This window comes from Pseudomonas siliginis, from assembly GCF_019145195.1.
Taxonomy (GTDB): domain Bacteria; phylum Pseudomonadota; class Gammaproteobacteria; order Pseudomonadales; family Pseudomonadaceae; genus Aquipseudomonas; species Aquipseudomonas siliginis.
Genome location: NZ_JAHSTW010000011.1, coordinates 55,196 through 168,823 on the forward strand (window position 1 = coordinate 55,196; position 113,628 = coordinate 168,823).

Consider the following 113,628-nt stretch of genomic DNA (forward strand, 5'->3'; position numbering starts at 1 on the left):
CGAAACAGTTGCTGTTCTTCTTCACCGTGTTCAGGAAAGCGCGCCACGCCGATGCTCGATTCGATCCGCAAGTCATGCCCGTCGAGGCGCATGGGCTGCGCCAGCACCTGCCGGATTTTTCCGGCGACATTGTCGGGATCGCCGGCGGCATGCACGCTGTGCAGCAGCACGACGAATTCATCGCCACCGATACGCGCCACCGTATCGGTTTCACGCACGCAGCCTTTCAGCCGGTTGGCCACGGTTTGCAGGAGCATGTCACCGACGGCATGGCCATGGGTGTCGTTGACCTGTTTGAAGCGATCCAGATCGACATACAGCAGCGCCATGCGTCCGTGCCCGGTTCGCGCATGGGCCAGCGCAGCCTTGAGCCGATCACGCAGCAGTTCGCGATTGGGCAGTTGCGTCAGTTGATCGTATTGCGCCATGCGCTTGAGCCGCGCGTGCAGTTGCTGGCGCTCGATGGCCGTGGCGACTTGTGCACAGACATATTGCAGCAGTTCCTTGTCCTGCTCGGTGTAGCGTTCGCCGCCAGCGAGGCTTTTGACGATCAAGGCGCCGATGGTGCCGTTTTTTGAGTTCAGTGGTACGCCGAGCCAGCAAGGCGCGTTTTGTTCCGCCACCAGCTCAGCAAAATCGGGCGTGGCATCGGCGCTGTCCGGGGTCAGCAACATTGGCTGGCCGCTGCGGATCACTTGCGCGCAGAGCCGTCCGATGACGGTGCCGGGCTGCTCGGGCTGCAATTCGTGATCGTCGACGTGATAGGGAAAATTCAGCTGCGCGCAGTGTTCGTCGTACAGCGCCACGGAAAAATTCAGCGCCGGCAGCCACTCGCCAATCAGCAGATGGATGCGTTTGAACAGCGCCAGCAAATCTTCCGCCGCGTGCGCCGCTTCGGAAATCGCGTACAACGCCGCTTGCCGCGACTCGGCCTGCTTGCGCTCGGTGATATCGCGGGCGACGGCGATGCGCAGTTGATCGACTTCCGACCAGCGCGCCGACCAGGAAATGTGCGCGACGCTGCCGTCCTTGCGCAGATAGCGGTTCTCGAAATTGTGCTTCGGGTCGCCGCCCATGATTTCGCCAGCGGCCGCAAGGGTGCGCTGGCGATCAGCCGGGTGCACCAGCTCGATCATCGAGCGGCCGATCAGTTCGTCAGGCGTGTAGCCGAAAATCCGCTCGCAGGCAGCGCTGACAAAAACGAAACGGCCCTGTTTGTCGACCGCGCAAACGGCGTCCAGCAACAGGTCAATGTAGCTCGCCAGCGGCGCAGGGTTTGGGCTTGCCATGGTTCTAACGATTGTCCGCACAGTGCAGCGATTTCAATCATCCATGATCGTGATTGCGCGTCCCTGCCCATTCCATCAAGTCTTGTTCGGCAGCAGCCCCGGCAGCGCGTGCATCAACGCATTGATGGCGAAGCCGATAAACATCACGCCACATAAACGGGTGATGAGCAGTTCATTACGCTGATACACCGTGCGCACCCGCTGCGCGCCGACCACGCCGATGAGGATAGCGTAAGCCAGCGCACCGCCGATAAAGCTCAGGGCGATCAGCGCCGGCAGCATCGACCAGTTGAGCAGTTCGGCGCGGCTCGACAGTAGCGCCGTAAAGGTCGCCACCGCCACCGGGTAGGCCTTGGGATTGGTCAGGCCGAAGACGATGCCGTGCCAGAACGGCTGTCGCGCCGCCCCTTGCGCCTCGTCACCATTGCGGCGTTGGGCACGCACCGCACGCCAGCCGAGCCAGAACAGGTACACCGCGCTGAGCACGCCGAGCACATCGAACGCGGTGCTGCCGATTTCCCGCGCACCGACAATCGCCACCAGCGCGGTGCTGCACCAGATCACGTCGCCGAGCAGGTGCCCACACAGAAAACCCGCCCCGGCCCGTCGCCCACGGGCCGCGCCAATCCCGAACACCGCCAGCACGCCCGGCCCGGGCGTGATCCCGTAGATGAAACCCGAAGCCAGAACGGCCAACAGCAATGATGGAGTCATGAGAAACCTGCAAGCGCCAGAACACGTGGCGGCCAGTCTATATCAGCCGACTGCGCCCGATCACTGCGCGTCGTTAAAACGCATGCCGGGGTACGGTTTCTGCCGACACGCAGCCAGCCGCGACTGCAAATCGCCGACATGGGCTTCCAGCTTGTGGCCGTCGGGGTCGAGAAAGTAGAACGACGCGCCCTCGCTACGGTTGTCTCGCCACTGCGGCACCTGAGCCGATTTCAACGTCTCAACCAGTGAAGTGAAATCTGCCGCGCTCACGCTCAAAGCGTAATGGGTATAGTCCGCGCCCGGCTCCCCACTGCGCTGAGGATCTTCTGACAAGCACAACCACAGTCCGGGCAGTGACAAATAGGCGCCGTTATCCCACGTCGCTTCGACGTCCAATTGCAGCACATCGCGATAGAACGCCAGACTGCGCTGCAGATCGCGGACGGCCAGGGTGAGGTGGTTAAGACCGGTAAGCATCGAATCAGTAACCTCTGAGGTCTTCGGGAACGACATATTGCTGGCCGTCGTAGACCAGGGTGACCCGGGTATTCTTCAGGTTGGTGGTTTTCGAAGCGCATTGTTTGCCTGAAGTGAAAGATTCCATCAACGAACCGCTGGAACTGACGATCAGATCCGCAAACCCGTTGTGGCTGGATGAGCCGATTTCGACAGTCCTGCGAATGCGTGTGTCTCGCGTATCGCACTCCCCGGTACCCTCACCGAAATCCTTGCGCACCACCAGGCCTTCCAGCACTGGGCGTAAGCGATTGCCTTCGCGAACATACAAAGCCAGGTCGGTTTTGGAGTACGGATTCGCTCTGGAACCGTGGCTCATGAACGTCGATCGCAGCCCGAACGCACGGACATCCGCCGCCAAGCGGTAACGCGCCGTATCGATGATCAGATCATCGAAGCTGATCGCATCGGAGTTGTAAGCGCCGGGTTTGGCATAACTGGCGACTGTGTTGCCCGTCGTGGCGGTGATTACTGACAGTGCCAGATCGAACACGCCGTCTTGAGCACCCGCGGAATCGGGAACGAAGGTGGCCTTCGCTGCAATTGATTGAGTGTTGAACGCAGGCCAGATTTTGCAGCGCGAGAGAGTATGGCCGTCGAATTTTTCTACTTCGCAAGTGGCATGGACCTGAGCCGTAAGCGCGAACAAGCCGAGGGCGATATAGATTCGGAGATGCAGATTCATGATTCTTCCTTGAAGTATTCGTATCAGTAACACCAGTCACATGTCCTTGAAACCTTGCGGCAAAACGTAGGTTTTGCCGTCATAGCGCAACGTGGTCAGCACCGGTTTTTCGTGGGTGGTCTTCGATTCGCAGGTGTCGGGTGGCCCCTCACCGACCAGGCCCGTGGTGACTGAGCGGACAATGATATCGGCGTAACCATGGGAACTGGTTTTGCCCATCTCAAGAGTACGCACCGTCTCCGAGCGCTCTCCGGCGCAATTGCCATCCCACTCGCCACTGAAGCTGTAGACGACCAAGCGATCCAGCACCGGGCGCAGTTTGTCGCCCTCTTTCACGTAGAGCGACAGCAGGGTTTCATCCAGCGGATTGACGCGCGACGAGCCTTTGAAATGGGCGCGGACGCCGAATGCACGAAGGTCGGGCGTGAGTTTATAGCGCGCCGTGTCGAGTTCCAGACTCTCCAGCGCGATGGCATCGGAGAGAAACACCGACGGCTGATGATAGGTCGCCAGCGGTTTGGGGCTGCCAGCGGTAGTGACGGCCAGGTCCAGATCGTACGAGCCCACGCTTGCGTCATGGCCATAGACCGGATCGGGCACAAACGTCGATAGCGCGGTGATGGTCATCTGCGGATAAGCCGGCCAGTCCTTGCACAGCGAGAAATCCGCTTCCGCGCTGACCGCCGGCGGCGTGCAATCGGCCCACGCCTGCCCAGCCATGAACCACCCGCAGAGCGCTACTGCGCTGATCCAATTGGACTTCATTGTCAATTCCCGCTCCTTGAAGATATTTCCAGGCGCGCACTATCCCTTTCTGCATCGTAGGATTCAACAGATCTGGCCAGCGAATCTTCTCATGTGTCTGAAGTCGGAATTCGCGAGCAGGCTCGCTCCCACAGCAAAGCGCATTCCAAAGTGGGAGCGAGCCTGCTCGCGAAGGCGTCATCGCCGACGCCGCAAATCTCAATATTTGTCCAGCGTGCGCAACTTCTGCGGCAAGCCCCACAGCAGTAAAGCGGCCGCAATCAGCGCGGCGACGCCGATGACATAGAGCGCCGGGGTGGTGCTGCCGGTGAGGTCCTTGATGCGTCCGACCATGACCGGGCTGACGATCCCGCCAAATTGCCCCAGGGTGTTGATCACCGCGATCCCGCCCGCTGCGCCGGCACCGGCGCCCGCCAGCAGCTTCGGTGGCAGGGTCCAGAAGCTCGGAATCGAAGCGATGATGCCGGCGCCGAGCAGGCCGAGCGCGAGTATCAGGAAGGTCGTGTGGCTGGCGAAGATTCCTGCGCTGAAAAAGCCGATTGCGCCGACGATCACCAGCCCGGCGACAAACTTGCGCCGTTCACCGGTGGCGTCTGACAAGCGCCCGATCACCACCATGCTGATCGCACCGCAGATGTACGGAATGGCGGTCAGCAGGCCGATCATCACCGGGCTTTCGGTGCCGGCGCTGCGGATCAATTGCGGTGCCCAGAAATTCAAACCGTAGGACGCGACCTGAATCAGGAAGTAGATCAAACCCAACGTCAGGAACCCGGGAATTTTCAGCGCCGCGAGCAATGAGCCGCCGCTCTTGTGTGGCTCGTGATGGGCGATGCGACTGGAGAGCAATTTCTTCTCGTCAGCCGTCAGCCAGTGCGCATCCTCGATGCGGTCCTTGAGCTGCGTCAGCACCAGGAAACCGAGGGCGATGCACGGCACGCCTCCGAGCAGGAACAACCAGTGCCAGCCGCGCATCTGCAATACGCCGTCGAGGTGTTGCAACACCAGCCCTGAGAACGGTGCGCCGACCAGTCCGGCAAACGCCGAGGCGAGAAACAGCATCGAGGTGATGCGGCCACGGAAGTGCTGCGGAAACCACAGCGTCAGGTAATACAGCACGCCCGGAGCAAACCCGGCTTCCATCGCACCGATGACGAAGCGCAGCGCATAGAACTGCCATTCGCTGTTGACGAAGACCATCGCCGCCGTCGCCACGCCCCAGGACATCATGATCCGCGCAATCCAGCGCCGTGCGCCGACCTTGTACAGCATCATGTTGCTCGGCACTTCGAACAGCACGTAACCGACCACGAACAGCCCGGCGCCCAAGCCATACGCGGTGTCGCTCAGACTCAGGTCGGTCTGCAACTGGAATTTGGCGAAGCTGATGTTGATGCGGTCGAAAAAGGCGAACAGGTAGCAGACCATGATCAGCGGCATCAGACGCCAGGCGACTTTGCTGACCAGGGCCTTATCGGCGTCGTGATCGACGGACGGATTCACGCCCGCCTCCATTACATTGAGGCTCATAGATTTTCTCCAGGAGGACTGCCGGGGGCGTCCGATTGTTTTTGTTGTCTGGTGGTGCTGCTGAATGCTTTTGAACTGTGGGAGCGAGCCTGCTCGCGAATGCGCCAGATCAGTCGATACCGATGTTGAATGACACACCGCGTTCGCGAGCAGGCTCGCTCCCACAAGGGTTTTGTATCTTCAGGTGGGCATCGGATGCAGATCGCAGTTGCGCCCGGCCTTGGCCAGTTGGCCGGGTACTTCGTGGCCCAGCAGCGCCGGCAAGCCGCGCGAGAGTTTCAGCAGCAACGGCAAGTCGATCCCTGTGGGAATGCCGACTTCATCGCACAGGTTCACCAGGTCTTCGGTGCAGATATTGCCTGACGCACCCGGCGCAAACGGACAGCCACCGAGGCCCCCGAGCGCCGCATCGAAGCGCCGCGCGCCGGCCTCGTAAGCGGCCAGCACATTGCACAGACCAAGGCCTCGAGTGTTGTGGAAATGCAGGGTCAGATCGGCTGGCGAAACCCGTTGCAAAACGCGCCGAACCAAGCGATCGACCTGACGCGGATTGGCCATGCCGGTGGTGTCGGCGAGGCTGATGCCCTGAATGCCGAGTTCCTGATAGGCGTCAACGATCTGCAGCACACGCTCCTCATCGATCCGGCCTTCGAACGGACAACCGAACGTGGTGGCGATGCTGCCGTTGAGGCGCACACCCGAACCGCTGACAAACGCAACGATGTCAGCGAACGCCGCCAGCGACTCCTCGCAACGCATGCGCATGTTGGCAAGGTTGTGGGTCTGGCTGGCAGACATCACCAGATTCAACTCATCGGCATTGGCCACCAGTGCTCGTTGCGCGCCTTTGAGGTTAGGGATCAACGCCACGTAAATCACCCCTGGCTGACGCCGAATGCCGTTGAACACTTGCTCGCCGTCACGCAGGGCCGGAATGGCTTTGGGCGAGACGAACGAGCCGGCCTCGATGCGGCTGAATCCGGCCAATGACAGTTGATTGATCAGGGCGATCTTGTCAGCCGTTTCCACCCAGGTCGGCTCGATCTGCAAACCGTCGCGCGGCGAGACTTCCTGGACGATAAGCTTGTGCGAATAGTCAGTGATCATTGCACTACCCCCTGGCCTTTCAGACGTTGGATGTCGAGTTCAGTCAGGCCAAGATTGGCGAGAATATCGTCGGTGTGCTGGCCCAGTTTCGGCCCGGACCAGTTCACCCCGCCGGGGGTCTCCGAGAGTTTGGGGACGATGCCGGGCATTTTCACCGTTGCGCCGCCGGGCAAGTCGGCATTGAGCAGCATGTCCCGCGCCTGATAGTGCGGATCGGCGACGATATCAGCCACCGAATAGATGCGCCCGGCCGGCACTTCGGCAGCTTCGAGAGCAGCCAGTACCTCGTCGATCGGCAGGCTGCTGGTCCAGTGTGTGATGGCCGCATCGAGCAAGCCGCTCTGCGCCGCGCGGCCGTCGTTGTGGGCGAATTCTTCTGCCTCGGCCAGATCAGCGCGGCCGATGGTATGCATCAGGCGCTTGTAGATCGGGTCGCTGTTGCCGGCAATCACCACATAAGCGCCGTCGGCTGTGAGGTAAGTATTGGAGGGCGCGATGCCCGGCAAGGCGCCGCCGCTGCGCTCGCGGACATGGCCGAGCATGTCGTATTCCGGCACCAGACTTTCCATGACGTTGAACACGCTTTCGGCCAGCGACACATCGACAACTTGCCCACCGCCCTGCCCGGTCTTGACCCGCAACAGCGACATCAGCGCGCCGATCACCGCGTGCAGCGAGGCCAGCGAATCGCCGAGGCTGACGCCGACCCGCGCCGGTGGCGAATCGGGATTGCCGGTGGTGTAGCGGATGCCGCCCATGGCCTCGCCAATCGCACCGAAACCGGGCCGGTCACGGTAAGGGCCGGTCTGGCCGTAGCCGGAGATACGCACCAGGGTCAGGTTCGGATTCAGCGCATGTAGCACGTCCCAACCCAGACCGAGTTTTTCCAGCGCACCGGGGCGCAGGTTTTCAATGATCACGTCGGCGTCGCCGGCCAGTTGCTTGACCAGTTCGATGCCTTCAGCGGATTTCAGATTGAGCGCCAGGGATTTCTTGTTGCGCGATTGCAGGTACCACCACAGCGATGTGCCTTCGTGCAGCTTGCGCCATTTGCGCAGCGGGTCGCCCTGACCCATGGCTTCGATCTTGATCACCTCGGCGCCGAACTCGGCAAGCATGCGCGCGGCAAACGGTGCGGCGATCAGGGTGCCGATCTCGATCACTTTGATTGCACTCAAAGGGGCAGTCATCGCGGGTACCTCTTGTTCTTGGAATATGTCGCCAAGGCTAGAGGAACGATCGTCAGCGAATCCAGCCGTCTCTCGGCAATGGGCGTTCGCGAAATGCGAATGCTCCGCTGTGATTGCGTGGTGAATTCAGGGCCGCCTTCGCGAGCAGGCTCGCTCCCACAAGGTTCTGTAGTGGTTTCAGATTCTGTATTCACACAAGTTCAATGTGGGAGCGAGCCTGCTCGCGAAGAGGCCATCAACCGCAATGAAGATCTACCTCCCGCGCAAATGCTCAAACAACATCCGGCTCACCGGCGACAACCCTGCCTCATCGCGCACCACCACAATCAGCGCGCGATCCGCCCAGGCATCGGTCAGCGGCACCGCGCGCAAGCCCAATGCCTGACCAAATAACTCATAGGCTCGCTGCGGCAGAATGCCGATGCCCATGTTCGCCTGGACCATCCGGCACACCGCATCGAATCCCGGCACATGAATGCGGATGCGCAGGACTTTGCCGGCCTGCCGCGCCGCCGCATGGGTACGCATGTTGATCGAACTGGCTGCGTGCAAGCCGACGTAATCGCTGTCGAGAGTTTCATCGAAAGTCACCGATGCGCGCGCAGCCAACGGATGCTCCGGGAGCATCACCACCACCAGTTTGTCCTGGCGGTACAACACGCTGTGCAGGCCTTTGGTGTCGCTGTCGTCGGAGCAGATGCCGAGGTCGGCGACGCCATCGAGCACGCCCTGAATCACCCCGGCGCTGGGGCGTTCTTCAAGGTCGGTCTTGACCTGCGGCTGCCGCGCGGAGAAGTCGCGCAAGTCTTCGGGCAGGAACTGAATGATCGCCGAAAGATTGGCCAGCATGCGCACGTAACCCCGCACACCGTGGCTGTGCTCGCCCAGTTCCAGGCCCATCTTTTCCACGTTGAAGAGCATCTGCCGCGCATGGTGCAGCAGGGTCTCACCGGCCGGCGTGAGGATCATGCCTTTGGCTTGGCGCACGAACAAAGCGATGCCCAGCGCCTCCTCCAACTCCATCAGGCTCTTGCTCGCCGCCGACACCGCGATTGCCTCGCGCGCAGCCGCACGGGTCAACGTACCTTCCTCGTGGACGGCGACGAACAGTTGCAGAGTGATCAGGTCGAGACGGCGGATCAGGCTTTTTTGCAGCATGGTGGGCTCGAAGGCAGGGTTCATCCGAGCCGGCAGGATAGCCCGGTTTTACCTCCGACCGCTCAGTTGCCCATGCTGGCACACCGTTTTGTGACAGGCGCAGTCAGCAAGCGAACCAGCTGCGCGCTGTCGTCCTTGCGACCCAACACCAGGATTGAAGAGCCTTGCAGGCAGGCATCGATGGCTGACCATGAAATGTCTCTCGCGCCCTCGACATCAAACGAATCATCCACTGCGCCATCGACCAGAAAGCCTGCCGTCAACAAGCCTCGTTCGCTGCCCGAGGTCTGTCCGACCGCCACAATCCGTTTACCGGCGATATCATCCAGCGCAAACCCTGCTTGCCAACCTCTCAGATCCCGTTCCTGCGCCGTCGGGGTGAGGACAGGATTGTTGAACGCGTCATCCATTTGGCCGGCGTAGGTAATGCCACTGATGAACCCGTGTTGCAGTTTCGTGCCTTGCGTTGACTCGACCGCCGCACCGAGCAGAAGCAGGCGCTGCGCCGTTTGCACCGCGATGTCCGTCACGCTGTTTTCGAGCGGCTGGCCATCGCGCTGAATGTTCAACAGCAGTACACCCTTGTCGCCGAACGCTTGTGCAACTTTCCCGCTGTGGTCGAACGCCATGACCAATCCCTGATTGGTTACTTCCGTTTTGCCATGCAGCAGAATCAGCCCATCGTCGAGCTGGATGATCCCGGACAGCGAAATGGCCACTCCTGGCAGCGACAGGGGCAGCCAACCGTTGCTGGCGAACGATGAATCGTCCGAGCCATCGAGATAGAATCGCGTCAGCAAGCCACTGCCCTTTTGCGCGGTCACGAACAGCAGCCGGTCCGGCTGCGCAAGCTGCGGATCGGATTTGGCCAGCAGCAGTTGCCCATGCGTGGCCCCAAAGAGTGCCGGAATCCGCATGGGCACAATCCGGTAGCCATTCCTGTCGCCGCCGAACTCGATGTCCGGCGATCCGTCGGGCAGAAACCGGGCGATGACTTGCTGGTATTCAAGAGTCTGGTCTTTGACGACGCCAATCACACCGCACATCCAGATCCGTCCGAGCGCATCAACGATCAATGGCCCGCCTTGCGTGAGCGAGCCTGTGCCGAACTGGCCGCTGAGATATCCGCCGGTGCCGAAAGCCGGATCCGGATTGCCATCGGCATCCAGGCGCGCAAGGCCGTAGTACGAATGGCCCGATTGCTCGACGGTAGCGCTGACCATGATCTGTCCCGAAGGCGTGATCGCCACGCCTTTGGCAATGGTCTTGCCCGCTCCGGGGAATTTCAGCGCTCGCAGACCAAAGAGCGCATCCAGCTCCCCGGCTGACTGCGCGTTTGGGGACAATGGCGCGATAGATTCCGGCATGTTCGCATTCTCCTATGGGATCGACATCGATCCCCTCGTAGCGTGCATTCGACCCGAAGCCGCCACGCCGGACAACTGACAGAAATGACAGTTTTTTAGACGAAAACGAAATTACCTTGCGTGCAAAAAAGACTGAATGACTGGTAGTTCTTACAGGTTCCAATTCAGGCCCACCATGCCAACCTCAGCGTTCAGATCAGCCATGGACGAGAAGCATGATGAGCACTCGCGACGAGCACATGTCACAACCTGCCCCGGCGCCGACCATTACCTATCCCGAGGAGGCCAGCACGACGGGACCTGCGACATTGTTGCTCGGCAGCGGCATACCCAATGCTCTTGTGCAGGTCTGGAACATTGAAAACACCCATTCGCTCGGCGAAGGGCTGGTCAGCGCAAATGGACGATGGGCGTTCAGCATCAACGCCGTTCAGGCCCAGGGCCAGCAGAAGATTCACGCCCACCAGACCTATGCAGGCATCACGTCCGAATGGAGCGAGGAGCGCGGATATGAGGTGCGACTGCGGCCCGAGATCGACGTCCCGGTCGTTGTCGAACCGATTGAGGGCGCGCAGGTCGATACGCCTCTGATCTTTTCAGGAGATGTCACGCGAGCCGAGGGTTTCGTCAGTATTTTCGATCTGGACACTGGCCTGGAGATTGCCAGAGCAGCGGTCGAAAGCGACCGGAAATGGCAAACCCCGGCTGCACACTCATTGGCGGTCGGGCAGTACCGTATCTGCGCTGTCCACAACATCGCCGGCCAGGTTTCAGATTGGGGCCGTGTGCGGACTTTTGCCGTGGTCGCAGAAGCAAGCGAAGGACTGTTCGACTTCGCTCGCCTGCGCGCCTTCATTCAAAACGCATTGCGGAAAATCTCTTCGATCTGGCGCTGATCCGCCGCCCTCGGATTGGTCAGTCCACAGGCGTCCTTCAAGGCGTTGGTGGCGAGCACCGGGATGTCGCTGAGTTTCGCGCCCAGCTCACGCAGTCCGCCGGGAATCTCGACGTCCTTGGCAAGGTTGCGAATGGCATTGATCGCCGCCTGTGCGCCCTCCTCCGCGCTGAAACCACGAATATCCGCGCCCATGGCGTGGGCGACATCCCTGAGTCGGTCAGCACAGACCTGCGCATTGAAACTCTGCACATGCGGCAACAGCACGGCATTGCAGACGCCGTGGGGCAAGTCGTAGTAGCCGCCGAGCTGATGCGCCATGGCATGGACAAATCCGAGCGAGGCGTTGTTGAACGCCATGCCGGCGAGGAACTGCGCGTAAGCCATGTTCTCCCGCGCCGCCAGGTCGCTGCCGTCGCGCACGGCCAGACGCAGGTTGCTGCTAATCAGGCTCATGGCCTTCAAAGCGCAGGCGTCGGTGATCGGGTTGGCGGCAGTCGAGACGTAGGCTTCGATAGCGTGGGTCAGCGCGTCCATACCGGTGGCGGCGGTGAGGCCTTTGGGCATCGCGACCATCAGTTCCGGATCGTTGACTGACAGCAGTGGCGTGACGTTGCGGTCGACGATGGCCATTTTCACGTGGCGCGATTCGTCGGTGATGATGCAGAAGCGGGTCATTTCGCTGGCAGTGCCGGCGGTGGTGTTGATGGCGATCAGCGGCAATTGCGGCTTGCTCGAACGGTCGACGCCTTCGTAATCGCCGATCTGCCCGCCATTGGTTGCGCACAGCGCGATGCCCTTGGCGCAATCGTGCGGCGAGCCGCCACCCAGCGACACGACGAAATCGCATTTGCTTTCCTTCAGCAGCCCCAGACCCGATTCGACATTGGCCGTGGTCGGGTTCGGTCTGGCGCCATCGAAGATCACCGAATCGATGTCCTGCATCGCCAGTTTCTCGGCGATCATTGCGGCGACGCCAGCCTTGGCCAGCCCGGCGTCGGTGACAATCAGCGCCTTGCGAAAACCATAATTGCGAATCGCGACCATGGCTTCGTCGAGGCAGCCGCTGCCCATGATGTTGACCGCCGGAATGAAGAAGGTGCTGCTCATCGTGTGTCTCCTGACTGAAGCCGGATCGACTGCCTCGATTCGGCGGGTGCACACAGGATCGACCGATCGGTCACGAGCAATGTTGATCTGGCTCAATGTCCGCTCGTGATAAAGTCGCCGTCCATCTGCCCTTTGTTTTGAGATCGCCCACGCAATGACCGATTTTCTCGATGTCGACGCCACCCTCGAAGACTGGAACGCCCTGCGCGCCTCGAACGATTTTCAGGGTTTGCTGGTGGGCAATGGCGCCAGCCGCGCGGTGTGGGATGACTTCGGCTACGACTCGCTGTTCGAAAACGCCCGTACGGTCGAAGAGAAACCGCTGAGCCCATCGGAACTGGCGGTGTTCGACGCGCTGCAAACCCGCAGCTTCGAGCAAGTGCTGGGCGCCCTGAAAACCACCAGCCGGGTCAACAAGGCCCTGGCGGTCAGCTCGGCGGCGCCGCGCAATCGCTATTACGCGATCAAGGAAGCGCTGATCAACACCGTGCACGCGGTGCACATCCCGTGGCGGCTGATGCAGCCTTCGACACTGACGGTGCTCAATGCAGAGCTGGCGCGCTATCGCACGGTGTTCACCACCAACTACGACCTGCTCAATTACTGGGCGCTGCAACACCCTGGCGAGGCCATCGACGACCTGTTCAACGGCGCGGACGCGAGTTTCGATCTGAGCCAGAGCGCCACCGACAAACCGCGTCTGCTGTACCTGCACGGTGGTCTGCATCTGGTGCGCAATCAGGACGGCACCGCACGCAAACTGACCTCGACCGAAGGCACGCTGCTCGGCAGTTTCGCCATCAACAATACGATCAAGACCCTGGACGACGTGCCGCTGTTCGTCACCGAAGGGCCGAGCACTGACAAGCTCAAGACCATTCGCAGCTCGGATTATCTGTCGTTCTGCTACGAGCAGTTACTGGCCCATGGCGACAGCCTGTGCATCTTCGGCCACGCGCTGGGCGAGCAGGATGCGCATCTGGTACGCGCGTTGCGCCTGGCCAGACCGAAGTGTGTGGCGATCTCGATCTACCCGCGCAGTGCCGCGTTCATCCAGCATCAGAAGCGTCACTACGCCAAGGTGTTTGAAGGTACCGGGGTTGAGTTGCGGTTCTTTGATGCCAAGAGCCATGCGTTGGGTGATCCGAAATTGTCGGTACCGGTTGAGGTTTGATATTGGCCGGGCTGACGCCTTCGCGAGCAAGCTCGCTCCCACAATGAAATGTAGTCACCTCTGGGAGCGAGCCCGCTCGCGAAGACGGCATATCAGCCAACCCAAAAGGTGACTGGAACACCGCTTTCGCGAGCAGGCTCGCTCCCACAGGTTGATGTCGGATTTCAGAGCACCGGCAGGGTCTTGTCCTTGATGGTTTTCGTCGGGCCGTTGGCCTTCACGCTGGCGATGCCCTTGTCACACGCGCCATCCGATGAGTACGACTCGCTGCTGCCGATGATCTGGTGATTGGCCGCCTTCAGGTTGAAGTACGGGTGGCCGTCCTTGGTCGATTTTTTCTCGTAACGCTCGTCTAGCGGGCTGTTGGCCTGCACCGAGGCGATGCCGCCGTCGGCACCGGCGCGGGTGCTGTAGAGCTCGCTAGTCAGAATCGTTTCGGCGTTCGCCGCTTTCAACACGAACCTGAATTGGCCGTTGCTGCTTTTGCTCACTTCGTACCATCCGGACATGTCTGTTTCTCCTGGGGGCGATTGAGAGATTTCGCGCTTCAGAGTAAAGACCAGCGCCTGCGATCTGTCGCCTGCCTCGACTACAAGGTGATTTTCGTACCGAGCAGACCGAGGAAACCGGCCAGCCATTTAGGATGCGCCGGCCACGCCGGAGCGCTGGCCAGATTACCCTGAACATGGCCATCGGTCACCGGTATGTCGATGTAGGTGCCGCCCGCCAACCGGACTTCCGGGGCGCAGGCCGGATACGCGCTGCACTCACGCCCCTCGAGCACACCCGCCGCCGCGAGCAGTTGCGCGCCATGGCACACCGCTGCGATGGGCTTGCCGGCGTTGTCGAACGCGCGCACCAGTTCGAGGACTTTGTCGTCCAGCCGCAGGTATTCCGGCGCACGACCGCCGGGAATCAGCAGCGCGTCGTAATCGGCTTCGCTGGCCTTGGCGAAATCAAAATTGAGCGCGAACAGGTGACCGGGTTTTTCGCTGTAGGTCTGATCACCTTCAAAATCATGAATCGCCGTGCGCACGGTGCTGCCGGCGGACTTGTCCGGGCACACGGCGTGGACCGTGTGGCCGACCATCTGCAGGGCCTGGAACGGCACCATCACTTCGTAATCTTCGACGTAATCGCCGACCAGCATCAGGATCTTTTTCGCGGCCATGGGAAAACTCCTCGGGGAAAGGTCTGGGGAGTATTCAAGGTAGACCCAAATTGAGCTGCAAGCTGCAAGCTGCAAGCTGCAAGAAAAAGCAGGATCACCCAAATCAGGCACACCAGCGTCATGCTTCAACTTGCAGCTTGCCGCTTGAAGCTTGCAGCTGCCTGTTAAGGCATATAGCCGTCGGCGCGCAGCAGGGTTTCCAGGCAGTGTTCGCTGATATGGTAGAACGCCTTGAGCTCTGCGATCTTCGCCAACAACTGCGTCGGATCGACCGGTTCGGCGCGTTTCACCGCGAGAATCATCTTGTTCTTGTTGGTGTGTTCCAGCGAAATGAATTCGAAGACTTTGGTCTCGTAACCGCAGGCTTCGAGGAACAACGCGCGCAAGCTGTCGGTGACCATTTCCGCCTGCTGGCCGAGATGCAGGCCGTATTGCAGCATCGGTTTGAGCAGCGCCGGGCTCTGGATCTGCAGGCGGATCTGCTTGTGACAGCACGGTGAGCACATGATGATCGACGCACCCGAGCGGATGCCGGTGTGGATCGCGTAATCGGTGGCGATGTCGCAGGCATGCAGGGCGATCATCACGTCCAGCTCACTCGGCGCCACTGTGCGCACGTCACCGCACTTGAACACCAGCCCCGGATGCTCGAGCTTGGCCGCTGCGGCGTTACACAGGTTGACCATTTCTTCACGCAGCTCGACGCCAGTGACTTCGCCCTCGGCCTTCAGCGTGTTGCGCAGGTAGTCGTGAATGGCGAACGTCAGGTAGCCCTTGCCCGAACCGAAATCGGCGACCCGCACCGGTTTGTCCAGCGCCAGCGGCGACGAGGTCAGGGCATGGCTGAACACTTCGATGAACTTGTTGATCTGCTTCCACTTGCGCGACATCGCCGGGATCAGCTCGTGTTGCGCATTGGTCACGCCCAGGTCTTTGAGGAAGGGGCGGCTCAGTTCAAGGAAACGATTTTTCTCGCGGTTGTGCTCGGCCGAAGGCGCTTCACGCAATTGCTGAGGTTTGCTCTTGAACAGCGAACTCTTGCCCTTTTTGCTGTATTCCAGCTGCGCTTCGTCGGTCAGCGCCAGTAAATGCGCATTTTTGAACGAGGTCGGCAGCAGCCCGGCGATCAGCGCCACGCCTTCGCTCAGCGGCAGGTTCTTGGTGATGTCGCGGGTCTTGTAGCGATAAACGAAAGACAGACACGGCTGCGCCTTGACCGTCACCGGTTTGATGATGACCCGTTGCAGATCCGCCTCTTCACCGACGTATTTGGCCAACACCAATTTGATAAAACCGCTGTCGTCGAGGCTGGCTCGCAGCAGCTCGATGAACTGGGCGTGGTGATCGGCGGCCGGTTTGGCGGACGGCGCGGAAGAAGCGGAAACGGACATGGACAAGCGGCCTCGGACGGGCGGAATCGGGAATGGCGGGTATTTTAGGGGGGATGAGGGTTGGGGACACCCTCTTATTTACCCAACGGCAAAATCCATGACACCGACCTTTGTGGCGAGGGGATTTATCCCCGATGGCGCGCGAAGCGGCCCTCTGTGTTCGGCCTTTCAAATCATGTGCGCAGGTTTTGCGACTGCTACGCAGCCGATCGGGGATAAATCCCCTCGCCACAGAGGCCAAATATGCGGGACTGCTTCAGCCCAACACCACCAAGCGATTCGGCAACTCGTTCCGCACCTGCGTCACCGGCACGTGCACCTTCAACAACTCGCCACACGCCTCCACGCACGTGACGAACCCTTCCAGCGTGCGGCCCTGGCGGACCTGTTCGGTGAACGCTGCGACAATCGCGTCCCAGTTGCTGTTATCCAGCCGTTTGGAAATCCCCTCGTCCACCAGAATCTCTACATAGCGCTCAGCCTCGCAGACAAAAATCAGCATGCCGGTGCTGCCCACGGTGTGGTGCAGGTTCTGTTCGAGAAACTGCCGCCGCGCCAGGTTGGAGGCGCGCCAGTGGCGCACGCGACGCGGGACCAGATGCGTGGTGATTTTCGGCAGACGGAACAACAGGCAGAGGACGATGAACATGCCCCATTGCACCAGCAGCAGACTGCGCAGGGTCAACCAGCCGGTGAAGTAGTGGACGATGCCCGGCAACACCAGGGCCAGCAGACTGGCCCAGAGCAGCGGGATGTACGCGTAATCGTCGGCACGGGCAGCGAGCACCGTGACCAGCTCGGCGTCGGTATTGCGCTCGACCCGGGCAATGGCCTCGGCGACTTTGCGTTGTTCGTGTTCAGTCAGTAATGCCATGTCGAAAAATGCCTGCTCATTATTCTTTTGATCTCACCAGCCGCCGGACGAACCGCCGCCGCCGAAACTGCCCCCGCCACCGCTGAAGCCGCCACCGCCACCGCCGCCGAATCCGCCGCCACCGCCAAAGCCGCCCCCTCCTCCGGAGCCGCCCCGGCCGGCAGGCAGGATACCGAGCATCTGGCAGACAAACACCGTCACGATGAACAACATCACCAGAAACATGAACAGCGCCGGGTGCCGCGAGATGAAATCATCCGCCGGGTCGCCGCTGGATTCGTACACGGTCGACGGTTCGTCCAGCGGATTGCCACCGAGCACCACCAGCATCGCCGCAACGCCATCGCTGATGCCTTTGCTGAAGTTGCCGGCCTTGAACGCCGGCGTGATGACCTGATGAATGATCACCGACGACTGCGCATCGGTCAGGCGATCCTCCAGGCCATAGCCGACTTCGATGCGCAGTTTGCGCTCGTCACGCGCGACGATCAGCAAGGCGCCGTTGTTCTTGTCTTTCTGACCGATGCCCCAGTGCCGACCGAGCTGAACGCCGAAATCCTCGATGGTGGTGCCCTGCAGATCGGGCAACGTGACCACCACCAATTGCTCGCCGGTGGCCTGTTCGTGCGCCTGCAATTGCTGGCTCAGTTGGGCGCGAATCGATGGCTCGAGCATCTGCGCCTGATCGACCACGCGCCCGCTCAGCGGCGGAAACGCCAATTCGGCCCGGGCGCTGACGGCGAACAGCCAGAGCAGCAGCACCAGGCTCAGTTTCAACACACGCATGGGCGACCTCGAATCAGAATTTCACTTCCGGGGCCTTCTCCGCGCCGGGCGTGGTGGCTTCGAAGGTTTCGCGCATCGGCAGATCGCTGTACATCACGCTGTGCCACAGGCGACCGGGGAAGGTGCGGATCTCGGTGTTGTATTTCTGCACCGCCAGAATGAAATCGCGACGCGCCACGGCAATGCGGTTTTCCGTGCCTTCGAGTTGCGATTGCAGGGCGAGGAAGTTCTGGTTGGCCTTCAGATCCGGATAGCGCTCGGAGACCACCATCAAACGGCTCAATGCGCCGGTCAGTTGATCCTGTGCCTGCTGGAACTGCTTGAGCTTCTCGGGATTGTCGAGGGTGCTGGCATCGACCTGAATCGACGTCGCCTTGGCCCGCGCTTCAATCACGGCGGTCAGGGTTTCCTGCTCATGGGCGGCATAGCCCTTCACGGTTTCCACCAGATTGGGGATCAGGTCGGCGCGGCGCTGGTACTGGTTCTGCACCTGGCCCCAGGCGGCTTTGACCTGTTCGTCGAGGGTCGGGATATTGTTGATGCCGCACGCGGTCAACAGCGTGGCGAACACCAGCAACGTGGCGATCTGTAGCCGTGAACGGGAGGTTGAGCTGATATTCATTGCAGTGATGCTCCATGACACATTTGATTTAAAAACCGAGCGCTGGGCATTCCCGGCCAGCGGTTGGGGCATAATCGGCGCCGCCACTGGCATGCGACGGGCTAATCGGCTAAAAAGTGCCCTTCGCGTTCACGTTGCCGCTGTCGGCTGCGGTTTTCCGGCTCAGGATTTTGCGCCGGTATCCGAACAACAATAGTCGCTCCCTACATTTTGGCTGGCCGGTGTTGCATCACCGTTTGGGCTCTAGAGAAAAAATTCATGAAGAAGCTGTGTTTGCTGGGTCTGTTCGTCAGCCTGGCCAGTCATCAGGTACTGGCCGCCACGACCCCGGTACCTTTGGAAAACAAGGACGCTTTCATCAGCAACCTGATGAAACAAATGACCCTCGACGAGAAGATCGGCCAGTTGCGCCTGATCAGCATCGGCCCGGAAATGCCCCGCGAGCTGATCCGCAAGGAAATTGCCGGCGGCAACATCGGCGGCACGTTCAACTCGATCACCCGCGCGGAAAACCGTCCGATGCAGGACGCGGCCATGCGCAGTCGCCTGAAGATTCCGATGTTTTTCGCGTACGACGTGATCCACGGTCACCGTACGATTTTCCCGATTCCGCTGGCCCTCGCGTCGAGCTGGGACATGGACGCCATCGGCCAGTCCGGTCGCGTTGCGGCTAAAGAAGCCGCCGCCGACAGCCTCGACATCACCTTCGCGCCGATGGTGGATATCTCCCGCGATCCACGCTGGGGCCGCAGCTCCGAAGGTTTCGGCGAAGACACCTACCTGACCTCGCGCATCGCCAAAGTCATGGTCAAGGCCTATCAGGGCGAGACCCCAAGCGCCGCCGACAGCATCATGGCCAGCGTCAAGCACTTCGCCCTGTACGGCGCGGTCGAGGGCGGTCGCGACTACAACACCGTCGACATGAGCCCGGTGAAGATGTACCAGGATTACCTGCCGCCGTACCGCGCCGCGATCGATGCCGGCGCTGGCGGTGTGATGGTGGCGTTGAACTCGATCAACGGCATTCCGGCCACGGCCAACACCTGGCTGATGAACGACCTGCTGCGCAAGGACTGGGGCTTCAAAGGCCTGGCGGTCAGCGATCATGGTGCGATCTTCGAGCTGATCAAGCACGGCGTCGCTCGCGACGGTCGCGAAGCAGCGAAGCTGGCGATCAAGGCTGGCATCGACATGAGCATGAACGACACCCTCTACGGCAAAGAACTGCCGGGGCTGCTCAAGTCTGGCGAGATCGAACAGAAAGACATCGACAACGCTGTGCGCGAAGTGCTCGCCGCCAAGTACGACATGGGCCTGTTCAAGGACCCGTACCTGCGCATCGGCAAGGCCGAGGATGACCCGGCCGACACCTACGCCGAGAGTCGCCTGCACCGCGCCGAGGCCCGCGAAGTGGCGCGTCGCAGTCTGGTGCTGCTGAAGAACCAGAACGAAACCCTGCCGCTGAAGAAAGACGCGAAAATCGCGCTGGTCGGTCCATTGGCAAAAGCGCCGATCGACATGATGGGCAGCTGGGCCGCCGCCGGGCGCCCGGCGCAATCGGTCACGCTGTTCGATGGCATGAGTTCGGTGATCGGCGACAAGGCCAACCTGATCTACGCCCGTGGCGCCAACATCACGGGCGACAAGAAGGTTCTCGATTACCTGAACTTCCTCAACTTCGATGCCCCGGAAGTGGTCGATGACCCGCGCCCGGCCAACGTGCTGATCGACGAAGCGGTGAAAGCGGCGAAGGATGCTGACGTGATCGTCGCCGCTGTCGGCGAATCCCGTGGCATGTCCCACGAATCCTCGAGCCGCACCGACCTGAACATCCCGGAAACCCAGCGCGAATTGATCCGCGCACTTAAAGCCACTGGCAAGCCGTTGGTGCTGGTGTTGATGAACGGCCGCCCGCTGACGATTCTCGAAGAGAACCAGTCGGCCGATGCGATTCTGGAAACCTGGTTCAGCGGCACCGAGGGCGGCAACGCCATCGCCGACGTGCTGTTCGGCGACTACAACCCGTCGGGCAAACTGCCGGTGACCTTCCCGCGTTCCGTGGGCCAGATCCCGACCTACTACAACCACCTGAGCATCGGCCGGCCATTCACGCCGGGCAAACCGGGCAACTACACCTCGCAGTATTTCGATGACACCACCGGCCCGCTGTTTCCGTTCGGTTATGGCTTGAGCTACACCACTTTCGCCCTGAGCGATATGGCGCTGTCATCGACCACCCTGAACGCCAGCGGCAAGCTCGACGCCAGCGTCATGGTCAAGAACACCGGCAAGCGTGACGGCGAAACCGTGGTGCAGTTGTACATCCAGGACGTCACCGGTTCGATGATCCGCCCGGTGAAAGAACTGAAGAACTTCCAGAAGATCATGCTCAAGGCCGGCGAACAGAAGGTCGTGCACTTCACCATCACCGAGGAAGACCTGAAGTTCTACAACGCCCAGCTCAAATACGCGGCCGAGCCTGGCAAGTTCAACGTGCAGATCGGCCTGGACTCGCAGGCGGTGACGCAGCAGAGCTTTGAATTGCTGTAATTTTTTCAGGTAACACATAAACCTGTGGGAGCTGGCTTGCCAGCGATGGCGGCCTAACAGTCAACTGATATGTTGAATGTGATGGCCTCATCGCTGGCAAGCCAGCTCCCACAGTGGTTTTGGGTGTCCCCGCTATCCGCGACGGTCGAGAATATTCACCACCAACCGATCCACCCAGCCCCACACCCGCTGCTTGACCCGCCGCCACAACGGTCGGCGCTGCCATTCCTCCAGACTCACCAGCTGACTCAAGCCGAAGTCCTTCACAAAGCTCGCCTCCACTGCTGCCGTCAACGCCGGGTCCAGCGCTTCCAGATTCGCCTCCAGATTGAAACGCAGATTCCAGTGATCGAAGTTGCACGAACCGATGCTTACCCATTCGTCGACGAGAACCATTTTCAGGTGCAGGAAGCACGGCTGGTATTCGAAGATCTGCACGCCGGCCTTGAGCAGGCGCGGGTAATAGCGGTGCCCGGCGTAGCGCACTGACGGGTGATCGGTGCGCGGCCCGGTCAGCAGCAAGCGCACATCGACGCCGCGCGCGGCAGCCTTGCGCAGGGAGCGGCGGATTTTCCAGGTCGGCAGGAAGTACGGCGTGGCCATCCAGATGCGTTTTTGCCCGCTGTTCAACGCACGGAACAACGACTGCAAAATGTCGCGATGTTGACGGGCATCGGCATACGCCACGCGGCCCATGCCTTCGCCCTTGTCCGGCACACGCGGCAGGCGCGGCAAGCCGAAATGCGCGGCCGGGCGCCAGGCGCGGCGGTAGCGGTTGGCGATCCACTGGCGATCAAACAGCAATTGCCAATCGATCACCAATGGGCCCCTGATCTCGACCATCACCTCGTGCCACTCGCTGACATCATGGCCCGGCGTCCAGAATTCATCGGTCACGCCGGTGCCGCCGACCACTGCCAGACATTGATCGACCAGCAGCAATTTACGGTGGTCGCGATAGAAGTTGCCGACCCAGCGCCGCCAGCTCAGGCGATTGTAAAAACGCAGTTCGACCCCGGCCTGAGTCAGGCGCTGGCGCAGGTGCAGCGTGAACGCGAGGCTGCCGTAATCATCGAACAAGCAACGCACGCGCACGCCGCGCTCGGCCGCCGCGACCAGCGCCTGGACGATGGCTTCGGCGCAGGCGCCGGCCTCGACCAGGTACAGCTCCAGTTCGATTTGCTCTTTTGCCCCGGCAATGTGCTCGAGCATCCGGGGAAAGAACTGCGGGCCGTCGATCAACAGTTCGAAACGGTTGCCGTCACGCCAGGGGAACACCGCACCGCGCATGTCAGCGCGCCGTGAAAATCAGCACCGCACCCACCGGCACCGACAGACTGATCGCCGACAGATCGGCGAGTTTGCGCAGGTTTTCCAGGCCCGGCGCCAGATCGAAATCCTCGGCGTTGATCACCAGCGGCTCCAGTGTCACCACCTGAAAGCGCCGATCATCCAGACGCGTGGCGAGCAACTCGGCCGGGTATTCGTGCTGCTTGCCGTGCAGGCTGACGGTCAGCGGCAGGCGCAACTCCAGCTGCGCGCCGGGGGCCAGATCGTTGATCGGGCGCAGGTCGATCTGGGTAGTGATGGTGGCTGCGGGAAACTGCTCGATCTGGAACAGCTCCTTGCGCATGCGCTCATCGCGCAGCGGAATGCCGCTGTTGATCGATTCGAGCTCGACTTCGACCTCGGCGCGACCGTTGGGGTCGACCTTGCCGTGCAGCACCAGAAAGCGCTGCACCTCCGACACGCTGGCATTTTTGGTGCTGACGAACGACAGCCGCGACGACTCGCCGTCCAGATACCAATTGGCCTGGGCCGGCAGCGCAGCGGCGGTCAACAGCAGACTGGCGAAGGTTGTATAGAGGGAGCGGTTGAACATTGAACACTCGTGGGGGCGATAAACCTGCACGAACCTTAACCGCCCGCCAAGTTATTGCAAGCCCTGTGGGAGCGAGCCTGCTCGCGAATGCAATGCTCCCCGCGCGCCATGTATTGCGGCTTGCGGCGATTTCGCGAGCAGGCTCGCTCCCACAGGAAGACCAGATAATTCAAGGATTGAGGCGACAGCCCTGGCGTTCGCTCAGCCACTGCGCGCTGTTGCTGCGGCCCATGCCGCTGACGGTGACGGTTTTGCTCGACGGGTCATCGGTAAAACCACTGGTTGGCAGCCATTGCTTCACATAGCCACGGCAATACCCGGCATCGTTGTTCATCACATAACGACACGAGCAGTATTCCTTGGCGGTGTAGGCGCTGATGATGTCCGGGAAAGCCCAGAGGTTTTCCCGTTCATACCAACCCCAGCCGAGCAGCACGATCAGCAGCAACAATAGAAAGCGCTTCATCGCCGCACCGCCTGCAACACGCGTTTGAGCAGTTCGTTGTGCCGGTAGCTGCCATCGCGGTCATCGCCGTAACGCACGATCACCAGCTTCTGGCTGGGCATCACGTATAGCGCCTGGCCCCAGTGGCCGAGGGCGGCGAAGGTGTCGGGTGGGGCGTCGGGCCATGGTGATGTGGCGCCGTCGACAGGACGATTGAGCCACCAATGGCCGCCGGGGACGGCTTCGTCCTGATGCGCCTTGTAGCCGGCAAACGGTGTGAGGTTGAACGCGAGCCAATCCTCGGGCAGCAACTGCCGATCGTTCCAGCGCCCGCCCCGCGCCATCAATAGACCGACCCGCGCCAGATCCCGCGCGGTGAGATAGGCGTAGGACGAGGCGACAAAGGTGCCGCTGACATCGCTTTCCCACACGGCGTGGCGAATGCCCAAGGGCTCGAACAACGCTGTCCATGGATAATCGGCATAACGCTCTGGACCGACCATGGTTTTCAGGGCGGCGGCGAGCAGATTGCTGTCACCGCTGGAATAACGGAAAGCCTGACCCGCTGGGGCGTAACTGTCGTGTGCGGCGGTGAACGCGGCCATGTCGCGATGGCCGCGGGTGTAGAGCATCGCCACCACCGAAGATTTCAGCGGCGCGTATTCGTAGTCTTCCTGCCAATCCAGACCGGAGGCCCAGTTCAGCAGATGGCCGAGGGTGATCGCCGGGTGTTTTTCCAGCGCCGGGTAGAACTTCAGCGCTGGATCGTCGAGCTTGAACCGGCCTTCGCCATAGGCCACGCCGAGGACGGCGGCCAGCAGGCTTTTGCTGATCGACCAGGTCAGGTGCGGGGTCTGTTCGGTGGTCGGAGCGGCGTAGCGTTCGTAGATGATCTGGCCGTCGCGGATGATCAGCAAGGCGTCGGTGCGGATGCCTTCGCGGGTGGCGTCGTTACGGGGCGCGAAGGCGTAACTTTCCAGCGCTTCGACGGCCGGGCCGGTGATCTGTGGGGCGATGGGCCATTGCTCATTCGGCCATTGTTCCGCCCGAGCGGTGAGGCTGATCAGCAGCAGGAACAGGGACAGGCCTTTGAACATGGTGGGGGCTCTGGGAATGAACCTGTCGAGACTAGTCGGGGTTTATGACAAATTTTAGAGGTTGGTCGTCCATGAAATTGCCATCGCTGGCAAGCCAGCTCCCACAGGGGTCCCAAGTGAACACACATTTCATGAACACCTTTGAAACCTGTGGGAGCGGGCTTGCCCGCGATGAGGCCAGTCAGGCCAACGCAAGAGCCTTGGCCAAGCGCTTGGCACGGGCCCCTGCAGCCAATTGCATCACGCCTTGATCACGCTGCCACATCGCCGCCCACGCAGGATCACCCTGCACCAACGCCTGATCTACCTCGGTCTTGAGTGATTCAAACTGCGCAAACAATCCGCCCAGCACTACATGCCCGGGCGGATTGTTCGGCGCTTGCCGGCTGGCCTCGGCGCACCCGGCCAGCAGCGCCAGCAAACGCAGTTGCAGGGCCTGCGGCCAATCGCTGTCCTGGCCGATGCCGTACAACCACGCGGTGATGGCGCTGAGCACGTAGACATCTTCAAGACTGCGAAACGGTTTGACGTAGGCGTCCCAACCGTCGCCGGCGAGCAGTTCGCACAGGGCACCGTCGAGGTGCAGGCGGCCGTGGCTGATGTCCGGCATCAACGGCAACGCCGGCAGTTTTTCCACCTTCACGCCGGGCTCGCCGGGATACACCACCGCCAGACTCAGGCGCGGTGTTTCGCCCGGCTCCTCACTGCGCGCAGCCACCAGCAGCCAATCGGCGGCGTCGCCTGCGGTGACGAAATCCTTGCGCCCACTCAAGCGCAAATCGCGCAGCCGCGTTTGCATATCGGCCGGGCGCAGGCTGCGTTGTTCGGTAGCGCACAAGGCGCCGAGGCTCAGCGGCGCGCTCGGCCACAACATGCGCAGCGCCGCCTGATAACCGACCAGAAACGCCAGCCCCGGCGTGGCCATTCGCCGCCCGCCGGCCACCGCCAATTCGAACGGCGTGACGTTGCCCAGCGCCTGCAACAACGTTGCAAAACCCTCGGCCAGATCAGCAGCGGCGGGCAAGCGTTCACGGCGGTGCAACAGATCTGTCCAGGGCATGGGCGCCTCCTTGTGGGCTGTCATATAAGCATCACCGAACGTTCATGGCGATGACACCGGGGCTACATAGCCTGACTTTGCACAACACGGCTGCATAAAGAAAGTCGATCGGCTGCAACCCACGACGGGTTAAAGGCCCGTACGGAGATTCACATGACGCAAATCGCCCGCATCAGCGACACCGGCAATGAACGCCGCCTGCAAGCCGAACGCCTGATCGGCGCCGAAGCCTTGCAGCAAGCCCAGGCCCTGCGCTTCGCCGTCTTCAGCGGCGAGTTCAACGCCAAACTGAAAGGCGCGGAACTGGGTCTGGACATGGATGATTATGATGTTCACTGCAGCCACATCGGCGTGCGTGATCTGAACACCGGGCGCCTGGTGGCGACCACGCGTCTGCTCGATCACACTGCCGCCAGCAGCCTCGGCAAGTTCTACAGCGAAGAAGAATTCAGCCTGCACGGCCTCGCCCACCTGCAAGGCCCGATCCTGGAAATCGGCCGCACCTGCGTCGATCCGGCGTACCGCAACGGCGGCACCATCGCCGTGCTCTGGGGCGAATTGGCCGAAGTGCTCAATCAGGGCGGCTACAGCTACCTGATGGGTTGCGCGAGCATCCCGATGCAGGACGGCGGCATTCAGGCCCACGCGATCATGCAGCGTCTGCGCGAGCGTTACCTGTGCACCGAACACCTGCGCGCCGAGCCGAAAAATCCGCTGCCGACGCTGGATATCCCGTCCAACGTCATCGCCGAAATGCCGCCGCTGCTCAAGGCCTACATGCGCCTCGGCGCGAAGATCTGCGGCGAGCCGTGCTGGGACGAAGACTTCCAGGTGGCCGACGTGTTCATCCTGCTCAAGCGCGACGAACTCTGCCCGCGCTACGCCAAACACTTCAAGGCGGCGGTGTGATGAGCCGGTTGCGGGTGTACGCGCGAATCGCGCGAGTGCTGCTGGTGGTGACGCTGGGGCTGACCATGGCCAGCGTGTTCGGCGTGTTCGAACGCATCGGTCTGGCGCACTCGATGGAGCGGCGTCAGCGCTGGTCGCGTTTTTTCATGGCGCGTTTAAGCAATGCCCTGCCCTTTCGCGTGAGCGTGCATGGCGAGCTGCCAAAACAGCCAATGCTGTGGGTCAGCAATCACGTGTCGTGGACCGACATTCCGCTGCTGGGCATGCTCACGCCGCTGTCGTTTCTGTCCAAGGCCGAAGTGCGCACCTGGCCGGTGGCCGGCTGGCTCGCAGCCAAGGCCGGCAGCCTGTTCATCCGCCGTGGATCGGGCGACAGCCAGTTGATCCGCAAGCAAATGACCCGCCATCTGCAAACCGAACATGCACTGCTGATGTTCCCCGAAGGCACCACCACCGATGGCCGTTCGCTGCGCACCTTTCATGGTCGTCTGCTGTCGGCGGCGATCGATTCCGAGGTGATGCTGCAACCGGTGGCTATTCGTTATCTGCGTGACGGCGAAATCGATACGCTTGCGCCGTTCATTGGCGACGATGATTTGCTCTCGCACTTGATGCGCCTGTTCAGCCACGACTGCGGCGATGTCGAGGTGCATCTGCTCAAGCCGATTGCCTGTCAGGGCCGCGAGCGCGCGGCGCTGGCGTTCGAAGCGCAGCAGGCGGTGCAGAAGGTGTTGTTTGGTGAGGTGGCGAAACCTGCCGAACCGCGTCGCGCAGGCGATTTGATAGCCGCCTGAAAATACAAATCTCCTGTGGGAGCGAGCCTGCTCGCGAATGCGACCTGTCAGTCGCCGAAGATATTGACTGACAGGACGCCTTCGCGAGCAGGCTCGCTCCCACAATTCAGATTTTCGGTGGTCTCGTGTTTTGCGCAAAATCCTGCAATTGCGGGTAGAACAGGCTGAAATCTTCACTCAGCGGCTCATACAACCGCCGCAACTCCGCCATTGCCCCGGCCAATTCCTCCGGCCTGGTCAGGCGTCGCGAGATCCCGCGCAGCACCTGTTCCAGCACCTCGAATTCGCGATACGAGCCCAGCCAGTCGTTGGCGACCATGTGCGGGGCAATCTTCGCCAGCCGTTCGGGCAATTGCCGTTCGCGGGACAGCACCTGATAGACGTCTGCGGTGAACTGCTCCAGCGGTCGATCGGCATACAGCGTCCAGTCCCGCGCCAGGCAATGATCGAAAAACACATCGAGGACGATCCCGGCATAACGCCGCCGCGTTTCGTTGAAGCGGCCCAGAGCGATGTCGACCAGTGGATGCCGATCGGTGAACACGTCGATGCGCCGATGCAGCGCAATCGCCGCCTCCACTTCCGGGTCGAACTGACCTTGCAGCCGACCTTTGACGAAGTCGCCATACAGGCTGCCAAGTAACTGACCGGGGCGCTGGCCGCCGAGATGCAAATGCGCGAGATAGTTCATGGGCGCAGCTTAGCACTGCGCTCGCTCCTCCAGCACCCTCGTATCGTTATAACCCGATATAGCGATTTATGCGTTCGTCAGACCGAATTCATATTGGTATATCGCGATCCAACGATTTAAAGTTCGCTCCATCGCGATATATCGCTACTGCCACCACGAGCCCAAGCCATGAACCTCGACCTCGACGAAATAATAAAAGCCCTGGCGCACCCAGTACGGCGAGACATCCTCAACTGGCTGAAAGACCCGAAAGGCGAATTCCCCGAGCAGTTGCACAACCACGAATACGGTATTTGCGCCGGGCAGATCGATCAGCGTTGCGGCTTGTCGCAATCGACCGTGTCGGCCCACCTGGCGACCCTGCAACGGGCCGGACTGATCAGCAGCCAGAAGGCCGGGCAGTGGCATTTCTTCAAACGTAACGAGGACGTCATCCAGGCGTTTCTCAGCACCCTCAGTAAAGAGCTCTGACCCTTAACGTCAGCCAGCCGACAAGGAAACCTGCATGCCCCTTTCGCTTCTCATCCTCGCCCTGAGCGCCTTCGCCATCGGCACCACCGAATTCGTCATCATGGGCCTGCTACCCGACGTGGCGGCGGACCTCGGTGTGTCGATTCCCGGCGCCGGCTGGCTGGTCACCGGGTACGCCTTGGGCGTGGCCATCGGTGCGCCGTTCATGGCACTGGCCACCGCGAAGCTGCCGCGCAAGGCAGCGCTGGTGGCGTTGATGGGCATCTTCATTGTCGGCAACCTGCTCTGCGCCATCGCCAGCGACTACAACGTGCTGATGTTTGCCCGGGTGGTCACGGCGCTGTGTCACGGCGCGTTCTTCGGCATCGGCTCGGTGGTGGCGGCCAATCTGGTCGCGCCCAACAAACGTGCCTCGGCGGTGGCGTTGATGTTCACCGGTCTGACCCTGGCCAACGTACTTGGCGTACCGCTGGGCACCGCATTGGGTCAGGAAGCCGGCTGGCGTTCGACCTTCTGGGCGGTGACCGTCATCGGTGTGATCGCGCTGATCGGCCTGATCCGCTTTCTGCCGGCCAAGCGTGACGAAGAGAAACTCGACATGCGCGCCGAACTGGCCGCCCTCAAAGGTGCCGGCATCTGGCTGTCGCTGAGCATGACCGCGTTGTTCGCCGCCTCGGTCTTCACCCTGTTCACCTACGTTGCCCCACTGCTTGGCGAAGTCACCGGCGTGTCGCCGCGTGGCGTGACCTGGACGCTGATGCTCATCGGTCTGGGCCTGACCGTCGGCAACATCATCGGCGGCAAACTCGCCGACAAAGGCATGGCCGCCACGCTGATCGGCGTGTTCATCGCCATGGCCGTGGTGTCCACGGTGCTGAGCTGGACCAGCGTCGCGCTGATCCCGACTGAAATCACTCTGTTCCTCTGGGCCACCGCGTGTTTCGCCGCTGTGCCGGCGCTGCAGGTCAACGTGGTGACCTTCGGCAAGGCTGCGCCGAACCTGGTTTCGACCCTGAACATCGGCGCCTTCAACGTCGGCAACGCCCTCGGCGCCTGGGTCGGCGGCAGCGTCATCGCACACGGCTACGGCCTGACCAGCGTGCCACTGGCCGCCGCCGCGCTGGCCGTACTTGCCCTGCTGGTGACCCTGATTACCTTCCGCCAGAACGGCAATGCCGAGCTGGCGCCTGCTTCCAACTGATCAACTTCCTTATTAAAAGAGGCTTTTAGACATGGCGACTATTTTTGACCCGATCAAACTCGGCGACATCGAGCTGAACAACCGCATCATCATGGCCCCGCTGACCCGCTGCCGCGCCGACGAAGGTCGTGTGCCGAACGCGCTGATGGCCGAATACTACGTACAACGCGCCTCGGCCGGCCTGATCCTCAGCGAAGCCACTTCGGTAACGCCGATGGGCGTCGGCTATCCGGACACCCCGGGCATCTGGTCCAACGATCAAGTGCGTGGCTGGGCCAACGTGACCAAGGCGATTCACGGCGCCGGCGGCAAGATCTTCCTGCAACTGTGGCACGTTGGCCGCATTTCTCACCCTTCGTACCTGAACGGTGAAGCACCGGTTGCGCCAAGCGCCATCCAGCCAAAGGGCCACGTCAGCCTGGTGCGCCCGCTGGCCGACTACCCAACCCCGCGCGCTCTGGAAACCGCTGAAATCGCCGACATCGTCGACGCCTACCGCACTGGTGCCGAGAACGCCAAGGCCGCCGGTTTCGACGGCGTGGAAATCCACGGCGCCAACGGCTACCTGCTCGACCAGTTCCTGCAAAGCAGCACCAACCAGCGCACCGACCAGTACGGCGGCTCGCTGGAAAACCGTGCGCGCCTGCTGCTGGAAGTGACCGACGCCGCGATCGAAGTCTGGGGCGCCGGCCGCGTTGGTGTGCACCTGGCACCGCGTGCCGATTCCCACGACATGGGCGATGACAACCTTGCCGAAACCTTCACCTACGTCGCCCGTGAACTGGGCAAGCGCGGCATCGCGTTCATCTGCTCGCGCGAAAAAGAAGGCGCCGACAGCCTCGGCCCGCAACTGAAAGAAGCCTTCGGTGGCCCGTACATCGCCAACGAGAAATTCACCAAGGAAAGCGCCAACGAATGGCTGGCCAGCGGTAAGGCAGACGCCGTAGCGTTCGGCGTGCCGTTCATTGCCAACCCGGACCTGCCGGCACGTTTGCAGGCCGATGCGCCGTTGAACGAGCCGCATCCGGAGACTTTCTACGGTAAAGGTCCGGTCGGCTATATCGACTATCCGACCTTGTAATCACGCTGTAGCGCAGAAACGAGAAAGCCCCGGACTTGTGAAAGTCCGGGGCTTTTTGCTGTTGGCGCAGGGTAAGAGCCAGCGAACAACGTTTCACAACAGCGACACAATTTCCCTACAAAATCCACGGCTGGCTACGTTTAAACTCCCCGCCGCAATAATCAGCCATGGCGGCTGATTGACATCCTGCCGGGCCATTGCGCATTTTGTTTCATTTGCGCAGGCTTGGGCTCAGGCGCAGCATGTCCAGCCCGGTGTCGACCCAGCGTTCAGCCTCGGCGTGCAGTTCGAAGCTATCCGGGGCCAGCAGCCAGCCGTACAGCAGGCCGTCGATGTAGGCATGAATGCTGATCGCCGCGCGGGCGGTGTCGAGATCTTCCGGCAACTGGCCGCGATTCACCGCATTACGCAGGGTCAGGCCGATGCGCAGGTTGCAATCGAGACTGGCCGTCCGGCGCTGCTGGCGCAGATCGCACATTTCATCGGTGAACTCGCACTTATGAAACAGAATTTCGTTGATGCGCCGGGTTTTCGGGTCCAGTGCAACTTGATGAAACAAATGAATCAGCAACTGCCGCATACAGCCCAGCGGGTCCGGTTCGTCTTCGCTTTCGCTGGCCTTGGCCAGTTCATCCAGCGGTTCGTGCAGGCTGTCGAGCATGGCCTGGACCAGATCGGCCTTGTTGCTGAAATGCCAGTAGATGGCGCCACGCGTCACGCCGGCGAGGGTCGCGATGTCCGCCAGGGTGGTGCGGGCGACCCCCCTTTCATAGAAGGCTTTCTCGGCCGCTTCCAGGATCTGGCTGCGGGTTTCCTGAGCTTCCTCTTTGGTACGACGGACCATGGCAGTAAAACCTCAAACAGGATGTTTCAGGGATGGCTGAATATCCGCTGAATAAAGAGGGGGCGATCTCTCGTGAATCGACTCCCCGGCCTACAATTTCAAACCTTGCGACGACTTTTGTATCAGGGTGGGTACGCGGCGCAGGTGTTTACAAACAACCATGAACGTAAGTATATTACTTAGCAAGCTACTTATCCACCCGGTGCCCGATTTTTACTCTTTCACACTTCTTGTGCGCTTCTTGCGCGCCTGACCCGAGGATCTTCATGCAATTCAAGCCAGCTGTTACCGCTCTGGTCACTGCCGTCGCCCTGGCATCGCTGCTCAGCGGATGTAAAAAGGAAGAAGCGGCCCCAGCCGCTCCGCCTCCTCAGGTCGGCGTCGTCACCCTGCAACCACAAGCCTTTACCCTGACCTCGGAACTTCCGGGCCGCACCAGTGCGTTCCGCATTGCGGAAGTTCGCCCGCAGGTCAACGGCATTATCCTCAAGCGTCTGTTCAAGGAAGGCGCCGACGTCAAAGCCGGTCAGCAGCTTTATCAGATCGATCCGTCGGTCTATGAAGCGACGCTGAAAAGTGCCGAAGCTAACCTGCGTTCGACCAAGTCGATCTCCGACCGCTACAAGCAACTGGTCGACGAACAAGCCGTGAGCCGTCAGGAATACGACACCGCATTGGCCAACCGCCTGCAATCGGAAGCGTCGCTTCAGACTGCGCAGATCAACGTGCGTTACACCAAGGTCTATGCGCCGATCTCCGGCCGTATCGGCCGGTCTTCGGTGACCGAAGGCGCACTGGTCAGCAATGGCCAGGCCGATGCGATGGCAGTGATTCAGCAGCTCGACCCGATCTACGTCGACGTGACCCAGTCGTCGGTGGAACTGCTGGAACTGCGCCGCGAACTGGAAAGCGGCCGTCTGCAGAAGGCTGGCGACAACGCCGCTGCGGTCAAGCTGACCCTGGAAGACGGCAGCCAGTACAAGCTCGACGGCAAGCTGGAATTCTCCGAAGTCTCGGTTGACCAGACCACCGGCTCGGTGACCCTGCGCGCGGTGTTCCCGAACCCGGATCACACCCTCTTGCCAGGAATGTTCGTCCACGCCCAGTTGCAGGCCGGCGTCAACAGCGCAGCGATTCTCGCGCCGCAGCAAGGCGTGACCCGCGACCTCAAAGGCACCCCGACCGCACTGGTCGTCGGCGCCGACAACAAGGTCGAGCTGCGTCAGCTCAAGGCCAGCCGCACCGTCGGCAGCCAGTGGCTGATCGAAGACGGCCTGAAAGCCGGCGATCGTCTGATCACCGAAGGGCTGCAGTACGTCAAACCGGGCGTCGAGGTCAAAGCGACCGAGGCGACTAACGTCGGCACCAAGAACCCGGCCCCCGCACAGGCAGCTGACAAAGCCGCCGGCGGCAAAGGGGAGTAACCCATGTCAAAATTCTTCATCGACCGTCCGATTTTCGCCTGGGTAATCGCCCTGGTGATCATGCTGGTCGGGGCACTTTCGATCCTGAAATTGCCGATCAACCAATACCCGAGCATTGCGCCACCGGCCATTGCGATTCAGGTGACCTACCCAGGCGCGTCCGCACAAACCGTGCAGGACACCGTGGTGCAGGTCATCGAGCAACAGCTCAACGGTATCGACAACCTGCGTTATGTGTCGTCGGAAAGTAACTCCGACGGCAGCATGACCATCACTGCGACCTTCGAGCAAGGCACCAACTCCGACACCGCGCAGGTTCAGGTCCAGAACAAGCTGAACCTGGCCACCCCGCTGCTGCCGCAGGAAGTGCAGCAACAGGGTATCCGCGTGACCAAGGCAGTGAAGAACTTCCTGCTGGTGATCGGCGTGGTGTCGCGTGACGGCAGCATGACCAAGGACGACCTGTCCAACTACATCGTGTCGAACATGCAGGACCCGATCTCGCGGACCGCCGGTGTCGGTGACTTCCAGGTCTTCGGTGCGCAGTACGCGATGCGTATCTGGCTCGACCCGGCCAAGTTGAACAACTTCAACCTGACCCCGGTCGACGTGAAGAATGCGATTGCCGCGCAGAACGTCCAGGTGTCGTCCGGTCAGCTTGGTGGCTTGCCTGCCGTGCAGGGCCAGCAACTGAACGCGACGATCATCGGCAAGACCCGTCTGCAGACCGCCGAGCAGTTCAAGGAAATCCTGCTCAAGGTCAACAAGGACGGTTCGCAGGTTCGCCTCAAAGACGTGGCTGAAGTCGGCCTCGGCGGTGAGAACTACGCGATCAGTGCCCAGTTCAACGGCAGCCCGGCGTCCGGTCTGGCGGTGAAGCTGGCCAACGGCGCCAACGCCCTCGATACCGCCAAAGCGCTGCGCAACACCATCGACAGCCTCAAGCCGTTCTTCCCGCAAGGCATGGAAGTGGTGTTCCCGTACGACACTACTCCGGTGGTGACCGAGTCGATCAAAGGCGTGGTGCACACCTTGGTCGAAGCGATCGCGCTGGTGTTCCTGGTGATGTTCCTGTTCCTGCAGAACTTCCGCGCCACCGTCATCACCACGATGACCGTGCCAGTGGTACTGCTCGGTACGTTCGGCATCCTCGCCGCCGCCGGTTTCAGCATCAACACCCTGACCATGTTCGGCATGGTGCTGGCCATCGGTCTGCTGGTGGACGACGCCATCGTCGTGGTGGAAAACGTCGAGCGGGTGATGAGCGAAGAAGGCTTGTCACCGAAGGAAGCGACGAAGAAGTCCATGGGCCAGATCCAGGGCGCACTGGTCGGTATCGCCCTCGTGCTCTCGGCGGTACTGCTGCCGATGGCATTCTTCAGCGGCTCCACCGGTGTGATCTACAAGCAGTTCTCGATCACCATCGTGTCGGCGATGGCCCTGTCGGTACTGGTTGCCCTGATCTTCACCCCGGCGCTGTGCGCAACCATGCTCAAGCCGATTCCGAAAGGCGAGCACGGTACCCCGAAGAAAGGTTTCTTCGGCTGGTTCAACCGTAACTTCGACCGTGGCGTACGCAGCTACGAGCGTGGCGTCGGCAACATGCTGACCCGCAAGGCGCCGTATCTGCTGGCGTATCTGCTGATCGTCGTGGGCATGATCTGGCTGTTCACCCGCATCCCGACCGCGTTCCTCCCGGAAGAAGACCAGGGCGTTCTTTTCGCCCAGGTGCAGACCCCGGCCGGTTCCAGTGCCCAGCGCACGCAGGTGGTGGTGGATGAAATGCGTGAGTATCTGCTGCGTCCGAACAAGGACGGCGGTGAAGCGGACGCGGTGGCTTCGGTGTTTACCGTGACCGGCTTCAACTTCGCCGGCCGTGGCCAGAGCTCGGGTATGGCGTTCATCATGCTCAAGCCGTGGGGCGAACGTAACGCCGACAACAGCGTGTTCAACCTCGCTGCGCGTGCCCAGCAACACTTCTTCAGCTTCCGCGACGCGATGGTGTTTGCCTTCGCCCCGCCAGCGGTTCTGGAATTGGGTAACGCCACCGGTTTCGACGTATTCCTGCAAGACCGCGCCGGTATTGGTCACGAAAAACTGATGGAAGCGCGCAACCAGTTCCTCGGCATGGCGGCGCAAAGCAAGGTGCTGACCCAGGTGCGTCCGAACGGCCTGAACGATGAGCCGCAGTTCCAGCTGGAGATCGATGACGAGAAGGCCAGTGCCCTCGGCATCACCATCAGCGACATCAACAACACCCTGTCGATCGCGCTGGGCAGTAGCTACGTCAACGACTTCATCGACCGTGGTCGGGTGAAGAAAGTCTACGTGCAGGGCCAGCCGGACTCGCGCATGAGCCCCGAAGACCTGAAGAAGTGGTACGTGCGCAACGCCGAAGGCACCATGGTTCCGTTCTCGGCGTTCGCCAAGGGCGAGTGGGTCTACGGTTCGCCGAAACTGGCGCGCTACAACGGTGTGGAAGCGGTCGAAGTCCTCGGGGCTCCGGCGCCGGGCTACTCCACCGGTGAAGCGATGGCTGAAGTCGAAGCGATTGCCAAGAAGCTGCCGGCCGGTGTCGGTATCTCCTGGACCGGTCTGTCATACGAGGAGCGTCTGTCCGGCTCGCAAGCGCCAGCGCTGTACGCCCTGTCGCTGCTGATGGTGTTCCTGTGTCTGGCGGCGCTGTATGAAAGCTGGTCGATTCCGATCGCGGTCATGCTCGTGGTACCGCTGGGGATCATCGGCGCACTGATGGCCACCAGCCTGCGCGGTCTGTCCAACGACGTGTACTTCCAGGTGGGGTTGTTGACGACCATCGGTCTGGCGGCTAAAAACGCCATTCTGATCGTCGAATTCGCCAAGGAACTGCATGAACAGGGACGCAGCCTGCGTGAAGCGGCAATCGAAGCCTGCCGCATGCGTCTGCGCCCGATCATCATGACCTCGCTGGCCTTCGTTCTCGGTGTTGTGCCGCTGGCGATTTCCACCGGCGCCGGTTCAGGCAGTCAGCACGCGATCGGTACCGGCGTGATTGGCGGTATGCTCACGGCCACGATCCTGGCGATCTTCTGGGTCCCACTGTTCTTCGTTACTGTGTCGTCCATCGGTCAGCGCAAAAAGACCGACGTGGATGAGACTACTGAAACTCCTAAAGAGGCTGGCCAATGAGCAAGTCGCTACTCTCCATCGCAGTCGCCGCCTTCGTGCTGAGCGGTTGCTCGCTGATACCTGACTATCAGCAGCCTGAGGCTCCGGTCGCAGGCCAGTACCCGCAGGGGCCGGCATATTCGCCGGCCCAGGCTCCGGCGCAAGCCGCTGCCGAACAGGGCTGGAAGCAGTTTTTCCATGACCCTGCACTGCAACAGCTGATCCAGGTCGCCCTGGAAAACAACCGCGACCTGCGTGTCGCGGCGCTGAACATCGACGCTTACGCGGCGCAGTACCGCATCCAGCGCGCCGACCTGTTCCCGGCAGTGTCGGCCAATGCCGCCGGCAGCCGCCAGCGTCTGCCGGCCCGTGCCTCGCAGACCGGCGAGTCGATGATCAGCAGCTCCTACTCGGCCACCGTCGGCGTCAGCGCCTATGAACTCGACCTGTTCGGTCGGGTGCGCAGCCTGAGCGAGCAAGCGTTGCAACAGTACTTCGCTACTGAAGAAGCACGCCGCAGTACGCAGATCAGTCTGGTCGCCAACGTCGCCAATGCCTACCTGACCTGGCAGGCGGACAAGGAACTGCTCAAGCTGACGCAGGACACCCTCGGTGCCTTCGAAGAAAGCTACAAGCTGACCAGCCGCAGCAACGAAGTCGGTGTGGCTTCGGCGCTGGATCTGGCGCAGTCGCGCACTTCCGTGGAAAACGCCCGGGCGCAACTGGCGCGTTATACCCGCCAGGTCGCACAGGACGAAAACAGCCTGACCCTGCTGCTCGGCACCGGTATTCCGGCCAATCTGCAAGCCGCCAAACCGCTGTCTGATGATCTGCTCAGCGACGTACCGGCCGGTCTGCCTTCGGACCTGCTGCAACGTCGTCCGGACATCCTCCAGGCCGAGTACAACCTGAAGGCGGCCAACGCCAACATCGGCGCGGCGCGTGCAGCGTTCTTCCCGAGCATCAGTCTGACGGCCAACGCGGGCAGCCTGAGCCCGGACCTGTCCGGCCTGTTCAAGGGCGGTTCGGGGACGTGGCTGTTCCAGCCGCAGATCAACCTGCCGATCTTCAACGCCGGCAGCCTGCGCGCCAGCCTCGACTACGCCAAGATCCAGAAGGACATTGGCGTGGCGAACTACGAGAAGTCCATCCAGACCGCCTTCCAGGAAGTCGCCGACGGCCTCGCCGCCCGCCAGACCTACACCGAGCAGCTGCAAGCGCAGCGTGACTTCGTTCAGGCCAACCAGGATTACTACCGCCTGGCCGAACGTCGCTACCGCATCGGCGTCGACAGCAACCTGACCTTCCTCGATGCCCAGCGTCAGTTGTTCAGCGCGCAACAAGCGTTGATCTCCGACCGCCTCGCGCAGCTGACCAGTGCGGTCAACCTGTACAAGGCACTGGGCGGTGGCTGGAATGCGCAGACCGCGCAGAACGAAGCGCTGAAAGAAGAAGCGCCGAAGATGAAGCTGTTCTGATCATCGGCTGAATACATCAAGCCCACCTTATTGGTGGGCTTTTTGTTGCCTGTCGCAAAGGTTTGCCCGCCGAACTGGCCTCTCGCGAGCAGGCTCGCTCCCACCGGGAAAAGCGTTCCAATTGTGGGAGCGAGCCTGCTCGCGAAGAGGACCAAACACTCACCACAAATCCGCATGAATCTTGCGTTCGATAACCGCCCAAAACCCGCTTTCAGCAATTGAACCCGAGCATACAGGCCCTTCACCATTCGCCTCAGAAAACCAATAACAACAAGGTTCGACACCATGCTCCAGCGCCCTGCCCCGCCTGGCTGACCGCCACCGCTGCATCTCAGACCTGCATCACGTTGCCTGCGCCGCACCCGCCGCGACAGCGCCGCCGTTCGCCCTAAAAAAACAAGAGAGACCCAAGTCCATGACAGTTTTCCCTGTGCCCCACACATTGCCCGCTGTGATCGCCCTGGCCATCGCCGGTCTGGCCCTGCCAGCCAGCGCCGAAGAAGGCGGCTTCGTTGAAGGCGCCAAGGTCAACCTCAACCTGCGCAACTTCTACATCAACCGCAACTTCACCAACCCGACCAAGGCCCAAGGCAAAGCTGAAGAGTGGACACAGAGCTTCATTCTCGACGCCAAATCCGGCTTCACCCAAGGCACCGTCGGTTTCGGCATGGACGTACTCGGGCTGTATTCGATCAAGCTCGATGGCGGTAAAGGCACGGGCGGTACGCAGTTGTTGCCGCTGGACCATGACGGGCGCCCGGCGGATAACTTCGGCCGCACCAACGTCGCGTTCAAGGCCAAGCTTTCGCAGACCGAAGTCAAGGTCGGCGAGTGGATGCCGGTGCTGCCGATTCTGCGTTCGGACGACGGTCGCTCGCTGCCGCAAACCTTCCGTGGCGGCCAGATCACCTCCAAGGAAATCGCCGGCCTGACCCTCTATGGCGGCCAGTTCCGCGCCAACAGCCCGCGCGACGACAGCAGCATGAGCGACATGTCGATGACCGGCAAAGCCGCGTTCACCTCTGATCGTTTCAACTTCCAGGGCGGCGAATACCTGTTCAACGACAAGCGCACGCAGATCGGCTTATGGAACGCGCAGCTCAAGGACATCTACAGCCAGCAGTACCTCAACGTACTGCACAGCCAGCCGCTTGGTGACTGGACGCTGGGCGCCAACCTCGGCTTTTTCTACGGCAAGGAAGATGGCAGCGCGCGTGCCGGCGATCTGGACAACAAGACCTGGTACGGGATGTTTTCGGCCAAGTACGGCGGCAACACGTTCTACCTCGGCCTGCAAAAACTCACCGGCGACAGCGCCTGGATGCGCGTCAATGGCACCAGCGGCGGCACCCTGGCCAACGACAGCTACAACGCCAGTTATGACAATGCTCAGGAACGCTCCTGGCAGTTGCGCCACGACTACAACTTCGCCGCCATGGGCATCCCCGGCCTGACCCTGATGAACCGCTACATCAGCGGCGACAACGTGCACACCGGGACGATCACCGACGGCAAGGAATGGGGCCGCGAATCGGAACTGGGCTACACGGTGCAGAGCGGCACGTTGAAGGATCTGAACGTCAGATGGCGCAACTCGACCATGCGCCGCGACTTCAGCAACAACGAGTTCGATGAAAATCGCCTGATCGTCAGCTACCCGATCAGCCTGCTGTAACCAAGCATGCTCCACTGTGGGAGTGAGCCTGCTCGCGAAAGCGCTGCTTCAGTCGACATCTCTGTCGAATGTGAAATGGCCTTCGCGAGCAGGCTCGCTCCCACAGGGAAATGCATTCCAATGTGGGAGCGAGCCTGCTCGCGAAGGCGTCAGTGGCAACAACCTCACTCGCGGGATTCAACCCCGAGTTCATCCCACACCGATTCGGCCAGATGAAACGTCGCGTTCGCCGCCGGAATTCCGCAGTAGATTGCGCTCTGCATGATCACTTCCTTGATCTCGCCACGGCTGACGCCGTTGTTGGCTGCCGCGCGCAGGTGCAGTTTCAGTTCGCCCTCGCGGTTCATGCCGATCAGCATGGCGATGGTGATCAGGCTGCGGGTGTGCCGGGGCAGGCCCGGGCGGGTCCAGATGTCGCCCCAGGCGTGGCGGGTGATCATCTCCTGGAATTCGGAGTTGAACTCGGTCAGGGTGGTCAGGCTGCGATCAACGTGGGCATCGCCCAGCACCGCGCGGCGGACTTGCATGCCTTCGTCGTAACGTTGTTTCTCGTCCACAAATTCTTCCTCACTGAGCCTGCAAAAACGCCAGCACACGGTCGCTGAAAGCGGCACCGGCCTGCACGTTGGACAAATGCGCCGCATGGAACTCGGCGTACTCGGCGCCGCGCACATGGTCGCGAATGAAATGCCCACCGGACGGCGGAGTTACCGCATCTTCGCTGCCGGCAATCACCAGCAATGGCACGTTGATCGAAGCCAGTTGTTCACGGAAATCGGCGTCGCGCACGGCCGCGCAGTTGGCCGCATAGCCTTGTGGATTGGTTGCGGCAAGCATGTCGGTAATCTTCTTCGCCGCCTCGGGATGCGCTGCGGAAAAGTCCGGGGTGAACCAGCGCGCAATCGAGGCATCACGCAGCGCGACCATCGCCGCCGGGCCGTCGCGCAGTACGGTTTCGATGCGCGGATTCCATACCGACGGATCGCCGATTTTCGCCGCCGTGTTGCACACGATCAGTTTGTGCAGACGATGGCCGGCATTGATCCCCAGCCACTGACCGATCAGCCCGCCCATCGACAACCCGCAGAAATGCGCGCGCTCGATATGCAGCGCATCGAGCAGACCGAGCACGTCGCGACCGAGTTGTTCGATGCTGTACGGCCCTTCGGTGACCAGCGATTGCCCATGGCCGCGCGTGTCGAAACGCAGCACGCGGAAATGCTCGGCGAACGCCGGCATCTGCGCGTCCCACATGTGCAGGTCGGTGCCCAGCGAGTTGGACAGCACCAGCACCGGCGCAGCGGCCGGGCCTTCTATTTGATAGTGCAGTTCGCCATCGGCGAGTTGAACGAAAGCCACAGCCCTCTCCTTCAGACAGTCAAAGCGTTGTGTTCAGCTACCGCGCGCTCGACCCAGGCTTGCGCCTGGCCAAGGTAATGCGCGGGGTTCAGAAGATCATCGAGTTCAGCGCCACTGAGTTCGGCGGTGACTTGCGGCTCGTCAGCGAGCACCGCACGCAAATGGCGTTGCTCGGCCACGGCGCGTTTGCAGCATTGTTCGAGCAGATGATGCGCGGTGTCGCGGCCGACGCGTTGGGCGAGGACGATGCTCACCGCTTCGGCCAGCACCAGGCCTTGGGTCAATTCGAGGTTGCGGGCCATGCGCGCCGCGTCGACTTCCAGACCGTCGGCCAGCAAGCGCGCCTGTTGCAGCGAACCGGACGCCAGGCAGCAGATTTCCGGCAGGGTTTCCCATTCGGCGTGCCACAAACCGAGGCTGCGTTCGTGCTCCTGCGGCATCGCGCTGAACAGCGTCGACACCAGCCCCGGCACCCGCGTGGCCGCGCCGATCAGCACCGCCGCGCCGACCGGGTTGCGTTTGTGCGGCATGGTCGACGAACCGCCCTTGCCCGGTGCCGCAGGCTCAAAAACCTCCGCTGCTTCGGTCTGCATCAACAGGCTGATGTCGCGGCCGAATTTGCCGAGGCTCCCGGCGATCAGGCCAAGCACCGCGCCGAATTCGACGATGCGATCACGCTGGGTATGCCACGGTTGCTCGGGCAGGGTCAGTTGCAGCTCTTCGGCCAATGCTTTGGCGATCGGCAACGCCTGTTCACCCAGCGCCGCGAGCGTGCCGGAGGCGCCACCGAATTGCAGCACCAGCAGACGCGGTTTCAGTTGTTGCAGACGCTGACGGCTGCGCGTGACGGCGCCGAGCCATCCAGCGATTTTCATACCGAGGGTCACTGGCGTCGCGTGTTGCAGCCAGGTGCGCCCGGCCAGTGGCGTGGTGGCGAAACGTTGGGCCTGAACGGCGAGCGAGTCGGCCAGTTGTGCCAGTTGGTTTTCGATCAGCGCCAGCGCCTGGCGCACTTGCAGGACCAACCCGGAATCCATCACGTCCTGACTGGTCGCGCCCAGATGCACATAGCGCTCGGCTTCGGCATCGCTCGAAGCGATCTGCTTGCCCAACGCCTTCACCAGCGGAATCGCCGAATTGCCGGCCGTGGCAATCGCCTCGCCCAGCGCTGCGAAGTCATACAGACCGGCGTCGCACGCTGCGGCAATCGGCGCCACAGCGGATGAAGGAATCAGCCCGACCCGCGCCTCGGCCCGGGCCAGCGCCGCTTCAAAATCAAGCATCGCCTGCACCCGGCCCTGATCGCAGAAAACTTCGCGCATATCGTGGGCGGTGAAGTAGGCATCGAACAATTGATTGCCCGGTCGCTGAGTCATAAACAGTCCTTGCCGGCGCGGGCCTCGCAGCCCGCGCACATGGGTTTACAGATCGTGGTGCAGATACTTCGCCTGCTTGGGCAAACGCAGGCTGAACAGGAAGGCCACCGCCATCATCGCCGTAACGTACCAGTAGAAGGCGTTCTCCATGCCCCCAGCCTTGAGGCTCAGGGCCACAAACTCTGCCGAACCACCGAAGATCGCATTCGCCACTGCGTAGGCCAGACCGACACCAAGCGCGCGGACTTCCGGCGGGAACATCTCGGCTTTTACCAGACCGCTGATCGAGGTGTAGAAACTGACGATCGCCAGCGCCAGGGTGATCAGCACGAAGGCGAGGAACGGGCTGCTGATGCTTTTCAGGCTGAGCAGAATCGGCACGGTGAACAGCGTGCCAAGCGCGCCGAACCAGAGCATCGAATTACGCCGGCCGATCTTGTCGGCGAGCATGCCGAACAACGGCTGCATGCACATATACAGGAACAGCGCGCCGGTCATGATGTAGCTGGCGGTCTTGGCGTGCATCCCGGCGGTGTTCACCAGGTATTTCTGCATGTAGGTGGTGAAGGTGTAGAAAATCAGCGAGCCGCCAGCGGTGTAGCCGAGCACGGTGATGAACGCCGCTTTGTGATCGCGGAACAATGCAGTGATGCTGCCGGCGTCTTTGTGTGCGCGGGTTTCCTCGTTGGTGGTTTCCTTCAGCGAACGACGCAGGAACAGCGAAATCAGCGCCGCCACCGCACCGACCACGAACGGAATCCGCCAGCCGTAGGCACGCAGGTCTTCTTCAGTGAGGAACTGTTGCAGCACCACCACCAGCGACACCGCCAGCAATTGCCCGCCAATCAGCGTCACGTACTGGAACGAGGCGAAGAATCCGCGCTGGCCCTTGAGCGCGACTTCGCTCATATAGGTCGCGGTGGTGCCGTACTCGCCGCCCACCGACAGACCTTGCAGCAAACGCGCGAACAGCAACAGCACTGGCGCCCAGACGCCGATGTCCTTGTAGGTCGGCAGGCAGGCAATCAGCAGCGAGCCGAAGCACATCATCAGAATCGAGATGAGCATCGAGTTTTTGCGCCCGTGCTTGTCAGCGACCCGGCCGAAGATCCAGCCACCAATCGGCCGCATCAGGAAGCCGGCAGCGAACACGCCAGCGGTGTTGACCAGTTGCACGGTGGGGTTATCGGAGGGGAAAAACGCCGGGGCGAAATAGATCGCACAGAAGGCATAGACGTAGAAGTCAAACCATTCGACGAGGTTGCCGGAGGAAGCGCCGACAATGGCGAAGATGCGCTTGCTGCGCTCTTCGCCGGTGTAGTGGGAGGTGGTGGTTGTCATTGTTTTTGCACTCGATAGGGACAGTCAAAGTCTAGACACACTTTGCAACAGTCCCGTTCCACATCGGATCATCACCCACGTCTGGATCAGCCATTGTGGCGAGGGGATTTATCCCCGCTCGAGTGCGAAGCACTCGCAAATCAGATACACGCGGTTCATCTGAATACCGCGCCGACTGGCTTTTGGGGCTGCTTCGCAGCCCAGCGGGGATAAATCCCCTCACCACAGGGACTCTGTCCTGCAGAGGATTTGGGGTGTTCTCTCAATAATCGAAAAACACCGTCTCGGCATCGGTGCCCTGCAGAACCACATTCCACTGGTACACACCCGACGCATCGGCCTTGGCCAGCAACGTCTGGCGACGCTCCGCCGGCACACATTCGAGCAACGGGTCAGCCACGTTCGCCGGTTCACCTTCAAAATAAATCCGCGTCAGCAAGTGCTTGACCAGACCACGGGCAAACACCAGCACCACCAGATGCGGCGCCTGGGTCGAGCCTTTCAACCCCGGCACGGTGCCCGGTTTGATCGTGGTGAAACGGAAGCGCCCTTCCGCGTCCACCGGTACCCGGCCAAAGCCTTCGAAATTCGGATCGAGCGGTTTGTCCTGCTGATCTTCCGGGTGGTCGTACTTGCCGGCGGCGTTGGCCTGCCAGACTTCGAGCATGGCGTCGTTGACGACGTCGCCATTGCCATCCACCACCTGGCCGGTGATCGCCACGCGCTCGCCGAGGGTCAGCTCGTTGGCCAGGGTTTCGCGGTTCAGCCAGGTCAGGCCGATGTGGTAATACGGCCCGACGGTGTGGGACGTGGTCGCATAGAGCGTCATCTTATTTCTCCATCGGCGTGGCTTCACGGCCGCGCAGCACGATGTCCCAGCGGTAACCGAGGGCGTAGGACGGAATGGTTTTTTCCAGATCGAAAGCAGCGATCAGGCGTTCCTTGGCCGAGGTGTCCGGCACGCAGTTGTAGATCGGGTCATACGCCAGCAGCGGGTCGCCGGGGAAGTACATCTGCGTGACCAGTCGCGTAAGAATGCTCGGCCCGAACAGGGAAAAGTGGATGTGCGCCGGGCGCCAGGCGTTGTGGTGGTTGCCCCACGGATAGGCGCCGGGCTTGATGGTCTGGAACTGGTACCAGCCATCGGCATCGGTGACGGTGCGGCCGGTCCCGGTGAAGTTCGGGTCCAGCGGCGCGTCGTGCAGGTCGCGGGCATGGTTGTAGCGGCCGGCGGCATTGGCCTGCCAGATCTCCACCAGAATCCCCGGCACCGGCAGGCCGTCTTCGTCGAGCACACGGCCGTGAATGATGATGCGCTCGCCCAGCGGCTCGCCGTCGTGCTGCGCGGTCAGGTCATTGTCCTTCTCGGCAACGTGTTCGGCGCCGATGGTCGGCCCGGTGATTTCCGACAGCGAGTGCGGCAGGTACACCAAAGGCTTGGACGGCGAGCGCAGGTTGGTGGATTGATACGTCGGGTGCAGGTAATCAGGCTGAGTGCCTGCCTGTGGGCGACGGTAACCAGGCTTGTCAGTCATTTCGCTTTCCTCAGTTCTTGTAAGTGCCGCAGTGCGTCAGACACGTTCGATGGCCAGGGCCAGACCCTGGCCAACACCGACGCACATGGTCGCCAGACCTTTCTTGCCGCCAGTCTTTTCCAGATGATGCAGGGCGGTCAGCACCAGCCGCGCACCGCTCATTCCCAACGGGTGACCGAGGGCAATCGCGCCGCCATTCGGGTTGACCTGCGGCGCATCGTCGGCCAGACCCAACTCGCGCAATACCGCGAGGCCCTGGCTGGCAAACGCTTCGTTGAGCTCGATCACGTCGAAATCGCTGACCGCCACGCCGAGGCGCTCGGTCAGTTTGCGCACCGCTGGCACCGGGCCGATGCCCATCACCCGAGGTGCGACACCGGCGCTGGCCATGCCGAGCACTTTTGCGCGGGCGGTCAGGCCGTGTTTTTTCACCGCTTCGGCCGAAGCCAGAATCAGCGCAGCAGCACCATCGTTGACCCCGGAGGCATTGCCGGCGGTGACGGTTTTGTCCGCGCCATTGACTGGCTTCAGTTTGGCCAGCGCTTCAATCGTAGTGTCGGCGCGCGGATGTTCGTCCTGGCTGACCACGGTTTCGCCCTTCTTGTGGGCAATCCGTACTTCAACAATTTCTTCGGCGAAGTAACCGGCGGCCTGCGCGGCGGCGGTACGTTGCTGACTGCGCAAGGCAAAGGCGTCCTGATCTTCGCGCGAAACCTTGTAGTCGTCGGCGACGTTGTCAGCGGTTTGCGGCATGGCATCGACGCCGTACTGCGCCTTCATCAGCGGGTTGATGAAACGCCAGCCGATGGTGGTGTCTTCCAGTTTCATGTTGCGCGAGAACGCCGCGTCGGCCTTGCCCATCACGAACGGCGCGCGGGACATCGACTCGACGCCGCCGGCAATCGCCAGCTCCATTTCGCCGCTGGCGATCGCACGGAATGCAGTACCGATCGCGTCCATGCCCGAAGCGCAGAGGCGATTGAGCGTAACGCCGGGCACGCTGTCCGGCAGCCCCGCCAGCAGCAGCGCCATGCGCGCAACGTTGCGGTTGTCCTCGCCGGCCTGGTTGGCGCAGCCGAGAAACACCTCATCGACGGCGTTCCAGTCCACCGATGGATTGCGTTCCATCAGGGCCTTGATCGGCACGGCGGCCAGGTCGTCGGCGCGCACGGCGGACAATGCGCCACCGAAGCGGCCGATAGGGGTGCGAATCGCGTCGCAGATATACACGTCACGCATCATGCTTCTCCCGGTGCCTGACCGTGGGCGGCAGCGGTGCGCGCTTCAAGATCACGCAGCGCCGTCAGCTCGACTTCGGTCGGCTCAGCGGTGGTTTCAACGGAGTCGGCAAAACGAATCGCCCAACCGGTGGCGGCGACCACTTGCTCGCGGGTCACGCCCGGATGCAGCGCAGTGACCACAAATTCGTGGGTACCCTCCTCCGGTTCCATGATGCACAGGTCGGTGATGATACCCACCGGCCCGGCGCCCGGCAGGCCCAAACGTTTACGCGAATCGCCACCTTCGCCGTGACCGACCGAGGTGATGAAGTCGAGCTTGTCGACAAACGAACGCGCCGACTGTTTGAGGATGATCAACACGCTTTTCGCCGAACCGGCAATCTCCGGCGCGCCACCGGCACCCGGCAGACGCACTTTCGGCGCGTGGTAGTCGCCGACCACGGTGGTGTTGATGTTGCCGAAACGATCGACCTGCGCGGCGCCGAGGAAACCGACGTCGATGCGCCCGCCCTGCAGCCAGTAGCGAAAAATCTCACCGGTCGGCACCACGGTGTCGGCGGTCTCGGCCAGCTCACCGTCACCGATGGACAAAGGCAGTACGCTCGGCTTGGCGCCAATCGGGCCGGATTCGTAGATCAGCACCACGTCCGGCGATGAAGTCAGGCGCGCGAGGTTGGCGGCTTTCGATGGCAGGCCGATGCCGACGAAGCATACCGAACCGTTCTTCAGGCGCCGGGCCGCCGCGACGGTCATCATTTCATTGGTGGTGTAAGTCATTACTTGGCCTCCGAAGCAGCGGCCAATTTGGCCTGGAATTCGCTGAAGTCAGCGCAGCCATGGATGTATTCGTTGATCCACGCGGTAAACGTCTCACGGTCGCGAGCGATCGGGTCCCACGCCTGATAGAAACGATTGTCACGCTCGGTGTAACCGTGGGCGTAGGACGGATGCGCGCCACCCGGCACATGGCAGACCGCACTCAAGGCCCAGGTCGGCAGTACGCAAGCGTTCATCGGTGCGTTGAGGTCGTCGACGATTTCTTCCACGGTGACGATGCAACGCTTGGCGGCCAGCGCGGCTTCTTTCTGCACACCGAGAATGCCCCAGAGCAACACGTTGCCTTTGCGGTCGGCTTTCTGCGCGTGAATCACGGTGACGTCCGGCCGTACCGATGGCACTGCCGCCAGCACTTCGCCGGTGAACGGACAGGTCACGGTTTTGATCAGCGGATTGACCTTCGGCAGGTCGGAGCCGGCGTAGGCACGCAGCACCGCGAACGGCAGGCCGGACGCGCCGGCGACGTAGGCGTTGGCGAGGTCGGCGTGGCTGTGTTCTTCAATTTCCAGCGCGTGCGGCCACTGCTTTTCGACCGCGTCACGCAAACGGTGCAGCGAACCAACACCCGGGTTGCCGCCCCAGGAGAAAATCAGTTTGCGCGCGCAACCGGCGCCGATCAGTTGGTCGTAGATCAGGTCAGGCGTCATCCGCACCAGCGTCAGATCTTTCTTGCCTTGACGAATGATTTCATGACCCGCTGCCGTAGGGATCAGGTGAGTGAAGCCTTCGAGGGCGACGGTATCGCCGTCGTTGACGAATTGCTTCACCGCGTCGTGCAGCGAAAGGATCTCAGCCATGGAGCGGGCTCCTGTTCTTGTAAGGAATCGCCAGTGATAAAAAGGCGCGAGGTTCAGCGCCGGAGTCACTGAAGATTAAGCTCGGGAAATTCGCCAAACAATCCGATAATCGACTGAGTGTTCGTTTATCGAACAGATTGTTGTTCAGCTAACAATCAGATCAAAAGCTTCGCGAGCAGGCTCGCTCCCACCTTGGAATGCATTCCAGAATGTGGGAGCGAGCCTGCTCGCGAAGGGGCCAGCCTGTTCAATAACGATCTGCGCCCGACTCAGGTCGCATCCGCATGACTGACCATGCCCTTGATCAGCACCGCCGCCGTCGCCAACCCCGCCGGAATCACCAGTGCGGTCAGCACTTGCTCGAAATTCCAGCCCAGGCCGAGCAAGGTTGCGCCCATCCACGCGCCAAGAATCGCGCCGAAGCGGCCGATGCCGAGCATCCACGACACACCGGTCGCGCGGCCTTGAGTCGGGTAGAAGCGTGCTGCCAATGACGGCATCGCCGATTGCGCGCCGTTGACGCACATGCCCGCCACCAGTACCAGCGTCGCCAGCAAGGTGATGTTGCCCAGGCTTTGCCCCACGGCGTAGGCAAACACCCCGGCCAGCAGGTAGAAAATGCCGATGACCTTGTGCGGATTGAAGCGGTCCATCGCCCAGCCCACCCCGACCGCGCTCAACACGCCGCCAAACTGGAACAACGCACCGATGAACGCGGCCTGTTCCATGCTCGCGCCGCTGTCGCGCATTAGCGTCGGCAGCCAACTGGTCAGCAGGTAGACGATCACCAAGCCCATGAAATAGGTCAGCCACAACAGCAGCGTGCCGGTGCTGTAAGTGCCGGAGAAGATCACCGCAAAGACATTGCGCGCCTTGACGGTCTTCTGTTCCGGCACGCTGAAGCTCGCAGCCTGGGCAACGGTAACCGGGTCGATCGGCGCGAGGGTCTTGCGTACTTTGTCGGTGCCACGGTTGCGCACCACCAGGTAGCGCGCCGATTCCGGCAGCCAGAACACCAATACCACGGCGAGGATCAGCGGCAGGATGCCACCGATCATCAGCAGCGCGTGCCAGCCGAAGGCCGGGATCAGTTTTGCCGAGATGAAACCGCCGCCGGCCATGCCGAGGTTGAAGCCGCAGAACATGCTGGTCACCAGCAGCGACTTCTTGCGCTCGGGTGTGTATTCCGAAAGCAGCGTCGTCGCGTTGGGCATGCCCGCGCCGAGACCGAGGCCGGTGAGGAAGCGCAACACCAGCAGTTGCTCGACGTTGGTGCTGTAGGCCGAGGCCAGGCTGAAGCCGCCGAACAGAATCACCGCGCCGACGAGTACGACTTTGCGCCCGAAGCGGTCAGCCAGAGGGCCGGAGCCGAGTGCACCGAAGACCATGCCGATCAGCGCGGCACTCATCACCGGGCCGAGGCTCGCGCGGTCGATGCCCCAGTCTTGCGACAGCGCCGGGGCGATGAAACCCATGGCGGCGGTGTCGAGGCCGTCGAGAAATACGATCAGGAAACACAGGATCACCACTCGCCACTGATAGCGCGAGATCGGTTGGGCGTTGATGAAGGTCTGCACATCGAGGCAGTTACCCACAGCGGACTGAGGCTGGTTCATTATTTTTATTCCACGCAAAAAACGCAGTCGAACGGCGGCCGGCCAAAGGAAGGCACGGTCACAAGAATAGAAGGTTGTAATCAGGCGTTGCGGTGAACCCGGCAACAACGGGTGGGATACAGACAGTCGGGGAGCGAGCGCATGGTGAGTTGCCTCTTGTCATTATTATGGGGTCGACAGTCCGGCGAGCTCATTCACGTCAGCGCCGGATGACGCTGCCGCGACATTAATGATCCGAGGGTTTTAGCGTCAATTCGATAAACGCAACACTGTGCGTTTATCGAACAGCTTCCTCAGGCGAACAACTGCGCACTGAGGTCGCGACTGGCGCTGAGCAGGCCGGGCAAGAAGCGCTGCTCCAGTTCCGCGCGGCTGACTCGCCCGGCGTGGGTGCTGACATTCAGCGCGGCGACCACTTGCCCGGAGGCGTCGTACACCGGCACAGCGATCGAGCGCAGGCCCTGTTCCAGTTCCTGATCGACAATGCACCAGCCCTGCTGCCGCACCTGCTGCAAACATTCGAGCAAAGCGTCGGAGGTATGGATGGTGCGGCTGGTCTTGGCCACCAGTTCGGCGTGGTCGAGGTATTCGCCCAGGGAAGTGTCATCCAGTGCCGCTAGCAGAATCCGCCCCATCGACGTGCAATACGCCGGCAACCGCCCGCCGACGGAAAGGTCGACCGAGATCAATCGCTGAGTGGTCGCCGAACGCGCGATATAGAGAATGTCATCGCCCTCCAGCGTCGCCATGTTGCAGGCCTCGTGCAGTTGCTCGCTCATGCGGTCCAGATACGGTTGGGCAGAGACGGCCAGCGGTGTCGAGGACAGATAGGCGTGGCCGAGGGTCAGCACTTTCGGCAGCAGCGAATAGGTGCGGCCGTCGGTGGTGGCGTAGCCGAGCTTGATCAGCGTGTGCAGGCAACGGCGCACGGCGGCGCGAGGGATTTCCGTGCGGTGGCTGATCTGCGCGATGGTCAGGTGGCGTTTGCGTTCCTGAAACGCCTGCACCACCGCCAGACCACGGGCCAGGGACGTCATGAAATCCGGATCACCGGTCAGCGCCTGAATGCGCTTGGCCGGCGAGGCGACGATGGGCGGCGCCACCGACGTAAAGGAGTTGCGCATTTGATCGTTCATTTCTTGTCCTTGTCCGGCACGCATCGATGCCTAGTCAAACGGCTCACCGCGCGATGCACAAGCACCGGGGCGCCAACATTGGGCGATTATCGAACCGCAGACCGATAATCGCAATCCAGTGCCCCGCCCTCCTCTTCATCTTCGAGGCAGCATTAGCGATTCTGCTCGCAACTTAGTTGTTCCAGTTAATGGCGCCAAAAACAGAACGCCGGTTCTATAACGCTGTCTTTACACTTAACTAGCGGCAAAAGTTGCCAGCAACAAAACCATCACACATTCAGAACCGTTTTTAACTTGGCAAAGATAGTCATTCCCGAATCGGCCGCTATAATGCACCCTAGTCGCGCCGCTTTAATCAAAAGCCCGCGACTTGCTGAAACGAGGTCCTTCGTCTCAGCTCCGGCCAGCGCCCGGCGCCCATCACACATGCAACGCCAGCGCTCGCTGAAACAGGAAACTGATGCTGCGTCAGTTTTTATCTGGTGCCGTAGCCGCCTGTAACACGGAAGTCTTGATCGCCTCTGCAATGTCTCCGCGCCTGATCGGGCTGTGGATGACTGGTGGGGGCGCGCAATTGACTCGTTGCAGTGTGTTTCACCGGATATTCAATTCAACTCATACAGGTAGCACCGTGACAAAAGACGAACTGCGCGCGGAACTAGAGCGCCAGGAACAACGTTACAAGGAAGTTTACGGCGGGGAAGTCACCACCTACGCCGCTCAGCCGGAACCGGAACGCAAGGCATGGCGCAAGCGCCCTACTGTCCAGGATCAGGTGTTCAAGCAGGAAATCGAAAAGATCGAAAAGGAACTCAAAGCCGAAGAGCCATGAGCCACGGCGGTTGAGCATTCGAAAGTCGACGTCCGCCTGAGCCACAGCGCGGTGGAAGACGACACCTCGCGCGCCCGTTAACCGCGGGCAGCGGCTGCATCGCTGTTTTGCGTCTTATGAACGAGCGTCCCACAGGTTTCAGAGATATTTCAGACAAGCGTTTGAGCCTTTGCGATGTCTGAAAAAACGGCTCGAAAATATAGTTTATTCAATAAAATCAATTAGTTGAAAAACCCTGCGTGCTGCTTGGTTTTCACGCCCTGCAACAAATTAAATCGAAGAAGGGTGTGACCAGTGAGCAGACGGGGCATCGATTTCCTGTCTTTTCTGGCATAATCGCGCCCCCTTACGACCGGGTCAGAAAACCTTCATGATCGATTTATTCAGCGGACTGGATGCTTGGGTGCTTGTGAGCCTCTTGCTCGCCCTGACGTTTGTCCTCGCCTTCGAGTTCATCAATGGATTTCATGACACCGCTAACGCGGTAGCCACTGTTATCTACACCAAAGCCATGCCGCCACACCTGGCGGTGTTCTTTTCCGGTGTGTTCAATTTCCTCGGCGTGCTGCTGGGCGGCGTGGGTGTGGCGTATGCCATCGTCCACCTGCTGCCGGTTGAACTGCTGATCAATGTGAACACCGGCCATGGCCTGGCGATGGTGTTCTCGTTGCTCGCCGCGGCAATCGCCTGGAATTTGGGCACCTGGTACTTCGGTATCCCGGCTTCCAGCTCGCACACTCTGATCGGCTCGATCCTCGGTGTCGGCCTGGCCAACGCGCTGATCAACGACATTCCGTTGAGAGATGGCGTGAACTGGCAGAAAGCGATCGACATCGGCGCCTCGCTGGTGTTCTCGCCAATGGCCGGCTTCCTCATCGCCGCGCTGGTGCTGATCGGCCTGAAATGGTGGCGCCCGCTGTCGAAGATGCACAAGACGCCGGAACAGCGTCGCAAGATCGACGACAAAAAGCACCCACCGTTCTGGAACCGTCTGGTCCTGGTGATCTCGGCCATGGCCGTGAGCTTCGTGCACGGTTCCAACGACGGCCAGAAAGGCATCGGCCTGATCATGCTGGTGCTGATCGGTATCGTCCCGGCGCAGTTCGTACTCGACCTGAACAGCACCACCTACCAGATCGAACGCACCCGCGACGCGACCCTGCACCTGAGCCAGTTCTACCAGCGCAACGCCGATTCGCTGGGTGAATTCCTGGCCTTGGGCAAGAGCGTGGAAGGCGACCTGCCGGAGAAATTCCGCTGCAACCCGCAGCAGACCGAACCGACCATCACCGCCCTGCTGCACACCCTTAAAGGTGTAGCGGACTATCATTCGCTGTCGTCGGACAGCCGCATCGAAGTGCGTCGCTACCTGCTCTGCCTGGACGACACGGCGAAGAAAGTCGGCAAGCTGCCTGGCCTGGAAGCCCGTGAAAAGGCTGACCTCGACAAGCTGCGCAAAGACCTGACCACCACCACTGAATACGCGCCGTTCTGGGTGATTCTGGCGGTCGCCCTGGCACTGGGCCTGGGCACCATGGTCGGCTGGAAGCGCGTAGTGCTGACCATTGGCGAGAAGATCGGCAAGCAGGGCATGACCTATTCCCAGGGCATGTCGGCGCAGATCACCACCGCCAGTTTGATCGGCATGGCCAACATCTTCAGCCTGCCAGTGTCGACCACTCATGTGTTGTCTTCGGGTGTGGCCGGGACCATGGTTGCCAATAAAAGCGGCCTGCAGGGTGGCACGGTCAAGACTATTCTGCTGGCCTGGGTACTGACCTTGCCAGCGACCGTGGCGCTGTCGGCCGGGTTGTTCTGGTTGGCTTCGAAGGCTTTGGGTAGTTGATCTTTAGCTGCTTTTGAAGGAGGCGCGATTCTTTGGAATCGCGCCTTTTTTGTTTTTTGGATTGGGGGCATATCCGTTGCTGCGGGTGCTGCCGCTGGCGGTTTCGCTCTTACAGCGACTCACTTTTTCAAACGCCAAAAAGTAAGCATAAGGCTTTGCCCCGGCGTACGGCCCGCTCGCTGGGGCTCGGGGTACCTTCGTTACGGGACCGATCCGGGCGCAGCGGCTCCGGTTGGCTTCGCTGCACCTACACTCGCTGTGTACGACTGCGTCGTACGGTCGCTGCGCTCCCACCCCCGGATCGATCCCGTAACGAAGCCTGCCGAAGGGGCAAAAGATCAAAAGCCGAAGCAAAGCAAAAGCCAGATCAAGAGCCAGATCAAAAGATCGCAGCCTTCGGCGGCTCCTACAGTTGGATCGCGTGCTACAAGACCAGGTCGGCTGTCGGGCCGCCTTCGCGAGCAGGCTCGCTCCCACAAAAGCAAAAGCAAAGCAGCGCAGCTGCCCGCGGCGAAGCCGCACCACTCAACAATGAGCGCAAGCTCGAGTACCGCTTTTGATCTTGATCCACCGGCGACGTCGGAAGGCTGAGCGGAGGGATTGATCCGGGCGTGGGAGCGCAGCGACCGTCTGGCGCAGCCAGACACAGCGGAAGGAGGTGCAGCGAAGCAAACCGGAGCCGCTGCGCCCGGATCAGTCCCGGAGCGAAGGAACCCGAGCCTGCGAGGGCCGAACGTAGGAGCAAGCCTTTTGGGTTACCTTTTTGGCGTTTGAAAAAGGTGACTCGCCGTAAGGGCGAAACCGCCAGCCGCCACACCCGAAGCAACGGATATTCACCCAAAACCCCAACAGTCTGGTCGGCCCAAAGGCCGCCAAGGCCGCCAACGCACAAAAAAAGGGGCAACCGAAGTCGCCCCAAAATGCCTTGCGTGCCCATCAATCCAGAAGAACTCACTTGCGCCGCTTATGCGCATCCTTCCAGATAAAAAATCCAAACCCTGCAAAAAACAGCACCATGAGCCCCACCGTGAGAACCCCGGCAAACACCACGTTATCGAAAAACATGACTGACCTCCCGGCCCTGCTTTGCTGCGATGGATTCAAATTAACAAACACACAGGCGCACATATTGACCAGGATCAATATCCGCAACGAAGGGAAATAAAGGAGGGGAAATAACTGATCTGCATCAACCAATGCAGCGGGAGATCAACGCTTTTTCGGCTTGTTCTTCGACTTTTTCTTGGCTTTTCCCAACGGCATCGCCTGCTCGAAAGCCTGGCGCACTTCGTTCAGGCGCTTCTCGTTGAGGTCATGCACACGCTTGGCGCGTTCAGTGCTGAGGTCGATCAGTTTGTCGTCTTGGCTCATGGCGTCGGGCACATCGCAGAAGAGATCACAGCTGCCGTCACCGACAGGATTACGCCAATCATGACGCTTGGCGCTGGCGCTGACCAGTCACTGCTCAAATCTCGATATCGACCCACAAGCCCTGACGCGGCTGATCATCTATCAACGGCACCACCGGCACGGTGTTGTCGGCGTTCAACTCGGTACCCGGCACGGCCAGATGCTCTTCAGGATCTTCATCCGCCTCGCGGCGTCGGCGGTCACGTTCCTGTTGACGACGCTGTTCTTCGCGCGCCAGCAGACGATCCTCTTCCGGATCACGCTTCTGCAGATCGATCGTGCTTTCGTTGGAGCTTTCCTGCACCGGCACCACCGGCGGGATGTCCGGCCGCTGGCGGATCGGATCCTGCTGGGAAGTGATCGGCACGGCGCTCAAGGGGAGCATCGGTGGCAACATATAAAGGTCTCCTGTCTGCAGGCTATCGGCTGGGGTGCAGGCGCCTTGAGCCGCCTGTCGCAAACTTGTGACCCGGTAGACACTGACTGGTGCCCTGCCGCTTGAAAAAAGCGACACATGACGCCTCGGCTTCAGCTCGCAGCTAGAAGCTAAAAGCTTGCCGCTGCTCCTATTCCTTTGGCCCTCAGGGTCGCATTCCGTTAAGATAGCCCGCTTTTTCAAGGTGGGAGTCAGGCAGCATGGCGCAGCAGTATCAACCGGGGCAACGCTGGATCAGTGACAGCGAAGCAGAGCTTGGTTTAGGCACCGTTCTGGCACAGGACGGCCGCTTGTTGACCGTGCTTTACCCGGCCACTGGCGAAACCCGCCAGTACGCGCTACGGAATGCGCCCCTGACCCGCGTGCGGTTCTCGCCGGGCGACTCCATCACCCATTTCGAAGGCTGGAAGATGACCGTGCAGCAGGTCGACGACGTCGACGGGCTGATGGTCTATCACGGCCTCAACGGGCAGAACGAAGTCGTCACCCTGCCGGAAACCCAGCTGTCGAACTTCATTCAGTTCCGCCTCGCCAGCGACCGTCTGTTCGCCGGGCAGATCGACCCGCTGTCGTGGTTCTCCCTGCGCTACAACACCCTTGAACACACCAGCCGTCAGTTGCAGTCCTCGCTGTGGGGTCTGGGCGGCGTGCGTGCGCAACCGATCGCGCACCAGTTGCACATCGCCCGCGAAGTCGCCGACCGCATCGCCCCGCGCGTACTGCTGGCGGACGAAGTAGGTCTGGGTAAAACCATCGAAGCCGGTCTGGTCATCCATCGCCAACTGCTTTCGGGCCGCGCCAACCGCGTGCTGATCCTGGTCCCGGAAAACCTCCAGCATCAGTGGCTGGTGGAGATGCGCCGCCGCTTCAATCTGCAGGTCGCGCTGTTCGACGAAGAACGCTTTATCGAAAGCGATGCCACCAACCCGTTCGAAGACACGCAACTGGCGCTGGTCGCGCTGGAGTGGCTGGTCGACGACGAGAAGGCGCAGGACGCCTTGTTCGCTGCCGGTTGGGACCTGATGGTGGTGGACGAAGCGCACCATCTGGTGTGGCACGAAGACAAGGCCAGCGCGGAATACTCGCTGGTCGAGCAACTGGCCGAAGTGATTCCCGGCGTGCTGCTGCTCACCGCCACCCCGGAACAACTCGGTCAGGACAGCCACTTCGCCCGTCTGCGCCTGCTCGACCCGAACCGTTTCCACGACCTGGCCGCGTTCCGCGCCGAGAGCGACAACTATCGCCCGGTCGCCGAAGCGGTGCAGGAACTGCTCGACAAGGGCCGTCTCTCCGCCGAAGCGCACAAGACCATTCACGGTTTCCTCGGCAACGAAGGCGAAGCCCTGCTCACCGCCGTCAACGATGGCGATACTGAAGCCAGCGCCCGCCTCGTGCGTGAGCTGCTCGATCGCCACGGCACCGGCCGCGTGCTGTTCCGTAATACCCGCGCCGCAGTGCAGGGTTTCCCGGAGCGCAAACTGCACCCGTACCCGTTGCCGTGCCCGGACGAATACCTCGAACTGCCGCTGGGCGAACACGCCGAGCTGTACCCGGAAGTCAGCTTCCAGGCGCAGCCGGACGCCAGCGAAGAAGAGCGCTGGTGGAAATTCGATCCGCGCGTCGAGTGGCTGATCGATCAGCTGAAAATGCTCAAGCGCACCAAGGTGCTGGTGATCTGCGCCCACGCCGAAACCGCGATGGACCTGGAAGACGCGTTGCGCGTGCGTTCCGGCATCCCGGCCACGGTGTTCCACGAAGGCATGAACATCCTTGAGCGTGACCGCGCCGCCGCCTACTTCGCTGATGAAGAGTTCGGCGCGCAAGTGCTGATCTGCTCGGAAATCGGCAGTGAGGGTCGCAACTTCCAGTTCGCTCACCATCTGGTGCTGTTCGATCTGCCGTCGCACCCGGACCTGCTCGAGCAGCGCATCGGCCGTCTCGACCGGATCGGCCAGAAGCACATCATCGAACTGCACGTGCCGTACCTGGAAACCAGCCCGCAAGAGCGCCTGTTCCAGTGGTACCACGAGGCGCTCAACGCCTTCCTCAACACCTGCCCGACCGGCAACGCCTTGCAGCATCAGTTCGGCCCACGCCTGCTGCCGCTGCTCGAAGAAGCCGATGACGGCGAGTGGCAAGCGCTGATCGACGAAGCACGCGCCGAGCGTGAACGTCTCGAAGCCGAGCTGCACACCGGCCGCGACCGTCTGCTGGAACTCAACTCCGGTGGCGCTGGCGAAGGTGAAGCGCTGGTCGAGGCGATTCTCGAGCAGGACGATCAGTTCGCCCTGCCGATCTACATGGAAACCCTGTTCGACGCCTTCGGCATCGACAGCGAAGACCACTCGGAAAACGCCCTGATCCTCAAGCCGAGCGAGAAGATGCTCGACGCCAGTTTCCCGCTCGGCGACGACGAAGGCGTGACCATCACTTACGACCGCAACCAGGCGCTGTCGCGCGAAGACATGCAGTTCATCACCTGGGAACACCCAATGGTGCAGGGCGGCATGGATCTGGTGCTGTCCGGTTCGATGGGCAACACCGCCGTCGCGCTGATCAAGAACAAGGCGCTGAAGCCGGGCACCGTGTTGCTCGAATTGCTGTACGTCAGCGAAGTGGTCGCACCGCGCTCGCTGCAACTGGGTCGCTACCTGCCACCGGCGGCGCTGCGTTGCCTGCTCGATGCCAATGGCAATGACCTGTCGCCACGGGTGTCGTTCGAAACCCTCAACGATCAGCTGGAAAGCGTGCCGCGTGCCAGCGCCAACAAGTTCATCCAGGCCCAGCGCGATCAGCTGACGCCTCGGATCAATGCCGGCGAAGAAAAGATCGCCCCGCGTCACGCCGAGCGTGTGGCCGAAGCGCGCCGTCGTCTGGCCGCCGACACCGACGAAGAACTGGCGCGCCTGACCGCGTTGCAAGCGGTCAACCCGACCGTGCGCGACAGCGAACTGGAGGCGTTGCGCACTCAGCGTGAGCAGGGTCTGGCGATGCTCGACAAAGCGGCGCTGCGCCTGGAAGCGATTCGGGTGCTGGTAGCGGGTTAACCGCCCCGCTCCACCGCTGAAAACCAAGAGGCCCGCAGTGATGCGGGCCGATCGTTCCCACGCTCTGCGTGGGAATGCAGCCCGGGACGCTCCGCGTCCCTACCAAAGCTGGAACGCAGAGCGTCCCTTGAGGCATTCCCACGCAGAGCGTGGGAACGATCATGTGGGAGCGAGCCTGCTCGCGAAAACGGTCAGGCAGTCGCCGGAGAAATTTCAGGCTCAACCACCGCCACCAAACCCTCCTTCATCCGCTGCGCATCCCGCACAAAGCACCGCGATGCCAGAAACAGAAAGACCATGGTCAGGAACAGCGCCACCGGGATCAGGTACATCGCGTCATGCAGGCCGACAGCCTTGAACGCTTCGGTCATCTGCTCAGCCCCCGCCGCCAGCATTGCCGTATGCGCGAAGTGATCCGACAGCCCACCCACGACCACTGGCCCCAACCCGCCGCCGAGCAGATACAGACCGGCAAAGAACAATGCCATCGCCGTCGCCCGCAGGCGCGGTTCGACGACGTCCTGAATCGCCGTGTACACGCAGGTATAGAAGTTGTAAGCGAACAGCCAGCCGACGCTGAACACCGCGACGAACACGCCGATCTCAATGCGCCCGGCATGCAGCGCCCAGGCTGTGCACAACGTTGAAATGATCAGACTGAACGCGGCAAACAGCAGCCGCCCACTGGCGAAGCGCTGGTGAATCTTGTCGGCGATCCAGCCGCCAAGGGTCAGCCCGACCAATCCGGTGACGCCGACGATCACGCCCGTGGCCACCGCCGCCTCCTGCAACGGCATGAGGAAATAGCGTTGCAGCATCGGCACCAGAAACGAGTTGCAGGCATAGGTCGCGAAGTTGAAGCACAGCCCGGCCATCACCAGCCACAGGAAGGTCGGCACAGCGAGAACGCGGCGGATAGGCCTGTCGACTTTCTCTTGCGAGACCTGCACGGTTTCAGCCGCGCCGCGTTTCGGCTCTTTGATGAAGAACATGAACACCGCGAGGATCAGCCCCGGCACGGCGGCGATGAAGAACGGCGCGCGCCAGCTGTCGAAGGCCTTGACCATCGCGCCGATGGTGAAGAACGCCAGCAGCAGCCCCAGCGGCAGGCCAAGCATGAAAATACCCATCGCCCGCGCCCGACGGTGCGCCGGAAACAGATCGCCGATCAGCGAGTTGGCCGCTGGTGCATAACTGGCTTCGCCGATGCCGATGCCCATGCGCACGATCAAAAAGCTCCAGAAACTGCCGACCATACCGTTGACCGCAGTCAGCGCACTCCAGGTGGCAAGGCCCCAGCCCATCAGCTTGCTGCGTGAACCGGTGTCGGCCATGCGCCCGAGTGGCAGGCCGGCAATGGCGTAAACGATGGTGAACGCAGTGCCGATGATGCCCAGCTGAAAGTCGCTGAGGTGCCACTCCATGCGGATCGGTTCGATGATGATCGCCGGGATGGTGCGATCGAAGAAATTGAACAGGTTGGCGAGGAACAGCAGGAACAGAATGCGCCAGGCATTCGCCGCTTGGGTCGAGTTCTGCATGGGTCCGTCTCTTTATTGTTATGAGGGCTTCACTGCCAGCGCGTCGAGCCCGGAACCTGCAATCTAGTCAGCCGCGCGGGGGCTGTCTGTCATCATTCGTCAACCTGATATCGACCCATCGCACTGTAACGAAACGTAAGCCCTTGATAACTCTGGAATCCCCCGCCATACGGGGCTTTCGCGGCAAAATCCGGCGACAAAAAAATAGTTTCGCGCCCCCCTTCCCAACGCCATGGCAAAGTCTAGAATGGCCGCCGGATCCGTCCGGATCTTCCGATCAATCCCTTTGATACCCCCGCCCATGTCCGAAGCCAGTCCGTGTCTGAATTGCGGTGCCTGCTGTTCCCATTTTCGCGTGTCTTTTTTCTGGGGTGAGTGCTCATCCTCTGGCGGGACGGTGCCCGATGAACTGGTCGCGCAGATCACCCCGAGCCGGGTGGCAATGATCGGCACCGATCGCAAACCGGCGCGTTGCATGTCCCTGGCGGGTGAGGTCGGCAGCGCTGTGGCCTGCACGATCTATGACAAGCGCTCGAGTACGTGTCGTGAGTTCGAGGCGTCGTGGGAGAACGGCGAACACAACCCGGACTGCGACAAGGCCCGCGCTGCCCACGGCCTGCCGCCCTTGCCGCCGCACTGGAACGACCTGCCCTTGGAGCGCATTGCCTGAGCCTTAGCGCGAATCGCTATGAGGCTAATGGCAAAATCATTACCACCAATGTGCCACTACGGCTTGCAGCCGGAAAACCGCCTCTATACTGCTTTCATTCGCCTGCGTTGATTGACGCAAGGGCCAGATCAATCCGAGACGGGGCATGCTATGGAGTGGCTTGGTTTGCAGTTTGTTGCCGAGCTGCCGGCGGGCGGGCAGATTCTCCTCGATTGCAGCCACAACCCTTTGTTGGTGATGGTGGCCTATCTGGTCGCCTGCGCGGCGAGCTTCGCCACCCTGGACATGGCAGAGCGCCTGGTGCATGCCGAAGATCCGGGGTCGCGGCGAATCTGGCGCTGGATCGGCGCGACCTGCCTGGCCGGCGGCATCTGGGCCATGCACTTCATCGGCATGCTGGCCTTCCAGACCCCCATCGATATTCAGTACGACCTCGGCATTACCCTCTTGTCGTTGCTGATCGCCCTGCTCGCCTCGTGGCTGGCCATGCACACCCTCAGTGAGGTGCAGCCGAGCGCGTTGCATTGCCTCAAGACCGCATGTGTCATCGGTTTGGGCATCGCGGGCATGCATTACGTCGGCATGGCAGCGATGAAGTCGAGCGCCACCGCCTACTATCAGCCAGGGCTGTTCGCGCTGTCGGTGCTGATTGCCATCGGCGCCAGTTTCACTGCGCTGTGGGTAGCCCGCTATTTGAGCGAAGGCAGCGGCGTCGCGCATCAATTGCTCAAGTACAGCGCGGCGCTGATTCTCGGTGCCGGCATCATCAGCATGCACTTCACCGGCATGGCTGCGCTAGATCTGGTGCTTCCCGAAGGTGCCCTGGCAGCGAGCGGCGGTGAAACCGGGCATTTGCAACTGGGCCTGACCGTGGCGCTGATCATCCTGTTGATACTCGGCAGTGCGATCAGCGCCGCCCTCGCCGACAAGAAACTGCAGAACAAGGAAAACGACCTGCGCCGGGTCAACGCCTTGCTCAGTCAACTCGATCAGGCGCGCATGTCCCTGCAGCAAGCGGCCAATTACGACGCGCTGACCAACCTGATCAACCGCCGTGGTTTCAACCAGATGTTCGCCGAAAAACTCAGCCAGAAAACCAGCGAGGGCGGCATGCTCGCGGTGATGTTTCTCGACATCGACCATTTCAAGCGCATCAACGACAGCCTCGGCCATGATGCCGGTGACGCGCTGCTCAAAGTCATCGCCCAACACATCAAGAGCTCGGTGCGCAGCCATGAAGACGTGGTCGCGCGTTTTGGCGGCGACGAATTCTGCATTCTCATCAGCCTGCGCGACCGCGAAGAGGCGCGCGGCATGGCCCAGCGCATCATGCACAAGATGAAAGAGCCGGTCGAACTGGCCGGCCGGCGCATGGTGATGACCACCAGCATCGGCATCAGCCTGTTCCCAGAAGACGGCACCACTTGCGAAGAGCTGCTCAAGCACGCCGACCTGGCCTTGTACCAATCCAAGGGCGCCGGGCGCAACGGTCTGCACTTCTTCAATTCCAGCCTGAAGACCCGCGCCAGTTTCGAGCTGCAACTGGAAGAGGAACTGCGCAGTGCGCTACGGCAAGACCACGCGCTGATGCTCTACTACCAGCCGATCTTCGAAGTGAAAACCGGTCGCGTGACCAAGCTCGAAGCGCTGATTCGCTGGCAGCATCCGGTTCACGGTTTGCTCACACCGGATCGCTTCATCGGTATCGCCGAGAACAACGGTTTGATCGCCGAACTGGACAATTGGGTGCTGCGCCGCGCCTGCAAGGATCTTGGCGAGCTGTCGCGGCATGGTTGTGCCGAATTGAAAATCGCCTGGAACTGCTCGCCGCTGAATCTGGCGCGCGAAGAGCTGGCCGAGGAGATCGAACACGCCTTGCACACGGCGGGCGTTGCCCCGGAACGCCTGGAACTGGAGGTCACCGAAAACGCCTTGATGGGCAACATTGCCAACACTCTGGTGCTGTTGCGGCAGATCCGCGCCCTCGGTGTGTCGCTGTCGATCGATGATTTCGGCACCGGCTATTCGTCGCTGGCCTACCTCAAGCGCCTGCCGCTGAACACCCTGAAGATCGACCGCTCGTTCATCCTCGACATCCCCACCGCCACGGCGGACATGGAGATCGTCCAGGCGATCATCGTCATGGCTCACACCCTGCATCTGCAGGTGGTCACCGAGGGCGTCGAGAGCCTGGAGCAATACGAGTTTCTCGAGCGTTCGGGCTGCGACTTCATTCAGGGTTATCTGCTCAGCCGCCCGGTGCCGCTGGACGAATTACGCGCGGTGCTCGATGAAATCAACCAGCGCAAACCCGTGCTCGGGGTCAATCCGTTGAGTCTGGCGCGCGATACATTTGCACCAGCGTCGCTGGATCCTTCGCTAAAAAGCCTTGCGCCCCATGCAGGCGCATCAATTGTGCGGCCAATCCGCTGATTGGCGTTGCCGAGCCCTGCTCGCGGGAAAATTTCACCGCTGTGTCGAGATCCTTGAGCAGCGTGCGCACGTGCCACTTGATCGGCTCGAAACGGCTCTCGGCCATTTGCGGAGCAAGGATCTGCAAGGGCTTGGAATCGGCAAAGCCACCGGCCAGCGCCTCGGCGATCAGACTGGCATCGACCCCCGCCTGCTCGGCCAATGCCACCACTTCGGCAATCACCAGCGCATTACACGCGACGATCATCTGGTTGCAGGCCTTGGTCACCTGGCCGGCGCCAACGCCTCCCATGTGCGTGACGCGCTGACCGAGGCTGAGCAGCACCGGGCGCACGCGCTCAAGATCTGCCGCTGCACCACCGACCATGATTGCCAGGCTGCCTGCTTCGGCGCCGACCACACCGCCGGACACCGGTGAGTCAAGCCAGCCCATGCCGTTTTTCTCAGCCAGCGCTGCGGCCATCTCGCGAGTCGCGGTCGGTTCAAGACTGGAGAAATCCACCAATAGCTGGCCGTTTTTTGCCCCTTCGGCGATACCGCCAGTGCCAAACACCACTTCACGCACCACGGCGGTATCGGCCAGGCACAGCATGACGATGTCGGCGTGCGCGCACAGTTCGGCGGGGCTCGATACCTGGCGGGCGCCGGCCGCAACCAGCGGTGCGCACTTGTCCGGGTTGCGGTTCCACACCGTCAACGGGTAACCCGCCGCCAGCAGACGCCGGCACATGGGCAGGCCCATCAGGCCGATTCCGGCAAACCCCAACGAAGGTAGCGTTGACATCATTTCGCCTCTTTTCGATTAAAGATCACCGAATCATGGCCGATTCATCAACGATCAGGAAAGGATTCCGCCCGGCGATCAGACCAGCCAGCACTACGACGCCCGGGCCGTATTCGCGCACACAAGACGCGAGATCTTATTCCGTGAGGTTCGCCGGCACTGTTCGGCGGGCCAACCCAGTCCAGGTAAATGGCGCACCATGACCTCTAAAAACAACCCCGCCAGTGCAACAGCCGATCTGACCCTGAGCCCCGCCGCGAACAGCGCGTCATTATCCAGACCGACGCCGCCCTCGCGTCCGCTATCGACCCAGCAATACCTGTACTTCACCGAAACCAACACCGACCGCATCCTCGATAACCTCGACGGCCTGCGCGATTCGGTATTCCCGCGCCCGGCGCATCAGGAAGGCGACAACGAGCAGCACAACGACCAGGAATTTCCCTCGGTGTGCCTGATCGGCCTCGGTCGCTGCGGCTCCAACATCGCCCTCGACGTGGCGGAGCTGGTGTACAACGCGCGCAAGTTCTACCTCAACGAATTCAACAACGAAGACCGCCCGAGCGACCGGCGTCTGGCCGACAAGGGCTACAGCCCGGCGCAGTGGATCAAGAACAACCTGCGCATCGGTACCAGCAAATCGACCAAACCTGTGTTTCTGGTCGAACCGCTGGTGATGCTTGGCGACCTCGACAAGGACATTGCCGGGCGCATCCGTTTCTCGCGCAAGGGCGAGAAAAGCGGCTTCCTGCGCGACTACAGCAAAATGAAGATCATGGACTTGTCCGAAGTCCACGCCGGTGGCGCCGGTAACGCGCCGATCCTCGGCCAGTACCTGGCGAAGATCATCCTCAACAAGGACACCCAGCGCTTCTCCAGCCCTGACTGGAAAATGATCCACTCGTACCTGATCGACAGCTGCGGGATCAAGGCCAACCAGTCGCGCCTGTATTTCTCGATCTTCAGTGCCGGCGGCGGTACCGGTTCCGGCATGGCCTCGGAATTCGGTCTGGCGCAGCAGCACTCGTACATGAACAAGACCTTCGACACCAAGCCGATGGACGAGCATGACGGCAAGAGCGGTCATTCGTTTGTCTTCGAGCCGATCTTTACCAGCGGCATCTGCGTGCTGCCGAACATTTCCGACCACCGCAGCGAAATGTCCGAAGCGCTGCACATCAACGCCGGGCGCTTGCTGTGCAAATACCTGTCGGAGGAGTGGGATTTCTCCTACAACTTCGCCAACGAAGACAGCAGCGAAGCCAGCGTCATGGGGCGTATCCGCCCATGGAACGCGATGATGCTGATCTCCAACGACATCATGCGTTACGCCGAAGAGAGCGATGACGGCAATATCCAGAACATTGATGTCAATGCCATGGAGAAGCACGCCAACCAGTACATCTCGCAGCAGATCTTCAACATTCTGACGGCGCAGGCAGTCACCACTGACTACGACCAGAACTACTTCCGCCGCGCCGGCATCGACATCGGCGAAACCATCCGCCTGGACGCCAACGACCTGTTCATGAGTCTGGCCGGGCCGGTGGCGATTGCCTACGCCGAATCGGTGGTGCCGGAAACCCCGCCGCCGAGCAGCGACAAGTTCAAGGTCTTCGATAAAGAGCCGCAGCGCCTGAACATCGACGACCTGTTCTTCCGTTCGATCGACCTGCCGCACTTCAACAAGGTCACTCAGGCCATCGAAGGCATCAGCCTGCTGCCGATCGAATCCAAGCGTTATCGCGCTTCGCTGGAGCAGTACAAGAACTCCGGTTACGACGCGGCAGCGCTGCACGACCTGCACTTCTTCAAGAACTGCTCGTCGGTGGTCTCGATCGTCTCGCTGCCGAAAGACTACAAGCTGTCGTACATGGACCTGAACCGGTTGAAGACCCACCTCAACAGCCTGTTCCCCAACACCACCCTCAAGCGCTATGCGCTGGTAATCGGCGCTTCGGCCAACCTGTCGCTGACCACCCTGATCGCCAAGAGCCCATGCCTGTCGGATGATTTCCTGACCTTGATCGTGGCGTTCATCAAGCGCTGCTTCGCGAAGAATCCGTACCGTTTCGACGAGACGCTGGATAACTCGATTCTCGACTTCATCATTCAGGAAGACTTCGACGAGGAGCGGATCGACGACCTGCTCAACGAATTCGAAAACCCGGCGAAGATCCTCGATACCAACTGGTACGCGATCAAACCGATGTACGAGAAGAAATACCGCGAGCTGATCAACGACAAGGACAAGTTCGTCTCGATCAATGACATTCGCCTGTCGCGTGATTGCGTGAAGAAGTCGATCAAGTACCTGCGCGAGATCTACCGCCACCGGATTGGCAAGACCAAGGTGATTTCGCTGAATAACCATACCGGGAAGACGTTCTCGGTCTGATCCAGAAACGAGTTGACGCCATTCGCGAGCAGGCTCGCTCCCACAGGGAAATGCATTCCAGTGTGGGAGCGAGCCTGCTCGCGAAGGCGCCCTCGACTTCACCGACAAATTCCCGCTTACGAACATCCAGAAACAATTAAGCGACCCTCAGGCCGCTCAATAAACTGTTCCCGTTACGTTTACGTCACCGTGAGGCGTGGCATTTCTCCACGGCAAGGTGCCATCACGCTACTCCGCTACACACTTGCGGTGCGGCAATCGAGGCACCAAAGGGGTGCAGGCAATTAAACGGCCGCCCTTTCCTGGATCAGAATCCACGGCGAAACCACCACGGCCCACAGCTGCGGATCACGTTCGAAAATTTCCAACGCCCGCGTTTCAGACAGCTTGGCGACCTTGTCGTCGGCCAGCCAGGCCGCGACTTTCTCGCCCTCATCCGAGGCCACGGCCTCAGCGGCGGCGATCAAATCCAGGTCAGGGTCGACCCACAATAGGGCACCCTTGGCGAAGAACGGCTCCAGCTCTTTCCAGGTAATAGATGCCGTTTCACCAAGCAGCTTGGCATAGAGGGTGCTAGGTTCTTGATTCATGGGAGCTGTCCGGAAAAGAAATCGACGCGAATGATAACGTCGGTGGTCCGTCAGAAAAACCCGGTTGCAAATCGCTGCACCGAACGAAAAGAGCAGGAACGCCAGGGAATGCTGCCTTTTGGGATATATGCCCCCGATTGCTCCGCCGCAATTCTGTCTCTTTCATTCAAAAATGCGACACCCCCAAGTTTTGCCCCGTGGCGCCCGCTTCCCAGTTGATCAAGCGGCGCTCTACACTGTACCGGTACAGTTGCCGGGGCATTTTCCGGAGGGTATCGCAAAGATATCTGACCCGGTTCTGCTGCTACGGCGCCAGAACTCTAAAAAATACAACAGTAAGAGTGGAGCACTATGACTAAGGCTACTAAGCAGATTTCCAAACTGTTTGCCGCTATGGTTCTGGCCGGGGTTGCCAGCCATTCGTTCGCAGCTGACACCATCAAAATCGGTATCGCCGGTCCTAAAACCGGTCCAGTAGCCCAGTACGGCGACATGCAGTTCAGTGGCGCGAAAATGGCCATCGAGCAGATCAACGCCAAGGGCGGCGTCGACGGCAAGAAACTCGAAGCCGTTGAATACGACGATGCCTGCGATCCGAAACAAGCGGTAGCGGTAGCGAACAAGGTCGTCAACGACGGCGTCAAGTTCGTGGTCGGTCACCTGTGCTCCAGCTCCACTCAGCCAGCTTCGGACATCTACGAAGACGAAGGCGTGATCATGATCACCCCGGCTGCCACCAGCCCGGACATCACCGCCCGTGGCTACAAAATGATCTTCCGCACCATCGGTCTCGACAGCGCCCAAGGCCCTGCCGCCGGCAACTACATCGCCGATCACGTGAAACCGAAAGTGGTTGGCGTGCTGCACGACAAACAGCAGTACGGCGAAGGCATCGCCACCGCGGTGAAATCGACCCTTGAGAAGAAAGGCACCAAGGTTGCCGTCTTCGAAGGCGTCAACGCTGGCGACAAGGACTTCTCCGCAATCATCGCCAAGCTCAAGCAAGCCGGCGTCGACTTCGTCTACTACGGCGGCTACCACCCGGAGCTGGGCCTGATTCTGCGTCAGGCTCAGGAAAAAGGCCTGAAAGCCCGCTTCATGGGTCCGGAAGGCGTGGGTAACGACTCGATCACCCAGATCGCCAAGGACGCGTCCGAAGGCCTGCTGGTGACCCTGCCGAATTCCTTCGACCAGGATCCGGCCAACGTTGCTCTGGCTGACGCGTTCAAGGCCAAGAAGGAAGATCCGAGCGGTCCGTTCGTGTTCCCGTCCTACTCGGCGGTGACCGTGATTGCCGAAGGCATCAAGGCGGCCAAGTCCGAAGACGCGACCAAAGTGGCTGAAGCCATCCACGCCGGTTCGTTCAAGACCCCGACCGGCGACCTGAGCTTCGACGACAAGGGCGACCTGAAGGACTTCAAATTTGTCGTGTACGAGTGGCACAACGGCAAACCTAAAACCGAAGTTTCGCCTCAGTAAGGCCTTGCCCGACTGACTGCCAATAAAGCCCACGGCGTGCCGTGGGCTTTGTTTTGCGAATGTATGGGCCGCGCTGGCGTGATCCGCCAGTCGACCCACCTGAAAATCTCAAAACCGTCATCAGCGGTTCGCTGGCAAAACCCGGATTCGAAGTGGATAGAGATCCACGGGGCCGGGCGGGAAAATGACTCCACCAGTGAAATGCGTACAGGTTTTTAGGAGCGCTGTAATGCCTGACCTCTATCACTTCTTCCAACAGCTGGTTAACGGCCTCAACGTTGGCAGCATGTATGCCCTGATCGCCATCGGCTACACGATGGTCTACGGCATCATTGGAATGATCAACTTCGCCCACGGCGAGGTATACATGATCGGTTCCTACGTGGCCTTCATCGCCATCGCCGGGCTGACCATGATGGGACTCGACAGTGTCCCGCTGTTGATGACTGCGGCGTTCATCGCCAGCATCGTCGTCACCAGTTCCTACGGTTACAGCATCGAACGGATCGCCTACCGCCCCCTGCGCGGCAGCAACCGTCTGATCCCGCTGATTTCTGCCATCGGTATGTCGATCTTCCTGCAGAACACCGTTCTGCTGGCGCAAGACTCCAAGGACAAAGCTATCCCCAACCTGATCCCGGGCAACTTCGCCTTCGGTCCGGGTGGCGCACAAGAAGTGCTGATTTCCTACATGCAGATCGTGGTGTTCGTGGTGACCCTGATCGCCATGCTCGGCCTGACCCTGTTCATCTCCCGTTCCCGCTTGGGCCGCGCCTGCCGCGCCTGTGCCGAGGACATCAAGATGGCCAACCTGCTCGGCATCAACACCAACAACATCATCGCCCTGACCTTCGTCATCGGTGCTGCGCTGGCGGCGGTCGCTGCGGTGCTGCTGAGCATGCAATACGGCGTGATCAACCCCAACGCCGGTTTCCTCGTCGGCCTCAAGGCCTTCACCGCTGCGGTACTGGGCGGCATCGGCAGCATCCCCGGGGCCATGCTCGGCGGCTTGGTGCTCGGTGTAGCGGAAGCGTTCGGTGCCGATATCTTCGGCGACCAGTACAAGGACGTCGTTGCGTTCGGCCTGCTGGTTCTGGTGCTGTTGTTCCGTCCGACCGGCATTCTGGGCCGTCCGGAGGTTGAGAAAGTATGACTAGGAATCTTAAACAGGCACTGTTCAGTGCCTTGCTGGTGTGGGCGGTGGCCTACCCGGTACTGGGTCTGAAACTGACCATCGTCGGTATCAATCTGGAAGTGCACAACACCAGCCCTGCGGTACTTGCGACCATCGCGATCTGCTCGGTGCTGATGTTCTTGCGCGTGCTGTTCAACCAGCAGATCAGCAAGGCCTGGCGCTCCTCGCCGGGCATGCCGTTGATCCCGGCCAAGGCCAGCAACTTCCTGACCCTGCCAACCACCCAGCGCTATTTCATCATTGCGCTGATTCTGATCGCTCTGGTCTGGCCGTTCTTCGGCTCCCGTGGCGCGGTGGATATCGCAACGCTGATCCTGATCTACGTGATGCTCGGCCTGGGCCTGAACATCGTCGTCGGTCTGGCCGGTCTGCTTGACCTGGGTTACGTCGGTTTCTACGCCGTCGGCGCCTACAGCTACGCGCTGCTGTCGCATTACTACGGCTTGAGTTTCTGGATCTGCCTGCCGATTGCCGGCCTGATGGCGGCGACGTTCGGCTTCCTGCTGGGCTTCCCGGTGTTGCGTCTGCGCGGCGACTATCTGGCGATCGTGACCTTGGGTTTCGGCGAGATCATCCGTCTGTTCCTGCGTAACCTGACCGACATCACCGGTGGCCCGAACGGCATCAGCAACATCGAAAAACCGACGTTCTTCGGCCTGACCTTCGAGCGCAAAGCCGCCGAAGGCCTGCAGACGTTCCACGAGTATTTCGGCCTGCAATACAACTCGATCAACAAGGTGATCTTCCTTTACCTGGTTGCGCTGTTGCTCGCACTGGCTGCGCTGTTCGTGATCAACCGTCTGCTGCGCATGCCGATCGGCCGTGCGTGGGAAGCGCTGCGTGAAGACGAAATCGCCTGCCGCGCGCTGGGCCTGAACCCGACCGTGATCAAGCTCTCCGCGTTCACCCTGGGCGCTGCGTTCGCCGGTTTCGCCGGCAGCTTCTTCGCTGCGCGTCAGGGTCTGGTGACGCCCGAGTCGTTCACCTTCATCGAGTCGGCGATCATCCTCGCCATCGTCGTATTGGGCGGCATGGGCTCGCAACTGGGCGTGATTCTGGCGGCGATCGTGATGATCCTGTTGCCGGAAATGATGCGTGAGTTCAGCGAGTACCGCATGTTGATGTTCGGTGCGCTGATGGTGCTGATGATGATCTGGCGTCCACAAGGTCTGCTGCCGATGCAACGCCCACACATGGAGTTGCGCAAATGAGCCGCGAGATCCTTAAAGTCGAAAATCTGAGCATGCGCTTCGGCGGCTTGCTCGCGGTCAACGGCGTGGCGCTGACCGTCAAGGAAAAGCAGGTGGTTGCACTGATCGGCCCGAACGGCGCCGGCAAGACCACCGTGTTCAACTGCCTGACCGGCTTCTATCAGCCTACCGGCGGCAGCATCCTGCTCGACGGCGAGCCGATCCAGGGCCTGCCGGGCCACAAGATCGCCCTCAAAGGCGTGGTGCGGACCTTCCAGAACGTGCGTTTGTTCAAGGATATGACCGCGGTCGAGAACCTGTTGATCGCCCAGCACCGTCATCTGAACACCAACTTCCTGTCCGGCCTGTTCAAGACCCCGGCGTTCCGCAAAAGCGAGCGCGAGGCGATGGAATTTGCCGAGTACTGGCTGGAAAAGGTCAACCTCAAAGAGTTCGCCAACCGCACCGCCGGCACCCTCGCCTACGGCCAGCAACGGCGTCTGGAAATCGCCCGCTGCATGATGACCCGTCCGCGGATTCTCATGCTCGACGAACCGGCCGCCGGCCTGAACCCGAAGGAAACCGAAGACCTCAAGGCGCTGATCGGTGTGTTGCGCGAAGAGCACAACGTCACCGTGCTGCTGATCGAACACGACATGAAACTGGTCATGAGCATTTCCGACCACATCGTCGTGATCAACCAGGGCACGCCGCTGGCCGACGGCACGCCGGAACAGATCCGCGACAATCCTGAAGTGATCAAAGCCTACCTAGGGGAAGCGTAAATGCTGCAGTTCGAAAACGTTTCCACCTTCTACGGCAAGATCCAGGCCCTGCACAGCGTCAACGTCGAAGTCCGTCAGGGCGAAATCGTGACGCTGATCGGCGCCAACGGTGCCGGCAAATCCACGCTGCTGATGACACTCTGCGGTTCGCCGCAGGCGCACAGCGGCAGCATCCGTTACATGGGTGAGGAACTGGTCGGCCAGGACTCGTCGCAGATCATGCGCAAGAGCATCGCCGTGGTCCCGGAAGGGCGTCGGGTGTTTGCCCGTCTGACCGTGGAAGAAAACCTGTCGATGGGCGGATTTTTCACCGACAAGGGCGACTATGAGGAACAGATGGACAAGGTTCTCGGACTTTTCCCTCGCCTGAAAGAACGCTTCAACCAGCGCGGCGGCACCATGTCCGGCGGCGAACAGCAAATGCTCGCCATCGGCCGTGCGCTGATGAGCAAGCCCAAGCTGCTGCTGCTCGACGAGCCATCGCTGGGTCTGGCGCCGATCATCATCCAGCAGATCTTCGACATCATCGAACAGCTGCGCAAGGACGGTGTGACGGTGTTCCTGGTCGAGCAGAACGCCAACCAGGCGCTGAAAATCGCTGACCGCGCCTACGTTCTGGAGAACGGCCGCGTGGTCATGCAAGGCACCGGTGAAGCGCTGCTGACCGATCCGAAAGTACGCGAGGCGTACCTCGGCGGTTGAGTGTTATCGCTGAACAACAAAACGGCCTTCGGGCCGTTTTTTGTTTCCTGAGCACCACCAAGGTAACCCTGTGGGAGCGAGCCTGCTCGCGAAAACGGTCTGTCATTCGACGTTAATGGTGCCTGACACACCGCCTTCGCGAGCAGGCTCGCTCCCACAGGGATACTGCTGAATCCGAAATTTTTTATAAATTTCTCGCCCCGCCTGTAACGCATCCCCCCACCCGTTCTCTAGAGGGACAAGCAAGCGCAAACCGCTTGCAGAAACCCTGATAAAAAACTGGAGAAACATCATGACTGCGACTACCCGTACCCTGTCCGCTACCGCCCTGGTTCTGGCCCTCGGTTCCGCTCTGAGCATCGCCACTGTCTCCACCGCCCAGGCCGCCGATGCCAACATGGAAAAATGCTTCGGCGTGGCCATGAAGGGCAAGAACGATTGCGCCGCAGGTGCCGGGACTACCTGTGCCGGCACGGCGAAAATGGACTATCAGGCCAACGCCTGGAAGCTCGTTCCGAAAGGCACCTGCGCCACCACCGAAAGCAAAACCTCGCCGACCGGTTTCGGTCAGCTCGAAGCATTCAAAGCCAAGTCCTGATCCACGGCCTGCATGAGTGACGCCCATGTTCAGTCATCACGAACCGTCCCTGCCGCGCACTCAGGCAGCTCGCACCGAGCTCCCTGCCCGCGCCGGGCTGGGGCTCAAGACCGGGCACTTCCTCGATGTGCTCGGCTCCGTACCGGACCTCGGTTTCTTCGAGGTCCACGCCGAAAACTACATGGTGGCCGGCGGCCCGTTTCATCATTTTCTCGGTCTGATTCGCGAACAGTACCCGCTGTCATTGCACGGCGTGGGGCTGTCGATCGGTGGCGAAGGCGCGCTGGACAGCCAGCACCTCAAACGCCTCGCCGAGCTGATCGAGCGCTATCAACCGCAAGCCTTTTCCGAACATCTGGCGTGGTCGAGCCACGGCCCGGTGTTCCTCAATGACCTGCTGCCACTGGCTTACGACACGCCGACACTGAACCGCGTCTGTGCGCACATCGACCAGGTGCAGAACACTCTGAAACGACCGATGCTGTTGGAGAACCCGGCGACCTATCTGGGATTTGAGCACTCGACGATCGACGAGGCCGAGTTCATCGCCGAAGTAATCCGCCGCAGCGGCTGCGGCTTGTTGCTCGACGTCAACAATGTCTACGTGTCGTGCATCAATCATCAGCGCGATCCTTTGGCCTATCTCGATGCGTTACCGCTGCACGCGGTCGGCGAGATTCATCTGGCCGGCTTCGCTGAAGATTGCGACAACCTTGGCGACCGCTTGCTGATCGACGATCACGGCGCGCCGGTTGATCAGGCCGTCTGGGATCTGTACCGACGCGTGCTGCAACGGACTGGCCCGATTGCGACGCTGATCGAACGCGATAATCAGGTGCCGGCCTTCGACGTCTTGCTCGCCGAAGCGCAGCAAGCCGAGACGCTGTTGCGCCGCGCGGAGCGTGCGGCATGAGCACGCAAGCGGATTTCGCCGCCGCCCTGCTCAATGCGCAACTGCCGTATCCCAAGGGCCTGTGCAGCCGCAACGGCGCCGATCCGTCGCGGCGTTTCGCGGTCTATCGCAACAACGTGCAAAGCTCGCTGATCAATGCCCTGGCCGACAGCTATCCGGTGGTGCTGCAATTGGTCGGCGAGGAATTCTTCCGCGCCATGGCGGCGATTTTCGTCCACAGTCAGCCGCCACATAGTCCGTTGATGAGCCGCTATGGCGAGCACTTCGCCGACTTCATCGCAGAGTTTGAACCCATTGCCGGCGTGCCTTATGTCGCTGACGTCGCGCGACTGGAGCACTTGCGTACTGTTGCCTACCACGCCGCTGATGCGCAGCCGATCCGGCCTGAACAAGTCAGTGCCGCGCTGGCCGATCCGCAGTCGCTGAGTGAACTGTGTTTCGAACTGCATCCCTCGCTGCACCTGCTCGACTCAGCCTACGCGGTTGTCGCGATCTGGGCCGCGCACCAGCAGGAGCCAAGTCTCGCGGGCATTGGCCTGAATCAAGGCCAGCATGCCCTGGTGCTGCGCAATGGTCTCGACGTTGAGGTGTTCGCTCTTGAACCGGGTGCGAGCGTGTTCCTTCGTCATCTGCTCCAGGGCTCGCCACTGCTCGCGGCGGCAGAAAACAGCCCGCCGTTCGATCTCGCCCAAACCCTCGCCTTACTGATTGCGCATAACGCGATCACCCAGCTGAATTACAAGGAGTTGCCATGAACGCTTTGGTCTTGCGCGTCATTGCGCTGTTGGAAAAAATCCCGCACAGCCTGATTGCCTTCATCGCGCGTTTTTCCATTGCCGCGGTGTTTTGGAAATCCGGGCAAACCAAGGTCGAAGGACTGGCCGTCGATTTGATTGACGGCACTTTTGAACTGGGCTGGCCACGTTTGGCCGACTCGACGATTCCGCTGTTTCAAAGCGAGTACAACCTGCCGCTGCTGTCGCCGGAAATTGCCGCGCATCTGGCAGCGTTTGCCGAGCATGTGTTTCCGCTGCTGATCCTGCTCGGCTTCGCCACACGGTTTTCGGCGCTGGCATTGCTCGGCATGACGTTGACTATCCAACTGTTTGTCTACCCGGATGCCTACCCCACCCACGGCACCTGGGCGGCGGTGTTGCTGTACCTCATGGCGACCGGGCCGGGCAAATTGTCGATCGACCAGCTGATCGCGCGCCGTTTCGCAAAGTAAGATCCCCCCTTTGGGAGCGAGCCTGCTCGCGAAAGCGGTGTGTCATTCAACATCGGTATCGACTGAACTGACGCATTCGCGAGCAGGCTCGCTCCCACAGGGAAATCACATCAGCGCTGAAGTCGATCCAGCGCTTCGCCACTGCGCTTGAACCAGCCCATCAAATAATCCGCGAGCACCTGCGTGCGCTTGGGCAATCCACCCTGATACGGGTGCACCAGATACATCGGCATGCGTCGGGTCTGGTAATCGCGCAGCAACCAGCGCAAGCGGCCGTCCGCCAGTTCCGCTTGCAGCAGATACGACGGCAAACGCGCGATGCCGGCGCCGGACAGCGCTGCTTTCTTCAACAGGCTGTAGTGATTGCTGGCAAACGGACCCGAAACCCGCACCCGCAGCAACTCGTGCTGCTGGTGATACAGCCATTCTTCGCGACCGCTGTAATGGCTGTTGAGCAGACAAAGATGCTCGGCCAAGGCATGGGGCGTCGCCGGCTCGCCGAAGCGCTCGAGGTAGGCCGGGCTGGCGCAGGTCATTTCGTGCCACGCCAACAACGGCTTGGCCACCAGCCGATCGTCATTGGCCACTTCGGCGCGAATCGCCAGATCAAAGCCATCGCGCGACAGATCGCGATAACTGTTGTTCAGCTCCAGCTCGATTTGCACCTCGGGGTATTGCCCGGAAAACTCCAGCAGCAAGCCGTCGAAGAAAGTCTCGCCGAGCGACACCGGAACCGTCATGCGCACGGGGCCGGCCATGTCGTCCTTCAACCGCGCCAAAGCCTGCCGTGCGCGTTCGACCTGGACCACCAGCGCCTGGGCCTGCGGCAGCAGCGCCGCCCCCGCCGCCGTCAGACTCAAGCGCCGGGTGGTGCGTTGCAGCAATACCACACCGAACTGCGCTTCGAGCTGGCTGATGCGCTTGGACAACTGGCCTTTGCTGCAGCCCAACTGCTGCGCCGCAAGGGTGAAACTGCCGGCCTCGATCAGCACAGCGAACGCGGCGAGATCATCCATTTCGCTCATGGATTGTTTCCAATTGAAAACCAAAGGTTGCCTATTAGTGCGCTTATCCGCTCAAAAAACCACCCTAGACTGAAACCTCATTCACACACATGGGGTACAGCGATGAAGATTCTGTTGATAGGCGCCGGCGGCACCATCGGCTCAGCGGTGGACAAAGAATTGTCGCAACGCCACGAGGTCATTCGTATCGGCCGCAACAGCGGTGACTTGCAAGTGGATATCAGCGACAGCGCCTCAATCCGCAAGCTGTTCGAACAGACCGGCAAGTTCGATGCGCTGATCTGCGCGGCGGGCAACGTGACGTTCGCAGCGCTGGACGAGATGACTGGGGACAGCTTCGCCCTCGGCCTGAAAGACAAGCTGATGGGCCAGGTCAACCTGCTGCTGATCGGCCGCGAGTTCGCCAATGATGGCGCTTCGTTCACGTTTACCACCGGCGTGCTCAGCCACGATCCGATTCGCAGCGGTGCCTCGGCAGCGCTGGTCAACGGCGCCATCGACAGCTTCGTCCGCGCCGCCGCCATCGAACTGCCGCGTGGCCTGCGGGTGAACTCGGTGAGCCCGACCGTGCTGACCGAAGCCTTGGGCAAATACGCGCCTTACTTCCGTGGCTTCAAGCCGGTTCCTGCAGCGGAAGTGGCATTGGCCTACGCGAAAAGTGTCGAAGGACTGCAAACAGGGCAGACGTTTCACGTGGGTTAAGGCCCTTGTGATGAACGGTCAGGCTGCGTAACGTGGCAGCACTTGTCTGGAGAGCCAAAGATGCGTGTTGCCCGTTCGATCGTCCTCGTTACCCTGCTGCCGATGTTTGCCGCCTGCCAGTTGTTCGACAGCCAGCGTGAAAGTGTGTCCCATGCCGGGCAGACGCGAATGCAGGGGCAACTGACCGCCGCCGACGGCAAACTGGTGTTCCAGCCGTGCCAGGATCAGCGGCAACTGGTGGTCAACGACATCGGCGGCACCAGCGTCCTGCAAGAGGCTGCCACACTCGCCGACGAACAGGGCAAGCTGTTTGCCGATGTGCGCGGCAAGGTTTCCGGCGACCGCCTCGACCTCGGCCAGTTGTATCGCGTCGAGCGCTCGGGCACGGCCTGCGACGATCCGAATTTCAAACTGCTGATCCTGCGCGCCGCCGGCGATGGCCCGGAGTGGAACGTCAAGGTCAGCGGCAAAGGCATGGTCATCGAGCGCGACGGCCAGGCTCCACTCGCCGTGCCGTATGTGGAAGAGCAACTGGGCGACGGCCGCTTCAATCTCAGCAGCGAAGCCAACAACCAGCGCATCGAACTGTGGGTCGCGCCACAGCGCTGCGTCGACAGCAGCACCGGCAGCGTGCAGCACATGAGCGCCGAGTTGCGCATCGACGGTCAGGTGCAGCGCGGCTGCGGCTATTTCGGCGGCGCACGCAACGACTGATCGTTTTTCCCCCACGGATCCGCTCGCGGCGGCTTATAATCGCCGCCTTCAAACGCCCTGGCGCAGTTGTGCGCCCCGCGAATCCGGATCCCCGCCATGTTACGAATCACTGAACTCAAGCTGCCAATCGACCATCCCGAAGAAGACCTGCGCGCCGCCATCGTGCAGCGTCTGGGCATCGCCAGCGATGATCTGCTCGATTTCACCTTGTTCAAGCGCAGCTATGACGCGCGCAAAAAGTCCTCCGAACTGTGCTTCATCTACACCATCGACCTCAACGTACGCGACGAGGCCAGAGTGTTGGGCAAGTTCGCCGACGACCGTAACGTCAACGTGGCGCCGGATGTCAGCTACAAATTCGTCGGCCAGGCACCGAGCGATCTCGGTCAGCGGCCGATCGTCGTCGGTTTCGGCCCGTGCGGCATCTTCGCCGGCCTGCTGCTGGCGCAGATGGGCTTCAAACCGATCATTCTCGAACGCGGCACCGAAGTCCGTCAGCGCACCAAGGACACCTGGGGCCTGTGGCGCAAAAGCGTGCTCAATCCCGAGTCCAACGTACAGTTTGGCGAAGGCGGCGCGGGCACGTTCTCCGACGGCAAGCTGTACAGCCAGATCAAGGACCCGAAATTCCTCGGCCGCAAAGTCCTGCACGAGTTCGTCAAAGCCGGCGCGCCGGAAGAAATCCTCTACGTCAGCAAGCCGCACATCGGTACGTTCCGCCTGACCGGTATGGTCGAAAACATGCGCGAGCAGATCCGCGAACTGGGCGGTGAGGTGCGCTTCCAGGAGCGCGTCAGCGACGTGCTGATCGAAGACGGCCAACTGGTCGGCGTGCAACTGGCCAGCGGCGAAACCCTGCATTCCAAACACGTGGTTCTGGCCCTCGGCCACAGCGCCCGCGACACCTTCCGCATGCTCCACAGCCGTGGCGTGTTCATGGAAGCCAAGCCGTTCTCGGTGGGTTTCCGCATTGAACATCCGCAGTCGCTGATCGACCGCGCGCGCCTGGGCAAATACGCCGGCCACCCGAAACTTGGCGCGGCCGATTACAAACTGGTGCACCACGCCAAGAACGGGCGTTCGGTCTACAGCTTCTGCATGTGCCCGGGCGGCACCGTGGTCGCGGCGACGTCCGAGCCCAATCGCGTGGTCACCAATGGCATGAGCCAGTACTCGCGTAACGAGCGCAATGCCAACTCCGGCATCGTTGTTGGCATCACCCCGGAAGTCGATTATCCGGGCGGCCCGCTCGCCGGTATCGAGTTGCAGGAGCGCCTGGAATCCCACGCGTTCATTCTGGGCGGCAGCGACTACAAGGCCCCGGCGCAACTGGTTGGCGACTTTATCAACGACATTCCATCGACCGAGCTGGGCGAAGTCGAGCCGTCGTACAAGCCGGGCGTGGCCTTGGGCGATCTGGCGCTGGCGCTGCCGGACTTTGCCATTGAGGCGATCCGTGAAGCCTTGCCGGCGTTCGAGAAGCAGATTCGCGGTTATTCGCTGCACGACGCTGTGCTGACCGGCATCGAGACCCGCACTTCATCGCCGCTGCGCATCACCCGCAACGAGTCGCTGCAGAGCATGAACGTCAAAGGCCTGTTCCCGGCCGGTGAAGGCGCGGGCTATGCCGGCGGAATTCTCTCGGCGGGTGTTGACGGGATTCGCATTGCCGAGGCAGTGGCTCGCGATATCCTCGGCCTGGAAGCCTGATCAGCATCAGCTGACCCAACACAAAACCCTGTGGGAGCGAGCCTGCTCGCGAAGTCGCTATTTCAGTCAATGATGATGTTGAATGAGATGACGCCTTCGCGAGCAGGCTCGCTCCCACATTGGTTTTTGCGTTTCTTCAGATGTTGGCGCGCAGCACCGAGGTCGGCAGCGCCTCCCCGCGCTCGGCACTTGCCGCCACCGCTGCAATCAAATCACCCAGTTCATAGCCCTGCGCCTTCAGCCATTGCTGATCGTAATACGTGTCGGCATAACGCTCGCCGCCATCGCACAGGATCGCCACGATCGACCCCGACTGCCCCGCCGCTTTTATCTGTTGCGCCGCCATCAGTGCACCGATCAGATTGGTCCCGCTCGACCCGCCGACATGCCGCCCCAAACGCTGCGCCAGATAATGCATCGCCGCCAGCGACAGGGCGTCCGGCACCTTGACCATCGCATCGATCACCTTGGGCAGAAACGACGCTTCCACCCTAGGTCGACCAATGCCCTCGATGCGCGAGCCGCAGTCCAGACGCAGGCTGGCATCACCGCTCTGATAGAAATCGAAGAACACCGAACGCTCGGCATCGGCACACAACACGCGGGTACAGTGCTGGCGATAGCGCACGTAACGGCCGAGGGTCGCTGTAGTCCCGCCAGTGCCGGGGCTGGAAATCAGCCACGTCGGCTCAGGGTGCTTTTCGTAGCGCATCTGCTGGAAGATCGACTCGGCGATGTTGTTGTTCGCTCGCCAGTCGGTGGCACGTTCGGCGTAAGTGAACTGATCAATGAAGTGCCCGCCATGCTCGCGGGCCAGGCGCTCGGATTCGGCGTAGATCTGCGTCGGATCCTGCACCAGATGACTCTGCCCGCCGTAAAAAGCAATCTGGGCAATCTTCTCTTTCGAGGTGGTCGCCGGCATTACTGCGATAAACGGCAAACCGAGCATGCGCGCGAAATACGCTTCGGAAATCGCCGTCGAGCCGCTGGATGCTTCGATCACTGGCGCGCCGGGTTTCAGCCAGCCGTTACACAGCGCGTAAAGGAACAGCGAACGGGCCAGGCGATGCTTGAGGCTGCCGGTCGGGTGGCTGGATTCGTCCTTGAAATACAACTCGATGCCGGCAAAACCGGGCAGCGGCAAAGGGATCAGGTGGGTGTCGGCGCTGCGCTGGAAGTCCGCCTCGATGATGCGGATGGCTTCGCGTGCCCACTGTCGGTTGTCGCTCATGGTCTCGGTTCTCATTGAATCAGCCAGGAGATCGGTCTCCTGAAAAAGGTCTGCCGCAAGCTTAGGAAAAATCCCGCAGACGGCAAAGATACAGCTGAGTCTCAATGTGTCGGGCAACTGCTAGGCTCAGTGCTGCCCGAGCGAGACAGTCTGTAACGACATATAACAAAAAAGAATATAACTTTTGTTTTAACAACTAACGGTACGGGTTAGGGTGTTTCACCTTTTTCTTGATTCGATGGAGAGCGACCTTGCCTCTGCGTAGCACTTTCACGCGTTTCTTTCAGTTGGAAGCCGCCAGCGGTCTGCTATTGATCGCCGCAGCCGTTCTCGCGCTGATCATCAACAACTCACCGCTGTCGTGGCTGTACACCGGCCTGCTCGACACCCCGGTGGTGGCGCAGATCGGCGCGTTGAAAATCGCCAAACCCCTGCTGCTGTGGATCAATGACGGCCTGATGGCGATGTTCTTCCTGCTGATCGGTCTGGAAGTCAAACGCGAAGTGCTCGACGGCCAATTGTCCAAGCCTTCGCAAATCGTCCTCCCTGGCGCAGCGGCGATCGGCGGCATGCTGGTGCCGGCGCTGATCTACTGGTTCCTCAATCGCGACAACCCCGCGGCCCTGAGTGGCTGGGCCATTCCGACCGCCACCGACATCGCCTTCGCCCTCGGCGTACTGGCCCTGCTCGGCAAACGCGTGCCGGTGTCGCTGAAACTGTTCCTGATGACTCTGGCGATCATTGATGACCTCGGCGCCATCGTCATCATCGCAATCTTCTATTCCGGCGAACTCTCGACCCTGTCCCTTGGCCTGGCGGCTGCGTGCATTGCCGCGCTGGTGGCGATGAACCGGCTCGGCGTGGTCAAGCTCGGGCCGTACATGATCATCGGCCTGATCCTCTGGGTCTGCGTGCTCAAGAGCGGTGTCCACGCGACACTGGCCGGCGTGACCCTGGCTTTCTGCATTCCCCTGCGCACGAAAAACGCCGAGTCGTCGCCGCTGCTGACTCTCGAACACGCGCTGCACCCGTGGGTCGCCTACGGCATCCTGCCGCTGTTCGCCTTCGCCAACGCTGGCCTGTCACTGAGCGGCGTCACCGTCGAAAGCTTCACCCACGACGTACCGATGGGCATCGCCATCGGCCTGCTGTTGGGCAAGACCATCGGCGTGTTCGGCCTGACCTGGCTGGCGGTCAAGATCGGCATCGCCGCCCTGCCCCAAGGCGCCAACTGGGGCCAGGTCCTCGGCGTGGCAATCCTCTGCGGCATCGGCTTCACCATGAGCCTGTTCGTCGGCTCGCTGGCCTTCGAACCCGGCGTGAGTGATTACGCCGGCATGGATCGCATGGGCATCCTCACCGGCTCGATTCTCGCAGCGGTGATTGGTTATGCGGTGACGGCGGCGGCGAGTCGCAGGGGTACGATACAAGCTTCCTGAAGTTTGTTCCGGCGAATGGCACAGCCCTTCAACAGACGAGGGGCTTGGCTGTAAACCTTGCAAATGTGCTATATCTTGCGCAAGAAACAGCCATCTACTCTTTACACCCTTTTGGAGTCATTCATGTCGCGCAAAGCCGAAAAACGCCCAATGACTGATGATCAGATTGCTGTTCAGGAGTCACGAATTCCTGACATCGCTTTAAAGGCCTTCAGCAATGCCTACAAAATGGCGCTCGCAAACGGCGCAGCGGTGCTTGTCGCTAAAGATGGTCAACTGCTTGAAGTGACCGAGAAGACTTCCATCGTTTTGCGGTCGATTGGCGCCTACGGCAATCTGAAAAGCGGAACGCGTCTGCACATCAGTAAATCTTCAAAACAGGTTACTTCTTGAGCACACCGAGAATACGGATATTTGCGGGACCGAACGGATCCGGGAAAAGCACATTCAATCGACTTGTCCCTGCGCACCTGCTGGGCAACTACATAAATCCTGACGACATCGAACGCTCAATCAAAGATACCGGTTACTTTGATTTCGGTTCTTATCGCATCGAAGCACATAAGGCGGAGCTTTTCGACTTTCTCCGTGCTCACCCCCTGCTGAAAAAATCGCCTCGTTCGCAGGCAAAGCTTGATGACCTCGCAATTGATGGAATCCGGCTCAACTTTTCGAATACTGAAATCGACTCGTACGTTGCGTCGGCACTCTGCGACTTCATCCGTAGATCGTTGATAAAAGAGCGCATCAGCTTTACGTTCGAAACCGTCATGTCCTCCGCAGACAAAGTCAGCCTCCTCGCTGAAGCGAGTAAATCCGGCTATAGGGTCTACGTCTATTACGTGGCGACAGCGGATCCGCAGATAAATATTGCGAGAGTTGCATACCGCGTTTCCCAAGGCGGGCATAACGTTCCTGCTGAAAAAATTGAAGCTCGATACTGGCGATCTCTGGAGCTTTTATCCGAAGCTATTCTGGCCTCCAATCGGGCGTATATTTTCGATAACTCTGATGAAGGCAGTGAAGACCTGACGCAGATAGCTGAAATTACGGATGGAGAACTGATCGAAATCAAATCAGACACTCAACCGCCGTGGTTCAAGCAGTTCGTGCTGGATAAATTGCTTTAGATTCATTTCGAAATTCACATTGCCAATTGGTAACGATGAGTTTGCGTAGCAGACTGCTCCACGTCTCTGCGGCAGACCTCGTTCAAGTCGAACAATCCCCACGTCATTAGCGACCCGTCCTACAGCCACACTTTCCTCGCCTCGATAACGTCGTGCAGTCCCTTATCGAGGGGCTGTCGATGATGAACGAAGGGACGATCAGTGGCGCGGAACAAGGACATTCCCCGGGTGCAAAACCCGCCGGAGGGCGACGGACATCACGTTACCTGGCGGTATATGACGGCCGCAGAACTGGCCGAGCGCGAAGCCGGGCAAAACGCTTACGACGCGATGCTGGCGCGGCAGGAGGCGTTCGAGCGCAGCCGTGAAGTGGCTGCGAAAAAACCTGAAGCCGTGCGTGCCGGCTGTGTATTCGCCAAGTCCTGCAAGTTGCCGGATGCGATTATCGATTACAGCAATCCCTCCGGCATGGTGCCGACCGACAGCCTGAAGGATTACGGCGAGCTGATCCTGCTCGGCGCTCGCGAAGCCGACCCAAGCGGCGGCATTCCTCTCAAGAAAATCAGCGCCAACACCATCCCGGTCGGGTTCGGCAGTCTGGCCTTGGCAGGCTCGGCTTTTGAAGTGCTACCGGCGCTCGCCTCCCCTGCGGCGGCTGCGTCTTTGGTGGGGCTGGTTGCGCTTTTGATGCCATCCAGCCTGGGCGACAGCGCGCTCTACACCGATGAGCAACTGAGCACACTCAAACAAGCCCGAACCCGCGTGCGCCTGCGCGTCGAGCAACAGGCCGATGGCAGCCTCAAGGGTTACGGTTTCTACACCGGTAAGAACCGCGATTGGGAAATGGTCAATGTCGTGCAGTTCATTGCACGCGGCGACCGGTTCGTTGCGGATCTGGGTGAAGGAGTCGAACTGCTCTGGACCCCGGCGGTGACATGCGCTTTCTTTCGATTACCGGATTCTTCCCTGACGAAGTCCAAGATGACTCCTTGCAATTCGAGCTGGATATCACAGGCAGCGAGATGAATGAAAAAGTGGCCCAGCTCATTGAATCCAAGCCCTTGGATGAGGTGGAACCCGGCGAGCTGTTGTTGACTCAGGATCAGGTAACCGCATTGGAAACCCTGCTCAACGTCAGTTTTCCAAAGGGCCTCGAATACTTCATGGGCACCTGCGCCACATACTGAATGAGCAATTCACAAACAAAGAAAAACCCCGACCAGTCACCTGATCGGGGTTTTCTTTTACCCAGCTTCCCGCTTAGTGCGAAACGCGGCTGGTTCCGCCAACGGTGGAGATCCGTACCCGCTCTCCAACGCGGAATACTTCATTCTCCTGAACCTGCTGCACATAGGCGCGCATGCTGCCGTCGTCTTCGCGGACAGTGATTTCCACGCCTTGGGTGCGGGTCAGGCCTTCTTCGGTGGCCGAGCCAAGCAGGCCGCCGGCCACTGCGCCGATGACCGCAGCAACGATGCTGCCCTTGCCGCCGCCGATAGCACTGCCGCCGACGCCGCCGACCACTGCGCCTGCTGCGCCGCCGATCGGGGTCTTGGTGCCTTCGATTTTTACCGGGCGCAGGGATTCGATGGTGCCCATGCGAATCGTCTGCACACGACGCGCTTCGTCACGGGAGTAGGAGTCGCCGGTGAGGCTCGATTGGCAGCCGGTCAGCAACATCGCCATCGTCGAAAAGGAAGCAACCAGCAGAACAGACTTACGCATAGCATCAACTCCAAAAGAACATGTGTTCATTAAACCCCGTGGCCTGGCGCCTGTCACGACACCATCCGGATTAAATTGGCTTCCATTCAGGCCTGGTACAGATGCCCGCGAGCGTCCACTCAAGGTAGCGTCAAATCAGCGATCCTGCGCCATCCGCGTTTATCTCGCTCGGTAGACTGCTCAGGGTGCCAGTCGTTCCAGAATCCACTCGGTGCCCTGGAGGCGGTAGTTGAGGCGATCGTGCAGGCGGCTCGGCCTGCCCTGCCAGAACTCGATGCGCTCGGGCAACAAGCGGTAACCGCCCCAGTGTTCCGGGCAGTGCGGCTGGCTGTCGCTGAAGCGTTGCTCGGTGGCCTTGAGCAAATCCTCCAGTTCGCCACGACCGTTGATGACCCGGCTCTGCGGCGAGGCCCAGGCGCCGAGGCGGCTACCCAGCGGACGCACCTGATAATACGCGTCGGACTCTTGCGGCGTGACCTTGACCACCCGCCCTTCGATGCGCACCTGGCGCTCCAGGGTTGGCCAGAAGAAGGTCATGGCGGCAAACGGGTTGGCCGCCAGATGCTGGCCCTTGGCGCTGTCGTAGTTGGTGAAGAAGGTGAAGCCCTGCTCGTCCAGGCCCTTGAGCAACAGAATGCGGCAATGCGGACGACCGTCGGCATCGACCGTGGCCAGGGTCATGGCATTGGCTTCCACCGGCGCCTGCTCGGTTTTCACCGCATCGGCGAACCACTGGTGAAACAGCGCAAACGGCTCGGCCGGGGCTTGCGCCTCGGTCAAACCGTCACGGGTGTAGTCGCGACGCATATCGGCCAGAGCCTGGGTCATGGCGGATTCCTTTTCGTTAGCGGATCACTTCTTGGCGGCGTCGGCTGCGGCGACTTTCTTGTCGGTCGCGGCGGCTTTGGCTGGTGCAGTTTTTTTCGCTGGAGCCTTGGCCGGTGCCTTCTTCGCAGGAGCCTTGGCGGCGGTTTTCTTGGCTGGCGCCTTTTTCGCCGCCGGCACAGCGGCTTTTTTCGCGGCAGGCGCCGGGGTAACCGGTTTGGCCACTGGCTTGACGTCTTGCGCAGCAACCATCGTCACCGGCTTCGGCGCAGGCATGTTGTATTTGCTCAGCAGTGCCACCATGGTGTTTTGCGGAGTCACCAGCAGCTCGACACGACGGTTCAAGGCGCGGCCTTCAACGCTGTCGTTGGCCGCACGCGGCGCTTCGGAACCCATGCCGCGCAGCATCAAGCGGTCGCGCTGCAAGCCGCTGAGGCGGAAGATCGCCGCCACCGACTGCGCACGTTCCTGACTCAGCTTGACGTTGGCCGGTGCGGCACCGCTGGTGTCACTGTGACCGAGCACCAGCACTGCGGTTTTCGGATCGGCTTCGAGGATTTTCGCCACGCGAGTGAACGGGCCAAGCGTGACCGGCAGCAGCATCGCCGGGCGGTCCGGGTTGAACGAGCCTTCGACCGGCGCCGTCACCACCAGTACGTTGTCGCGACGCTCGAGTTGCAGATTGCTGTCCTTCACCGCTTCACGCAGACGCGGCTCGTAGTCGTCAAGCCAGGCCTGAGTAACCTTCGGATCCGGCATCGGCACGGCTTTGGCAGTTGGCTGGTCCTTGCCGCCGAACGGCCACCACCATTTGCCATTGGACTGCGCCTCGGCTTTGGCCACCTCGACCGGTTTGGCTTCAGGTTTGACCTCGGCTTTCAGATCAGCCTTGACCGCTTCATCGCTGGAACCGAACGGCCAGTACCACGGGTTGCTGCTTTCGGCCTTGGCCACTGGCGCAGTCGCCGCAGGTTTCAAAGGAGCCGGAGCCGGGGCCGAATCTTTGGCCGCGACTTTGTCGGAAGAACCGAATGGCCACCAACTGCCGCCATCTGCATCGTTTTTCGGAGTCTGTGCGCAACCGGTGATCGCTACACACAGGGCCAGGGCGAGGGTCTTTTTAGATGACATTGAAAATCCACAAAATGAAGTAATGAAAAATCAGAGCACTTTCGCCCGGATAAACAGCCGTTTTGAAACGAAAATCCCTTCGAGGTTCCGACCCTGGAACCTCTGTTGAAGCTTTACAGACAAGTGGCAAGCACCCGCGCCAGCTTTTGTGCACGCGGATCCATCAAAACGTAAGGCCCCAAGGTATTTGTCACGAAACCGAAAGCCACATCGTGCTCCGGATCAGCAAAACCGATCGAGCCGCCCGCTCCCGGATGACCGAACGCGCGTGGGCCGAGGCCGTAGGTGGCGTTGGGCACGTCCGGTTGATCGAGCATGCAGCCGAGGCCGAAGCGGGTGCGGGTGAGCAAAGTCTTGTCGTCGCCGAGGCTGTGCTCGCGGGTCAGCTCTTCGAGCATCTCGCTCTCGAGCAGGCTGCCATCGAGCAGGCCGGCATAGAACCCGGCGAGACTGCGCGCGTTACCGTGGCCGTTGGCCGCCGGTTGCTGCATGCGGCGCCATTCCGGCTTGTTGGTGCTGGTCAGCACTGACGGCGGATTGGTGAAGGCGCGGGTGGTCATGGCAGTCGGTTCGCGCATGGTCACTTGCAGCAGGCGCTGCGCCGCAGCGTCGCCGGCGTTGCCCTTGCCACGGGCGATGTGCGCCACGCGATGAAATTCTTCGTCGGCCAGGCCCACATGGAAATCCAGGCCCAACGGTTTGGCGACCCGAGCGACGATCGACTCGCCCGGCCCACGACCGTCGGCGCGGCGCAGCAATTCGCCGACCAGCCAGCCGTAGGTGATCGCGGCATAACCGTGACTGGTGCCCGGCGTCCACCATGGTGCTTCGGCGGCGAGGGCGTCGACCATGGTTTGCCAGTCGTAAAGGGCTTCAGGGGCGAGCAGTTCGCGCAGCGCCGGCAAGCCGGCCTGATGGCAGAGCAATTGGCGCAGGGTGACGGATTCTTTGCCGGCGGCGGCGAATTCCGGCCAGTAGCGTGCAACCGGTGCGTCGAGTTGCAACTTGCCTTCAGCGACCAGTTGCAGTGCGGTAACGGCGGTGAAGGTCTTGGTGCAGGAGAACAGGTTGGCGATGGTGTCGCTGTGCCAAGCCTCGGCGCCGTCCTTGTCGGCGGTACCGGACCAGAGGTCGAGGACGGTTTCTCCACCGACCTTGATGCACAGGGCTGCGCCGCGTTCCTGGGGATCGTCGAACAGTGCGGCGAAAGCCTCGCGCACCGCTTCGAATTGAAGCTCGTAATGTCCCTGAATCTGCACCCGCAACTCCCCCGCGAAAACGCTCTACAAAGTGGCCCGCATTGTTCCAGCCCTTGAGGGATTTGGGAACAGGCGCGGGCCAGACGGTTGATCGGCAATTTGTGGCGATCCCTTCGCGAGCAGGCTCGCTCCCACAGGGGATCTGCGCTGCTGTTGATATCCAGTGTGGGAGCGAGCCTGCTCGCGAAGAACGATAACGCGGTCTGAAACCTAGTGACCATTCCCCGAATGCCCACCCGCCTGTGCAGCCCCCGGCGCTTTGCCAGCCTCGGCCTTGCGCCCGCCTTCCACTTCCGCCGCCGGGGTTTTCTGCGCCTCCTTGCCCAGTTGCTCCAGCGCCTGCAGATTGCTTTTGCGCACCGCCTCGACAAAGCCCTGATACGGCAGGTCTGTAACCCCGACCAGACCGAAATGGCCGTTCTCGCCGTCGAGCAAACGCCCGGTCACCGGTTGGTCGAGATACTGGAACCAGTGCACGCCGACAATCGACGGTTCGCTCAGTGCCTGTTTGAGGAAGTTTGCATAGGCCGGGCCGCGATCTTCCTCCTTGGCCAGCTGCGTCACGCCGCCCCAGAACGGGCCTCGGTCAGCCGAGCCGAAGTTGAATTCAGTGATCAGCACCGGTTTGTCCAGGGCTGCCAGCGCGGCGAAGTCGTAACCGTCCTGCGGCTTGAGCGTGTACATGTTGAAGCTCAACACATCGCAGTACTGCGCGCAGGAGGCCACGGCTTCAGGCGTACTGGTGGCGAAACGACCGCCCAGGAGCATCTGGTTCGGCGCGTGCCACTTCAGCGAATCGGAAATGGTCTTGAAATAGGTATCGGCGAAGACCTTCTGGAAGTATTTGAAATCCGCTTCGATCTCCGGATGCTCCGGGTTCGGCAGTGGCGGCACGAAGCCAGGGTCTTCCATCAATTCCCACGCCGGCAACTCGATGCCCCAGGCCTTGGACAGTCCGGCCTGATTGCGGTACTTGTCGCGCAATTGCTTGAGAAAGGCGCGTTTGGCCGGCACGTCGGTGGTCATTTTCAACGTGCCGTAGGCCAGCGCGTAGCGAGCCTTCGGATCGTCGCCTGGGCCAGCCCAGGCCAGTTCGTTGTCGGCGTAATAACCGATCAGCCACGGATCGTCGCGGTGATCGCGGGCGGCAATGGCCACGGCGCGCTCGGTGGCCATGGCGAAACGCGGATCGAACGGATCCGGCATGCCGCCCCACCAATCGCTGCCGGTGCTGATGCTGGTGTAATCGCCGACGATCGACAGCGGCAAGGTGTACGGCACGCGCTCAGCATCCGCCAGCGATGGCGCGCTCCAGTTGCCCACCGTGTTGAAGCCCCAGGCTTGCAGCCGATCGAGGGTATGCCGGGTCCAGCGTCCTTCATCGATTGTCGATGTGCACGGAGTGGTTTCCTCGCTGGACGCTTGCACCGCGTCAGTCTGCGCCGCTTCGGCAATACCCGATTTTGGCTCGGCAGGCACCGCTGCAGTCTCAGCAGCCTGCACCGAGTTGGCCTCAGCCGCGCCCGCCTTTGCCGCTTCGGCAATCCCGGCCTTGTTGTCGCTGTCGGCCTTGCACGGTTCACCGTACAGGCGTTGCAGGTTGGCGCCATAGAAGTCGTACCAGCGGCCGTTGCCGTAGCCACGGCCCTGATCGGCACCGTTGCCGCCACGGTTGTCGCCCTCGCCGAAATGCGCGGCCAGCGGGTCGTCGTTCTTCGGCAACGATTCAAACATGGATTCACGGCCGGCGACGTAGGTCTGGTTGACCTGCGCGCTGACGGTGTTGACGCCCAACGAATAGAACGGGTGGCCTTCGGGGGTCACCAGATACCAGCGGCCATCACGTTTTTCCGTGCGGAAGAAGCCGCTGGCCTTGAACGCCGGGCCTTTGTTCCAGCCGCCGAACTTGTCCAGCGAAGCCTTTTCACGCTCGGCCAGCCACGTATTCAGCTGTTGCTGCTCTTTGCTGGCGGCGCTTTTCAGTTGTTCGTCGCTGCTGACTTTTTCCGGCCATTTACTACGGGTTGACTGACCGTAGGCGTCGACCAGATTGCCGTACACCGCCCGCGTCACCGATTCGCCGTCCTGCACGCCGAAACGCTCGAGCAACAGGCTCTGCGCAACTTTCGGCTGATCCAGCGACAGACTCACTGAAACCACCTGACTGCGATCGATCTCGCCGGTGCTGCTGGCCAGCAGAATGCGTTGGCCATCGACGGTCATCGGCATCGGTGGCCCGGCTTTCATGCCCTGGCTCAGTGGCGTCGAAGCCACCAGCGGCACCAGCAAGGTCTGCGCGGGGCCGGCCGGCAGATCGACGCGGCTGACCAGAGTGCGGCCATCGTTGCTCTGGATCTGCACATAGACTGTTACCGCCCAGCTCATCGCACTTTGCAGACGCAAAGTCATCATGTCGGACTGCGACCAGTCCCAGGCACCGGTTTGGGGTGTCAGGCGCAAGGTCGGCCGCGCGACCGGGTTGAATGTCACCCGGCGCAGCACTTCGCCTTCGGCGGTCTGTTCGGCAGTGGCCTGCGGCAGGTCGGCGTTTTCCGTGGCGACCTTGACCACGTCGGCCGGGCGTACAAAGTTGAACAGCGTCTGCTGACCGGCAGGGGCCGCCAGCAACGGCGCGGCAAAGATCAAGGCGAAAACAGCGGGCAACGAACGGCGGATCATAAGAACGGAGTTCTCCCTAACGACCTGTCAAGGCCAGTGGAAAAGCGGTGGCAGAGAGATAGACAACGCGGCGGGCCAATCGGCCCACCCGTGTCTCAGGATATTTCACGACGGAAAGGAGGCAACGCATTGAGGATCGCCTTGCCGTAGCGCTGGGTGACCAGACGCCGGTCGAGCAAGGTGATGGTGCCGCGGTCTTCTTCGGTGCGCAGCAGACGCCCGCAGGCCTGAACCAGTTTCAGCGAGGCATCGGGCACGGAGATTTCCATGAACGGATTGCCGCCACGCGCCTCGATCCACTCCGACAACGCGGCTTCGACCGGATCATCGGGCACCGAGAACGGAATCTTGGCGATCACCACGTGCTCGCAGTAGGCACCCGGCAAATCGACACCCTCGGCGAAACTGGCCAGCCCGAACAGAACGCTGGAATCACCGCCATCGACCCGCGCCTTGTGCTTGTTCAGGGTTTCCTGTTTCGACAGATTGCCCTGAATGAACACTTGCTTGCGCCAGTCGCGGTCGAGACCGTCGAATACGTCCTGCATTTGCTTGCGCGAGGAGAACAGCACCAGCGTGCCGCGCGAACCTTCGACCAGATCCGGCAGTTCGCGAATGATCGCCGCCGTGTGGGCAGCGGCATCGCGCGGGTCGGCCTTCAGATCCGGCACGCGCAGCACGCCGGCATCGGCGTGATGGAACGGGCTCGGCACCACCGCTGTGACAGCTTTTTTCGGCAGACCGGCGCGCATGCGGAAACGGTCGAAAGTGCCCAGCGCCGTCAGCGTCGCCGACGTCACCAGGCAACCGTAAGCGACGTTCCACAAACTGCGACGCAAGGTTTCTGCTGCCAGAATCGGGCTGGCGTTGACCTCGATATCGAACAGCGACCCGCTTTCGGCCAGGGTCAGCCAGCGCGCCATGGGCGGGCTGTCTTCCGGGTCTTCGGCGGTGAACGCGGTCCACAATTCCCAGTTGCCGGAAGCGCGGGACAACAGGCTGCCGAACAGCGGATACCACTCTTCGGCCTGATTGCTGGCGATGCCGATATTGACCTCGCCATCCATGCCTTCCTTGAGCAGGTCGGTCAGGCGTTGAAACAGGTCGTTAAGTCGCGAATAGCCTTTTTTCAGCTCGATGCCCATCTCGCGCATGTCCTCGGGAATCACCCCGCCGACAAAGCGATGTCGCGGACGTTCGCGTCCTTCGACGTCTTCGCCGGGTTTGAAATCGGCGATCTGCTCGCAGGCGGTGAACATGAACTGCTGCTGGGTCTTGATCTCCCGTGCCAGCTCCGGCACCTGCTCGATCAGCTTGCCAAGATCGCCCGGCAGCGGATGTTGCGCGAGCAGTTTGGTCAGATTCTTCGCGGTGGTCTCCAGCCAGTCGGCAGTGGAGCGCAAACGCGTGTAATGGGCGAAGTGGCCGATGGCCTTGTCCGGCAGGTGATGGCCTTCGTCGAACACGTAAATGGTGTCGCGCGGGTCGGGCAACACGGCGCCGCCGCCCAGCGCCAGATCCGCCAGGACCATGTCGTGGTTGGTGACGATCACGTCAACCTTGCCCATGCCTTCGCGGGCCTTGTAGAAGGCGCACTGGCCGAAGTTGGGGCAATGACGGTTGGTGCACTGGCTGTGATCGGTGGTCAGGCGCGCCCAGTCGGCGTCTTCCAGCGCGTTCGGCCAGCTGTCGCGGTCGCCGTCCCATTTATTGCCGGCGAGCTTTTCGATCATGCTGGTGAACAGCTTCTGACTGGCCTCGTCGACTTCGATCTTGAAGCCTTCTTCTTCGAACAACTGCGCGGTGGCGGTTTGTGCGTGGCCTTCCTGCAGCAGCATGTCGAGTTTGGACAGGCACATGTAGCGACCACGGCCCTTGGCCAGGGCAAAACTGAAATTCAACCCGCTGTTGCGCATCAGGTCGGGCAAATCCTTGTAGACGATCTGCTCTTGCAGGGCGACGGTCGCGGTGGCAATCACCAGACGCTTGCCGGCCAGTTTCGCCGTGGGGATCGCCGCCAGGCTGTAGGCCACGGTCTTGCCGGTACCGGTGCCGGCTTCCACCGCGACAATCGCGGGGTCGCCACTGCGCCGGCCCTCGTCGTCGGTGTCGATATCTCCGAGGACTTTGGCGATTTCAGCGATCATCAGGCGCTGGCCGTAACGCGGCTTGAGGCTCTTGGCCTCTAGAAAACGCGAATAGGCGCCCTGGATCGTGGTTTTGAGTTCAGTGCTGATCATTGAGTGTCGGGCGCTGGAAACGCTGGATAAATTTTCAGTAGTTTAGGGGGCGTTCTCGATTAGTTTCCACGCCGCGTTGTCGCCTTAAACCGGGCCAGGCAAGGCGCAGGCCGCTGGGAATGGTGTTTTATTTCCAAGGCCTGCAACGCAGGCTGGCCCGGCTTAAGGCACAACCCGAAGGGCCGGGTCTGCTGTTGTGCAGGGCTGCGTTGCTCGAAGCTTATTTGGAATGACCAAACCACGCTTCTCGCGCCTTGCCCTGCACAACAGCAGGCCCGGCGCGGCGCGGAAACTAATCGAGAACGCCCCCAGCGGCGGCTATCATACCTGCCTAATCGATCCTGCGCAGAACGGAGTGCCCGAATGACACCTTTTAGCCTCGTTTACCCCCTGCATGTCCTCGCCGCTCTGGTGTGGGTCGGCGGTATGTTTTTCGCCTGGATGGTCTTGCGCCCTGCGGCTGTGAAGGCTCTGGACGGCCCCGCTCGCCTGACCCTGTGGGTGGAAGTGTTTCAAGGTTTTTTCCGTTGGGTCTGGGTCGCGGTGATCCTGTTGCCGATCAGCGGCGTGGGCATGTTGCATCTACAGCAGGTCGGCTTCGAGACCGCGCCGAAGTATGTGCAGGTGATGATCGGCTTGTACGTGGTGATGACGGCGCTGTTCATCCGCATTCAAGGGCTGATGCTGCCGGAGTTGCGCAAGGCGGTTGAGGCGAAGGATTGGCCGGCGGGTGCGGCGGTGCTGGGGCGGATTCGCCGGGTGGTGGGGCTCAATCTGCTTGTCGGGTTGGTGCTGGTGGCTGTGGCGGCGGCGAGACCGATGCTCTGAATCGCACTATTTTTCTGCTGTGAACACAGTTGTGGCGAGGGGTTTTATCCCCGCTGGGTCGCGAAGCGGCCCCGCTCTAAAAATCAAAAGCGGGACTGCTACGCAGCCCAACGGGGCGGTGCGACGTTTCGCTAAATCCCCTCGCCACATAATTTCACTCACCAAAGATCTTCACTCACCAAAGCATTTTATTGATCAGAGAGTGGGTCGCAGTTTTAGAGGCGTTGCACAGTAACCGAACCCGCCGCCCCCACCGGCCCAGGCTGGCCATCCGCGCCGGCCTTGCCGTTCTTGCCGCCGTCAGCGCGATAGACCAGGCAGCCCTTGGATTTGCCGCCCTTCCCTGCTTTACCACCGACACCCGCCGGGCCACCGGCACCGCCAGCCACGTTGACCTTGATCAGCTCGGCAGGGAAATCCCGTGGTACGGCGAGTCGCACCAGCGCACCCGGCGCGCCTGGCTGGCCATCGCTGCCGTCACTGCCATCGGCACCGTGGCCGGCCGAGCCATAGGTGCAGCCCGGATCTTCACCGTTGCCGCCGTCGAGGCCGACGAAACCCGGCGCGCCCCTGCCGCCACGGGCATCGACCGTCAGTTGCGGCGCGCTCAGGGCCTGAAATTGCAGATTCAGATTGCGCCCGGCCCGGGCTGCTTTCTCATAAGTGCCGGGGGCGCCGCGCGCAGTGATCTGGCTGCCCTCGCTCAATTCAGCGCGCTTGACCTTCACTTCCAGCGCTTGTTCAGCCGGAACGATAGCAATACGTGCTTCATGGCCCAGGCGCAGTTCATCAATGTTCAATTCAGTCACGTTGGACGGGATCAGCAAGGTGCCGTAATCGGCGACTTCCAGTTTCTCCAGTTGCAGCGTGCTAGTGGTGTTGGGCAAGCGCATCAAAGAATTGCTTTGCACGTTGACCACTTGGGCGCAGGCCAGTGGACTGATGAATGCAGCGAGCAGGCAGAGTTTACGCATGGGAAGAAGCCTCCGGAGCGGCCGGGGCCGGGATGGTTTGCAGGTGGAAAACGCCGAACAACAGGATGCGGCCACGGTCACGCCAAGGGTGCGGACGGCCCTTGAGGCTGCGGTTGCACAGCAGCACTTCGAGTAGATGAATCAGCAACAACAGAGCGCCGGCCAGATTGACCAGCAGATGCAGCGGATGAACAAACGGCACCAGTTGATTGGCCAGTACCACGCAGCAGAACAGCAGGGTCAGCAAACGCCCCAGCCCCCAGAACACCTTCATACGCTCCCCCGTGTTGCGAATTATTCTTTGCACGCACAGTACCGGCTTCTGCGGGGGATAAGCCAGAGGGAAAAATGAAATTTGTGCAAACGCTGATGAAATGGCTGCCGGGGCGACGATCTCGACCCGGCAGCTCTAGCCTGCGCACTACAGACGCTTTCTATCGATTGATGTGCAACTCGACCCGGCGATTGTCCGCGCGGCCTTCATCGGTGGTGTTATCGGCGACCGGCTCACTCTCGCCACGGCCCTCGCTGGTGAGCTTGTTCGGCGCCAGGCCCTGACTCAGCAAGTACGCTGCAACACTGTTCGCGCGCCGTTCCGACAAGGCCTGGTTATAGGCATCGGAGCCTTTGCTGTCGGTGTGCCCGATGACCTTGATGCTGACCACATCGGCATTGCGCAGCTTGTCCATCAAGGTATCGAGCTGGGCTTTGGCCGCCGGGGTCAGATCGGACTTGTCGAAATCGAACAGAACGTTGCCGGCATCGCTCAAGGTGATCACTTCGGTTTGCGGCGCCGGTTCGACCGGTTTGACTGCCATCGGATATTGCGGCAGCGGGCAGCCACGGTGATCGACTTCGGTGTTTTCCGGGGTGTCCGGGCAGCGGTCGCGGCGGTCGAACACGCCGTCGCTGTCCTCATCGCCATCCTGGGCGTAACAGATCAGCCCACCGGTAAGAATGCCCAATGCCGCGCCGCCACCGGCCCAGCCGGCGCTTTCAATGGCGCCAAGACCGCCGCCGACCAGACCGCCAAGCAGGCTGCAGATCGGCCACGTACGTTGATTGAGGGGGGCGGTGCCATCGCTGTGAGTGGCACAACCGGTGAGCAAGCTGCCTAGCAGCAGCACCGGCAAGACGGACCTTGAGAAAAGACGCATTTGTGAACGCTCCTGTGTACCGGCCCATACCGGTTACACAGGAGTAAAGACCCGCATCCGCGACTGCACAAGCCGCGGATGCGAGAGGGGCTAGCGGACGATTTTGATTTCGGTGCGACGGTTCTGTGCACGACCATCAGCCGACTTGTTGTCAGCCACAGGCTGGCTTTCACCAAGGCCCGACACCGAAACGAAGCTGGCACGTGGCACGCCCTGCTGGATCAGGTATTCCACCACCGAGTGCGCACGACGATCCGACAGTTTCTTGTTGTAGGCATCGCTGCCGACACTGTCGGTGTGACCGGTCACGGTCAGTTGCGCGGTAGAGGATTCCTGTTTCAGGCGATCGGCGACCTTGTCCAGCACTTGCTTGTCAGGGCCGGTCAGCGTGGCTTTGTCGAATTCGAAATGCACATCACGAATGACGATGGTTTCTTCCTTGACCACAACCGCTTCTTCGACCACTGGCGCAGGCGTCGGTGGCGGGCAACCGTCAGCATCGACCTGCACGCCTTTTGGCGTGCCCGGGCACTTGTCGCGACTGTCCGGCACGCCATCGCCGTCTTCATCGCCATCGCCATGCACCCAGCAGTAAGCCGCTGCCGTACCGCCGACGATCAGTGCACCGTAGCCAGCCCACGATGCGCTTTCCGTCGCGCCGAGACCGGCACCGACCACACCGCCGACCGCCGCACAGGTCGGCCAGTCGGTTTTCTGCAAACCTGCACAACCAGTCAACACACTGGTTAGCAGAACCAAGGGTAATGCTGTCCGAACTATGCTCATCTAGTTTTCTCCTGAGGGATCGGCTTAAAACCGATTCAGGGAGTAAAGACCGGAGTTTTAATCTCCGCCAGCAATAGGCCACCGCTGTTTGCGACCGTGTTCACAGGGGTTTGCCTCTTTTGGCGAAAACCACCGCCACCGGGCGCTTTGCCGACGCAGTCTGGCAGGCTAGTCTTGGCGGTCTGACTGAGGAGCTTCGATGAACGTCGCCATTTCTTCGCGCACGCCACAACAGGCGTTGGCCGCTTTGCTGGATCGCTACGCCCCGGCACGACTGCTGCTGATCGGCGCCAGCGAGTTTCCCGCCTTGAGCGCTTTCAAGGACGCGCATCCAGACACCGTGGTCGCCCATGCCGCGCCCGGCGCGTTGCCCGCCGAATTGGCTGCGCAACGCTTCGATCTGGCGCTGGTAGTCGATTGCCTGGAACATTTGCCCAAACGCGATGGCCTGAACCTGTTGGGCGGCATCCGCAATCTCAACGCCAGTCGCATCGCGGTGCTGGCGGATCTGGCCGCCAGTGGCTGGCAGGAAACCGATTTCTATTCGCTGGCACTGCAGGCCAGCGAGCGTTTTCAGCGCGACGCGCAGGTGCTGACCCTGTTCACCTACGATCTGCTTGACTACAAACAAGTCCCCGACTGGCTCAATTCACGCTTCTGGGCCAATCCGGAAAACTTCGGGAAATACTGGTGGTAATGCAATGAGTACAGCCATTTGCCCTTGCGGCAGCGGCAATCTGCTGGATGCCTGCTGCGGCCCTTATCACGACGGCCACCCGGCACCGTGTGCCGAAGCCCTGATGCGTTCGCGCTACAGCGCTTATGTGCTGGGGCTGATCGACTATCTGGTGGCGACCACCCTGCCCGCGCAGCAGGCGGGGCTGAACCGACAATCGATCAGCGACTGGAGCGCGCAAAGCACCTGGCTTGGTCTTGAGGTGGAAAGCTCGGAGGTTTTCGGCGGCCAGCCGGAACACGCTTTTGTGACCTTCACCGCGCGCTGGCACGACAGCCAGGGCGAGCACAGCCATCGCGAGCGCTCCTCGTTTGTGCAGAACGGCGGGCGCTGGTACTTCATCGATCCCACGGTGCAGCTGAAGCTGGGGCGCAATGACGGCTGCCCTTGCGGCAGCGGGCAGAAGTTCAAGAAGTGTTGTGCGGGTTATTTCGGCGTTTGAGCTGAAGATCAAAAGATCGTCCGATCGCGGCCCGAGCCTTCGGCCGCTCCTGCACGGGATTAGCCGAAGGCTGAAATCTTTTAAGGTCTAGACTGGGCACAAAGGGAGTCAATTTCATGCTCGGTCATCGGCGCACATTACATTTTCTGCTGTTGATGCTGATCGTAAACCTCGGCGGCTGTGCCTCGTGGTTCAGCGACGACAGCGTCGAGCCTGCCGTGCATCTGGTGAAAGTCGAGGTGGTGCGGGCCAAGCTGCTTGAGCAGAAATTCATCCTGCACTTTCGCGTCGACAATCCCAACGACAGCGATCTGACCGTGCGCGGCCTCGAATACCGGATTCACCTGGCGGACATGCTGCTCACCGAGGGCGAGCATGAGCACTGGTTTACCGTCGGGCCAAAGCGCAGCGCTTACTTCAAAGTGCCGATCCGCACCAACCTGTGGCCGAAGGTCAAACACGTGGTGAAACTGCTGAAAAATCCGAACCAGCAGATTCCCTATCGATTGCAGGGGGAAATGGAAACCGGTTTATTCATCGCCCACTACGTGCACCTTGAGCGCAATGGCGTGATAATCCCCGCCGATCTAACTCCGGAGTGACCTCGATGACCCAGCAACCCCATGTCCATGGCCCTGACTGCAACCACGATCATGACCACCATCATGATCACGACCATGGCCATGTCCACGGCCCGAACTGCGGCCACGCCCACCAGGAACCGGTGCGCAACGCCCTGAAAGATGTCGGCCGCAACGACCCTTGCCCATGCGGCAACGGCAAGAAATTCAAGAAGTGCCACGGCGCTTGATGTCACTGGCAAAGGTCTTCTTCGCCTGACACACCGCTTTCGCGAGCAGGCTCGCTCCCACAGTGAATTGCATTCCTTCTGACGAAATGCGCTCGAATGTGGGAGCGAGCCTGCTCGCGAAGGCGGCGGCACATACGCTACAAAACTTCAGCCCGCCGCCAGAATCTGTGAAGAGCCGACCACCGTCGCGTACTCCCCATGCAGATTGCCCAGCGACATCCCGTGCACCTCTTCAGCGGTACGCGGTGTGCCGAAATAATCGGCCTTGTCGAAGGTAAAACACGCATCCTCTGCCACCCATGTGTCGAAACCCAGATTACCCGCCGTGCGCGCCGTTGATTCCACCGAGTTGTTTGTTGCCACGCCGACAATGAGCACCTGACCAATCCCCGCCTCGCGCAACTGCCGTTCCAGCCCAGTCGCACAGAACGCATCGGGCACCTGTTTCTGGATCAGCCATTCCCCGCCCTGAGGGACAAAACGCTCTTGAAACTCCACTCCGTCCTGCTCGGGCCAGAACACCGAGTCAGGTGAGCGCGACAAATGCTGCACGTGAATCACCGGGCGCCCGCACCGCCGCCACAGCGCCAGTAGCTCAAGCATTCTTTCCTCGGCCTGAGGATTATTCCGCCGCCCCAGACGCGGATGCAGAATGCCTTTCTGCTGGTCGATGATGATCAGCGCAGCGTTACTCTGAAGCTCCATAGCGATCTTTCTCCTGACAGGTCTGGGTACTCATTCCGTAGTTCAACATCAGCGCTTTCCCACAAGCAACTGTCACGCCTCTGACCGATCAGCCGACAACTGCATAAATAACCACTCGCCCCGCTTGCGCGGCCCTCGCGCCGTCACTAACGTAGCGGCTTTATTGCGCCCCCAGCCTTATACCCCCGCAGGAGCTTCGCCATGGCCTCGCCAGCCCTTTCACATTTTCTTCCCCGGTTCGGCGTTGCCGCAGCAGTGGCCGGTGTCCTCGGCCTGTCCGGTTGCCAGACCTGGAACGCCCAGGACAGCCTGCCACCGACCTCCGGCGTGCAACCGCTCAAGGGCCTGGCGCAGAACGTTTCGGTGCGGCGCAATGCGATGGGCATGCCGCTGATCGAAAGCAACAGCTTCCATGACGCGCTGTTCAGCCTCGGTTACGTCCACGCCAGCGACCGCATCAACCAGATGGTCACCCTGCGCCTGTTGGCTCAGGGCCGGTTGGCGGAAATGTCCGGCGCGTCGATGCTCGATGCCGACCGCTACATGCGCGCGGTCAATCTGAAGAAGAGCGCCGGCGAGCTGTACAAGGCCTCGTCGCCACGGCTCAAGCGCTTCTTCGAGGTGTATGCACGGGGCGTCAACGCCTACCTGTTCCGCTACGCCGACAAGTTGCCGGGCGACCTCGCCGCCAGCGGTTACAAGCCCGAATACTGGAAACCGGAAGATTCGGCGCTGATTTTTGCCCTGCTGAATTTCAGCCAGTCGGCCAACCTGCCGGAGGAAATCCAGTCGCTGGTGCTCGCGCAAACCGTGACCACTGACAAACTCGCCTGGCTGAGCCCGTCGGCGCCCGATGAAAACCTGCCAGTGGCTGAAGCCGACAAGCTGCAAGGCCTCAAGCTCAACGGACAAATTCCGGGGCTGACCGAACTGAGCAACGCCAGTCAGCAACTGTCGGCGCTGAATCTGCTCGCCACACCGACTGCGAACAACTGGGCAATTGCCCCGCAACGCAGCCGTAGCGGCAAAAGCCTGCTGGCCAGCGATGCGCACGGGCCGCTGGCCGCGCCGTCGTTGTGGAGTTTCGTGCAGATCCGTGCGCCGAAATATCAGGCCGCCGGCGTCACGGTTGCCGGTCTGCCGATGGTGCTCGGTGGGTTCAACGGCAAAGTGGCGTGGAGCATGACCAGCGTGCTCGGCGATAACCAGGATCTGTTCCTCGAGAAAATCCGCCGTCAGGGCAGCAGCCTCACTTATGAAGTCAACGGCAAATGGCAGCCGTTGGGCGTGCGCAACGAGACCTACTTCGTCAAAGGCCAGCGGCCGATTCGCGAAGCCGTGTACGAAACCCGCCACGGCGCGCTGCTCAACAGTGCCCAGGCAGCGGCGCAGGGCAGCGGTTTCGGCCTCGCCTTGCAGACGCCAAGCTTCACCGACGACAAAACCCTGGATGCCTTCTTCGACCTGACCCGCGCGCAGAACGTCGAGCGCGCCTCGGACGCCAGCCGCGAAATTCGCGCCATCACCCTGAATCTGGTCTTTGCCGATGCGAGCAATATCGGCTGGCAAGTCACCGGGCGCTTCCCCAACCGTCGCGAAGGCGAAGGCCTGCTGCCCTCGCCGGGCTGGGACGGTCGCTACGACTGGGACGGTTATGCCGACCCGATGCTGCACCCCTACGATCAGGACCCGGCACAAGGCTGGCTCGGCACCGCCAACCAGCGGGTGATTCCCGACGGCTACGGCATGCAGTTGTCGAAATCCTGGGCGGCACCGGAGCGTGGCGAACGCTTGGCGGAAATGGCTGGCAGCGGCAAGCACGACAGCCGCAGCGTGATCGCCATGCAATACGACCAGACCACCACCTTCGCCGCCAAGCTGAAAAAGGTCTTCGAAGCGCCGGGCATGAAACAACCGCTGAAACAGGCGATCGACGCCCTGCCGGAAGCCGAACGCAGCAAGGCGCGCGAAGCCTTCACCCGTTTGATGGCGTTCGACGGCAAGCTCAGCCCGACCTCGGCGGATGCGGCGATTTACGAACTGTTTCTGCAGGAAAGCATGAAGCAGATCTTCCTCGATGAACTGGGTCCTGAGTCGAGCCCGGCGTGGAAGGCCTTTGTCGCCAATGGCGATCTGTCCTACGCGGCGCAGGCCGATCATCTCTTGGGACGTGAGGACAGTCCGTTCTGGGATGATCTGCGCACGCCGCAGAAGGAAGACAAATCCGTGATTCTCGCCCGCAGCCTCGCTGCAGCGATTACAGCGGGAGACAGCCAGTTGGGCGGCGATCATCGCGCCTGGCAGTGGGGCAAACTGCACAGCTATGCGTGGAAGAACAGCAACGGTCAGACTGTGCGCGGGCCGCTGGCAGCCGGTGGCGATCACACCACGCTGAACAGCTCGGCGTTTGCCTGGGGCCAGGACTTCGTCACTACGCGCGCGCCGTCGATGCGCTTTATCGTCGACTTCGGCCAGAGCGAGCCACTGATGGCGCAGAACGGCACGGGGCAGTCGGGCAATCCACTGAGTCCGAATTACCTGAACGGGATCGATGCGTGGCTGAAAGGTCAGTACATCGGCCTGCCGATGCAGCCGCAGAACTTTGATCGGGTGTATGGCAAGACCCGTTTGACCCTCACCCCGGGCAAGTAAGCGCAGTTCCCTCTGTGGGAGCGAGCCTGCTCGCGAAGCCGGAGGCACAGTCAGAATTGATGTGCCTGGTAACCGCTTTCGCGAGCAGGCTCGCTCCCACATTGGCTTTGCATCACCCTTAAAAGCCGATCGAACTTCCAGCCTCACGCCCGCCTCATAGCTAACAAGCCCCCCATTCCGGTCACGACATGGATCTTGTTATTGCCCGACCTGAAGGTCTCTACTGCCCCGCCGGGGATTTCTATATCGATCCGTGGCGGCCGGTCGAGCGTTCGGTGATCACCCATGCCCATGGCGATCACGCGCGCACCGGTAATCAGCACTACCTGTCGAGCAGCGCCAGCGCCGGGATTCTGCGCGCGCGTCTGGGTCAGGACATCCAGTTGCAAACACTCGACTACGGCCAGCGCCTGACCCACCACGGCGTGACCCTGAGCTTTCACCCCGCCGGGCATGTCCTCGGTTCGGCGCAGGTGCGGCTCGAATACGGCGGCGAAGTCTGGGTCGCATCGGGCGATTACAAGGTCGAGCCGGATGGCACGTGCGCACCATTCGAACCGGTGCGCTGCCACACTTTCATCACCGAATCGACCTTCGGCCTGCCGATCTATCGTTGGCAGCCGCAGGCGCAGATCTTCGCCGAGATCAATCAGTGGTGGGCGGCCAATATCGCCGCCGGCAAGGCCAGCGTGCTGTTCTGCTACTCCTTCGGCAAGGCCCAACGCATCCTCCACGGCATCGACGAAACCCTCGGGCCGATCCTCAGCCACGGCGCGGTCGAGCCGTTGAACCGCGTCTACCGCGATGCCGGCGTGTACCTGCCGCCGACGATCTATGCGGGCGACGTAAAAAAAAGCGACCCGATCATGCGTCAGGCGTTGGTCATTGCTCCGCCGTCGGCGGGCGGCAGCACGTGGATGCGCCGTTTTGGCGAGTTCAGCGATGCCTTCGCCAGCGGCTGGATGCGCTTGCGCGGGACCCGACGGCGGCGCGGCGTTGATCGCGGTTTCGTCCTGTCCGACCACGCCGACTGGCCAGGTCTGTTGTGGGCGATCAACCAGACCGGCGCGGAACGGGTGATGGTCACCCACGGCTCGATCGGCGTGCTCGTGCGCCATTTGCGCGAACAGGGCCTGGATGCACAAGGCTTCACCACCGAATACGGCGATGACGAAGACGACAACATCGCCACCGAACCCACCGTTGCCGAGACGTCCCCATGAAAGCCTTCGCCGAGTTATATGCCGAACTCGACGCCACCACGTCGAGCAACGCCAAGCTGGCGGCGATGCAGGTGTACTTCGCACAGGCCGCGCCAGCAGATGCCGCATGGGCGGTGTATTTCCTTTCCGGCGGGCGGCCGCGACAACTGGTACCGGTGCGCATCCTCCGAGAGCTCGCGGTGGAAGTTTCGGGGCTGGAGCCATGGCTGTTCGAAGAAAGCTACCAAGCCGTCGGCGATCTGGCCGAGACCATTTCTCTGGTGCTGCCGGAAAATTCCCACAGCTCCGAGGCCGGTCTTGCCGAATGGATCGAAGACAAGCTGTTGCCACTTCGCGGTGAAACGCCGGAATATCTGGCGCGCCAATTGCCGATGTTGTGGGCGCAACTGGACCGGCCAAGCCTGATGCTGTGCATCAAGCTGATCACCGGCAGTTTCCGCGTTGGCGTGTCGAAGTTGCTGGTCACCCGCGCCCTCGCCTCAATGGCCGGGCTCGACAGCAAACGCGTGGCCCAGCGCCTGGTCGGGTACACCGATCTGTCGAACCGGCCGAACGCCGCCAGCTATCTGAAACTGATCGCCCCGGAATCCGCCGACGAACACGCCCAGCGCGGCGGTCAGCCCTACCCGTTCTTTCTTGCCCACGCGTTGTCGCAACCGGTCGAGGAATTTGAAGCCCTGCTCGGCCCGGCCAGCGATTGGCAGGTGGAATGGAAGTGGGATGGTATCCGCGCGCAAGTGGTCAAGCGCGACGGTAAGCTGTGGGTGTGGTCGCGCGGCGAGGAACTGGTGACCGAGCGCTTCCCCGAATTCGATGTGCTCGTGCACGGTTTGCCCGACGGCACAGTGATCGACGGCGAAATCGTCGTGTGGAAGAGCACCCATCCGACCACCGAAGATGCCTTCGATCCGCAATCCGATGAGCCGCCGGCCGTGCAACCGTTCGCCCTGCTGCAACAACGCATCGGTCGCAAGACCCTCGACAAGAAGATTCTCGAGGAAGTGCCGGTGGTGGTGCTGGCCTACGATCTGCTGGAATGGCAGGGCGAAGACTGGCGCAACCAGCCGCAGGTCAAGCGCCGTGCGCAACTCGAAGAGGTGATCGCGCGCTGCAACAGCCCGGTACTGCTGCCCTCCCCGGTATTGACCGGCGAAGACTGGCTCGACCTTGGCCGCCAGCGCGAAGCGTCACGCAAACTCGGCGTCGAAGGCATGATGCTCAAGGCGCGCGATTCGCTGTATGGCGTTGGCCGGACCAAGGACATGGGCGTGTGGTGGAAGTGGAAGGTCGACCCGTTCAGCGTCGACGCGGTACTGATTTATGCCCAGCGCGGACACGGCCGTCGCGCCAGTCTGTACAGCGATTACACCTTCGCCGTGTGGGACGGTCCGCCGGAATCCAGCCAGCGCTCGCTGGTGCCGTTTGCCAAGGCGTATTCGGGGCTGACCGATGAAGAGATGCGCCAAGTCGACAGCATCGTGCGCAAGACCACCGTGGAGAAATTCGGCCCGGTCAGCAGCGTGAAACCGAGTCTGGTGTTCGAACTCGGCTTCGAAGGCATCGCCCTATCGCGCCGGCACAAGAGCGGCATCGCCGTACGCTTCCCGCGAATGCTGCGCTGGCGCAAGGACAAGACCGTCGAAGAAGCCGACAGCCTCGCGACTCTGCAAGACTTGTTGGCCTGATTCATTCTCGACACATCGCAGACCCTGTGGCGAGGGGATTTATCCCCGCTGGGCTGCGCAGCGGCCCCCAGCAATTTCCCCCTGAAATCGTGCACTCAGTTTTTTGCGCCTGCTGCGCAGCCGATCGGGGATAAATCCCCTCGCCACAGTTTCAACTGCTCTGAGCCACGCGCTTGAACCGAAACAGTGCATGCAAACAGCTATGCCCGTTTCCGGGCATTCAACTACCCTTGCCTCTCTGCACTCGACCTTTTAAAACACCTGTTCGGCACTCTGGTTCGGAAATTGCTACTTTCTATAGGTCGTAAGCGTTGCAGTAACAATAATTCTGCGCCACAAGCGCTCATATTGGTTCTTAGGGATTGAATAATGAAAAAAGCATTGCTGACCCTTTCTGCACTGGCGTTGTGCATGGCCGCCGGCTCCGCGCTGGCCAAGGAATACAAAGAGCTGCGCTTTGGCGTTGACCCTTCGTACGCACCGTTCGAGTCGAAAGCGGCCGATGGCAGCCTGGTCGGGTTCGATATCGATCTGGGCAACGCGATCTGCGCCGAACTGAAGGTCAAGTGCAAATGGGTCGAAAGCGATTTCGACGGCATGATTCCGGGCCTCAAGGCCAACAAATTCGATGGCGTGATCTCGTCAATGACCGTGACCCCGGCGCGCGAGAAGGTCATCGACTTCTCCAGCGAACTGTTTTCCGGCCCGACCGCTTACGTGTTCAAGAAGGGCTCCGGTCTGAGCGCAGACGTCGCGTCGCTGAAGGGCAAGACTGTTGGCTATGAGCAGGGCACCATTCAGGAAGCCTATGCCAAAGCCGTGCTGGACAAGGCCGGTGTGAAAACCCAGGCCTATCAGAACCAGGATCAGGTGTATTCCGACCTGACCTCCGGCCGCCTCGACGCAGCCATCCAGGACATGCTGCAAGCCGAACTGGGCTTCCTCAAGTCGCCGAAAGGCGAAGGTTACGAAGTCAGCCAGCCGGTCGACAGCGAATTGCTGCCGTCGAAAACCGCTATCGGTATCAAGAAAGGTAACACTGAGCTGAAAGCACTTTTGGATAAAGGTATCAAAGCGTTACACGACGACGGCAAATACGCCGAGATTCAAAAGAAACACTTTGGCGACCTGAATCTGTACAGCGGCAAATAATGCCCCGGCGCCCATCCTCGATGGGCGCCTTTTCCATCCGCTCAGGTTGCTGATTTATGTTTGAAACCCTCCTGCAAAATCTGGGGCTGGCCTCGTTCAGTCTGCAGGGCTTCGGCCCATTGCTGCTGCAAGGCACCTGGATGACCATCAAATTATCGGCAATGTCGCTGCTGGTGGCCGTGTTGCTCGGCCTGCTCGGCGCCAGTGCCAAACTGTCGAAAGTCAAACTGGTGCGCCTGCCCGCGCAGCTCTACACCACGCTGATTCGCGGCGTGCCGGATCTGGTGCTGATGCTGTTGATCTTCTACAGCCTGCAAACCTGGTTGACGTCGCTGACCGACTACATGGAATGGGAATACATCGAAATCGACCCGTTCAGCGCCGGCGTACTGACGCTGGGCTTCATTTATGGCGCGTATTTCACTGAAACCTTCCGTGGCGCCATCCTCGCGGTGCCGCGTGGTCAGGTCGAAGCCGCCACCGCGTATGGCCTCAAACGTGGCCAGCGTTTTCGCTTTGTGGTGTTTCCGCAAATGATGCGCTTCGCCCTCCCAGGCATCGGCAACAACTGGATGGTCATGCTCAAGGCCACCGCCCTGGTGTCGATCATTGGCCTCGCCGATCTGGTCAAGGCAGCGCAGGACGCCGGTAAAAGCACCTATCAACTGTTCTACTTTCTGGTCCTTGCCGCATTGATCTATCTGCTGATCACCAGTGCTTCGAACTTTATCCTGCGCTGGCTCGAACGCCGCTACGCCGCCGGTGCCCGGGAGGCCGTACGATGATCGAACTTCTCCAGGAATATTGGCGCGCCTTCCTTTATACCGACGGCCAGAACATCACCGGGCTGGCGATGACGATGTGGCTGCTGACCGCGTCGATCTGCATCGGCTTCGTCGTCTCGATTCCGCTGTCGATTGCCCGCGTCTCGCCGCACTTCTACGTCCGTTGGCCGGTGCAGTTCTACACCTACCTGTTCCGGGGCACGCCGCTGTATATCCAGTTGCTGATCTGCTACACGGGCATTTACAGCCTCGCCGCCGTGCGCGAACAGCCGATCCTCGACAGTTTCTTTCGCGACGCGATGAACTGCACGATCCTCGCTTTCGCTCTCAATACCTGCGCGTACACCACGGAGATTTTCGCCGGGGCGATTCGCAGCATGAATCATGGCGAAGTCGAAGCGGCCAAGGCTTATGGCCTGACCGGCTGGAAGTTGTACGCCTACGTGATCATGCCGTCGGCCTTGCGCCGCTCGTTGCCTTACTACAGCAACGAAGTGATCCTGATGCTGCACTCGACCACCGTGGCGTTCACCGCGACCATTCCCGATATTCTGAAAGTCGCGCGGGATGCCAACTCGGCGACCTTCCTGACCTTCCAGTCGTTCGGCATCGCCGCGCTGATCTACCTGACCATTACTTTTGCGCTGGTCGGCCTGTTCCGCCTCGCCGAACGCCGCTGGCTGGCCTTCCTCGGGCCGACTCACTAGCACCGGTTTGACAATAAAGAGATAACAATGCGCCACCAGATTCATGACTTGCTGGCCCCGCTGCCGGGGACCGCACGGCAGATTCACAGTTTCCACTTCGGCCCACCGCAGGCCAAGGGCAAGGTTTACATCCAGGCGTCGCTGCACGCTGACGAGCTGCCGGGCATGCTGGTCGCCTGGCATCTGAAACAGCGTCTGGCCGAACTGGAAGCTGCCGGCCGCCTGCGCAGCGAAATCGTCCTGGTGCCGGTGGCCAACCCGGTCGGCCTCGAACAAGTGCTGATGGACGTGCCGCTGGGCCGTTACGACCTGGAGAGCGGGCAGAACTTCAATCGCTGGTTCGTCGACCTCAGCGAAGAAATCGGCAACGCCATCGAAGGCCAATTGAACGACGATGCGCAGCACAACCTCGAACTGATCCGTGCCAGCCTGCGCAACGCCCTCGACCGTCAGAAGCCGACCACACAACTGCAATCCCAGCGCCTGACCCTGCAACGCCTGGCCTGCGATGCCGACATGGTGCTGGACTTGCACTGCGACTTCGAATCGGTGGTGCACCTGTACACCACGCCCGAGGCGTGGCCACAGGTCGAGCCCTTGGCGCGCTACATGGAAGCGCAGGCCAGCCTGCTTGCTACAGACTCTGGCGGGCAGTCGTTCGACGAGTGCTTCACCCTGCTCTGGTGGCAGCTGCGCGAGCGCTTCGGTGAGCAGTTCGAGATTCCGCTGGGCAGCTTCTCGGTGACCGTCGAATTGCGCGGCCAGGGCGACGTCAATCACCCACTGGCCAGCCGCGATTGTCAGGCGCTGATCGATTATCTGATCCAGTTCGACGCCATCGTCGGCGAGACCAAGCCGCAACCGCCACTGCCGTACCCTGCCACGCCGCTGGCCGGGGTCGAACCGGTGACCACGCCAGTCGGTGGCCTGTTGGTGTACTGCGCCACACCCGGCCAATACCTGGAAGCCGGCCAGCAGATCGCCGAAATCATTGACCCGGTCCATGACAAGGTCACCCCCATTCATTGCACCGCCGCCGGCCTGCTGTATGCGCGCTCGCTGCGGCGCATGGCCACTGCCGGCATGGTCATCGCCCACGTCGCGGGCGCCCAGGCCTATCGCAGCGGCTACCTACTTTCGCCTTGAGGATGCTCGTCCATGTACAAACTGACCGTTGAAGGCCTGCACAAAAGCTATGGCGATCATCAGGTGCTCAAAGGCGTTTCGCTCAAGGCCAAAACCGGCGACGTGATCAGCTTGATCGGCGCCAGCGGCTCGGGCAAAAGCACCTTTTTGCGCTGCATCAATTTCCTTGAACAACCCAATGACGGCGCCATGAGCCTTGATGGCCAGGCGATCCGCATGGTCACCGACCGGCACGGCATGCACGTTGCCGACGCCGATGAACTGCAACGCCTGCGCACGCGGCTGGCGATGGTGTTCCAGCATTTCAACTTGTGGAGCCACATGACCGTGCTGGAAAACATCACCATGGCCCCGCGCCGGGTGCTCGGTTGCAGCAAACAGGAAGCCGAGGATCGCGCCCGACGTTATCTGGACAAAGTCGGCTTGCCGGCGCGGGTCGCCGATCAATACCCGGCGTTTCTGTCCGGCGGCCAGCAACAACGCGTGGCGATCGCCCGGGCACTGGCGATGGAACCGGAAGTGATGCTGTTCGACGAACCGACCTCGGCACTCGACCCGGAACTGGTCGGCGAGGTGTTGAAAGTGATTCAGGGCCTGGCCGAGGAAGGCCGGACGATGATCATGGTTACCCATGAAATGAGTTTTGCCCGCAAGGTGTCGAATCAGGTGCTGTTTCTGCATCAGGGTCTGGTGGAAGAAGAAGGTGCGCCCGAAGAAGTGCTGGGCAATCCCACGAGTGAACGCCTGAAGCAATTCCTGAGCGGCAATCTTAAATAAGGTTGGCAACCCACCCCTGTGTGGCAGCGAGCCTGCTCGCGAAAGCGGTTTATCAGTCAACATCAATGTTGAATGTGCAATCGCATTCGCGAGCGGGCTCGCTCCCACAGGGGGAATCCATCGACCGACAAAGTTAAACTTGTCGCCCCGCTTCGCTGTCTCTGAAACAACACCTCCAGAGCGCACGCAGCCGGCATGGCGAAATCCCCCGACTTTGCAAAAACCTGGTTCAGCGCCCGCGACTGGAAGCCGTTCGGCTTTCAGAAACAGGTGTGGGCGGCGGTGAAAAACGGCGAGTCCGGCTTGCTCCACGCCAGCACCGGCGCTGGTAAAACCTACGCGGTGTGGTTTGCTGCACTCAACCGCTTCGCCCGCTTGCAACCTCCCGTGGCCACGCCGCGCAAACGCAAACCGCCGGCCGAACCGCTGACGGTGCTGTGGATCACGCCGATGCGCGCCCTCGCCGCCGATACCGCCCGCGCGTTGCAGATTCCGGTGGATGATTTACAGATTCCGTGGTCGATCGGCCTGCGCACCGGCGACACCAGCAGCAGCGAACGCGCCCGCCAGGGCCGACGTCTGCCGACCACGCTGATCACCACCCCGGAAAGCCTGACTCTGCTACTAGCCCGCGCCGATGCGCGCACGGCGTTGTCGACCCTGCGCATGATCGTCGTCGATGAATGGCACGAATTACTCGGCAACAAACGCGGCGTGCAACTGCAACTGGCGCTCGCCCGCCTCCGTCATTGGCAGCCGGAACTGATTGTCTGGGGGGTATCCGCCACCCTCGGTAATCAATCCCACGCGGAGCAAGTGCTGATCCCACAGGGCGGCGGCGTCAGTGTTCAGGGCAAAAGCGAAAAAACCCTGCAAGTCGACACCCTGCTGCCACCGGCCATCGAGCGTTTTCCCTGGGCCGGCCACATCGGTCTGAAGATGCTGCCGCAAGTGGTGGCCGAGCTCGACGCCTGTGCCAGCAGCCTGGTGTTCACCAACACCCGCGCGCAATCGGAGATCTGGTATCAGGCGCTGCTGGAAGCGCGGCCGGACTGGGCCGGGTTGATCGCGCTGCACCACAGCTCACTGTCACGCGATACCCGCGACTGGGTCGAACAGGCGCTGAAGAATGGCCAATTGAAAGCGGTGGTGTGCACCTCGAGCCTGGACTTGGGTGTGGATTTCCTCCCGGTCGAGCGCGTGCTGCAGATCGGCTCGGCGAAAGGCGTTGCGCGGTTGATGCAACGTGCCGGGCGCTCCGGCCACGCGCCGGGGCGCACCTCGCGGGTGACGCTGGTGCCGACCCACAGCCTTGAACTGATCGAAGCGGTTGCCGCACGCGACGCCGTCGAACAGCGGCGCATCGAGCCGCGCCTGTCACCGCACAAGCCGCTGGATGTGCTGGTCCAGCATTTGGTCAGCATGGCCCTTGGCGGTGGCTTTATTCCTGAAGACTTGTACGAAGAAGTCCGTGGTGCCTGGGCTTATCGTGACCTGACAGCGGCAGACTGGGCCTGGGCGCTGGCGTTCGTACGCCATGGCGGGATGTCTCTTACAGCGTATCCGGATTACCGCCGGGTCGAGCCGGACGAACACGGCGTCTGGCGTGTGCCGGATGCGCGTCTGGCGCGGCGCCATCGCATGAGCATCGGCACCATCGTCAGCGACGCGAGCATCAACCTGAAATTCTGGAGCAAGGGCGGCGGCGGCAAACAGCTGGGCAGCGTCGAGGAAGGCTTTATCGCGCGACTGAAACCCGGCGATGGTTTCCTCTTCGCCGGCCGCCTGCTGGAACTGGTGCGGGTGGAAAACATGACCGCCTACGTCAAACGCAGCACCGCGAAAAAGGCTGCCGTGCCGCGCTGGAATGGCGGGCGCATGCCGTTATCCAACGAACTGGCCGAAGCGGTGGTCACGCGCTTCAGCGCCGCTGCTCAAGGTCAATTCAAAGGCCCGGAAATGCACGCGTTGCGGCCGCTGCTGGAGACGCAGATACGCTGGTCCGGTTTGCCCACCACGGAAAAACTGCTGGCCGAGGTATTGAAATCCCGCGAGGGCTGGCACCTTTTCCTCTATCCGTTCGCCGGGCGCCAAGTGCATCTGGGACTGGCGAGCCTGCTGGCATGGCGCGTCAGTCAGCGGCAACCGGTGACCTTCTCGATTGCCGTGAATGATTACGGCCTGGAACTGCTCAGCGCCACGCCGGTGGATTGGGCCACGCATCTCGACGCGCGACTGTTCAATGCCGATGACCTGTTGCTGGACGTGCTCGCCAGTCTCAATGCCGGTGAGCTGGCGTTGCGCCGCTTCCGCGAAATCGCGCGGATCGCCGGGCTGGTGTTCGCCGGGTATCCGGGCGCACCAAAGAGTACCCGCCAGGTGCAGGCGTCGAGTGGCTTGTTTTTCCAGGTGTTCAAACAATACGACGCCGACAATCTGCTCTTGGCCCAGGCCGGGGAAGAAGTCCTACGCGAGGAACTGGATATTCGTCGTCTGGAACAGACACTGGAGCGCATCAATCAGATGAAACTGGACGTGCATCAGGTTAAACGTCCTACACCGTTGGGCTTTCCGCTGCTGGTGGAGCGGATGCGCGAGAGCATGAGTTCGGAAAAACTGGCTGACAGGATCAGAAGAATGGTCGGTGACCTGGAAAAAACCGCTGATAACGGAAAATCGTCGTGAGTGCGTACCCAGTGCGTTTGGCCGGTGAGGAGTTGTGGTTGCTGCCGGAGAAAGCGCTGTATTGGCCAGCGCAGGAAGCATTGCTGATCGCCGATGTGCATTTCGGTAAAGCGGCGGCCTATCGCAGCCTCGGCCAGCCGGTGCCGCATGGCACAACGGCTAGCAACATCGAGGTGATCGACGCGTTGCTGGCGCGGTTGCCGTGTCGCCAGTTGATCTTCCTCGGGGATTTTCTGCATGGGCCTGGCTCACATGTCCCGACCACGCTGAATGCGCTGGCAGAGTGGCGCGCACGGCACGCTGACCTGCCGATGACACTGATTCGCGGCAACCACGACAAACGCGCAGGCGACCCACCAGCCTCGCTGAATATTCGCGTGGTGCCAGAGCCGCTGTTACTCGGGCCGTTTGCCTTGCAGCATGAGCCCGATGCGCATCCCGAACGGCACGTGCTCGCCGGCCACGTTCACCCGGTCTATCGGCTGCATGGCAAAGGTCGGCAGAGTCTGCGCCTGGCTTGTTTCAGACTCGGTGAGCGCATCAGCCTGATGCCGGCATTCGGTGCGTTTACCGGCGGCTATCAGGTCGAGCGCGACGACAGTTGCAAAGTCTTCGTGATCGGCGACAACGAAATATGGCCCGTCAGCTAGATCGCAAATCGATCAGACTGACGGGCCATATTCAGGACAGTGGGTCAGGCGACAGGTGCCGGAGGCGGCTCGTCCGGCAGCGTCGGTTCGCCTGGTTCGGTCGGTTGTTCGTTGGGAGTATCGGGATCGGGCTGGCCGGGCACGCCGCCGGACAGGCTCAAAGACGGATTCGCCAGTAACGACCAGGCCAGAACGCCTATCTGATTGGGCTCAAGCCTTGCCAGTTCAGCGCTGATTCGCGGGTCGATCTTCATAGGGCACTCCTCAGTGAAGGCCCGAATTTGTGTGTAACAAAAACGGGCAGTACACCCCATAGAGTGTCTGCCCGCCAAAGAATTCCCGACATCCGTCGGATGGTCGATCAGGTACGCGGCAAGGTTACGCCACGCTGGCCCTGATATTTGCCGCCACGATCCTTGTAGGAAACTTCACATTCTTCATCGGATTCGAGGAAGAGCATCTGCGCCACGCCTTCGTTGGCGTAGATTTTCGCCGGCAGGTTGGTGGTGTTGGAAAATTCCAGCGTCACATGACCTTCCCACTCAGGCTCGAGCGGAGTGACGTTGACGATGATGCCGCAGCGCGCGTAGGTGCTTTTACCCAGGCAGATGGTCAGCACGTTGCGCGGAATGCGGAAGTACTCGACGGTGCTGGCCAGGGCGAAGGAGTTCGGCGGAATGATGCAGACGTCGCTGTGGATGTCGACGAAGCTGCCGGCGTCGAAGTTCTTCGGGTCGACAATGGCCGAGTTGATGTTGGTGAACACCTTGAAGTGGTTGGTGCAACGCACGTCGTAGCCGTAGCTCGACACGCCGTAGGAAATCACCCGGCTGTCGTCGCTGCCGCGCATCTGGCGCTCGACGAACGGTTCGATCATGCCGTGTTCCTGCGCCATGCGGCGAATCCACTTGTCCGATTTGATGCTCATGGCGGGTTTGTCCTGAATAGCGAGGTGGAAAAATTCTGTCCGGCATCTTACCGGGCGCATCGCCGCGATCAAAGTGCGCAACGCAATTCTCGGCGAACACCCCGTATTTACGCGATGTGGCGACGAACCGTCGCACCGCCGATCCCTAAAACACAGAATCCTTTGCAAGAAACATTGGCACGTTCCGGAAAAAGGGTTAAGGTGGCGTCACTGTGTTGCTTGTGTCACTGAGAATCTCTACACGATATGTTGAATTTCGATCCAACCATCTACAAGAATTTTTCCTGCTCTTTGCACTCAGTCTCGGCCAGGGTTCTTCCTGAGTCGCAGTTATCTTTGTTCAAGGAGTTACACCATGTCTAATCGCCAAACCGGTACCGTTAAGTGGTTCAACGATGAAAAAGGCTTCGGCTTCATCACTCCACAATCCGGTGACGACCTGTTCGTTCACTTCAAAGCTATCCAATCCGACGGCTTCAAAAGCCTGAAAGAAGGCCAACAGGTTTCTTTCATCGCTACCCGCGGTCAGAAAGGCATGCAAGCTGAAGAAGTACAAGTTATCTAACTTGTAGCTTCTTTAG

General features: G+C 61.0%; 106 protein-coding genes and 1 pseudogene (1 of these 107 running past the window's edge). 51 read left to right on the forward strand and 56 right to left on the reverse strand.

Annotated elements, in window-relative coordinates:
• From KVG87_RS21335 to KVG87_RS21380, 10 genes are all read right to left on the reverse strand, one after another.
• Positions 1-1,289: the 5' portion of a sensor domain-containing protein gene (locus tag KVG87_RS21335; RefSeq protein WP_217852441.1), read on the reverse strand. Its footprint begins 61 nt before the window's first position; the window shows 1,289 of its 1,350 coding nt (coding positions 1-1,289); it begins with the start codon at positions 1,287-1,289; its stop codon lies off the left edge, out of view.
• Between the two features lie 75 nt (positions 1,290-1,364).
• Complete coding sequence (locus KVG87_RS21340; protein WP_217852443.1) at positions 1,365-2,003, reverse strand: LysE family translocator; 639 nt, start codon at positions 2,001-2,003, stop codon at positions 1,365-1,367.
• 60 nt (positions 2,004-2,063) lie between these two features.
• The gene (gene fos / locus KVG87_RS21345; protein ID WP_122691684.1) at positions 2,064-2,480 is read right to left on the reverse strand and encodes a fosfomycin resistance glutathione transferase; all 417 of its coding nucleotides are present in this window, start codon (positions 2,478-2,480) and stop codon (positions 2,064-2,066) included.
• Positions 2,481-2,484: 4 nt separating this feature from the next.
• Positions 2,485-3,204, reverse strand: coding sequence for a PA3715 family protein (locus KVG87_RS21350; RefSeq protein WP_122691685.1), 720 nt, complete (start codon positions 3,202-3,204; stop codon positions 2,485-2,487).
• Positions 3,205-3,240: 36 nt separating this feature from the next.
• Positions 3,241-3,975 (reverse strand): PA3715 family protein, encoded by a 735-nt coding sequence (locus tag KVG87_RS21355; RefSeq protein WP_217852445.1) that lies wholly within the window; start codon positions 3,973-3,975, stop codon positions 3,241-3,243.
• 192 nt (positions 3,976-4,167) lie between these two features.
• Entirely contained in the window at positions 4,168-5,499 is a 1,332-nt protein-coding gene (locus KVG87_RS21360) for an MFS transporter (RefSeq protein WP_217852447.1), read from the reverse strand.
• Positions 5,500-5,679: 180 nt separating this feature from the next.
• Positions 5,680-6,606, reverse strand: coding sequence for a hydroxymethylglutaryl-CoA lyase (locus KVG87_RS21365; protein WP_217852449.1), 927 nt, complete (start codon positions 6,604-6,606; stop codon positions 5,680-5,682).
• Positions 6,603-7,796, reverse strand: a complete 1,194-nt coding sequence (locus KVG87_RS21370; protein WP_217852452.1) for a CaiB/BaiF CoA transferase family protein — start codon at positions 7,794-7,796, stop codon at positions 6,603-6,605. Before KVG87_RS21370 ends, KVG87_RS21365 begins: the two co-directional genes overlap by 4 nt.
• Positions 7,797-8,048: 252 nt before the next feature.
• On the reverse strand, positions 8,049-8,954 hold the full coding sequence (locus KVG87_RS21375) for a LysR family transcriptional regulator (RefSeq protein WP_217852454.1): 906 nt from the start codon (positions 8,952-8,954) through the stop codon (positions 8,049-8,051).
• Between the two features lie 62 nt (positions 8,955-9,016).
• Positions 9,017-10,321: a delta-60 repeat domain-containing protein gene (locus KVG87_RS21380; RefSeq protein ID WP_217852456.1), complete on the reverse strand. Its 1,305-nt coding sequence runs from the start codon at positions 10,319-10,321 to the stop codon at positions 9,017-9,019.
• A 215-nt stretch (positions 10,322-10,536) separates the two neighbouring features.
• Here KVG87_RS21380 and KVG87_RS21385 point away from each other — a divergent pair, with 215 nt between their 5' ends.
• Positions 10,537-11,217 (forward strand): hypothetical protein, encoded by a 681-nt coding sequence (locus KVG87_RS21385; RefSeq protein WP_217852458.1) that lies wholly within the window; start codon positions 10,537-10,539, stop codon positions 11,215-11,217.
• Here KVG87_RS21385 and yiaY read toward each other — a convergent pair.
• On the reverse strand, positions 11,178-12,326 hold the full coding sequence (gene yiaY / locus KVG87_RS21390) for an L-threonine dehydrogenase (RefSeq protein WP_217852460.1): 1,149 nt from the start codon (positions 12,324-12,326) through the stop codon (positions 11,178-11,180). The two genes, KVG87_RS21385 and yiaY, sit on opposite strands and share 40 nt — an antisense overlap.
• A gap of 154 nt (positions 12,327-12,480) precedes the next feature.
• Between yiaY and KVG87_RS21395 the strand changes: the two genes are divergently transcribed.
• Positions 12,481-13,500, forward strand: coding sequence for a DUF4917 family protein (locus tag KVG87_RS21395; protein WP_217852462.1), 1,020 nt, complete (start codon positions 12,481-12,483; stop codon positions 13,498-13,500).
• A 164-nt stretch (positions 13,501-13,664) separates the two neighbouring features.
• On the opposite strand, the gene KVG87_RS21400 is transcribed toward KVG87_RS21395, so the two are convergent.
• The 6 genes from KVG87_RS21400 to KVG87_RS21425 all read right to left on the reverse strand — a co-directional run bounded on the left by KVG87_RS21400 (position 13,665) and on the right by KVG87_RS21425 (position 18,344).
• Positions 13,665-14,009 (reverse strand): YegP family protein, encoded by a 345-nt coding sequence (locus KVG87_RS21400; RefSeq protein ID WP_076566339.1) that lies wholly within the window; start codon positions 14,007-14,009, stop codon positions 13,665-13,667.
• An 80-nt stretch (positions 14,010-14,089) separates the two neighbouring features.
• A complete protein-coding gene (locus KVG87_RS21405; RefSeq protein WP_217852464.1) occupies positions 14,090-14,671 on the reverse strand; it encodes a DJ-1/PfpI family protein in 582 nt (193 codons plus the stop codon).
• 164 nt (positions 14,672-14,835) lie between these two features.
• Positions 14,836-16,062, reverse strand: coding sequence for a class I SAM-dependent methyltransferase (locus KVG87_RS21410; RefSeq protein WP_076566334.1), 1,227 nt, complete (start codon positions 16,060-16,062; stop codon positions 14,836-14,838).
• Positions 16,063-16,318: 256 nt separating this feature from the next.
• Positions 16,319-16,936, reverse strand: coding sequence for a TPM domain-containing protein (locus tag KVG87_RS21415; protein WP_217852466.1), 618 nt, complete (start codon positions 16,934-16,936; stop codon positions 16,319-16,321).
• A gap of 33 nt (positions 16,937-16,969) precedes the next feature.
• On the reverse strand, positions 16,970-17,722 hold the full coding sequence (locus tag KVG87_RS21420; protein ID WP_217852469.1) for a TPM domain-containing protein: 753 nt from the start codon (positions 17,720-17,722) through the stop codon (positions 16,970-16,972).
• Positions 17,723-17,735: 13 nt separating this feature from the next.
• Complete coding sequence (locus KVG87_RS21425; protein WP_095180575.1) at positions 17,736-18,344, reverse strand: LemA family protein; 609 nt, start codon at positions 18,342-18,344, stop codon at positions 17,736-17,738.
• Positions 18,345-18,602: 258 nt separating this feature from the next.
• Here KVG87_RS21425 and bglX point away from each other — a divergent pair, with 258 nt between their 5' ends.
• Positions 18,603-20,894: a beta-glucosidase BglX gene (bglX, locus tag KVG87_RS21430; protein WP_151551982.1), complete on the forward strand. Its 2,292-nt coding sequence runs from the start codon at positions 18,603-18,605 to the stop codon at positions 20,892-20,894.
• A gap of 132 nt (positions 20,895-21,026) precedes the next feature.
• Here bglX and KVG87_RS21435 read toward each other — a convergent pair whose 3' ends face one another.
• The 5 genes from KVG87_RS21435 to KVG87_RS21455 form a co-directional block, all read right to left on the reverse strand.
• Positions 21,027-22,184 (reverse strand): phospholipase D-like domain-containing protein, encoded by a 1,158-nt coding sequence (locus tag KVG87_RS21435; RefSeq protein ID WP_217852471.1) that lies wholly within the window; start codon positions 22,182-22,184, stop codon positions 21,027-21,029.
• Between the two features lies 1 nt (position 22,185).
• Positions 22,186-22,776, reverse strand: a complete 591-nt coding sequence (locus KVG87_RS21440) for a YceI family protein (RefSeq protein WP_039762684.1) — start codon at positions 22,774-22,776, stop codon at positions 22,186-22,188.
• A gap of 169 nt (positions 22,777-22,945) precedes the next feature.
• Entirely contained in the window at positions 22,946-23,242 is a 297-nt protein-coding gene (locus KVG87_RS21445; protein ID WP_217852473.1) for an amidase, read from the reverse strand.
• Entirely contained in the window at positions 23,239-24,318 is a 1,080-nt protein-coding gene (locus KVG87_RS21450) for a serine hydrolase domain-containing protein (RefSeq protein ID WP_217852475.1), read from the reverse strand. The genes KVG87_RS21445 and KVG87_RS21450 overlap by 4 nt, the downstream gene beginning before the upstream one ends.
• 181 nt (positions 24,319-24,499) lie before the next feature.
• Positions 24,500-25,378: an acyl-CoA dehydrogenase middle domain-containing protein gene (locus KVG87_RS21455; protein WP_217852477.1), complete on the reverse strand. Its 879-nt coding sequence runs from the start codon at positions 25,376-25,378 to the stop codon at positions 24,500-24,502.
• Between the two features lie 153 nt (positions 25,379-25,531).
• On the opposite strand from KVG87_RS21455, the gene olsB reads away from it, so the two are divergent.
• Together olsB and KVG87_RS21465 are read left to right on the forward strand one after the other, a co-directional pair.
• Positions 25,532-26,287: an L-ornithine N(alpha)-acyltransferase gene (gene olsB / locus KVG87_RS21460; RefSeq protein WP_016771324.1), complete on the forward strand. Its 756-nt coding sequence runs from the start codon at positions 25,532-25,534 to the stop codon at positions 26,285-26,287.
• On the forward strand, positions 26,287-27,081 hold the full coding sequence (locus tag KVG87_RS21465; RefSeq protein WP_122691696.1) for a lysophospholipid acyltransferase family protein: 795 nt from the start codon (positions 26,287-26,289) through the stop codon (positions 27,079-27,081). Before olsB ends, KVG87_RS21465 begins: the two co-directional genes overlap by 1 nt.
• 106 nt (positions 27,082-27,187) lie before the next feature.
• Here KVG87_RS21465 and KVG87_RS21470 read toward each other — a convergent pair whose 3' ends face one another.
• Positions 27,188-27,772: an acyl carrier protein phosphodiesterase gene (locus KVG87_RS21470; RefSeq protein WP_217852480.1), complete on the reverse strand. Its 585-nt coding sequence runs from the start codon at positions 27,770-27,772 to the stop codon at positions 27,188-27,190.
• A 168-nt stretch (positions 27,773-27,940) separates the two neighbouring features.
• Between KVG87_RS21470 and KVG87_RS21475 the strand changes: the two genes are divergently transcribed.
• From KVG87_RS21475 to KVG87_RS21485, 3 genes are read left to right on the forward strand one after another with little or no spacing between them, the layout of a single operon-like run.
• Positions 27,941-28,243, forward strand: coding sequence for an ArsR/SmtB family transcription factor (locus tag KVG87_RS21475; RefSeq protein ID WP_016771327.1), 303 nt, complete (start codon positions 27,941-27,943; stop codon positions 28,241-28,243).
• A gap of 34 nt (positions 28,244-28,277) precedes the next feature.
• Positions 28,278-29,444, forward strand: coding sequence for an MFS transporter (locus tag KVG87_RS21480; protein WP_016771328.1), 1,167 nt, complete (start codon positions 28,278-28,280; stop codon positions 29,442-29,444).
• Positions 29,445-29,475: 31 nt separating this feature from the next.
• Positions 29,476-30,525, forward strand: a complete 1,050-nt coding sequence (locus KVG87_RS21485; RefSeq protein ID WP_016771329.1) for an alkene reductase — start codon at positions 29,476-29,478, stop codon at positions 30,523-30,525.
• Positions 30,526-30,736: 211 nt separating this feature from the next.
• On the opposite strand, the gene emhR is transcribed toward KVG87_RS21485, so the two are convergent.
• Positions 30,737-31,369: an efflux system transcriptional repressor EmhR gene (emhR, locus tag KVG87_RS21490; protein WP_016771330.1), complete on the reverse strand. Its 633-nt coding sequence runs from the start codon at positions 31,367-31,369 to the stop codon at positions 30,737-30,739.
• Between the two features lie 266 nt (positions 31,370-31,635).
• Here emhR and emhA point away from each other — a divergent pair, with 266 nt between their 5' ends.
• The 4 genes from emhA to KVG87_RS21510 all read left to right on the forward strand — a co-directional run bounded on the left by emhA (position 31,636) and on the right by KVG87_RS21510 (position 39,093).
• A complete protein-coding gene (gene emhA / locus KVG87_RS21495; protein WP_039762673.1) occupies positions 31,636-32,793 on the forward strand; it encodes an efflux RND transporter periplasmic adaptor subunit EmhA in 1,158 nt (385 codons plus the stop codon).
• Between the two features lie 3 nt (positions 32,794-32,796).
• The gene (emhB, locus tag KVG87_RS21500) at positions 32,797-35,961 is read left to right on the forward strand and encodes an efflux RND transporter permease subunit EmhB (protein WP_076566312.1); all 3,165 of its coding nucleotides are present in this window, start codon (positions 32,797-32,799) and stop codon (positions 35,959-35,961) included.
• Positions 35,958-37,418 (forward strand): efflux RND transporter outer membrane subunit EmhC, encoded by a 1,461-nt coding sequence (gene emhC / locus KVG87_RS21505; RefSeq protein WP_217852482.1) that lies wholly within the window; start codon positions 35,958-35,960, stop codon positions 37,416-37,418. Before emhB ends, emhC begins: the two co-directional genes overlap by 4 nt.
• A 415-nt stretch (positions 37,419-37,833) precedes the next feature.
• Entirely contained in the window at positions 37,834-39,093 is a 1,260-nt protein-coding gene (locus KVG87_RS21510; protein WP_217852484.1) for an OprD family porin, read from the forward strand.
• 164 nt (positions 39,094-39,257) lie between these two features.
• Here the strand turns inward: KVG87_RS21510 and pcaC are convergent, their stop codons facing one another.
• From pcaC to pcaR, 11 genes are all read right to left on the reverse strand, one after another.
• Positions 39,258-39,650 carry a 4-carboxymuconolactone decarboxylase gene (gene pcaC / locus KVG87_RS21515; protein WP_007917093.1) on the reverse strand — a complete coding sequence of 131 codons (393 nt, stop codon included), beginning with the start codon at positions 39,648-39,650 and terminating at the stop codon, positions 39,258-39,260.
• A gap of 10 nt (positions 39,651-39,660) precedes the next feature.
• Positions 39,661-40,452, reverse strand: a complete 792-nt coding sequence (pcaD, locus tag KVG87_RS21520) for a 3-oxoadipate enol-lactonase (protein WP_217852486.1) — start codon at positions 40,450-40,452, stop codon at positions 39,661-39,663.
• A gap of 11 nt (positions 40,453-40,463) precedes the next feature.
• Positions 40,464-41,828 (reverse strand): 3-carboxy-cis,cis-muconate cycloisomerase, encoded by a 1,365-nt coding sequence (locus tag KVG87_RS21525; protein WP_217852488.1) that lies wholly within the window; start codon positions 41,826-41,828, stop codon positions 40,464-40,466.
• 45 nt (positions 41,829-41,873) lie between these two features.
• Positions 41,874-43,169, reverse strand: a complete 1,296-nt coding sequence (locus KVG87_RS21530) for an MFS family transporter (RefSeq protein ID WP_122612593.1) — start codon at positions 43,167-43,169, stop codon at positions 41,874-41,876.
• Positions 43,170-43,431: 262 nt separating this feature from the next.
• A complete protein-coding gene (gene pcaG, locus KVG87_RS21535; protein WP_076566302.1) occupies positions 43,432-43,998 on the reverse strand; it encodes a protocatechuate 3,4-dioxygenase subunit alpha in 567 nt (188 codons plus the stop codon).
• A 1-nt stretch (position 43,999) separates the two neighbouring features.
• Positions 44,000-44,704, reverse strand: coding sequence for a protocatechuate 3,4-dioxygenase subunit beta (pcaH, locus tag KVG87_RS21540; RefSeq protein WP_016771339.1), 705 nt, complete (start codon positions 44,702-44,704; stop codon positions 44,000-44,002).
• Positions 44,705-44,740: 36 nt separating this feature from the next.
• Positions 44,741-45,946, reverse strand: coding sequence for a 3-oxoadipyl-CoA thiolase (gene pcaF / locus KVG87_RS21545; protein WP_177433330.1), 1,206 nt, complete (start codon positions 45,944-45,946; stop codon positions 44,741-44,743).
• Positions 45,943-46,722 (reverse strand): CoA-transferase subunit beta, encoded by a 780-nt coding sequence (locus KVG87_RS21550; protein ID WP_016771341.1) that lies wholly within the window; start codon positions 46,720-46,722, stop codon positions 45,943-45,945. Before KVG87_RS21550 ends, pcaF begins: the two co-directional genes overlap by 4 nt.
• Positions 46,722-47,579, reverse strand: a complete 858-nt coding sequence (locus tag KVG87_RS21555) for a CoA transferase subunit A (RefSeq protein ID WP_024011937.1) — start codon at positions 47,577-47,579, stop codon at positions 46,722-46,724. The genes KVG87_RS21550 and KVG87_RS21555 overlap by 1 nt, the downstream gene beginning before the upstream one ends.
• Before the next feature lie 269 nt (positions 47,580-47,848).
• Entirely contained in the window at positions 47,849-49,195 is a 1,347-nt protein-coding gene (pcaK, locus tag KVG87_RS21560; RefSeq protein ID WP_073475852.1) for a 4-hydroxybenzoate transporter PcaK, read from the reverse strand.
• Positions 49,196-49,488: 293 nt separating this feature from the next.
• A complete protein-coding gene (gene pcaR / locus KVG87_RS21565; protein WP_041478920.1) occupies positions 49,489-50,331 on the reverse strand; it encodes a pca regulon transcriptional regulator PcaR in 843 nt (280 codons plus the stop codon).
• Positions 50,332-50,962: 631 nt separating this feature from the next.
• Between pcaR and KVG87_RS21570 the strand changes: the two genes are divergently transcribed.
• Both KVG87_RS21570 and KVG87_RS21575 read left to right on the forward strand, forming a co-directional pair.
• A complete protein-coding gene (locus KVG87_RS21570) occupies positions 50,963-51,163 on the forward strand; it encodes a hypothetical protein (protein WP_008080067.1) in 201 nt (66 codons plus the stop codon).
• 370 nt (positions 51,164-51,533) lie between these two features.
• Positions 51,534-53,009 (forward strand): inorganic phosphate transporter, encoded by a 1,476-nt coding sequence (locus tag KVG87_RS21575; RefSeq protein WP_016771345.1) that lies wholly within the window; start codon positions 51,534-51,536, stop codon positions 53,007-53,009.
• A gap of 951 nt (positions 53,010-53,960) precedes the next feature.
• Here the strand turns inward: KVG87_RS21575 and ccoM are convergent.
• From ccoM to KVG87_RS21585, 3 genes are all read right to left on the reverse strand, one after another.
• Positions 53,961-54,074: a cytochrome c oxidase subunit CcoM gene (gene ccoM, locus KVG87_RS26055; RefSeq protein ID WP_016771346.1), complete on the reverse strand. Its 114-nt coding sequence runs from the start codon at positions 54,072-54,074 to the stop codon at positions 53,961-53,963.
• A 144-nt stretch (positions 54,075-54,218) separates the two neighbouring features.
• The gene (locus KVG87_RS21580; protein WP_016771347.1) at positions 54,219-54,380 is read right to left on the reverse strand and encodes a hypothetical protein; all 162 of its coding nucleotides are present in this window, start codon (positions 54,378-54,380) and stop codon (positions 54,219-54,221) included.
• A 94-nt stretch (positions 54,381-54,474) separates the two neighbouring features.
• The gene (locus KVG87_RS21585) at positions 54,475-54,816 is read right to left on the reverse strand and encodes a hypothetical protein (protein WP_024011931.1); all 342 of its coding nucleotides are present in this window, start codon (positions 54,814-54,816) and stop codon (positions 54,475-54,477) included.
• A gap of 239 nt (positions 54,817-55,055) precedes the next feature.
• On the opposite strand from KVG87_RS21585, the gene rapA reads away from it, so the two are divergent.
• Positions 55,056-57,902 (forward strand): RNA polymerase-associated protein RapA, encoded by a 2,847-nt coding sequence (rapA, locus tag KVG87_RS21590; RefSeq protein WP_217852490.1) that lies wholly within the window; start codon positions 55,056-55,058, stop codon positions 57,900-57,902.
• Positions 57,903-58,093: 191 nt separating this feature from the next.
• Here the strand turns inward: rapA and KVG87_RS21595 are convergent, their stop codons facing one another.
• On the reverse strand, positions 58,094-59,443 hold the full coding sequence (locus KVG87_RS21595; RefSeq protein WP_217852492.1) for a spinster family MFS transporter: 1,350 nt from the start codon (positions 59,441-59,443) through the stop codon (positions 58,094-58,096).
• Positions 59,444-59,744: 301 nt separating this feature from the next.
• Here KVG87_RS21595 and KVG87_RS21600 point away from each other — a divergent pair, with 301 nt between their 5' ends.
• Together KVG87_RS21600 and KVG87_RS21605 are read left to right on the forward strand one after the other, a co-directional pair.
• Positions 59,745-60,113, forward strand: coding sequence for a YkgJ family cysteine cluster protein (locus KVG87_RS21600; protein ID WP_024011928.1), 369 nt, complete (start codon positions 59,745-59,747; stop codon positions 60,111-60,113).
• A 150-nt stretch (positions 60,114-60,263) separates the two neighbouring features.
• The gene (locus KVG87_RS21605; protein WP_217852494.1) at positions 60,264-62,546 is read left to right on the forward strand and encodes a putative bifunctional diguanylate cyclase/phosphodiesterase; all 2,283 of its coding nucleotides are present in this window, start codon (positions 60,264-60,266) and stop codon (positions 62,544-62,546) included.
• On the opposite strand, the gene KVG87_RS21610 is transcribed toward KVG87_RS21605, so the two are convergent.
• Positions 62,437-63,333 (reverse strand): NAD(P)-dependent oxidoreductase, encoded by an 897-nt coding sequence (locus tag KVG87_RS21610; RefSeq protein ID WP_217852497.1) that lies wholly within the window; start codon positions 63,331-63,333, stop codon positions 62,437-62,439. The two genes, KVG87_RS21605 and KVG87_RS21610, sit on opposite strands and share 110 nt — an antisense overlap.
• Before the next feature lie 196 nt (positions 63,334-63,529).
• On the opposite strand from KVG87_RS21610, the gene KVG87_RS21615 reads away from it, so the two are divergent.
• Entirely contained in the window at positions 63,530-65,728 is a 2,199-nt protein-coding gene (locus KVG87_RS21615; protein WP_041478027.1) for a hypothetical protein, read from the forward strand.
• A gap of 284 nt (positions 65,729-66,012) precedes the next feature.
• Here KVG87_RS21615 and KVG87_RS21620 read toward each other — a convergent pair whose 3' ends face one another.
• A complete protein-coding gene (locus KVG87_RS21620; RefSeq protein ID WP_217852499.1) occupies positions 66,013-66,318 on the reverse strand; it encodes a DUF2288 domain-containing protein in 306 nt (101 codons plus the stop codon).
• Positions 66,319-66,669: 351 nt separating this feature from the next.
• Here KVG87_RS21620 and KVG87_RS21625 point away from each other — a divergent pair, with 351 nt between their 5' ends.
• From KVG87_RS21625 to KVG87_RS21665, 9 genes are all read left to right on the forward strand, one after another.
• Positions 66,670-67,797 (forward strand): branched-chain amino acid ABC transporter substrate-binding protein, encoded by a 1,128-nt coding sequence (locus KVG87_RS21625; protein ID WP_217852501.1) that lies wholly within the window; start codon positions 66,670-66,672, stop codon positions 67,795-67,797.
• A gap of 229 nt (positions 67,798-68,026) precedes the next feature.
• Positions 68,027-68,950, forward strand: coding sequence for a high-affinity branched-chain amino acid ABC transporter permease LivH (gene livH / locus KVG87_RS21630; RefSeq protein ID WP_016771355.1), 924 nt, complete (start codon positions 68,027-68,029; stop codon positions 68,948-68,950).
• On the forward strand, positions 68,947-70,203 hold the full coding sequence (locus KVG87_RS21635) for a high-affinity branched-chain amino acid ABC transporter permease LivM (RefSeq protein ID WP_016771356.1): 1,257 nt from the start codon (positions 68,947-68,949) through the stop codon (positions 70,201-70,203). The genes livH and KVG87_RS21635 overlap by 4 nt, the downstream gene beginning before the upstream one ends.
• Positions 70,200-70,967, forward strand: a complete 768-nt coding sequence (gene livG / locus KVG87_RS21640) for a high-affinity branched-chain amino acid ABC transporter ATP-binding protein LivG (protein WP_016771357.1) — start codon at positions 70,200-70,202, stop codon at positions 70,965-70,967. The genes KVG87_RS21635 and livG overlap by 4 nt, the downstream gene beginning before the upstream one ends.
• Positions 70,968-71,669 (forward strand): ABC transporter ATP-binding protein, encoded by a 702-nt coding sequence (locus tag KVG87_RS21645; protein ID WP_076566287.1) that lies wholly within the window; start codon positions 70,968-70,970, stop codon positions 71,667-71,669.
• A 292-nt stretch (positions 71,670-71,961) separates the two neighbouring features.
• On the forward strand, positions 71,962-72,267 hold the full coding sequence (locus KVG87_RS21650; protein ID WP_016771358.1) for a BufA1 family periplasmic bufferin-type metallophore: 306 nt from the start codon (positions 71,962-71,964) through the stop codon (positions 72,265-72,267).
• Between the two features lie 25 nt (positions 72,268-72,292).
• Positions 72,293-73,180: an MNIO family bufferin maturase gene (bufB, locus tag KVG87_RS21655; RefSeq protein ID WP_217852503.1), complete on the forward strand. Its 888-nt coding sequence runs from the start codon at positions 72,293-72,295 to the stop codon at positions 73,178-73,180.
• Positions 73,177-73,935 carry an HvfC/BufC N-terminal domain-containing protein gene (locus KVG87_RS21660; RefSeq protein ID WP_217852505.1) on the forward strand — a complete coding sequence of 253 codons (759 nt, stop codon included), beginning with the start codon at positions 73,177-73,179 and terminating at the stop codon, positions 73,933-73,935. The genes bufB and KVG87_RS21660 overlap by 4 nt, the downstream gene beginning before the upstream one ends.
• Positions 73,932-74,408 (forward strand): DoxX family protein, encoded by a 477-nt coding sequence (locus KVG87_RS21665; protein WP_076566280.1) that lies wholly within the window; start codon positions 73,932-73,934, stop codon positions 74,406-74,408. The genes KVG87_RS21660 and KVG87_RS21665 overlap by 4 nt, the downstream gene beginning before the upstream one ends.
• Positions 74,409-74,518: 110 nt before the next feature.
• Here KVG87_RS21665 and KVG87_RS21670 read toward each other — a convergent pair whose 3' ends face one another.
• On the reverse strand, positions 74,519-75,433 hold the full coding sequence (locus KVG87_RS21670) for a LysR family transcriptional regulator (protein ID WP_217852507.1): 915 nt from the start codon (positions 75,431-75,433) through the stop codon (positions 74,519-74,521).
• A 102-nt stretch (positions 75,434-75,535) separates the two neighbouring features.
• Between KVG87_RS21670 and KVG87_RS21675 the strand changes: the two genes are divergently transcribed.
• From KVG87_RS21675 to KVG87_RS21685, 3 genes are all read left to right on the forward strand, one after another.
• Entirely contained in the window at positions 75,536-76,135 is a 600-nt protein-coding gene (locus KVG87_RS21675) for a short chain dehydrogenase (protein WP_217852509.1), read from the forward strand.
• A gap of 60 nt (positions 76,136-76,195) precedes the next feature.
• Positions 76,196-76,849 (forward strand): COG3650 family protein, encoded by a 654-nt coding sequence (locus KVG87_RS21680; protein WP_217852511.1) that lies wholly within the window; start codon positions 76,196-76,198, stop codon positions 76,847-76,849.
• A 96-nt stretch (positions 76,850-76,945) separates the two neighbouring features.
• Entirely contained in the window at positions 76,946-78,559 is a 1,614-nt protein-coding gene (locus KVG87_RS21685) for an NAD(P)/FAD-dependent oxidoreductase (RefSeq protein ID WP_041478036.1), read from the forward strand.
• 136 nt (positions 78,560-78,695) lie between these two features.
• Here the strand turns inward: KVG87_RS21685 and KVG87_RS21690 are convergent, their stop codons facing one another.
• On the reverse strand, positions 78,696-79,790 hold the full coding sequence (locus tag KVG87_RS21690; protein WP_217852513.1) for a PLP-dependent cysteine synthase family protein: 1,095 nt from the start codon (positions 79,788-79,790) through the stop codon (positions 78,696-78,698).
• A 251-nt stretch (positions 79,791-80,041) separates the two neighbouring features.
• On the opposite strand from KVG87_RS21690, the gene nhaA reads away from it, so the two are divergent.
• From nhaA to KVG87_RS21715, 5 genes and pseudogenes are all read left to right on the forward strand, one after another.
• The gene (gene nhaA, locus KVG87_RS21695) at positions 80,042-81,229 is read left to right on the forward strand and encodes a Na+/H+ antiporter NhaA (protein WP_076566267.1); all 1,188 of its coding nucleotides are present in this window, start codon (positions 80,042-80,044) and stop codon (positions 81,227-81,229) included.
• A 123-nt stretch (positions 81,230-81,352) separates the two neighbouring features.
• Positions 81,353-81,622, forward strand: a complete 270-nt coding sequence (locus tag KVG87_RS21700) for a hypothetical protein (protein WP_217852515.1) — start codon at positions 81,353-81,355, stop codon at positions 81,620-81,622.
• On the forward strand, positions 81,619-82,359 hold the full coding sequence (locus tag KVG87_RS21705) for an ATPase (protein WP_217852518.1): 741 nt from the start codon (positions 81,619-81,621) through the stop codon (positions 82,357-82,359). The genes KVG87_RS21700 and KVG87_RS21705 overlap by 4 nt, the downstream gene beginning before the upstream one ends.
• Before the next feature lie 201 nt (positions 82,360-82,560).
• Positions 82,561-83,289 (forward strand): annotated as a pseudogene (locus KVG87_RS21710) (S-type pyocin domain-containing protein); the annotation flags it as partial.
• A 59-nt stretch (positions 83,290-83,348) separates the two neighbouring features.
• Positions 83,349-83,546 (forward strand): pyocin S6 family toxin immunity protein, encoded by a 198-nt coding sequence (locus tag KVG87_RS21715; RefSeq protein ID WP_225926673.1) that lies wholly within the window; start codon positions 83,349-83,351, stop codon positions 83,544-83,546.
• Positions 83,547-83,619: 73 nt separating this feature from the next.
• On the opposite strand, the gene KVG87_RS21720 is transcribed toward KVG87_RS21715, so the two are convergent.
• The 6 genes from KVG87_RS21720 to dinG form a co-directional block, all read right to left on the reverse strand.
• Positions 83,620-84,084 (reverse strand): outer membrane lipoprotein, encoded by a 465-nt coding sequence (locus KVG87_RS21720; RefSeq protein WP_016771369.1) that lies wholly within the window; start codon positions 84,082-84,084, stop codon positions 83,620-83,622.
• A gap of 180 nt (positions 84,085-84,264) precedes the next feature.
• Positions 84,265-84,912 carry a pyridoxamine 5'-phosphate oxidase gene (pdxH, locus tag KVG87_RS21725; protein ID WP_076566258.1) on the reverse strand — a complete coding sequence of 216 codons (648 nt, stop codon included), beginning with the start codon at positions 84,910-84,912 and terminating at the stop codon, positions 84,265-84,267.
• Between the two features lie 24 nt (positions 84,913-84,936).
• Entirely contained in the window at positions 84,937-86,040 is a 1,104-nt protein-coding gene (locus KVG87_RS21730) for an OmpA family protein (protein ID WP_041478044.1), read from the reverse strand.
• Between the two features lie 113 nt (positions 86,041-86,153).
• Complete coding sequence (locus KVG87_RS21735) at positions 86,154-87,299, reverse strand: serine hydrolase domain-containing protein (RefSeq protein WP_217852520.1); 1,146 nt, start codon at positions 87,297-87,299, stop codon at positions 86,154-86,156.
• Positions 87,300-87,509: 210 nt separating this feature from the next.
• Complete coding sequence (locus tag KVG87_RS21740) at positions 87,510-89,978, reverse strand: beta-galactosidase (RefSeq protein WP_217852522.1); 2,469 nt, start codon at positions 89,976-89,978, stop codon at positions 87,510-87,512.
• Between the two features lie 95 nt (positions 89,979-90,073).
• Positions 90,074-92,218: an ATP-dependent DNA helicase DinG gene (gene dinG, locus KVG87_RS21745; protein ID WP_024011911.1), complete on the reverse strand. Its 2,145-nt coding sequence runs from the start codon at positions 92,216-92,218 to the stop codon at positions 90,074-90,076.
• 363 nt (positions 92,219-92,581) lie between these two features.
• Here dinG and KVG87_RS21750 point away from each other — a divergent pair, with 363 nt between their 5' ends.
• Complete coding sequence (locus tag KVG87_RS21750; protein WP_016771373.1) at positions 92,582-93,046, forward strand: CopD family protein; 465 nt, start codon at positions 92,582-92,584, stop codon at positions 93,044-93,046.
• Between the two features lie 215 nt (positions 93,047-93,261).
• On the opposite strand, the gene KVG87_RS21755 is transcribed toward KVG87_RS21750, so the two are convergent.
• The 4 genes from KVG87_RS21755 to KVG87_RS21770 form a co-directional block, all read right to left on the reverse strand.
• Positions 93,262-94,020 carry a collagen-like triple helix repeat-containing protein gene (locus KVG87_RS21755; protein WP_073475903.1) on the reverse strand — a complete coding sequence of 253 codons (759 nt, stop codon included), beginning with the start codon at positions 94,018-94,020 and terminating at the stop codon, positions 93,262-93,264.
• Positions 94,013-94,294 (reverse strand): DUF1145 domain-containing protein, encoded by a 282-nt coding sequence (locus KVG87_RS21760; protein WP_016771375.1) that lies wholly within the window; start codon positions 94,292-94,294, stop codon positions 94,013-94,015. Before KVG87_RS21760 ends, KVG87_RS21755 begins: the two co-directional genes overlap by 8 nt.
• Positions 94,295-94,454: 160 nt before the next feature.
• On the reverse strand, positions 94,455-95,177 hold the full coding sequence (locus KVG87_RS21765; RefSeq protein WP_217852525.1) for a PA1041 family peptidoglycan-binding anchor lipoprotein: 723 nt from the start codon (positions 95,175-95,177) through the stop codon (positions 94,455-94,457).
• Between the two features lie 90 nt (positions 95,178-95,267).
• Positions 95,268-95,963 carry a PA1041 family peptidoglycan-binding anchor lipoprotein gene (locus tag KVG87_RS21770; protein WP_016770616.1) on the reverse strand — a complete coding sequence of 232 codons (696 nt, stop codon included), beginning with the start codon at positions 95,961-95,963 and terminating at the stop codon, positions 95,268-95,270.
• 199 nt (positions 95,964-96,162) lie between these two features.
• Here KVG87_RS21770 and KVG87_RS21775 point away from each other — a divergent pair, with 199 nt between their 5' ends.
• From KVG87_RS21775 to KVG87_RS21790, 4 genes are all read left to right on the forward strand, one after another.
• Positions 96,163-96,660: a DUF6231 family protein gene (locus tag KVG87_RS21775; RefSeq protein WP_056783350.1), complete on the forward strand. Its 498-nt coding sequence runs from the start codon at positions 96,163-96,165 to the stop codon at positions 96,658-96,660.
• Between the two features lie 4 nt (positions 96,661-96,664).
• Positions 96,665-97,141: a YchJ family protein gene (locus KVG87_RS21780; protein ID WP_217852527.1), complete on the forward strand. Its 477-nt coding sequence runs from the start codon at positions 96,665-96,667 to the stop codon at positions 97,139-97,141.
• A gap of 116 nt (positions 97,142-97,257) precedes the next feature.
• The gene (locus KVG87_RS21785) at positions 97,258-97,743 is read left to right on the forward strand and encodes an LEA/WHy family protein (RefSeq protein WP_122505749.1); all 486 of its coding nucleotides are present in this window, start codon (positions 97,258-97,260) and stop codon (positions 97,741-97,743) included.
• Between the two features lie 5 nt (positions 97,744-97,748).
• On the forward strand, positions 97,749-97,952 hold the full coding sequence (locus KVG87_RS21790; protein ID WP_003198420.1) for an SEC-C metal-binding domain-containing protein: 204 nt from the start codon (positions 97,749-97,751) through the stop codon (positions 97,950-97,952).
• 147 nt (positions 97,953-98,099) lie between these two features.
• On the opposite strand, the gene KVG87_RS21795 is transcribed toward KVG87_RS21790, so the two are convergent.
• On the reverse strand, positions 98,100-98,657 hold the full coding sequence (locus KVG87_RS21795) for a cysteine hydrolase family protein (RefSeq protein WP_217852530.1): 558 nt from the start codon (positions 98,655-98,657) through the stop codon (positions 98,100-98,102).
• 201 nt (positions 98,658-98,858) lie between these two features.
• On the opposite strand from KVG87_RS21795, the gene KVG87_RS21800 reads away from it, so the two are divergent.
• From KVG87_RS21800 to pdeM, 10 genes are all read left to right on the forward strand, one after another.
• Positions 98,859-101,309, forward strand: coding sequence for a penicillin acylase family protein (locus KVG87_RS21800; RefSeq protein WP_217852532.1), 2,451 nt, complete (start codon positions 98,859-98,861; stop codon positions 101,307-101,309).
• A 188-nt stretch (positions 101,310-101,497) separates the two neighbouring features.
• A complete protein-coding gene (locus KVG87_RS21805; RefSeq protein ID WP_217852534.1) occupies positions 101,498-102,532 on the forward strand; it encodes a ligase-associated DNA damage response exonuclease in 1,035 nt (344 codons plus the stop codon).
• Complete coding sequence (locus KVG87_RS21810) at positions 102,529-104,217, forward strand: ATP-dependent DNA ligase (RefSeq protein WP_217852537.1); 1,689 nt, start codon at positions 102,529-102,531, stop codon at positions 104,215-104,217. Before KVG87_RS21805 ends, KVG87_RS21810 begins: the two co-directional genes overlap by 4 nt.
• A gap of 369 nt (positions 104,218-104,586) precedes the next feature.
• The gene (locus KVG87_RS21815; RefSeq protein WP_024011901.1) at positions 104,587-105,369 is read left to right on the forward strand and encodes a transporter substrate-binding domain-containing protein; all 783 of its coding nucleotides are present in this window, start codon (positions 104,587-104,589) and stop codon (positions 105,367-105,369) included.
• 56 nt (positions 105,370-105,425) lie between these two features.
• Positions 105,426-106,154, forward strand: coding sequence for an ABC transporter permease (locus KVG87_RS21820; protein WP_016771383.1), 729 nt, complete (start codon positions 105,426-105,428; stop codon positions 106,152-106,154).
• Entirely contained in the window at positions 106,151-106,861 is a 711-nt protein-coding gene (locus KVG87_RS21825; protein WP_130912856.1) for an ABC transporter permease, read from the forward strand. The genes KVG87_RS21820 and KVG87_RS21825 overlap by 4 nt, the downstream gene beginning before the upstream one ends.
• A gap of 27 nt (positions 106,862-106,888) precedes the next feature.
• A complete protein-coding gene (locus KVG87_RS21830; protein ID WP_041478065.1) occupies positions 106,889-108,007 on the forward strand; it encodes a succinylglutamate desuccinylase/aspartoacylase family protein in 1,119 nt (372 codons plus the stop codon).
• Between the two features lie 12 nt (positions 108,008-108,019).
• Positions 108,020-108,784: an ABC transporter ATP-binding protein gene (locus tag KVG87_RS21835; RefSeq protein WP_217852539.1), complete on the forward strand. Its 765-nt coding sequence runs from the start codon at positions 108,020-108,022 to the stop codon at positions 108,782-108,784.
• Positions 108,785-108,979: 195 nt separating this feature from the next.
• Positions 108,980-111,469 (forward strand): ligase-associated DNA damage response DEXH box helicase, encoded by a 2,490-nt coding sequence (locus KVG87_RS21840; RefSeq protein WP_217852541.1) that lies wholly within the window; start codon positions 108,980-108,982, stop codon positions 111,467-111,469.
• The gene (gene pdeM / locus KVG87_RS21845; RefSeq protein WP_016771388.1) at positions 111,466-112,119 is read left to right on the forward strand and encodes a ligase-associated DNA damage response endonuclease PdeM; all 654 of its coding nucleotides are present in this window, start codon (positions 111,466-111,468) and stop codon (positions 112,117-112,119) included. The genes KVG87_RS21840 and pdeM overlap by 4 nt, the downstream gene beginning before the upstream one ends.
• Positions 112,120-112,163: 44 nt before the next feature.
• Here the strand turns inward: pdeM and KVG87_RS21850 are convergent, their stop codons facing one another.
• Complete coding sequence (locus tag KVG87_RS21850) at positions 112,164-112,373, reverse strand: hypothetical protein (RefSeq protein WP_016771389.1); 210 nt, start codon at positions 112,371-112,373, stop codon at positions 112,164-112,166.
• Positions 112,374-112,480: 107 nt separating this feature from the next.
• On the reverse strand, positions 112,481-113,047 hold the full coding sequence (gene dcd / locus KVG87_RS21855; protein ID WP_007940589.1) for a dCTP deaminase: 567 nt from the start codon (positions 113,045-113,047) through the stop codon (positions 112,481-112,483).
• Positions 113,048-113,402: 355 nt separating this feature from the next.
• On the opposite strand from dcd, the gene KVG87_RS21860 reads away from it, so the two are divergent.
• Positions 113,403-113,612, forward strand: a complete 210-nt coding sequence (locus KVG87_RS21860; protein WP_002554837.1) for a cold-shock protein — start codon at positions 113,403-113,405, stop codon at positions 113,610-113,612.
• The last annotated feature ends 16 nt before the right edge of the window (positions 113,613-113,628 follow it).

Excerpts from the sequence above, each read along its gene's own strand:
- ccoM (WP_016771346.1), bottom strand. The coding sequence starts at position 54,074 with ATGTTTTTCGATAACGTGGTGTTTGCCGGGGTTCTCACGGTGGGGCTC.
- KVG87_RS21730 (WP_041478044.1), bottom strand. The coding sequence starts at position 86,040 with ATGTCATCTAAAAAGACCCTCGCCCTGGCCCTGTGTGTAGCGATCACC.
- KVG87_RS21410 (WP_076566334.1), bottom strand. The coding sequence starts at position 16,062 with ATGTCCGTTTCCGCTTCTTCCGCGCCGTCCGCCAAACCGGCCGCCGAT.
- KVG87_RS21765 (WP_217852525.1), bottom strand. The coding sequence starts at position 95,177 with ATGCGTCTTTTCTCAAGGTCCGTCTTGCCGGTGCTGCTGCTAGGCAGC.
- KVG87_RS21645 (WP_076566287.1), top strand. The coding sequence starts at position 70,968 with ATGCTGCAGTTCGAAAACGTTTCCACCTTCTACGGCAAGATCCAGGCC.
- KVG87_RS21475 (WP_016771327.1), top strand. The coding sequence starts at position 27,941 with ATGAACCTCGACCTCGACGAAATAATAAAAGCCCTGGCGCACCCAGTA.
- KVG87_RS21825 (WP_130912856.1), top strand. The coding sequence starts at position 106,151 with ATGATCGAACTTCTCCAGGAATATTGGCGCGCCTTCCTTTATACCGAC.
- KVG87_RS21785 (WP_122505749.1), top strand. The coding sequence starts at position 97,258 with ATGCTCGGTCATCGGCGCACATTACATTTTCTGCTGTTGATGCTGATC.
- pcaR (WP_041478920.1), bottom strand. The coding sequence starts at position 50,331 with ATGAACGATCAAATGCGCAACTCCTTTACGTCGGTGGCGCCGCCCATC.
- KVG87_RS21790 (WP_003198420.1), top strand. The coding sequence starts at position 97,749 with ATGACCCAGCAACCCCATGTCCATGGCCCTGACTGCAACCACGATCAT.
- bufB (WP_217852503.1), top strand. The coding sequence starts at position 72,293 with ATGTTCAGTCATCACGAACCGTCCCTGCCGCGCACTCAGGCAGCTCGC.
- KVG87_RS21685 (WP_041478036.1), top strand. The coding sequence starts at position 76,946 with ATGTTACGAATCACTGAACTCAAGCTGCCAATCGACCATCCCGAAGAA.
- pcaK (WP_073475852.1), bottom strand. The coding sequence starts at position 49,195 with ATGAACCAGCCTCAGTCCGCTGTGGGTAACTGCCTCGATGTGCAGACC.
- pcaF (WP_177433330.1), bottom strand. The coding sequence starts at position 45,946 with ATGATGCGTGACGTGTATATCTGCGACGCGATTCGCACCCCTATCGGC.
- KVG87_RS21835 (WP_217852539.1), top strand. The coding sequence starts at position 108,020 with ATGTACAAACTGACCGTTGAAGGCCTGCACAAAAGCTATGGCGATCAT.
- pdxH (WP_076566258.1), bottom strand. The coding sequence starts at position 84,912 with ATGACCCAGGCTCTGGCCGATATGCGTCGCGACTACACCCGTGACGGT.
- KVG87_RS21620 (WP_217852499.1), bottom strand. The coding sequence starts at position 66,318 with ATGAATCAAGAACCTAGCACCCTCTATGCCAAGCTGCTTGGTGAAACG.
- KVG87_RS21450 (WP_217852475.1), bottom strand. The coding sequence starts at position 24,318 with ATGTTCAAAGGCCTGTCCCTGTTCCTGCTGCTGATCAGCCTCACCGCT.
- KVG87_RS21750 (WP_016771373.1), top strand. The coding sequence starts at position 92,582 with ATGACACCTTTTAGCCTCGTTTACCCCCTGCATGTCCTCGCCGCTCTG.
- yiaY (WP_217852460.1), bottom strand. The coding sequence starts at position 12,326 with ATGAGCAGCACCTTCTTCATTCCGGCGGTCAACATCATGGGCAGCGGC.
- KVG87_RS21480 (WP_016771328.1), top strand. The coding sequence starts at position 28,278 with ATGCCCCTTTCGCTTCTCATCCTCGCCCTGAGCGCCTTCGCCATCGGC.
- KVG87_RS21585 (WP_024011931.1), bottom strand. The coding sequence starts at position 54,816 with ATGTTGCCACCGATGCTCCCCTTGAGCGCCGTGCCGATCACTTCCCAG.
- KVG87_RS21690 (WP_217852513.1), bottom strand. The coding sequence starts at position 79,790 with ATGAGCGACAACCGACAGTGGGCACGCGAAGCCATCCGCATCATCGAG.
- KVG87_RS21680 (WP_217852511.1), top strand. The coding sequence starts at position 76,196 with ATGCGTGTTGCCCGTTCGATCGTCCTCGTTACCCTGCTGCCGATGTTT.
- KVG87_RS21815 (WP_024011901.1), top strand. The coding sequence starts at position 104,587 with ATGAAAAAAGCATTGCTGACCCTTTCTGCACTGGCGTTGTGCATGGCC.
- KVG87_RS21755 (WP_073475903.1), bottom strand. The coding sequence starts at position 94,020 with ATGCGTAAACTCTGCCTGCTCGCTGCATTCATCAGTCCACTGGCCTGC.
- KVG87_RS21395 (WP_217852462.1), top strand. The coding sequence starts at position 12,481 with ATGACCGATTTTCTCGATGTCGACGCCACCCTCGAAGACTGGAACGCC.
- livH (WP_016771355.1), top strand. The coding sequence starts at position 68,027 with ATGCCTGACCTCTATCACTTCTTCCAACAGCTGGTTAACGGCCTCAAC.
- emhR (WP_016771330.1), bottom strand. The coding sequence starts at position 31,369 with ATGGTCCGTCGTACCAAAGAGGAAGCTCAGGAAACCCGCAGCCAGATC.
- KVG87_RS21740 (WP_217852522.1), bottom strand. The coding sequence starts at position 89,978 with ATGATCCGCCGTTCGTTGCCCGCTGTTTTCGCCTTGATCTTTGCCGCG.
- dinG (WP_024011911.1), bottom strand. The coding sequence starts at position 92,218 with ATGATCAGCACTGAACTCAAAACCACGATCCAGGGCGCCTATTCGCGT.
- KVG87_RS21670 (WP_217852507.1), bottom strand. The coding sequence starts at position 75,433 with ATGAGCGAAATGGATGATCTCGCCGCGTTCGCTGTGCTGATCGAGGCC.
- KVG87_RS21830 (WP_041478065.1), top strand. The coding sequence starts at position 106,889 with ATGCGCCACCAGATTCATGACTTGCTGGCCCCGCTGCCGGGGACCGCA.
- KVG87_RS21610 (WP_217852497.1), bottom strand. The coding sequence starts at position 63,333 with ATGATGTCAACGCTACCTTCGTTGGGGTTTGCCGGAATCGGCCTGATG.
- KVG87_RS21840 (WP_217852541.1), top strand. The coding sequence starts at position 108,980 with ATGGCGAAATCCCCCGACTTTGCAAAAACCTGGTTCAGCGCCCGCGAC.
- KVG87_RS21375 (WP_217852454.1), bottom strand. The coding sequence starts at position 8,954 with ATGCTGCAAAAAAGCCTGATCCGCCGTCTCGACCTGATCACTCTGCAA.
- livG (WP_016771357.1), top strand. The coding sequence starts at position 70,200 with ATGAGCCGCGAGATCCTTAAAGTCGAAAATCTGAGCATGCGCTTCGGC.
- KVG87_RS21525 (WP_217852488.1), bottom strand. The coding sequence starts at position 41,828 with ATGACTCAGCGACCGGGCAATCAATTGTTCGATGCCTACTTCACCGCC.
- KVG87_RS21380 (WP_217852456.1), bottom strand. The coding sequence starts at position 10,321 with ATGCCGGAATCTATCGCGCCATTGTCCCCAAACGCGCAGTCAGCCGGG.
- KVG87_RS21415 (WP_217852466.1), bottom strand. The coding sequence starts at position 16,936 with ATGGCATTACTGACTGAACACGAACAACGCAAAGTCGCCGAGGCCATT.
- KVG87_RS21510 (WP_217852484.1), top strand. The coding sequence starts at position 37,834 with ATGACAGTTTTCCCTGTGCCCCACACATTGCCCGCTGTGATCGCCCTG.
- KVG87_RS21425 (WP_095180575.1), bottom strand. The coding sequence starts at position 18,344 with ATGAATATCAGCTCAACCTCCCGTTCACGGCTACAGATCGCCACGTTG.
- olsB (WP_016771324.1), top strand. The coding sequence starts at position 25,532 with ATGACGCAAATCGCCCGCATCAGCGACACCGGCAATGAACGCCGCCTG.
- KVG87_RS21405 (WP_217852464.1), bottom strand. The coding sequence starts at position 14,671 with ATGGCCGCGAAAAAGATCCTGATGCTGGTCGGCGATTACGTCGAAGAT.
- KVG87_RS21360 (WP_217852447.1), bottom strand. The coding sequence starts at position 5,499 with ATGAGCCTCAATGTAATGGAGGCGGGCGTGAATCCGTCCGTCGATCAC.
- KVG87_RS21795 (WP_217852530.1), bottom strand. The coding sequence starts at position 98,657 with ATGGAGCTTCAGAGTAACGCTGCGCTGATCATCATCGACCAGCAGAAA.
- emhC (WP_217852482.1), top strand. The coding sequence starts at position 35,958 with ATGAGCAAGTCGCTACTCTCCATCGCAGTCGCCGCCTTCGTGCTGAGC.
- KVG87_RS21625 (WP_217852501.1), top strand. The coding sequence starts at position 66,670 with ATGACTAAGGCTACTAAGCAGATTTCCAAACTGTTTGCCGCTATGGTT.
- KVG87_RS21800 (WP_217852532.1), top strand. The coding sequence starts at position 98,859 with ATGGCCTCGCCAGCCCTTTCACATTTTCTTCCCCGGTTCGGCGTTGCC.
- KVG87_RS21530 (WP_122612593.1), bottom strand. The coding sequence starts at position 43,169 with ATGACAACCACCACCTCCCACTACACCGGCGAAGAGCGCAGCAAGCGC.
- emhB (WP_076566312.1), top strand. The coding sequence starts at position 32,797 with ATGTCAAAATTCTTCATCGACCGTCCGATTTTCGCCTGGGTAATCGCC.
- KVG87_RS21650 (WP_016771358.1), top strand. The coding sequence starts at position 71,962 with ATGACTGCGACTACCCGTACCCTGTCCGCTACCGCCCTGGTTCTGGCC.
- dcd (WP_007940589.1), bottom strand. The coding sequence starts at position 113,047 with ATGAGCATCAAATCGGACAAGTGGATTCGCCGCATGGCGCAGGAACAC.
- KVG87_RS21575 (WP_016771345.1), top strand. The coding sequence starts at position 51,534 with ATGATCGATTTATTCAGCGGACTGGATGCTTGGGTGCTTGTGAGCCTC.
- KVG87_RS21350 (WP_122691685.1), bottom strand. The coding sequence starts at position 3,204 with ATGAATCTGCATCTCCGAATCTATATCGCCCTCGGCTTGTTCGCGCTT.
- KVG87_RS21435 (WP_217852471.1), bottom strand. The coding sequence starts at position 22,184 with ATGCGCGGTGCGGTGTTCCCCTGGCGTGACGGCAACCGTTTCGAACTG.
- KVG87_RS21820 (WP_016771383.1), top strand. The coding sequence starts at position 105,426 with ATGTTTGAAACCCTCCTGCAAAATCTGGGGCTGGCCTCGTTCAGTCTG.
- KVG87_RS21440 (WP_039762684.1), bottom strand. The coding sequence starts at position 22,776 with ATGTTCAACCGCTCCCTCTATACAACCTTCGCCAGTCTGCTGTTGACC.
- KVG87_RS21595 (WP_217852492.1), bottom strand. The coding sequence starts at position 59,443 with ATGCAGAACTCGACCCAAGCGGCGAATGCCTGGCGCATTCTGTTCCTG.
- KVG87_RS21660 (WP_217852505.1), top strand. The coding sequence starts at position 73,177 with ATGAGCACGCAAGCGGATTTCGCCGCCGCCCTGCTCAATGCGCAACTG.
- KVG87_RS21485 (WP_016771329.1), top strand. The coding sequence starts at position 29,476 with ATGGCGACTATTTTTGACCCGATCAAACTCGGCGACATCGAGCTGAAC.
- KVG87_RS21810 (WP_217852537.1), top strand. The coding sequence starts at position 102,529 with ATGAAAGCCTTCGCCGAGTTATATGCCGAACTCGACGCCACCACGTCG.
- KVG87_RS21675 (WP_217852509.1), top strand. The coding sequence starts at position 75,536 with ATGAAGATTCTGTTGATAGGCGCCGGCGGCACCATCGGCTCAGCGGTG.
- KVG87_RS21420 (WP_217852469.1), bottom strand. The coding sequence starts at position 17,722 with ATGCGTGTGTTGAAACTGAGCCTGGTGCTGCTGCTCTGGCTGTTCGCC.
- KVG87_RS21470 (WP_217852480.1), bottom strand. The coding sequence starts at position 27,772 with ATGAACTATCTCGCGCATTTGCATCTCGGCGGCCAGCGCCCCGGTCAG.
- KVG87_RS21775 (WP_056783350.1), top strand. The coding sequence starts at position 96,163 with ATGAACGTCGCCATTTCTTCGCGCACGCCACAACAGGCGTTGGCCGCT.
- KVG87_RS21455 (WP_217852477.1), bottom strand. The coding sequence starts at position 25,378 with ATGCCCTGGACAGATCTGTTGCACCGCCGTGAACGCTTGCCCGCCGCT.
- KVG87_RS21805 (WP_217852534.1), top strand. The coding sequence starts at position 101,498 with ATGGATCTTGTTATTGCCCGACCTGAAGGTCTCTACTGCCCCGCCGGG.
- pcaH (WP_016771339.1), bottom strand. The coding sequence starts at position 44,704 with ATGACTGACAAGCCTGGTTACCGTCGCCCACAGGCAGGCACTCAGCCT.
- KVG87_RS21465 (WP_122691696.1), top strand. The coding sequence starts at position 26,287 with ATGAGCCGGTTGCGGGTGTACGCGCGAATCGCGCGAGTGCTGCTGGTG.
- emhA (WP_039762673.1), top strand. The coding sequence starts at position 31,636 with ATGCAATTCAAGCCAGCTGTTACCGCTCTGGTCACTGCCGTCGCCCTG.
- KVG87_RS21385 (WP_217852458.1), top strand. The coding sequence starts at position 10,537 with ATGATGAGCACTCGCGACGAGCACATGTCACAACCTGCCCCGGCGCCG.
- KVG87_RS21370 (WP_217852452.1), bottom strand. The coding sequence starts at position 7,796 with ATGACTGCCCCTTTGAGTGCAATCAAAGTGATCGAGATCGGCACCCTG.
- KVG87_RS21580 (WP_016771347.1), bottom strand. The coding sequence starts at position 54,380 with ATGAGCCAAGACGACAAACTGATCGACCTCAGCACTGAACGCGCCAAG.
- KVG87_RS21365 (WP_217852449.1), bottom strand. The coding sequence starts at position 6,606 with ATGATCACTGACTATTCGCACAAGCTTATCGTCCAGGAAGTCTCGCCG.
- KVG87_RS21340 (WP_217852443.1), bottom strand. The coding sequence starts at position 2,003 with ATGACTCCATCATTGCTGTTGGCCGTTCTGGCTTCGGGTTTCATCTAC.
- KVG87_RS21600 (WP_024011928.1), top strand. The coding sequence starts at position 59,745 with ATGTCCGAAGCCAGTCCGTGTCTGAATTGCGGTGCCTGCTGTTCCCAT.
- KVG87_RS21770 (WP_016770616.1), bottom strand. The coding sequence starts at position 95,963 with ATGAGCATAGTTCGGACAGCATTACCCTTGGTTCTGCTAACCAGTGTG.
- KVG87_RS21445 (WP_217852473.1), bottom strand. The coding sequence starts at position 23,242 with ATGAAGCGCTTTCTATTGTTGCTGCTGATCGTGCTGCTCGGCTGGGGT.
- KVG87_RS21550 (WP_016771341.1), bottom strand. The coding sequence starts at position 46,722 with ATGACTTACACCACCAATGAAATGATGACCGTCGCGGCGGCCCGGCGC.
- KVG87_RS21555 (WP_024011937.1), bottom strand. The coding sequence starts at position 47,579 with ATGGCTGAGATCCTTTCGCTGCACGACGCGGTGAAGCAATTCGTCAAC.
- KVG87_RS21665 (WP_076566280.1), top strand. The coding sequence starts at position 73,932 with ATGAACGCTTTGGTCTTGCGCGTCATTGCGCTGTTGGAAAAAATCCCG.
- KVG87_RS21700 (WP_217852515.1), top strand. The coding sequence starts at position 81,353 with ATGTCGCGCAAAGCCGAAAAACGCCCAATGACTGATGATCAGATTGCT.
- KVG87_RS21615 (WP_041478027.1), top strand. The coding sequence starts at position 63,530 with ATGACCTCTAAAAACAACCCCGCCAGTGCAACAGCCGATCTGACCCTG.
- KVG87_RS21760 (WP_016771375.1), bottom strand. The coding sequence starts at position 94,294 with ATGAAGGTGTTCTGGGGGCTGGGGCGTTTGCTGACCCTGCTGTTCTGC.
- bglX (WP_151551982.1), top strand. The coding sequence starts at position 18,603 with ATGAAGAAGCTGTGTTTGCTGGGTCTGTTCGTCAGCCTGGCCAGTCAT.
- KVG87_RS21605 (WP_217852494.1), top strand. The coding sequence starts at position 60,264 with ATGGAGTGGCTTGGTTTGCAGTTTGTTGCCGAGCTGCCGGCGGGCGGG.
- KVG87_RS21400 (WP_076566339.1), bottom strand. The coding sequence starts at position 14,009 with ATGTCCGGATGGTACGAAGTGAGCAAAAGCAGCAACGGCCAATTCAGG.
- rapA (WP_217852490.1), top strand. The coding sequence starts at position 55,056 with ATGGCGCAGCAGTATCAACCGGGGCAACGCTGGATCAGTGACAGCGAA.
- KVG87_RS21780 (WP_217852527.1), top strand. The coding sequence starts at position 96,665 with ATGAGTACAGCCATTTGCCCTTGCGGCAGCGGCAATCTGCTGGATGCC.
- KVG87_RS21850 (WP_016771389.1), bottom strand. The coding sequence starts at position 112,373 with ATGAAGATCGACCCGCGAATCAGCGCTGAACTGGCAAGGCTTGAGCCC.
- KVG87_RS21720 (WP_016771369.1), bottom strand. The coding sequence starts at position 84,084 with ATGCGTAAGTCTGTTCTGCTGGTTGCTTCCTTTTCGACGATGGCGATG.
- KVG87_RS21635 (WP_016771356.1), top strand. The coding sequence starts at position 68,947 with ATGACTAGGAATCTTAAACAGGCACTGTTCAGTGCCTTGCTGGTGTGG.
- fos (WP_122691684.1), bottom strand. The coding sequence starts at position 2,480 with ATGCTTACCGGTCTTAACCACCTCACCCTGGCCGTCCGCGATCTGCAG.
- pcaG (WP_076566302.1), bottom strand. The coding sequence starts at position 43,998 with ATGACGCTCTATGCGACCACGTCCCACACCGTCGGGCCGTATTACCAC.
- KVG87_RS21860 (WP_002554837.1), top strand. The coding sequence starts at position 113,403 with ATGTCTAATCGCCAAACCGGTACCGTTAAGTGGTTCAACGATGAAAAA.